This window comes from Pseudomonas sp. MWU12-3103b (assembly GCF_023100615.1).
Taxonomy (GTDB): domain Bacteria; phylum Pseudomonadota; class Gammaproteobacteria; order Pseudomonadales; family Pseudomonadaceae; genus Aquipseudomonas; species Aquipseudomonas putida_A.
The window spans coordinates 57,523-147,246 of record NZ_JALMEY010000018.1 but is presented as its reverse complement, the minus strand read 5'-3'; the positions used below and the strand labels follow the sequence as shown (position 1 = coordinate 147,246).

Genomic DNA, 89,724 nt, shown 5'->3' with positions numbered 1-89,724 from the left:
CCAATGCCACCTATCGCATGGGCGTCTGGCCGTTGATTGCCACAGGCCAATATGTCTGGCTGCGCCTGAAAGGGACGAACGCTGATGGCAGCGACTACAACCTGCAGATCCATACGGCACCAGGCTCAATGGTCAGCGCCCAGTGGATCAATCAAGGTTATTACGAGCGGAGCATCGCCTTTGCAGGCTTGAGAAACCTCAAGGATGGCAGCACGCTAAGGATGGAATTCAAGGCGGCGTTCGGCAAGAGCACGAATGAAAGCGAGGCAGTGGTTTTTCCTGTGCGCACTTACATGATCAAAGCGCTTGAGGATGTGCGCCCCGACATTACCCGAGTGGAAGACTCCAAAGGGAATGAGATTCTCCCGGGTGCCACGACCGTTGACACCTCGATCAAGCTTGAAGGGAAAGGGGCTAAAGGTCAGAAAGTCCTGATCAAGGACGGCAATATCGAAATAGGCACGGCCGACATCGATCCACAGAGTGGTGACTGGGAATTTCCGGTGACGGGGCTGAGCGCCGACACCCACAGCTTCACCGCTACTGCGATGTATGGCAGCGGCGAGGTGTCGGATCCGCCGCGGATCGTGGTCGTGGTGGCTGCCGACACACCGGCCATCACATCAGTAAAAGACGAGAGCAACTGGAACATCCCCGAAAACGATTACACCGTGCATACCAGCATCACGCTCACTGGCTCCGCGCCGGCCGGCCAGGAGGTTGAAGTTTTCCTCGGTGCGGTCTCCAAAGGCAAGGCCAAGGCAAACAGCAACTCCATCTGGACCCATACCGTGAGCGGGTTATCGCTGGACGTGTTGCATACCTTCAAGGCCATTGGTCAATACGCAAATAACCCGCCATCGAATACCTGGCGCCTGACCGTGTTGAATAGGGTCGTGCCGGCCATCACCGCCGCGCAGGATTCCAAAGGGCAGCCAATCCACGATGAAGGCGCCACTGTTGACCGCACTGTTCGGCTGACGGGGATGGCGACTAAGTATCTTGAGGTGGAGATTTTCGACGGCGCCACCTCCACTGGTAAAAAGGCCAGGGCCGATGACAAAGGTTCATGGAAGGTTGAGCTGACTGGGCTGTCGATCGTGCGCCATGATTACAAGGCCAAAGCGTTGTATGGCAACGGGGCGGAGTCGAGGGTGTGGACAGTGTTCGTGATACCGTCTTCCTTTTTCCTTGTCGAAGATTTTCAGTCATATTTAAAAGGGGTTGAAATCAAAGACCCAAAGGACTTCCTAGAGGGGGCGCACACCAAAGTAACGGTTATTACAAACACCACCACTCGCTCGAAAATAGCAGTCTATAACCTTGGCGGCCTGGAATGCATGTTATGGAGCACTAGTCTCGAGGATAAAATCGAGTACTCCGTCGCACTGAAGCAGGGCAGTGCCAAGAGTGCGACAGTCTACGGTGACTTTGACTTCCGACCATCAGTCCACATCGAACTTCAGTTCCTGCGAAACAATGAAGTGGTGTCCTCGATGCTATTCCTGCAAGGTGACGGCCAAGATAAATATGCGAGAGAAGTTGTCCCAGCCAGCGGTCAAGCGTTTGATGCATTAAGATTCGTGATGACGCAGAAGAAAACAATAAACGGAATATCGCTTCTCAGAATAAGGATGATCGGTTTCAACGCCTAAAAACTCTGTTGCCTTAAACGCACAGAAAAGAGAGTGGCAGGGGAGGGATTCATTAATCCACTCCCCTGACAGTTATTCCTTTGATACAAATTATCCAGCGCCTGATTCACCGCAAATCCCCTAGGGAGTGAGGGACGGATATATATGCTCTCGCCAGAGACGGACCCAAGATACCGTTCGAATTAACTATATAAGTGAGTGTGGAGGGCTGGAGCACGATCTACATCACGGGCAAAAAGCCTAATGAGCTCACGACTCGAGTCCCTCCCTCGAAAGTCGAGATACAAAGAGCTGCAGCAGGTTGCGATCTTTTGACTTTTCGAGCGTCCACAAAAAAGCCCCTGAATCTTGCGATTCAGGGGCTTTGCTATTTGGCTCCACAACCTGGACTCGAACCAGGGACCCAATGATTAACAGTCATTTGCTCTACCAACTGAGCTATTGCGGAATTGGTGCGTATGTTACTGATTCAAAAAGAGAAGTCAAGCACGGGATATAAAATTTCTGGTTTGAGCAGGACGGACGGTGCTTTGTCAGCGATTAGCGATTACCAGAACCGCCTCACAGGTCTACCATGGCTGCCCGGAAGTGGTCACACGCGCTGCCGGCCATTCGCCAAAAGGTACGCGCCATGATTCAAACCGTTCTGATTTCTCTTTCACGCGAGGTGTTCGTATGAGCGTCACGCAGATCAGCCTGCCCAAAGGCGTCGGCCCGCACGCCGAAAAACTCTTCGACGCGATCACCCAGGCCAGCACCGCTGAAGAGCTGAACCGTGCTGGCGGCAAGGCCGAAGGGTTCGTGCTCGGCCTGGAAAGCACCAAGGCGATCAAAAGCCAGATCGCCGAATCGCTCTACGTCGCGTATGACGATGCGGCCAGTCAACGGGCGACGGAACTGGCCTAACCGCCGAAGGTGATCGTGCCGAGCATCAGTTTGGCGTAAGCGGCGGTGGCGGCCAGTTGCACCAGCCACAGGGCCAGGCCGCCGAGGAAGACGCCCGCTGCGACTTGCAGCACCAGGCTTTTGTCGCGTTTGGCCGTGGTGCGGGGGATGAAGTCATCCAGGTCGTCTCGGTCGGCGCGCAGATTGTCGTTTTTCATAGGTGTTCTCGCAGAACTCTGAGGTGTACACAAAACCTGTGGGAGCGGGCTTGCTCGCGAAGGCGTCGGCCCAGCCAGTATTTTTGTCGCCTGATGCACCGCTTTCGCGAGCAAGCCCGCTCCCACAATGGAATCTGTGTGCAGTCTAGAGGGTTCGGATAGTTTTCCGGGACAAATAAAAAACGGGAAGCCCCAAGGCTTCCCGTTTTTCATTGCCAGGCGAAATCAGATGACCTGAACGATCGCATCCGTTACCGCTTTGATGTTGCTCTGGTTCAGTGCCGCGACGCAGATGCGGCCGGTGTCCAGCGCATAAATGCCGAACTCGTTGCGCAGGCGATGCACCTGTTCGGTGGTCAGGCCGGAGTAGGAGAACATGCCGCGCTGACGGCCGACGAAGCTGAAGTCACGCTGCGGGGCTTTTTCCGCCAGCAGAGCAACCATCTGCTCGCGCATGCCGCGAATGCGCAGGCGCATTTCTGCCAGTTCCGCTTCCCACTGGGCGCGCAGTTCCGGGCTGTTCAACACAGCGGCGACGATGCTTGCACCGTGGGTCGGCGGGTTGGAGTAGTTGGTGCGGATCACACGCTTGACCTGCGACAGCACGCGCGCGCTTTCTTCTTTCGATTCGCTGACGATCGACAGGGCACCAACGCGCTCGCCGTACAGCGAGAACGACTTGGAGAACGAGCTCGAAACGAAGAAGGTCAGGCCCGATTCAGCGAACAGACGCACAGCCGCGGCGTCTTCGTCGATGCCGTCGCCGAAACCCTGGTAAGCCATGTCGAGGAACGGCACGTGACCTTTGGCCTTGACCACGTCCAGCACGTTTTTCCAGTCGGCCGGGGTCAGGTCGACGCCGGTCGGGTTATGGCAGCAGGCGTGCAGCACAACGATCGAGCCGTTCGGCAGGGCGTTGAGGTCGTCGAGCATGCCGGCGCGGTTCACGTCGTGGGTGGCGGCGTCGTAGTAACGGTAGTTCTGCACCGGGAAACCAGCGGTTTCGAACAGTGCGCGGTGGTTTTCCCAGCTCGGGTCGCTGATCGCCACGACGGCGTTCGGCAGCAGTTGCTTGAGGAAGTCGGCACCGATTTTCAGTGCGCCGGTACCGCCGACAGCCTGAGTGGTGACGATCCGACCGGCAGCGATCAGCGGCGAGTCGTTACCGAACAGCAGCTTTTGCACCGCCTGGTCGTAGGCCGCGATGCCGTCGATCGGCAGGTAGCCACGGGAGGCGTGCTGGGCAGCGCGAATGGTTTCGGCTTCGATCACCGCGCGCAGCAGGGGAATTCGCCCCTCTTCGTTGCAGTAAACACCTACACCCAGGTTGACCTTGGTGGTCCGGGTATCGGCGTTGAATGCTTCGTTGAGGCCCAGGATTGGATCGCGGGGTGCCATTTCGACAGCGGAGAACAGGCTCATTATTACGGCGGCTCTGAATGGAGAGTGGAGGGACGTGTCGCGCTCCAGCCGAATGCACTAGAGCGGTGCACAAACGGGGAGCTAGTATAGAGGCCATCACTGAGCAATGGCGACAGGCGATTCAGCTTTTCCGGCAAGTTTTTCCGATTATTTCTTGACCGTTAGTCGATTGACTCTGTCAGAGACTTTACCGGATGTAGGACGTTTGCCTTGAAAGGCGAGGCAATCGGCTCCACATTGAGCACAATCTTCGTTTTTCCTTGGGCGACAACGGTCGTTTGCGGTCATCCCCGCGGCTCGGCTGTTTTCTGCGCGAGCCGCGATCCCAGAGGTGTGTATGTCCGAATTCCAGCTAGTCACCCGCTTCGAGCCCGCCGGCGATCAACCTGAAGCGATCCGCCAATTGGTCGAGGGCATCGAAGCCGGGCTGGCGCACCAGACGCTGCTCGGTGTGACCGGCTCGGGCAAGACCTTCAGCATCGCCAATGTCATCTCGCAGGTACAGCGCCCGACGCTGGTGCTGGCGCCGAACAAGACCCTCGCCGCGCAACTGTATGGCGAGTTCAAGGCGTTCTTCCCGAACAACGCGGTCGAGTATTTCGTTTCCTACTACGACTACTACCAGCCCGAAGCCTATGTGCCGTCGTCCGACACCTTCATCGAGAAGGACGCGTCGATCAACGACCACATCGAGCAGATGCGCCTGTCCGCGACCAAAGCGTTGCTCGAGCGCAAGGACGCGATCATCGTCACCACGGTGTCGTGCATTTACGGTCTCGGTAGCCCGGAAACCTATTTGAAGATGGTGCTGCACGTCGATCGCGGCGACAAACTCGATCAGCGCGCCTTGCTGCGGCGTCTGGCCGATCTGCAGTACACCCGCAACGACATGGATTTTGCCCGCGCGACCTTCCGCGTGCGCGGCGACGTGATCGACATCTATCCGGCGGAATCCGATCTGGAAGCGATCCGCATCGAACTGTTCGATGACGAGGTCGAGAGCATCTCCGCGTTCGACCCGCTGACCGGCGAAGTCATCCGCAAGATGCCGCGCTTCACCTTCTACCCGAAGAGTCACTACGTGACGCCGCGCGAGACCCTGCTCGACGCCATTGAACACATCAAAGTCGAGTTGCAGGAACGCCTCGAATACCTGCGCAGCAACAACAAACTGGTCGAGGCCCAGCGCCTCGAACAGCGCACCCGTTTCGACCTGGAAATGATCCTCGAACTGGGTTACTGCAACGGCATCGAAAACTACTCGCGCTACCTGTCCGGACGTCCGGCCGGTGCCGCGCCGCCGACGCTGTATGACTATCTGCCGGCCGACGCCTTGCTGGTGATCGACGAGTCTCACGTCAGCGTGCCGCAAGTCGGCGCGATGTATAAGGGTGACCGTTCGCGTAAAGAAACCCTGGTCGAATACGGCTTCCGCTTGCCATCGGCGCTGGACAACCGGCCCATGCGCTTTGACGAGTGGGAAGGGGTCAGCCCGCAGACCATTTTCGTCTCGGCGACGCCGGGCAACTACGAGGCCGAGCATGCCGGGCGCGTGGTCGAACAGGTGGTGCGTCCGACCGGTCTGGTCGACCCGCAAGTCGAGGTGCGTCCGGCGCTGACTCAGGTCGACGATTTGCTCTCGGAAATCACCAAACGCGTGGCGGTCGAGGAGCGGGTGCTGGTCACCACGCTGACCAAGCGCATGGCCGAAGACCTCACCGATTACCTCGCCGACCACGGCGTGCGCGTGCGTTATCTGCACTCGGACATCGACACCGTCGAGCGGGTCGAGATTATCCGCGACCTGCGTCTGGGCACCTTCGATGTGTTGGTGGGGATCAACCTGCTGCGCGAAGGTCTGGACATGCCGGAAGTGTCGCTGGTGGCGATTCTCGACGCGGACAAGGAAGGCTTCCTGCGTTCCGAGCGCTCGCTGATCCAGACCATCGGCCGGGCGGCGCGGAACCTCAATGGCCGGGCGATTCTCTACGCCGATCGCATCACTGGCTCGATGGAGCGGGCGATTGGCGAGACCGAGCGTCGTCGCGACAAGCAGATCGCCTTCAACCTGGAAAACGGCATCACCCCGAAGGGTGTGTTCAAGGACGTCGCCGACATCATGGAAGGCGCCACCGTGCCCGGTTCGCGCAGCAAGAAGCGCAAGGGCATGGCCAAGGCTGCCGAAGAAAACGCCAAGTACGAAGCCGAACTGCGCTCGCCGAGCGAAATCACCAAGCGCATTCGCGCGCTGGAAGAGAAGATGTATCAGCTGGCGCGGGATCTGGAGTTCGAAGCGGCGGCGCAGATGCGCGATGAGATTGCCAAGTTGCGCGAGCGGCTATTGGCGGTTTGATCTTCATCGCCTGAGCGGGCCTCTTCGCGAGCAAGCCCGCTCCCACAGGGATTGATGGTGTACACAAAATGTGTGATCACCAAAGAAGCCTGTGATAGCTGACTTGGCCCCATCGCTGGCAAGCCAGCTCCCACAAGGATTGATGGTGTACACAAAATGTGTGATCACCAAAGAAACTTGTGGGAGCGGGCTTGCTCGCGAAGAGGCCGGTCCAGACACCACAAAAATCAGTGAGCTTCCCCAGCCTTCAACCCCGCCGGCAATTTCCTGGTCAACAAGATCGCCAACATGCTGACCCCCAGCGCAATCCCGACAAAGTGAAACGCGTCGTTGTAGGCCATGATCAGCGCCTGCTGATGCACGATCTCACTCAACTTGCCGAGCGCCGCAGTGTCACTGCCAAATCGGTCTGTCATCGACGCCAGCCGCTCGGCCACTTGCGGATTGGTCGGCACCACCGCTTCACGCAAATAATCGAAGTAGGTCTTGGTCCGCGCATCCAGCAGCGTCGCGAGCAGGGCGATGCCGATCGCGCCACCCAGGTTGCGCAGGATGTTGAACAGGCTCGATGCCGACCCCGCGTCCTGCGGCAGGATGTACGCCGTGGCGATCAGCGAAATGGTCACCATGATCAGCGGCTGACCCAGCGCCCGGATGATCTGGATCTGATTGAACTGCGGCCCGGCGAAGTCCGGGTTGAGCACCCCCGATGAAAAACTCGCCAGCCCGAACAACCCGAAGCCCAGGGTGCACAGCCATTTCGGCGAAACGAACTTCATCAGCTTCGGCACCAGCGGAATCAGGAACAGCTGCGGCACGCCCATCCACATGATCACTTCGCCGATCTGCAGGGCGTTGTAATTCTGGATCTGCGCCAGGTACAGCGGCAGCAGATAGATCGAGCCGTATAAACCGACGCCCATGCCCAGGCTGGAAATGCTCGACAGGCCGAAGTTGCGATTGCGCAGGATGCCGAGGTTGATCAGCGGGTTGGGTTTGGAAATCTGCACGATGACGAAGGTAATCAGGCTGAGCAGGGCAATGCTGCCCAAGGTCACGATCAGGTTCGATTCGAGCCAGTCCTTGCGATGGCCCTCTTCAAGAAACACCTGCAGGCAACCGAGGCCGACACCCAGCGTGAGAATCCCGGTGTAGTCGGTGCTTTTCAGCAGTTCCCAGTGCGCTTCCTTCTTTTCCAGCCCGTACATCAGCCCGGCGATCATGATCAGCCCCGGCGGGATGTTGATGTAGAAGATGTATTCCCAGCCCCAGTTTTCCGTGAGCCAGCCACCGAGGGTCGGGCCGATGGACGGGGCGAAGGTCGCGGTCATGGCGAACATCGCCATGCCTTTGGCGCGGTGGTGTTCGGGGAGTTTGATCAGGGTCAGGGTGAACGCCAGCGGAATCAGCGCGCCGCCGGTGAAGCCCTGCATGGCGCGAAAGACAATCATGCTCTCCAGGCTCCAGGCCATCGAGCACAGCAACGAGGACACCAGAAACCCCAGCGACACCCACACCGCCAGCCGTCGCGCCGAGAGCAACTGCACCAGCCACGCGGTCAGCGGGATCATGATGATTTCCGCGACCAGATACGAGGTGGAAATCCACGAGCCTTCTTCCAGTGTCGCCGACAGCGCGCCCTGAATGTCCTTGAGCGAGGAGTTGGTGATCTGGATGTCGAGCACCGCCATGAATGCGCCGAGCATCACGCTCATTACCGCAATCCAGTCCCGCCGGGTCGGTTCGCCGACCGGGCGGATCAGCGAATCACCGGCCATTGTCTGGGGCGTCTTTGATGTTCACGGTGGCGGTGACCGACATGCCCGGGCGGATCTTGCCGTGCAGCGGGTTGTCGGCCTTGAAGGTGAGTTTTACCGGAATCCTTTGCACGACTTTGGTGAAGTTGCCGGTGGCGTTGTCCGGCGGCAGCAGGCTGAACTGCGCACCCGAGGCGGCGAACAGGCTGTCGACCCGCGCTTCGATCGGCGTGTCGCTGTAGGCATCGAAGGTCAGCTCGGCTTTCTGTCCGGGCTGCATGTGGCCGATTTGGGTTTCCTTGAAGTTGGCCTGCACCCAGATGTCTTCGTCCGGGACAATCGACAGCAAATACGCGCCGGCCTGCACCACCTGGCCATTGCGTGCGGCGCGCTGGCCGACCATGCCGCTGATCGGCGCGTGGATTTCGCTGCGGGTCAGGTTGAGCTCGGCTTGCGCCAGATCGGCGCGGGCGTTGGCAATCTGTGCGTCGAGGCGTTTGATCTCGGCCGTCAGTGCATTGACCTGCTGGCGCTGGCTCTGCGCATCTGCTTGGGCCTTGGCTACCTGTGAGCGGGCGATATGGGCGTCAGCGGAGAGGGTGGTCACTCGTTCTTCGGAAACGTAGCCGGGTTTGCGCAGGGTTTCAGCACGCGATAAATCCATCTGCGAGCGGCCAAGCGTGGCCTGGGTGGTCGCCACTTGTGCGTCACTGGCGGCGATCAGGCTCGATTGCTGAGTCAATTTGCTCTGCGCCTGCAAACGCTCGGCTTCGCGGGTGGCGAGGGCGGCGTTGGCGCGATCGACGGCCAGGCGGAAATCATTGGGTTCAAGGCGCACCAGCAACTGGCCTTTTTCCACGTGCTGGTTGTCCTGCACCAGCACTTCGTCGATGCGCGCACTCAACTGGCTGGAGACGCGGGTGATCTCGCCCTGGACATAGGCGTTATCGGTGCTTTCATAAAAGCGCCCCTTGAAAAACCAATGGGCGAAGAAGCCCCCGGCAATCAACAGCACCAGGAGCAGGAAAATAAACAGACGACGCTTGAGTTGGGCAGGCATGAGGCAAACTGTAGTCGAGGAATTGTAAGGAAAGTTATCTGCGGCTGAATCTGGCATACCGCCGATAAACGGTAAATGCCAATGGCTGATATTCGGCCCGTCTCCACGGTCTATGGGCGTTCCAGCCGCAAACTTGGCTTAAATGCCCTGCCCGCTGGAGCGGGGCGGGTGTCGCCTGTTACCATTCGCCGCTTGATTGTTTTGCTTTTCATTCTTTTCGAGACATGCCATGACCACCGTCCGCACTCGCATCGCGCCATCGCCTACCGGGGACCCCCACGTAGGTACCGCTTACATCGCATTGTTCAACTACTGCTTTGCCAAGCAGCATGGCGGTGAGTTCATCCTGCGCATCGAAGACACTGACCAGTTGCGCTCGACCCGCGAGTCCGAACAGCAGATCTTCGACGCCCTGCGCTGGCTGGGGATCGACTGGAGCGAAGGCCCGGACGTCGGCGGCCCGCACGGTCCGTACCGGCAAAGTGAGCGTGGCGATATCTATCAGAAGTATTGCCAGCAACTGGTCGACATGGGCCATGCGTTCCCATGCTTCTGCACCGCAGAAGAACTGGACCAGATGCGCGCCGAACAAATGGCGCGCGGCGAGACCCCGCGCTACGACGGCCGCGCGCTGCTGCTGTCGAAGGAAGAAGTCGCCGCCCGTCTGGCCGCCGGCGAACCGCACGTGATCCGCATGAAAGTGCCGACCGAAGGCGTCTGCGTGGTGCCGGACATGCTGCGTGGCGATGTCGAGATCCCGTGGGATCGCATGGACATGCAAGTGCTGATGAAGACCGACGGCTTGCCGACGTACTTCCTCGCCAACGTGGTCGACGACCACCTGATGGGCATCACCCACGTGCTGCGCGGCGAAGAATGGCTGCCATCGGCGCCGAAACTGATTCTGCTGTACGAGTACTTCGGCTGGGAGCAGCCGGAGCTGTGCTACATGCCGCTGCTGCGTAACCCGGACAAGAGCAAGCTGTCCAAGCGCAAGAACCCGACCTCGGTGACGTTCTACGAGCGCATGGGCTTCATGCCGGAGGCGATGCTCAACTACCTCGGTCGCATGGGCTGGTCGATGCCCGACGAGCGCGAGAAGTTCTCGCTGCAGGAAATGGTCGACAACTTCGACCTCAAGCGTGTGTCCCTCGGCGGGCCGATCTTCGACATCGAGAAACTGTCGTGGCTCAACGGCCAGTGGCTGCGTGACCTGCCGGTGGAAGAGTTCGCCGCACGCGTGCAGAAGTGGGCGTTCAATTCCGAGTACATGATGAAGATCGCACCGCTGGTGCAGGGGCGTGTGGAAACTTTCAGCCAGGTTGCACCGCTGGGCGGCTTCTTCTTTGCCGGTGGCGTCAATCCCGATGCCAAGCTGTTCGAATCGAAAAAGCTTTCCGGTGATCAGGTGCGTCAGTTGATGCAATTGATCCTGTGGAAGCTGGAAAGCCTGCGTCAGTGGGAGAAGGACAGCATCACCGCGACGATTCAGGCGGTGGTCGAATCCCTTGAGCTGAAGCTGCGTGACGCGATGCCGTTGATGTTTGCCGCGATTACCGGGCAGGCGAGTTCGGTATCGGTGCTCGATGCGATGGAAATCCTCGGCCCGGATCTGACCCGTTTCCGTCTGCGCCAAGCGATTGACCTGCTGGGTGGCGTGTCGAAGAAAGAAAACAAAGAGTGGGAAAAGCTGCTGGGCGCGATTGCTTAAGCACGTCTGACTCTGCGGTTACCGCCGAAGGCCGGGATCGTTTGATTCCGGCCTTCGGCGTTTTTCCCCCGGATTTTCGGGGGGAGGGCGGTAAGTGATTGTTATGCCGACAAAAAACTTTGAAATTTTTCAAAAATAAGTTTGACAGGCTTTCGATACGCCCTTAAGATTCGCCCCGTCCTCAGCGATGACATCAACGATGAGGGGCTATAGCTCAGCTGGGAGAGCGCTTGCATGGCATGCAAGAGGTCGACGGTTCGATCCCGTCTAGCTCCACCAATTTACACTTCGAAGCCTGGCCACACCGGCTCCGAAGCGATCAACACTCAGCGTTGATCAGTTGTATAGAAGGGTTTGCGTCCCCTTCGTCTAGTGGCCTAGGACACCGCCCTTTCACGGCGGTAACAGGGGTTCGAGTCCCCTAGGGGACGCCAGTTTTACAGAAGCGATGTTGCAAGATGTCGCTCCGCCGCGAGGCGAAAAATCCGGGGCTATAGCTCAGCTGGGAGAGCGCCTGCATGGCATGCAGGAGGTCAGCGGTTCGATCCCGCTTAGCTCCACCAATTTTACAGTTCAAGGTCTGGCCACACCGGCCTTGAATCAGATCAGATCTCAGCACTGATCAGCTGTATAGAAGGGTTTGTGTCCCCTTCGTCTAGTGGCCTAGGACACCGCCCTTTCACGGCGGTAACAGGGGTTCGAGTCCCCTAGGGGACGCCACGATTACCCGCTCTGCGGGATTTATAAGGGTCATTCAATTATTGAATGGCCCTTTTGTTTGTCTGGCGTTTGGCCAACTCTCCTTTTTCCTTACACTGTGCTTCAGACCAGCGGTCATATCCTCGACTTGCGGAATATTATTATGCGAATAATATTCTAGTCGTAATATTCGGAGGCAACGATGAACGATAAAAAAGCTCAAACCCGAGAACGCATCCTCAAGGCGGCCAGCGCCGCACTGATGCAGCGTGGCCCGGCGGATCCAAGCGTGGGCGAAGTGATGGGCGCCGCCGGCCTGACCGTCGGTGGTTTCTACGCGCACTTCGAAAGCAAGGACGCGATGATGCTCGAGGCGTTCAAGCAACTGCTCAGCCGTCGACGCGACCTGATTGCCGACATGGATTCCGAGCTGACCGGCGAAGAGCGTCGCGCCTTGGTCGCTGCGTTCTATCTGTCACGCAAGCACCGTGATTCCAGCGATGCTGCGTGTCCGATTCCGGCCTCTATTGGCGAACTTGGGCGTCTGCCGGAATCCTTCCGCATTGCGCTGAACGAACACCTGGAACTGATGATTGCGCAGTTGGCGTCCAGCCCCGAGGACACCGACAAGGCGTTGGCCGATGTGGCGTTGATGGTGGGTGGTCTGGCGCTGGCACGCGCGCTGGGTCCGGGCGATTTATCCGATCGATTGCTGCGCGCTGCCAAGTCGGCGGTGCGTTGACCTGAAGGCAGCACGCCTGAGGAGAAAGCGATGAACACGTTGAAGTGGGTTCGTGGCGTTAATGGCACCTTGGGCTGGATTGCACCGCAACGAGTAGCAAGCAAAATGCGTCAGGCGTTTATGACGCCGCGCACGTTGCCGCTGCGTGATTGGGAGCTGCCGCTGCTGGCGAGTGCCGAACGCATCACGCTGCGTTTCGGCCTGTCGGCGCTGCGTTGGGGGCAGGGGCCGGCGGTGCTGTTGATGCACGGTTGGGAAGGGCGGCCCACCCAGTTTGCGGCGTTGATCACGGCGCTGGTTGAGGCCGGTTACACCGTCGTTGCCCTCGATGGCCCGGCTCATGGTCGTTCGCCGGGGCGTGAAGCCAACGTCGTACTGTTCGCCCGCGCCATGTTGGAAGCGGCCGCCGAATTGCCTCCTCTTCAAGCCGTCATCGGCCACTCCATGGGCGGCGCCAGTGCCATGCTCGCGGTGCAACTGGGCCTGCGCACCGAAACCCTTGTGAGCATTGCAGCCCCTGCACGAATTCTCGGCGTGCTGCGCGGTTTTGCCCGCTACGTCGGCATGCCACCGCGGGCGCGCTCGGCGTTCATCCGCCAGGTCGAGCAGGACGTCGGCATGCGCGCCGCGACCCTTGATGTCGCGCACTATCAACTGGATATGCCGGGCCTGATCGTGCATGCCGAGGACGACACCTTTGTCTCGGTCAAGGAATCGCAATTGATCCACGAATCCTGGTTCGACAGTCGCCTGCTGCGCCTGGAAAGCGGCGGCCACCAGCGGGTGCTGGCCGACCCTCGGGTGGTTGATGGCGTGTTATCACTGTTGGCGGGGCGCAGCCTTCAGGCGCGGCAATCGGCCTGACATCCGTTACACTGCCCCGGTTGAATAATCTGACCGGGAGTGGGGCATGGGCTGGGATCGGGCAACGCCGTTCACCATTGATCTGCAAGTAGGCGCCGAGGACATCGACGGGCTGGGCCACGCAAACAACGCGGTGTACGTGACCTGGCTCGAGCGCTGCGCCTGGCGCCACTCGCAGCGTCTGGGGCTGGATCTGGTCGAATACCGGCGCCTGGATCGGGCGATGGCCGTGGTGCGTCACGAAATCGATTATCTGGCGGCGGCCTACGAAGGCGACGAACTGCAACTGGCGACCTGGATCGTCGATTGGGACCAGCGCCTGAAAATGACCCGGCACTTCCAGCTGATCCGCCCCAGCGACAACGCCACCCTGCTGCGTGCCCAGACCACATTCGTCTGCATCGAACTGTCCAGCGGCAAACCCAAGCGCATGCCGGCGGAGTTCATCGAGGGTTATGGCCCGGCGATCCAGACTTCAGGGGTAGCGAAAATCTAACCTGTGGGAGCAGGCTCACTCCTACAAGGGATCTGCGGTTTCTTGCGATATCCAGTAAACTGCCGCACGTTTTTTCTTCCTGAGTAGTGTTTTCCCCATGCAAATTGCCTTGGCGCCCATGGAGGGGTTGGTCGACGACATCCTGCGCGACGTGCTGACCCGCGTTGGCGGCATCGACTGGTGCGTGACCGAGTTCATTCGGATCAACGATCAGTTGCTCACCCCGGCCTACTTCCACAAGTTCGGCCCGGAGCTGCTCAACGGCGCCCGCACCCGTTCCGGTGTGCCGTTGCGCGTGCAATTGTTGGGCTCCGATCCGGTGTGCCTGGCGGAAAACGCGGCGCTGGCCTGCGAGCTCGGCTCGGAAGTGATCGACCTGAACTTCGGTTGCCCGGCCAAGACCGTCAACAAGTCCCGGGGCGGGGCAGTGCTGCTCAAGGAGCCGGAACTGCTCAACAGCATCGTCGAACACGTGCGTCGCGCCGTGCCGTCGCACATCCCGGTCACCGCGAAAATGCGCCTCGGTTTCGACAGCCCGGACGGCTCGCTGGTCTGCGCCACGGCGCTGGCCGAGGGCGGCGCCGAGCACATCGTGGTGCATGCCCGGACCAAGGTCGATGGCTACAAGCCGCCGGCGCATTGGGAGTGGATCCCGCGGGTGCAGGACGTGGTCAAGGTGCCGGTGTTCGCCAACGGTGATATCTGGAGCGTCGAGGACTGGCGCCGCTGCCGCGAGATCAGCGGCGTCGAAGACATCATGCTCGGACGCGGTCTGGTATCGCGCCCGGATCTGGCCCGGCAGATCGCGGCCGCGCGCGCCGGTGAAGAAGTGGTCGAGATGAGCTGGGCCGAGCTGCTGCCGCTGATTCAGGACTTCTGGCTGCAAGCCAAGGCGCAGATGACCGCACGGCAATCGCCGGGTCGCTTGAAGCAATGGCTGGCGATGCTGACGCGCAATTATCCCGAGGCGACCGAGCTGTTTACCGTGCTGCGCCGCGAGACAGAGCCGGACCAGGTCTCGCGTTTGCTCGGTTTGCCGGTCGCCGCAGCAGCCTGAAAAAAATCTGCAAATACTCTCTTGAAATCATTTTGGCGGTCCCTATCTAAGGGGTACGCGATGCCGAATTCGGGTCGCGGAGTCAAAAAACCTTGCTGATTGTTTTCAGGAGATTTGAACCATGAGTACTGCATTTTCCCTGGCACCACTGTTCCGTTCTTCGGTGGGTTTCGACCGTTTCAACGACCTGTTCGAAACCGCGCTGCGCAACGAGCCAGGCAGCACCTACCCACCCTACAACGTGGAAAAGCACGGTGATGATCAATACCGTATCGTCGTAGCGGCAGCCGGTTTCCAGGAAGAAGACCTGGAGCTGCAAGTCGAGAAGGGTGTGCTGACCATCAGTGGTGGCAAGCGTGATGCCAACGAAGGCGTGACCTTCCTGCATCAAGGCATTGCCCAGCGGGCTTTCAAGCTGTCCTTCCGCCTGGCCGATCACATCGAGATCAAGGCCGCCGATCTGAGCAACGGTCTGCTGAGCATCGACCTGTTGCGCGTGATCCCGGAAGAAGCGAAAGCCAAGCGCATTCCGATCAACGGAGCGCAAAAGCCGGTTCTGCAGCACTGATTCACGTGCAGATACAAAATGCCTGAACAGGCGCTGAGCCGCTGAATGAAGGCCCCGATCCGTCGGGGCCTTTTTGTGGGCGCAAGAAAAGCGCTGTTCGACTTTGCCCCTGACAGCGGTTTCTCTACAATCCGCCGCAGTTTTGCCGGCCCCACTCCTTGGCGGTCGGCCTGGAGCCTTTTTTCATGGACGAGATTCAACAGCGCTGGCTGTGCGCCCTTTCTGCACCAATGGCTGCGCTCAATACCGGCGCCGGATACGACGACCCCGCGTTCTGCGATGACCATTACATCGATCTGAAAGACAGCTGGGGAATCGATGATCGGCGGCAATTGTTCGACATGCTCGAATGGATGACCGATGACGGCCATGCCAAGCATCTCAGCGGTGCCTATCTGGCTTGGCAGCGTTGTCTGCCGAGTCAATGGCAGGCGTTGCTCGAAGAGTTGAGCCCCCGCGAGCGTGTCCTGCATGAATTCGCCAGCCGTACGTTCGGCAGTTGCGGCCCCGGGGGGATTTTGTCCTGGGATTACGGGCGGATGGGGTTTCTCCTGCGGTGTGCGGTACGCAATCAGTGGATCGATTTGGTCGAGAGCAACTGGCTGCACAGTCGCTTGGCCATCAGGGCGCAATTTCACTACGGCAGCTGGATGGCTTATTTCAATGGTTTTGTGGTGGGTCGGACCTTTTGGAGCTGCCTGAGCACCAGCGATGACGAGCTGGCTTGCGAGCTGGACCGACAGGGCAACAGCGCCCACAACCTGCGGATTACTCGTGGCCTTGCGCAGAACATTCCGCACTTTCTGGCTGATTTGCCTTGGCACATGGAAATTGAGCTGCCGCCACGGCCGGCATCGCTCAAGGAGTTCGACTGGTCATGAGTTGCTGGATCCGACTGGGCATCGAGCCTACTACTGACGAAAACCTGATTCGCAATGCCTACCGCGCACGCCTGCCGGCGCATCATCCAGAGACCGATCCGGAGGGCTTTCAGGCGTTGCGCATGGCTTACGAAAACGCGATGCGTCTGGCGCGTGAGGAAGAGGAGGACGAGTCCGAAGTACAGTCCGAGGAGGCAGAGCAGGAGATCGTCGCGATCCCTCAGGCGTTCGTGAATTTCTGCGAGCTGCTTGATGATCCCGCGCGGCGGTTCAATTTCGCGGCATGGCAGGCATTTGTCCAGGCACTGGATGAGTTGTCACTGGATGAGCTCGATGAGCTCAGTTGGGGGCTCTACCACCGGATGGCGGGTGCCGGTCCGTTGTCCTACCGTTGCGCGAACCTGTTGGCCAGGCGAATGGCCTGGGATCAACAGTTGCTCGATCTGGAGTTCGATGATGCACACCGGGTGGAAGCCTTTCTGCAGCGAATCGAAACGCCCGACCCATTCAACACGGATCTGATGAGCGCCTGGTCAGAGTCTGCGCAGACTGAATCGCTGTGGTACGCCCGTAGTCTCGACTTCATCTTCTCTCAGCGCCCCCTCCATGAGTTCGCCGACTTCGCCAGTCAGCACACGTGCCTGCCGTTGCCGGATGATGCTGTGTTCATCAAGCGCTTGCTGGTGCAGTTCACTCAAGCGGGAATCGGTGCGTCGACATTTTTGCAGTGCTGTGTCGAGCAGCAACTTGCAGCTCCGGATGATGTGGACTGGCTGTACCTGCTGGCGTGTCAGAACAGCTTGTTGGGCCGGGACGATCAGGCATTGCCTTGCTGGATCCGGTTATGGAACGAACATCGTCATCCGATGGCTGAAAGCCGTCTGCTGGAATTGTGCGCCACGCGGCAGCCGACCTTTCTACCGCTACTGATTCAGGCATTCGATCGTCTGCAGGATTGCGCTGACTGGTCAGAGGATCTCGGGGATGAATGCCAGGTATATGGCAGTCCGTCACAACGGCCCGAGACGCTGAATCGTTGGCTGGATGTCGGGCGGTTGCAGCTTGATAGTCTGGCGCAGAGCTTTGTCGACTGGCGCATGACGGGCGATGAGCTCCCATTGTTAGCACAGCTCTTGGGCGAAAATGCCGATAGCCGATTGCTGCATCTGTACCGCCATGCCTGGGCGCTGCATCGAGGGGATTCGGCGTTGCTGCAGCAGATTCTGGATGCGCCGCTGCCGGTCGATGCGCTCGAAAGCCTGGTGCTGAGTGGTTTCAAATATCAGGCCGGGCAGCATCTGCGCTGGTTGAGCAGTGCCCCGATTGCGCAGGCGATGGACGCTTTCTGCGAGGCGGACGCGATTTCGCGGAACTTGCCCGAGGTGCTGACAAAAGGCGAAACGCACAAGGTCTGTCGTTTGTGGCTGCGACGCTTGCGGCCCTACAGCGCCGCGGCGCTGGAGCGAATGGCCGAAGCGTTCAGCCTGAGCGCCGTCAAAGACGACTGCGACTTGTCCGAACTCGATCTGCTGCTGCAGTTGAGCCTTCGCGGTATTGAATTGCCGCCGGTTGGCTTGGGGCAGGCTACATGGGAATGGAATGCCCAGACCCTGTTTTTACTGGCGTTGCTGGAGCAGCCCGGGCGTTGGCTGCAGTTGATTGATGCACAGTGCCTGGAGCGCCTGGCATTCAATCCTGCTCATCCTTTGGCTCGGTTGCAGCCACTGTTGCAACGCTTGCGGCGTGAGCAAGGCAGTTGCGACGGTTTACTGGGATGGCTGCAAGGCGATGATCCGGTTCATGGTTTGTTGGTGCAGCAATTGTTCAGCGTGCAACAGGCTCTCGACAGCGCCAGACTGCCTGCCAATACCTTGCTTTACACCTGCGTCGAAAGCGACCGGGAAGCCTGCGGTGACGATCTGCTGGGTTTGTTGATGTTCTGGGGCGTGCTCTATCACGACCCGAGCCTGAGCGCCGAACAGCATCGTGCCTTGTTGCAGTCGATCGCGGCGGTCAGTTGTGAGGACGACTGGTTCGAAGGTTTTCGCGACGGCTTGATCAAGGGCGAGCCGGTGTGGCCGCCGCGCAAGGTGTTGACGGATTTTGGTGTCGACAAACTGCTGGCGTATGAGGCACTGGACGCACTCAAGTCCCTGATTCGTTATGGCGCTGCCGGTGTGCCGAAAACGCGCGTACTGCGCCAATTGCAGCAGGGCAAGGATGACGTGCAGAACAGTATCGGGTTACGGCTGGCATTGTGTGCCTTGCTGTCCTGGTCGGAACGGTTACTGCTGGCCAACAGTGATATTCAGCCGGTACCGGCGGGTGCGATCTGGCGCCTGGGGTCTCGGCTGGGGCGCAAGGCTTTTATCGCTCAGGTTCTGGGGGTTGTGGTGATTACACCGGTGGCAGGTCTGATCAGTGGCACCACGGCCTCTGGCATTCTCATCCTGTTACTCGGTGTCCTGCTGCTGCTCGGCGCCATTCTGCGCCGGTTGCACGACATGGGCCGGGGCATACCCACGTTGCTGATATTCATGGCGCTGTCACCGGTCCTGCCATTTTTGCCATTGGTGCTGTTCGGTTTTCCGGGAGATAAATTACCCAACCGCTACGGCGTACCGCCGGACAGCGGTGGTAGCGACATGCTTTCCGGCGGCCTGCAGGCTGCTTTGCGTCGGCTCAACGGCTAAAGGCGCAGTTGATCCAGCGCCTTGTTGAGCTCCGAGCGGTGGCTGGCAATCTCTGACGGTTGCTGGCCGCCGAGTACCGTAGTGAAACTGTGCAGCCATTCGGCAATGCGTTCGCGTTGTGTGCCGAGGCTCTGCATCCACGCGCGTTCCAGGCGGGCCAGCAATGTGCGGTTGGGTAATGCATCACGTGGATGGACCTTCAGTGTGGATAGGCGGTTGTGGCTTTCCCTTCGCGCCTGTTCATCCAGCCCCGTGGGGCTGCGGTCAATACTGTGGCTGTGGCGATCACCGGTTTCGAGCAGCGTGACGTCGACTTCGAGCAGCCCGTTGATGTCGTAACTGAAGCGCACATCCAGTTCCTGAATGTGATCGCAGGGCGTCAAGTCGACATCGAAAGCGTCAATCAGGATGTTGTCGCGTACCCACGGCCGTTCGCCCTGATAGACCGCAATGCGGATCTGTGCCTGACCGGGATGGGTGGTGTGATAGCGCTCCACCCGTGACGTCGGGATGATGGTGTTACGTTCGATGATCGGCGAAAAGGCACCGTCGATACCGTTGCCGCGCATGGTCGCAATACCCAGCGTGTAAGGGCAGACATCGGTCAGGATCAACTCTTCCACCGCACCATCACGCGCCTTGCACGCAGCTTGGGTGGCCGCGCCGAGTGCAACGATGGTGTCCGGATCGAGATGCCGATACGGCAAGCGTCCAAATAGCGTGGCGACCATCTGCTGCACCGCCGGCATCCGCGTGGCGCCTCCGACCAGCACCAGGCTGTCGAGATCCCTAGGCTTCAGGCGTGCATCGCGCAGAGCCTGTTCGATCGGTGCGCGCAATCGTGCGAGCAATGGCTCCCAGATCTTCACGGCGGCGGCTTCGTCCAGCGACCATTCAAATGACCGGTCGGCATGGTGCCAGCGCAATGACTGAGTGCCTTCGCCGAGTTTGCACTTGAGCTGCTCCAACGCGTCGCCAAGGCTGGCCATGCCTTGAGCATCGATCGTTGACGGGGTCAGTTGCCAGTTTTTCAGGCAGGCTTGCAACAGCGCAGCGGTGAAGTCCTCGCCACCAAGAAAGTTGTCGCCGGTGGAGGCATGCACTTCGATCAGCGGCAGTGCGTACTCCAGCACCGTGACGTCGAACGTGCCGCCACCCAGATCGAAGATCAATGTGCGCTCGAACTTTTGCTCGTGCAGCCCATAGGCCATCGCGGCAGCGGTCGGTTCATTGATCAGGCGGGTGACGGTGAGGCCGGCCAGTTCGGCGGCGAACAGGGTGCGCTTGCGTTGCTCGTCACTGAAATACGCCGGCACCGAAATTACCGCTTCCGATACCGGGTAGCCGAGAAAGACTTCGGCGTCCTGTTTGAGCGAGCCGAGCACCAACGCCGACAATTCTTCCGGGCTGAAGTGGCGACTTCCGAGTTCGATCCGCTTGTCGCTACCCATGAAACGCTTGAAGGCAGCGGCTGTGCGGTCGGGATGCGTGGTCAGGCGGGCGCGAGCGGCTTTGCCGACCAGAATCGTGTCATCTTCATCGAGGCTGACCACTGACGGGGTGAGTACCTCGCCGAGGGCGTTGGGGATCAATCGGGCCTGACCGTCCTGCCAGACGGCGATCAGGCTGTTGGTGGTGCCAAGGTCAATGCCCAGCAGGGCTGGGCGGGGAAGGGTTGCATCCTGCATGATCGATCTCGAAACAGCGCAAAAAACGCGACCCTACAGGTTGTCGCAAATCCTGACAATTATTGATCTGTTGCAAACTGCCCGCCTCACGACAGCATCTTTTTCAACGCCTCCAACGCCACCGGCCGACTGTGCAGATAGCCCTGATACAAATGGCAGCCCAGCCCCTGAAGGAACGCCAGTTGCTCCGGCGTCTCCACGCCTTCGGCAATCACCTCCAGTTCCAGGCTGCGGGCCATGGCGACGATGGCGCGGATGATCTCGGCGTCGTTGGGGTCGGTGGTTGCGTCGCGGATGAACGACTGGTCGATTTTCAGGGTGTCCACCGGCAGGCGCTTGAGGTAGGTCAGCGATGAATAGCCGGTGCCGAAATCGTCCATGGCGAAGCTCACACCGAGTTTTTTCAGGCGGCGCATCTTGCTGATGGTGTCCTCCAGGTTCTGGATGACGATGCCTTCGGTGATCTCCAGTTTCAGCAGCGAGCAGGGCAGGCCGTGGCTGCTCATGCTGTGTTCGATGCGTTCGACGAAGTCGTTCTGGCGGAACTGCCGTGGGCTGATGTTTACGCACAGGCTGAAGTTGAGCGGGTCGACCAGTTTCAGCGCGATCAATTGTTTGAACGCCTCACAGGCCTCATCGAGGATCCAGGTACCGACCTCCAGAATCAGCCCGCTGTCTTCCAGCACCTTGATGAATTCAGTGGGCGATTGCGCGCCGAGTTCCGGGTGATTCCAGCGCACCAGCGCCTCGGCGCCAATGATGCGGTTGTCCCGCGCATCGACCTGCGGCTGGTAGTGCACGTTGAATTCACCGCGCGACAACGCCAGACGTAAGTCAGTCTCCATGCGCAGCCGCTCGCTGGCCGCCTTCTGCATGGTGTTGTGGTACATCTGCGTGGTGTTGCGCCCGGAATCCTTGGCCCGGTACAGCGCAATGTCGGCGCGTTTGAGCAGGTCGGTCGGGGTCGAGCCGTGATCGGGAATCAGTGCCACGCCGATGCTCGGTGTCACTTGCAGGCGCTGGCCGTCGAGGAACATCGGCTCCGAGAGCAGTTCGCGAATGGTGTCGGCCAGTTCCCGCACTTGTGCACTGACCTCGTTGCGCGTGCCTTCGAGGCCACTGAGCAGCACCACGAATTCATCGCCGCCGAGACGCGCCACCGTGTCCTCCATGCGCACGCTGGCTTCAAGCCGCGCGGTGATGATTTTCAGCACCGTATCGCCGACCGGATGACCCAGCGAGTCGTTGATGTGCTTGAAGTGATCGAGGTCGAGGAACAGCAGCGCACCGCGCAGGTTGTGGCGCTTGAGCAGGGCGATCTGCTGGCTCAGGCGATCCATCAGCAAGGCGCGGTTGGGCAGATTGGTCAGCGGATCGTGATAGGCCAGATGGCGGATCTGCGCTTCGGCGTTTTTCAGCAGGCTGACATCTCGCGCCGTCAGCAGCAGGCACGCCGTTTCGTTGAGGGTGATCGGTTCGATCGACACTTCAACGGTCAGCAACTCACCGCGCTTGTTGCGCCCGAGCATCTCCTGATGATGAACGCGGCCCTTGATCTGCAGTTCGGCGAGCAGAGCCGAGCGTTGTTTCTCTTCGGCCCAGATGCCGATCTGGTACACGGTTTTGCCCACCACTTCTTCGGCACGATAACCGGTGAGGCGGCAGAAACCGTCGTTGACCTCCAGATAGCGCCCGGTGTCACGTTCGGTGATGGTGATCGCGTCGGGGCTGGAGTGAAACGCCTTGGCGAATTTCTCTTCGCTGGCCTTGAGTGCGGCCTCGGAGCGCTGTTGTTGGGTGATGTCGCGCAGGGTGGTGACGATGCACGGCTGATTGCCGACGCTGATCTGCCGGCTGGAAATCACGCACGTCAGCGACTGGCCGTCCTTGTGCTGGACGATGATTGCGACATTGCTCAGGCCCTGTTCGCGGATTACCCGCTCGATACGTTGCAGGCTTTTCGCCGAGGCGTCCCACAGGCCGATGTCCTCGGCGGTGCGCCCGATCACGTCGGCGGCGCTCCAGCCGAAGGTCTGGGTGAAGCTATTGTTGATCTCGATGAACTCGCCGCTGTCCTGGCGGGTGACGCAGATCGGGTCGGGGCTGACCTGGAACAGCGTGGCAAATTTCTCTTCGGAGGCGACCAGACGTTGCTCGCGCTCGACCTGATCGGTGATGTCCAGCAAGGTCCCGGCCATACGCAGTGGCGCGCCATTTTCGTCGCGGTAGAGGCGGGCGCGGCTTTCCAGATAACGTGAGCTGCCATCCGCCAGTTGCACGCGATAGGTCAGTTGATAGTTGCCGGCCGGGCCTTCGCGCAGGCTGCGGTAGGCGTCGCGCATGCTGTCGCGCTCCTCACCGGGCACGCCTTCGAAGAACTCCTCGAATGATTCGTGAAACGGGATCGGCTCCAGCCCGTGCAATTGCGCGGCCCGCGCCGAGCCGTAGAGCATGCCGCTGGGAATGTGCCAGTCCCAGGTGCCGAGTTGCGCCGAGTCCAGCGCCAGATCAAGGCGTTCTTGACTGTCTTTCAAGGCGTGTTCGGCGGCTTTGCGTTCGGTGGTGTCGAGAAACGTGCTGAGCAGATACGGCTGGCCTTCGAGTTCGACCTTTTGCGCACTGAGGATACCGTCATGGATCTGCCCGTTGCTCGCGCGGAACTGCACCTCCATGCTGATCAATTCACCTTTGGCCTTGGTCTTTTTCACCAGCTCTGCGCGTTGTTCGGGGTGCACCCACAGGCCCAGTTCCAGTGTGGTGCGACCGATGGCGTCCTGGACCGGCCAGCCGAACAGGCTTTCGAAATACTGGTTGGCTTCAGTGATCAGGCCGTCTTCCTGGCGCGTCAGCAGCACCATGTTCGGGCACAGGTGAAAAAGTGTGGCGAAACGTTTCTCCGAGCTGCTCAGAGCCTGTTCGCGCTGGCGCTGGTGGGTGATTTCGCGAATCACCCCGATCATTCGGGGCCGGCCGTGTTTGTCCGGCAGCAGGCTGCCGCTGATTTCCAGCCAATGCAGGCTGCCGTCGGGCCAGCGGATGCGGTGGTGCATCGCCTGTTCCAGCGGGGCGCCGGCGATCACCGCGTGGAAGGCGCGCACGGTTTTCGCCCGGTCTTCGGGCGGCAGCAGGTCGAGATATTCCAGGTCCTGGGGCAACGGTTGACGTGGATCGAAGCCGAACAGCGCCTGGGTACCCCGTGACCAGCTGATCTGCCCGCGCTCGATGTCCCAATACCAGGCACCGAGCCGGGCGCCGTTGAGCGCGGCGAGCAATTGCGGCGCACTCTCCCAGCTCTGCTCGGAACGTCGCGGATCAATGGCCTGAATACGCGGCATCGGCGGAATTCGGTCAACAGATTTCGGCATTGTTAACGGGCCTTGAGCTGATGGTGGCGTTAGGCACAGGGACAGCGGCTCTATAGGAGTAGCACAAGTTAGCCGGGAGTCCCTGGCAGATCGATTTGCGCATCCAGCAAGGCCATGAAAGCCCTTGCCGCATTCGACAGCGTCCGTTCGGTGTGCACGATATAGCCTAGCTGGCGACTGAGCTGTATGCCCGGCAAAGGTATGCGCGCCACCTGTTCATCAAGCATGGTGCGGGGCAGAACACTCCAGGCCAGACCAATGGAGACCATCATCTTGATGGTTTCCAGGTAGTTGGTGCTCATGGCGATGTTCGGCGTCAGCCCTTGGGCTTCGAACAAGCGTTGGACAATGTGATGAGTAAAGGTGTTGCCTCCGGGAAAAACGGCCGGATGACCGGCAATGTCCGCCAGACTCACCGCGCCGTTGCTGATCAGCGAATGCTCCGGCGCCACCACGAAATCCAGCGGGTCGTCCCACACCGGCGTGGCTTTGACCAGCGTGTGTGGCTCTGGCGCCAGGGTGATGACTGCCAGTTCAGCGCGGCCATGGAGAATTTCCTCGTAGGCCACTTCCGAATCGAGAAACTGAATATCCAGCGCCACTTGTGGGTAGCGGCGGGTGAATTCCCTCAATAGCGGCGGCAAACGGTGCAGGCCGATGTGGTGACTGGTGGCCAGGGTCAGCCGACCGCTGACTTCGCCGGTCAGGTTGGTCAGGGCGCGGCGGGTGTCGTCCAGCACGTTGAGAATCTGATAAGCCCGGGGCAACAGGGCGCGGCCGGCCTCGGTCAGGCCGACTTCACGACCGAGTCGGTCGAACAGCCGCACCTTCAATTGTTGCTCCAGTCCGGCGATGCGTTTGCTGATCGCCGGTTGCGTCAGATGCAGGCGTTCCCCGGCGCCGGAGAAGCTGCCGGTCTCGGCGATGGCGATAAAAGCATTGAGGTTGGCCAGATCCATGGTTCGTATTCCAGTTAGTTATCCAAAGCATAAAAAATATGAATTTGAGTTATTTAATGTAACCCCATAGGATCGGCCTCACAAGCCAAAGGGTTATTGATAAGCCCAGGGCATAGAAACAAGCTGATGAGGAACCGTCTGATGGCCGGCAAAACGCTCTACGACAAGCTCTGGGATTCGCATTTGGTCAAACAGCGCGACGATGGCTCGGCGCTGATCTATATCGATCGTCACATCATCCACGAAGTGACCTCGCCGCAAGCCTTCGAAGGCCTGCGTCTGGCCGGGCGCAAGCCTTGGCGCATCGATGCCAACATCGCGACCCCGGACCACAACGTACCGACCACACCGGAGCGCAAGGGCGGCATCGCCGCGATTGCCGACCAGGTCTCGCGTTTGCAGGTGCAGACCCTTGATGACAACTGTGATGAGTACGGCATTGTCGAGTTCAAGATGAACGACATCCGCCAAGGCATCGTCCACGTGATCAGCCCGGAGCAGGGCGCAACCTTGCCGGGCATGACCGTAGTCTGCGGCGACTCGCACACCTCGACCCACGGCGCGTTCGGTGCCTTGGCACACGGGATCGGCACTTCCGAGGTCGAGCACGTGCTCGCCACCCAGTGCCTGGTCGCGAAGAAAATGAAGAACATGCTGGTGCGCGTCGAAGGCCAGTTGCCGTTCGGCGTGACGGCCAAGGACATCGTCCTCGCGGTGATCGGCAAGATCGGCACCGCCGGCGGTAACGGCCATGCCATCGAATTCGCCGGCAGCGCGATCCGCGACCTGTCCGTCGAAGGCCGCATGACCATCTGCAACATGTCCATCGAAGCCGGCGCCCGTGTGGGCCTGGTGGCTGCGGACGAAAAGACTGTCGAATACGTCAAGGGCCGTCCGTTCGCGCCGAAAGGCGCGCAGTGGGATCAGGCGGTTGAAGCCTGGAAAGACCTGGTCTCCGACGCCGACGCCAAGTTCGACACCGTAGTTGAACTCGACGCTGCGCAGATCAAGCCGCAAGTCAGCTGGGGCACTTCGCCTGAAATGGTGTTGGCCGTTGATCAGAACGTGCCGGATCCGGCCAAAGAGACGGATCTGGTCAAGCGCGATTCGATCGTCCGCGCCTTAAAATACATGGGTTTGACCGCCAATCAGGCGATCACCGACATTCAGCTGGATCGCGTGTTCATCGGCTCCTGCACCAACTCGCGCATCGAAGACTTGCGCGCTGCGGCCGTGATCGCCAAGGGTCGCAAAGTCGCTTCGACGATCAAGCAGGCAATCGTCGTACCGGGCTCGGGTCTGGTGAAGGCGCAGGCGGAAGCCGAAGGTCTCGACAAGATCTTCCTCGAAGCCGGTTTCGAATGGCGTGAGCCGGGTTGCTCGATGTGTCTGGCGATGAACCCGGACCGTTTGGAGTCCGGCGAGCATTGCGCTTCGACCTCCAACCGTAACTTCGAAGGCCGTCAGGGCGCCGGTGGTCGTACCCACCTCGTGAGCCCGGCCATGGCCGCTGCGGCGGCGGTAAACGGTCGTTTCATCGACGTTCGTGAATTGATCTAAAAGGAAGCGCAGCATGAAAGCTTTTACCCAGCACACTGGTCTTGTCGCGCCTCTGGATCGTGCCAACGTCGACACCGACCAGATCATTCCCAAGCAGTTCTTGAAGTCGATCAAGCGCACCGGTTTCGGCCCGAACCTGTTCGATGAGTGGCGTTACCTGGATGTCGGCCAGCCGTATCAGGACAACTCCAAGCGTCCGTTGAACAAGGACTTCGTGCTCAACGCCGAGCGTTATCAAGGTGCCAGCGTGTTGCTGGCCCGCGAGAACTTCGGTTGCGGCTCCAGCCGTGAACACGCGCCGTGGGCGCTGGAAGAATACGGTTTCCGCAGCATCATCGCGCCGAGCTACGCCGACATCTTCTTCAACAACAGCTTCAAGAATGGCTTGCTGCCGATCATCTTGAGCGACGCTGAAGTCGATGAATTGTTCAAGCAGGTTGAGGCCGAGCCGGGCTATCAATTGCAGATCGATCTGCACGAACAGACCGTGACCAGCCCGAACGGCAAGGTGTACCGCTTCGAGATCGACGCGTTCCGCAAGCATTGTCTGCTCAATGGTCTGGACGATATCGGTTTGACCTTGCAGGACGGCGATGCGATTGCGGCGTTTGAAGCCAAGCATCGTGTGAGCCAGCCGTGGTTGTTTCGCGACGCATGATTGATTCGAGATTGATGTAGTCAGGGCTGGCCTCTTCGCGAGCAAGCCCGCTCCCACAGGGGAATGCATTTCAAATGTGGGAGCGGGCTTGCTCGCGAAGGCGGCAGCTCAAACAACACAAATGCCAGGAAATGACTATGACCAGCACCGCCCAGCACAGTCAGGTTGTACAAAAGCAATTCGGTGAACAGGCCGCCGCCTACCTGAGCAGCGCTGTTCACGCTCAAGGCACCGAATTCGCGCTGCTACAGGCTGAACTGGTCGGGCAGGGCGACGCCCGGGTGCTGGACCTGGGTTGCGGCGCCGGTCATGTGAGTTTTCATGTGGCGCCACTGGTCAAGGAAGTGGTGGCCTACGACCTGTCGCAGCAAATGCTCGACGTGGTGGCCGCTGCGGCCGTTGATCGCGGTTTTGCCAATATCTCCACGGTCAACGGCGCTGCCGAGCGCCTGCCGTTTGCCGATGGCGAATTCGATTACGTGTTCAGCCGTTATTCGGCGCACCATTGGAGCGACCTCGGGGTGGCCCTGCGAGAGGTGCGCCGGGTGCTGAAACCGGGTGGTGTGGCAGCGTTCATCGACGTGTTGTCACCGGGCAGTCCGTTGTTTGACACTTACCTGCAAAGCGTCGAAGTGCTGCGCGACACCAGCCATGTGCGCGATTATTCCGCCGCTGAGTGGTTGCGTCATGTCAGCGAGGCCGGGCTGCATACCCGCAGCACCAGTCGTCAGCGCCTGCGTCTGGAGTACCGCAGTTGGGTCGAGCGCATGCGCACGCCCGAGGTGATGCGCGCCGCGATCCGCCAGTTGCAGCAGTCGATGGGCAACGAAGTACGAGAATATTTTGAGATTGATGCCGACGGCTCGTTCAGTACAGATGTAATCGTATTGATGGCTGAGCGCTAAGAATTTTTCCGGGCGCGCCCTGAGTGGCGCACCGATTGAAGACACGAGGAAAGCATGAGCAAGCAGATTCTGATTCTCCCAGGTGACGGTATTGGTCCGGAAATCATGGCCGAAGCGGTCAAGGTGCTGGAGCTGGCCAACGACAAGTACAACCTGGGCTTCGAGCTGAGCCATGACGTGATCGGTGGCGCCGCCATCGACAAGCATGGCGTGCCGTTGGCCGACGAAACCCTCGAGCGTGCCCGTGCTGCCGATGCAGTCCTGTTGGGCGCCGTGGGCGGCCCGAAATGGGACACCATCGAGCGTGACATCCGCCCTGAGCGCGGTCTGCTGAAAATCCGTGCGCAGCTGGGCCTGTTCGGCAACCTGCGTCCGGCGATCCTCTACCCGCAACTGGCCGACGCTTCGAGCCTGAAGCCGGAAATCGTTGCCGGTCTGGACATTCTGATCGTCCGTGAACTGACCGGCGGCATCTACTTCGGCGCGCCACGCGGCACCCGCACCCTGGACAACGGCGAGCGTCAGTCTTACGACACCCTGCCGTACAGCGAAAGCGAAATCCGCCGTATCGCCCGCGTCGGTTTCGACATGGCCATGGTTCGCGGCAAGAAGCTGTGCTCGGTGGACAAGGCCAACGTGCTGGCGTCCAGCCAACTGTGGCGTGAAGTGGTCGAGCAGGTCGCCAAGGATTACCCTGAAGTCGAACTGAGCCACATGTACGTCGACAACGCCGCCATGCAACTGGTGCGCGCACCGAAGCAGTTCGACGTGATCGTCACCGACAACATGTTCGGCGACATCCTGTCCGACGAAGCCTCGATGCTCACCGGCTCCATCGGCATGCTGCCGTCGGCTTCGCTGGATTCGAACAACAAGGGCATGTACGAGCCGTGCCACGGTTCGGCGCCGGACATCGCCGGTAAAGGCATTGCCAACCCGTTGGCGACCATTCTGTCGGTGTCGATGATGCTGCGTTACAGCTTCAATCTGCACGATGCGGCCGATGCCATCGAGAAGGCCGTCAGCGTGGTGCTGGATCAAGGCTTGCGTACCGGTGACATCTATTCGGCCGGTTGCACCAAAGTCGGAACGCAGGAAATGGGTGACGCAGTAGTCGCCGCGCTGCGGAATCTGTAATCTCTCGGGCCCGCTGCGAAATTCAATACAAAGCAGCGGCCCACTTTTCAAGAAGGTGTAGTTGCGATGAAACGTGTAGGTCTGATCGGTTGGCGCGGCATGGTCGGTTCCGTGCTCATGCAGCGGATGCTGGAAGAGCAGGATTTCGATCTTATCGAGCCGGTGTTTTTCACCACTTCCAATGTCGGTGGCCAAGGCCCGTCCGTGGGCAAGGACATTGCTCCGCTCAAGGACGCTTACAGCATTGAAGAGCTGAAAACCCTCGACGTGATTCTGACCTGCCAGGGCGGCGACTACACCAGCGAAGTGTTCCCGAAGCTGCGCGAAGCCGGCTGGCAGGGTTACTGGATCGACGCGGCTTCCAGCCTGCGCATGAACGATGACGCCGTCATCATTCTCGACCCGGTCAACCGCAAGGTCATCGACCAGCAACTGGACGCGGGCACCAAGAACTACATCGGCGGCAACTGCACCGTCAGCCTGATGCTGATGGGCCTGGGTGGTCTGTTCGAGGCCGGTCTGGTCGAGTGGATGAGCGCCATGACTTATCAGGCGGCCTCCGGTGCCGGCGCGCAGAACATGCGTGAACTGATCAAGCAGATGGGGGCGACTCACGCCGCTGTCGCCGATCAACTGGCCGACCCGGCCAGCGCGATCCTCGACATCGACCGTCGCGTGGCCGAGGCCATGCGCAGCGACGCGTACCCGACCGAAAACTTCGGCGTACCGCTGGCCGGCAGCCTGATTCCGTGGATCGACAAGGAACTGCCGAACGGCCAGAGCCGCGAAGAGTGGAAGGCCCAGGCCGAGACCAACAAGATCCTCGGCCGCTTCAAGAGCCCGATCCCGGTCGACGGCATCTGCGTGCGCATCGGCGCCATGCGTTGCCACAGCCAGGCGCTGACCATCAAGCTGAACAAAGACGTGCCGATCGCTGATATCGAAGGGCTGATCAGCCAGCACAACCCTTGGGTCAAACTGGTGCCGAACAACCGCGACATCAGCATGCAGGAGCTGAGCCCGACCAAGGTCACCGGCACCCTGAACGTACCGGTGGGTCGTCTGCGCAAGCTGAACATGGGCTCGCAATTCGTCGGTGCCTTCACCGTCGGCGACCAACTGCTGTGGGGCGCGGCCGAACCGCTGCGTCGCATGCTGCGGATCCTGCTGGAGCGTTGATCGCTTGATGCAATGAAAGAACCCGCGCCTTGTGAGAGGTGCGGGTTTTTTTATGCCTGAGGGTTCCCGGTGTCAGGTCTGGCGCCTTCGCGAGCAAGCCCGCTCCCACCCTTGAAATGCGTTCCCCCTGTGGGAGCGGGCTTGCTCGCGAAGAGGTCAGAACAAACACTGCAAGTCCCGCAGAAATTGCCTGCATGGCAGTCACCCGGTAAAGTGCCGCTCCCCCCGTTTCGCCAGAGGTAGAACCATGACCCAGACCCTTGATATTGCCGTCGTCGGCGCCACCGGTACTGTCGGCGAAACCCTCGTACAGATTCTCGAAGAACGCGACTTCCCGGTCGGCAACCTGCACCTCCTGGCCAGCAGCGAATCCGCCGGCAGTTCGGTGCTGTTTCGCAACAAGAACGTGCGCGTGCGTGAAGTCGACGAGTTCGATTTCAGCAAGGTCAAACTGGTGTTCTTCGCCGCTGGCGCTGCCGTTTCCCTGAGTTACGCGGCGCGTGCCCACGCGGCCGGTTGCTCGCTGATCGATCTGTCCGGCGCATTGCCGGCCGAGCAGGCGCCGCAAGTGGTGCCGGAGGCCAACGCCGAGGTCATTGCCGGTCTGAAAGCACCGTTCCAGGTCAGCAGCCCAAGCCCTTCGGCGACGACGCTGGCCGTGGTGCTGGCGCCGCTGCTCGATTTGCTCGAACTGCAATACGTCAACGTCACCGCCAATCTGGCCGTATCCGCCCAAGGTCGCGAAGCTGTGACCGAGCTGGCGCGGCAGACCGCTGAGTTGCTGAACATGCGTCCGCTGGAGCCGACTTTCTTTGATCGGCAGATGGCCTTCAACCTGTTGGCCCAGGTCGGCACGCCCGACGCTCAAGGCCACACGCTGCTGGAAAAACGGCTGGTGCGCGAGTTGCGTCAGGTGCTGAAGCAGCCTTTATTAAAGATTTCCGCCACTTGCGTTCAAGCCCCGGTGTTTTTTGGCGATAGCTATAGCGTGACCTTGCAGTCAGCGAGCGCGGTCGACCTGGCAAAGGTCAACGCTGCGCTTGAGGATGCGCCCGGCATCGAGCTGGTTGAGGCCGGCGATTATCCGACTGCGGTGGGTGACGCGGTGGGGCAGGACGTTGTCTATGTCGGTCGGGTGCGCAGCGGTGTCGACGACCCGGCGGAACTTAATCTGTGGCTGACGTCAGATAACGTACGCAAAGGCGCGGCCCTGAATGCTGTGCAGGTCGCTGAATTGTTGATAAAAGACCTGCTGTAAAAGATACTTGGCAACAATTTGTCGACTGATTCTAGGTGAGCGCTATGCTTGCCCGGAGCACTTGATAACGTGTCACCCTCCGGGACTTTCCGGGGCATCAAAGAAATGATCGCGCGCGGCAGTCTGTCGTCGTCGCGCGCAATGCCTTACGGCAGCGGCAATCAACATCTTCTCGCTGGCCGAGGAACGTTCAAACAAAGGATGAGGCTATGGTTCAAGTTCGCAAACTGGTGTTAGCAATAGCGGCCGCCTCGGCGCTGTCCTCCGGTATGGCGCATGCCCTCGGGCTCGGGGAGCTGACCCTGAAGTCGACCCTGAACCAGCCGCTGGTGGCCGAGATCGAGCTGCTCGACGTCAAGGATCTCACTGCTGCCGAAGTGGTGCCGAGCCTGGCTTCACCCGAAGATTTCGCCAAGGCCGGCGTCGATCGCCAGGCCTTCCTCAACGACCTGACGTTCACCCCGGTGCTCAACGCCAGCGGCAAAAGCGTGCTGCGCGTGACTTCGAGCAAGCCGCTGTCGGAACCGATGGTGAAATTCCTCGTGCAGGTGATGTGGCCCAACGGCCGTCTGCTGCGCGATTACAGCGTGCTGCTGGATCCGTCGAAGTTCTCGCCGCAGACCGCTGATGCCGCCGCGCAACCGGCGCCGTCGCAGACCATCACCGCACCGACCACCGGCGCGACTCACCCGAATCAATACACCACCACGCCGCGCGATACCCTGTGGGAAATCGCCGCGAAGGCGCGCACCGGCGGTTCGGTGCAGCAGACCATGCTGGCGATTCAGGCGCTCAACCCGGATGCGTTCATCGACGGCAACATCAACCGGCTGAAAACCGGTCAGGTGCTGCGCCTGCCGGACTCGGTGGAAAGCACCGCGCTGCCGCAATCGAAAGCGATTGCCGAAGTCGCCGCGCAGAACGAAGCCTGGCGTCAGGGTCGTCGCTATGTGGCCAAGCCGGGTACCGGCCAGCAGCAGCTCGATGCCACCAAGCGTGGTCGCAGCAATGTCGGCGCCGGCCAGAATGCCAAGGACAACCTGAGTCTGGTCTCTGCCGAAAACGCCAAAGGGCGTGGCAAAGGCCCGGCCGGCGATGCCAAGGCGTTGAGCAACAAGCTGGCGGTGACTCAGGAAAGCCTCGACACGACCCGTCGTGACAACGAGGAACTGAAAAGCCGCATGGCCGATCTGCAAAGTCAGCTGGACAAGCTGCAACGCCTGATCGAGCTGAAGAACAATCAACTGGCGAAGATGCAGGCCGAAGGCCCGGGCGCTGCGCCAGCCGCCACTGCTGCCGTACCGGCGATCACCGCCGAACTGGCTGCAACCCCTCCAGCCACCCCGGCAGAAGCGGCGCCAACACCTGAATCGGCGATTGCGCCACCGGTCGACACGCCTGCTGAAACGCCGGTGGTCGCGCCGAAACCGGTTGTTGACGAGGATAAAACCTTCAATGAACTGCTGACCAATCCGATCCTGCTGGGTCTGATCGGTGGCGGTGCGGTGGTGTTGCTGCTTCTGCTGTTGCTGCTGGCCCGTCGCCGCAAAGCCCAGCAGGAAGCCGAGAAACACCTGCGCATGGCTCGCGCTCTGGCGGAAGAGCAAGAGTTCTCCACCGAGCAGGATCTGCCGGAAAGCAGCTTCGAAGGCCTGGAAACACCTGCTGCCAGCGTCAAGCTCAACACCCCGGCACCTGCGCCAGCGCCTGCTGCGGTAGTGGCTCCGGTGGTGATGGCTGAGCCGATTGCCGCGCCATTGGTCGCACCGTCCGCCGAGCGTTCCGATGACGTGCTGGACAAGGCTCAGTCGCACATCAATGCCGGTCGCCTGAATCAGGCCGCAGCGTTGCTGGAAGAGGGCGTCAGCCTCGAGCCGCAACGCAGTGATCTGCGTCTGAAACTGATGGAAGTCTACGGTCAGCAGGGTGATCGCGATGCGTTCGTGGGTCAGGAGCGTCAGTTGGTGGCCAACGGTGATAACTTCGCCAAGGTCGAAGAGCTGAAAAAACGCTTCCCGGCCATGGCGGTCGTCGCTGTCGCGGGTCTGGCTGCAGCGGCAGCCGCCGCCGAACTCGATGCGCAATACGTCAAGGAGCTGCTGCTCGACGAGCCAGAGGTGCCTGCACCTGAGCCTGCTCCTGCGGCAGACGACCTGGACAGCGCGTTCGACCTGAGCCTGGACGATCTCGACAACATTACTCCGGTTGAGCCTGCACCTGTTGTTGAGCCTGAAGCTCCGGTGGAGCTGGACGAGTTCCCGGCCGACGACGATCTGAGCTTTGAATCGGTGCTGCAACAGCAGACCGAGATCAAAGAGAATCTCGACGACCTGTCGGACTTCGACCTCGATCTGGATCTGGGTGCCGAGCCTGCGCCAGCCCCGGCGGCGGATCTGGCGGATGATGACTTCTTGCTGGATCTGGACGAAGGCGTGAAAGATCTGTCGCCGGCCGAGCCTGTGGTCGCCAACGAAGTGCCACAGGACGATCTGGAGCTGCCGGCGGATTTCGATCTGTCGCTGGCTGATGAAATGGACAGCAACCCGGCGGCCGAGCCTGACGCATTCGCAGCGGAACTGAATGACGTCAACGCCGAGCTGGATCGCCTGTCGCAGAGCATCGCCGAGCCGACCTTCACCGAAGCCGATGCGGCCATGGGCGATGATCTGGGCGAGGACGATTTCGACTTCCTCGCCGGCACCGATGAAGCCGCGACCAAACTCGATCTGGCCCAGGCTTACATCGATATGGGCGACAGCGACGGCGCACGCGACATCCTCAACGAAGTGTTGACCGAGGGTGACGAAAAGCAGCGTGGCGAAGCCAAGGAAATGCTTTCGCACCTGGCATGAGCCAGCGGTAAATAAAAACGGCAGCCCATCGAGGCTGCCGTTTTTTTTGGGCTGGATTCTGCAGCGCCTGGAATGGCGCTTTCGCGAGCAAGCCCGCTCCCACATTTGAAATGTGCTCTACCTGTGGGAGCGGGCTTGCTCGCGAAGAGGTCGGATCCGTCAACACAGAACTGACTGGCATCCCCGGTCCACAGCCTTATAATGCCCGCCTTTGCACATCAGCAGGCTGTCCCACCTTGGCAAACATAGATAACCCGGTCGCCGAAATGGCACCCGAAGGCTTTTACCGTGTGGCACTGGGTGTCGAGTACAAAGGCTCGCGCTACAGCGGCTGGCAGCGTCAGTTGACCGGCGTGGCCACGGTGCAGGAAGAACTCGAAAAAGCCTTGTCGAAAGTCGCCAATTCGCCGATTTCGCTGCAGTGCGCCGGGCGTACCGATGCCGGGGTGCATGCTTGCGGACAAGTGGTGCATTTCGACACGCCAGTCGATCGTTCGCTGAAAGCCTGGGTGATGGGCGCCAATATCAACCTGCCCCACGACATCAGTGTCAGCTGGGCGCGGGTGATGCCGGCGCATTTCCATGCGCGGTTCAAAGCCATCGCCCGGCGTTATCGCTATGTCATCTACAACGATCAGATTCGTCCGGCGCATCTCAACGAAGAAATCACCTGGAACCACCGCCCACTCGACGTTGAGCGCATGGCTGAAGCGGCGCAATACCTGATCGGCACTCACGATTTCAGTGCGTTCCGTGCTGGTCAGTGCCAGGCCAAGTCGCCGATCAAGAAGATGCATCATCTGCGCGTGACTCGCCACGGCAAGATGATCGTTCTCGATATTCGCGCCAACGCCTTTTTGCACCACATGGTGCGCAACATTGCCGGTGTGCTGATGACCATCGGTGCCGGCGAGCGGCCTGTCGAGTGGATGAAGGAAGTGCTGGAAAGCCGCGAGCGCCGTTCCGGTGGTGTGACAGCGCATCCGTACGGGCTGTACCTGGTGCAGGTCGAGTATCACGACGAATTTCCGTTGCCCGAGCGTTTTATCGGGCCACATTTCCTTACGGGTTTCTCGGAACTTGACGGCTGACGCCCTCGAACGCATTTGTTACCATCCGGGACTTTCCCGAATTTGACGCGGAGTTTTTCTCGATATGTCAGCCGTTCGCAGCAAGATCTGCGGGATTACCCGCATAGAAGATGCGTTGGCAGCGGTCGAGGCCGGGGCGGATGCGATCGGGTTCGTGTTCTACGCCAAGAGCCCGCGTGCAGTGAGCGTGCAGCAGGCAAGGGCGATCATCCAGGCCTTGCCGCCGTTCGTGACGACGGTGGGCCTGTTCGTCAATGCCAGCCGCTGCGAGTTGGGGGAAATCCTCGATGCCGTGCCGCTGGATTTGTTGCAGTTCCATGGCGACGAGACCGCTGAACAGTGCGAAGGTTGGCATCGTCCGTACATCAAGGCATTGCGGGTCAAGGCTGGCGATGACATCGCGGCTGCCGTCGATGCCTATCCGAGTGCCAGTGGCGTGCTGCTCGACACTTATGTCGAAGGCGTGCCGGGCGGAACCGGCGAGGCGTTCGACTGGTCTTTGATTCCGCAAGCTTTGAGCAAGCCGCTGATCCTGGCCGGTGGCCTCACCCCGGAAAACGTCGCCGACGCTGTGGCCCGGGTCAAACCGTACGCGGTCGATGTCAGCGGCGGGGTAGAAGCGAGCAAGGGCATCAAGGATCATGCGAAGATCCGCGCGTTCATCAATGCCGTACGTAGAAGCTCGCAGGGAGCGTCTACTTCGATGTGACGGCTGGCGAACTGCCGCCGTCCATCAATGCACTTGCACAAAGCAGGCGAGGCTGAGGGTTTCTGGAGTTGCACGCAGGTCATGTTTCGCGCTGACCGCGGCGTTCCACCAACCATCGCCACACACATGAATTTAGCTGAAGGGCATACGCGGGGCTGCGAACCAGAGCGTTCGGGCCGCCGGTACTGGAGAAAGAAAGCATGAGCAACTGGTTGGTAGACAAACTGATCCCTTCGATCATGCGTTCGGAGGTCAAGAAGAGCTCGGTGCCTGAAGGTCTGTGGCACAAATGCCCGTCCTGCGAGGCTGTGCTGTATCGCCCTGAGCTGGAAAAGACCCTGGACGTTTGCCCCAAGTGCAACCACCACATGCGCATCGGCGCACGGGCGCGCATCGACATCTTCCTGGATGCCGAAGGCCGCAACGAGCTGGGTGCAGACCTGGAGCCGGTTGACCGTCTGAAATTCCGCGACGGCAAGAAGTACAAGGACCGTCTGGTCGCTGCACAGAAGCAGACCGGCGAAAAAGACGCGCTGATCTCCGTCAGTGGCACCCTGTTGGGTATGCCGGTGGTGGTGTCGGCGTTCGAATTCAGCTTCATGGGCGGTTCCATGGGCGCCATCGTCGGTGAGCGCTTCGTGCGCGCCGCCAACTACGCCCTGGAAAACCGTTGCCCGATGATCTGCTTCGCCGCCTCCGGTGGTGCGCGCATGCAGGAAGCGCTGATCTCGCTGATGCAGATGGCCAAGACTTCGGCCGTGCTCGCGCGTTTGCGTGAAGAAGGCATTCCGTTCATCTCGGTGCTGACCGACCCGGTCTACGGCGGCGTTTCCGCCAGTCTGGCAATGCTCGGCGACGTGATCGTCGGTGAGCCGAAAGCCCTGATCGGCTTCGCCGGTCCGCGTGTGATCGAGCAGACCGTGCGTGAAAAGCTGCCGGAAGGCTTCCAGCGCAGCGAGTTCCTGCTGGAGCATGGCGCGATCGATCTGATCATTGATCGTCGTGAATTGCGTCCACGTCTGGGCAATCTGCTGGCGCAACTGATCGGCCAGCCGACTCCGACCTACGTCGCCGCTCCTGTCGAGCCAATCGTCGTTCCACCGGTGCCTGCCAACGTATGACCGAGCGTACCCTTGGCGAGTGGCTCGCCTACCTTGAGCAGTTGCATCCATCGGCCATCGACATGGGGCTGGAGCGTTCGCAACAGGTAGCGTCCCGCATGGGACTGGGCCAGCCGGCGCCTCGGGTGATTACGGTCACCGGCACCAACGGCAAGGGTTCGACCTGCGCTTTCGTGGCTTCCTTGCTACGGGCGCAGGGCCTGAGCGTGGGTGTCTACAATTCTCCGCACCTGCTGCGTTACAACGAGCGGGTGCAGCTCAATGGCGTCGAAGCCACTGACACTCAGCTGTGCGAGGCCTTCGCTGCAGTCGAGGCCGGGCGTGGCGACACTTCCCTGACTTACTTCGAAATGGGCACCCTGGCGGCGTTCTGGCTGTTTCAACAGGCAAAACTTGACGCTGTGGTGCTGGAAGTCGGTCTGGGTGGGCGTCTGGACACGGTCAATGTGGTGGACGCCGATATCGCGCTGGTCACCAGCATTGGCGTCGATCATGCCGAATACCTGGGCAATACCCGCGAATCCGTGGCCTTCGAGAAGGCCGGGATTTTCCGTCAGGGCAAACCAGCCTTGTGCGGCGACCTGAATCCTCCGCGCCCGTTGCTCGACAAGGCGCGGGAGCTGGCATGTCCGTTTTTCCTGCGTGGGCGTGATTTCGACCTCGGCATCACAGACCAGCACTGGCAGTGGCGCGGTACCGATGCGCAAGGCCAGCCGGTCGAACTGCGCGACTTGCCGCTGCTCGATCTGCCAATGGAAAACGCCGCGCTGGCCTTGCAGGCATATCTGCTGCTTGGTTTGCCGTGGAATCCGTCGCAAATTGTTGCTGCCTTGCAGGCCACTCGCGTGGTCGGCCGGCTGGATCGTCGCTCGTTCGAATTCCATGGCAAGCGCCTGAACCTGCTGCTGGACGTGGGGCATAACCCGCACGCGGCGGAGTATCTGGCGCGGCGGCTGGCCAGTCGGCCGCCGGTGGGCAAGCGTCTGGCGGTATTCGGCTTGCTGGCCGACAAGGATCTGGATGGTGTTGTCGGCGAATTGAATGCTAGTGTCCAGCATTGGGCGGTCGCGCCGCTGGATTCGCCGCGTTCGCGTCCGGTCAGTGAATTGCACGCCGGGTTGCAGAACCTTGGCGCGTCCGTCACGTCCTATGACAGTGTCGCAGCGGCGCTGGAAGGGCAGTGCGAGATCGCAACCAGCGACGACGAGATTCTGTTGTTCGGATCATTTTATTGTGTTGCCGAGGCCCTTGAATGGTTGGCCCGGCGCTCCACGGAGGAAGCGGCAAATGGCTTTGCTGGATAAAGCGTACAAGCAGCGCATGGTTGGCGCCCTGGTGCTGGTGGCACTGGCGGTGATTTTCCTGCCGATGCTGTTTTCCCGCCAGGACGAGCAACGTCAAGTGACGGTCGAGGCGCCTGCCGCGCCGCAAGCCCCTTCGATGCCGCAGGTGCAAATGGAATCGGTGGCCGTGCCTGAGCCGCAGGCTTTGCCGCAAGAACCGGTGCCAGCGGATGAAGAAGTCGCAGAAGACACTGCGCCTGCTGTACCAATCGCGGCAGCCCCGGCGCCGACGGCGCCCATAGCAATCGCCAAGCCGACTGCGCCGCCTGCGGTGGCCAAACCGATTCCGGCACCTGCTCAGCCTATTGCTGCTGCGTCGAAACCTGACACCACGCAAAGTCGCGTCGATGCCAACGGTCTGTCGGTCAGCTGGTCGGTGCAACTGGCCAGCCTGTCGAGTCGCGCCAGCGCCGAAAGCCTGCAGAAAACCCTGCGCAGCCAAGGCTATAACGCCTATATCCGTTCCGCCGACGGCAAGAATCGGGTGTTCGTGGGGCCGCTGATCGAGCGTGCCGAGGCCGATCGTCTGCGTGATCTGTTGAGTCGCCAGCAGAACCTCAAAGGGTTTGTCGTGCGCTTCCAGCCCGAGCGCGGCTAGGATCTATCGATTCGATTGAAATGCACTGAAAATCGCAGCTTACCGACAGCGGTGCGCTCTGCTAAAATGCGCCGCCTTATCCGTCTGTAGGCTGCACTGTGCCATTTACCCTGGTTGACTGGGCGATCGTTGCAATCATCGCCATCTCCGCTTTGATCAGTTTGAGCCGCGGCTTCGTCAAGGAAGCATTATCGCTGGTGACCTGGATCATCGCAGGAGCGGTTGCCTGGATGTTCGGTGGCTCACTGTCCGAGTACCTCGCCGGATACATCGAAACCCCATCGGCTCGCGTGATCGCGGGCTGTGCCATCATGTTTGTCGCCACGCTGATCGTGGGCGCAATGATCAATTATCTTATCGGCGAGTTGGTGCGCGTGACCGGATTGTCCGGCACCGACCGATTCCTGGGCATGGCCTTCGGCGCGGCGCGTGGCGTGTTGCTGGTGGTCGTGGCAGTCGGGCTGTTGAGCCTGGGGCCGGTACAGCAGGACGGGTGGTGGAAAGAATCACAGCTCGTGCCAAAGTTTCTATTGGTCGCCGACTGGTCCAAAAACCTGATTCTCGGGTGGAGCAGTCAGTGGCTTGCCAGCGGAATCAGCGTACCCGCTGATATTCCGTTCAAGGAGCAACTCTTGCCGTCGGCCAAAACGCCTCAGTGAGTGTTGTTCAGTTCAGATCCATTAAGTAGGGGTTGCGTCGCATGTGTGGCATCGTCGGTATCGTCGGTAAGTCGAACGTCAATCAGGCGCTGTATGACGCGCTAACCGTGCTCCAGCACCGCGGCCAGGACGCTGCCGGTATCGTGACCAGCCATGATGGCCGGTTGTTCTTGCGCAAGGACAATGGTCTGGTGCGTGACGTGTTTCAGCAGCGTCACATGCAGCGCCTGGTCGGCCACATGGGTATCGGTCACGTCCGTTACCCGACTGCCGGCAGCTCGACCTCGGCCGAAGCGCAGCCGTTTTACGTCAACTCGCCTTACGGCATCACCCTGGCGCACAACGGCAACCTGACCAACGTTGAACAGTTGGCCAAAGAGATCTACGAATCCGACCTGCGTCACGTCAACACCAGTTCCGACTCGGAAGTGCTGCTTAACGTGTTCGCCCACGAGCTGGCCCAGCGCGGCAAGCTGCAACCGACCGAAGAAGACGTGTTTGCCGCCGTGACCGACGTGCACAACCGTTGCGTCGGCGGTTACGCGGTGGTGGCGATGATCACCGGTTACGGCATCGTCGGTTTCCGTGACCCGCACGGCATTCGTCCGATCGTGTTCGGCCAGCGTCACACCGACGAAGGCGTCGAGTACATGATCGCTTCCGAAAGCGTTTCCCTGGACGTGCTCGGTTTCACCCTGATCCGCGACCTGGCCCCGGGCGAAGCGGTCTACATCACTGAAGACGGCAAGCTGCACACTCGTCAGTGCGCGACCAACCCGTCCCTGACCCCGTGCATCTTCGAACACGTCTACCTGGCGCGTCCGGATTCGATCATCGACGGTGTGTCGGTGTACAAGGCGCGTCTGCGCATGGGCGAGAAACTCGCCGAGAAGATCCTGCGCGAGCGTCCAGAGCACGACATCGACGTGGTCATCCCGATCCCGGACACCAGCCGCACCGCCGCGCTGGAGCTGGCGAACCACCTGGGTGTGAAATTCCGCGAAGGCTTCGTCAAGAACCGTTACATCGGCCGGACCTTCATCATGCCGGGCCAGGCGGCGCGCAAGAAGTCGGTTCGCCAGAAGCTCAACGCGATCGAGCTGGAATTCCGCGGCAAGAACGTGATGCTGGTCGACGACTCGATCGTACGCGGCACCACCTGCAAGCAGATCATCCAGATGGCCCGCGAAGCCGGCGCGAAAAACGTCTACTTCTGCTCGGCGGCCCCGGCCGTACGCTTCCCGAACGTTTACGGCATCGACATGCCGAGCGCTCACGAACTGATCGCACACAATCGTTCGACTCAGGATGTGGCGGATCTGATCGGTGCAGACTGGCTGATCTATCAGGATCTGCCTGACTTGATCGAAGCAGTCGGTGGCGGCAAGATCAAGATCGAAAACTTCGATTGCGCGGTGTTCGACGGCAAGTACGTCACCGGCGACGTCGACGAGGCTTACCTGGACAAGATCGAGCAGGCACGCAACGATGCCTCCAAGGTCAAGACCCAGGCGGTCAGTGCGATCATCGATCTGTACAACAACTGAGTTTCTACCGGCCCTGAGGGGCCGGTTTTGTATCTGGCAAAAGACTTTCATTTATTCAGTACAGGGCAAGGAGTGACAGCATGAGTCAGGAATGGGATGCCGGTCGGCTGGACAGCGACCTCGAAGGCGTAGCGTTCGATACCCTGGCCGTACGTGCCGGTCAGCACCGTACGCCGGAAGGCGAACACGGTGATCCGATGTTCTTCACTTCCAGCTACGTGTTCCGTACCGCTGCCGACGCGGCTGCGCGGTTTGCCGGGGAAGTGCCGGGCAACGTTTACTCGCGCTACACCAACCCGACCGTGCGCGCGTTCGAAGAGCGCATTGCCGCGCTGGAAGGCGCCGAGCAAGCGGTCGCCACCGCCACGGGCATGGCCGCGATCATGGCGGTGGTGATGAGCCTGTGCAGTGCCGGCGATCACGTGCTGGTGTCGCGCAGCGTGTTCGGTTCGACCATCAGCCTGTTCGAGAAGTACTTCAAGCGTTTCGGTGTGCAAGTCGACTACGTGCCGCTGGCCGATCTGTCGGGTTGGGATGCGGCGATCAAGCCGAACACCAAGCTGCTGTTCGTCGAGTCGCCGTCCAACCCGCTGGCTGAGCTGGTGGATATTACCGCGCTGGCGGAAATCGCTCACGCCAAAGGCGCGATGCTGGTGGTCGACAACTGCTTCTGCACGCCTGCCTTGCAGCAGCCGCTGAAACTCGGCGCGGACATTGTCGTGCACTCGGCGACCAAGTTCATCGACGGCCAGGGCCGCTGCATGGGCGGTGTGGTGGCTGGTCGCAGCGAGCAGATGAAAGAAGTTGTCGGTTTCCTGCGCACCGCCGGGCCGACCCTGAGCCCGTTCAACGCGTGGATCTTCCTCAAGGGCCTGGAAACCCTGAATCTGCGGATGAAGGCGCACTGCGCCAACGCCCAGCAACTGGCCGAATGGCTGGAGCAGCAGGACGGTATCGAGAAAGTCCATTACGCCGGTCTCAAGAGTCATCCGCAGCACGAACTGGCCCAGCGTCAACAGAAGGGCTTCGGTGCAGTGGTGAGTTTCGAGGTCAAGGGCGGTAAAGAGGGCGCGTGGCGCTTTATCGATGCCACCCGGTTGATCTCGATCACCGCCAACCTTGGTGACAGCAAAACCACCATCACCCATCCGAGCACCACCTCCCATGGCCGTCTGGCGCCACAGGAGCGTGAAGCAGCAGGGATCCGTGACAGCCTGATCCGCATCGCGGTCGGTCTGGAAGACGTGGCGGACCTGCAGGCTGATCTGTCGCGCGGTCTGGCGGCGTTGTGATCGAGTTGTCTACTCCGAAGGCGGGCACCCATGGCCGCGTGGCGCTGGTTACCGGTGCTGCGCGCGGCATCGGTTTGGGTATCGCGGCCTGGTTGATCAGCGAAGGCTGGCAAGTGGTGTTGACTGATCTCGATCGTGTGCGCGGTTCGAAAGTGGCGAAGGTGCTGGGCGAGAATGCCTGGTTCATCGCCATGGACGTGGCGGATGAAAGTCAGGTCGCGCTCGGTGTTGCCGAGGTGCTCGGCCAATTTGGTCGTCTCGATGCACTGGTGTGCAACGCGGCAGTCGCTGACCCGCACAACATCACCCTGGAAAGTCTTGATCTGGCGTACTGGAATCGAGTGCTGGCGGTAAACCTCAGTGGACCGATGCTGCTGGCCAAGCACTGCGCGCCGTATCTGCGCGCGCACAACGGCTCGATCGTCAATCTGGCCTCGACCCGTGCGCGGCAGTCGGAGGCTGATTCCGAGGCGTATGCGGCGAGCAAGGGCGGGTTGTTGGCGCTGACCCACGCGCTGGCGATCAGCCTCGGGCCGGAAATTCGCGTCAATGCGGTCAGCCCTGGCTGGATTGATGCTCGGGATCCTTCTGCGCGGCGAGCAGAGCCTTTGGCCGATGCCGATCATGCTCAGCATCCGGCGGGCAGGGTAGGGACGGTCGAGGATGTGGCGGCGATGGTCGCGTGGCTGTTGTCGCGCAATGCCGGGTTTGTCACCGGGCAGGAATTCGTCGTGGATGGTGGCATGACCAAGAAGATGATTTACACCGAGTAGATCGCGTTCTTCTCCTGAATTTGCGTCAAATGGGCTGCCGCCTTCGCGAGCAAGCTCGCTCCCACATTTGGAATGCAATCCCCCTGTGGGAGCGAGCTTGCTCGCGAAGGCAGTCTTGCAGGATGGAAACAATTTCGTCTTTTTCAGAAAAACTTCAATCCTGCTATTGACTTAGGTTCGCTACCTGCGTAAATTTCGCGGCCTCGGAGATGCAAACGGGTGATTAGCTCAGCTGGGAGAGCGTCTGCCTTACAAGCAGAATGTCGGCGGTTCGATCCCGTCATCACCCACCACTCCCCGAGAAACTTGCGCAAGCAAGAGGTAGGCTGAAAGTGCCTCCACCGACGCGCAGCGGTAGTTCAGTCGGTTAGAATACCGGCCTGTCACGCCGGGGGTCGCGGGTTCGAGTCCCGTCCGCTGCGCCATATCTTACGAGTCAGAGATTGTCTGGTTCGCGACTGCAAAGCACCGAAGCTTTCAGTCAAAACGAGTTACTTGAGCGCAAGCTCAAAGCGATACGCAGCGGTAGTTCAGTCGGTTAGAATACCGGCCTGTCACGCCGGGGGTCGCGGGTTCGAGTCCCGTCCGCTGCGCCATATCTGTTTCAAGGACCACTGAACGCCTTGAAACACCGAAAGCAGCCGTTGGTTGTTTCGGAATCGATAGCAAAGACCCTGGTCGAAAGACCGGGGTTTTTTGTGTCTGAAATTTGGCAACTTTTCTTTTTCCTCCCCCTATCCCCGAATCCAAAGCAACCCCCCTGTGGGAGCGGGCTTGCTCGCGAAAGCGGTGTGTCAGTTGAAAATGGTCTGCCTGACGTCACGCCTTCGCGAGCAAGCCCGCTCCCACAGGGGGGGTGTCGGTGTGCCCGGCGATCTGCTGCGGTGCCACGTCGCATTGATTTTTTGATTCTTTAGTCAAATTTTTGTAACTGGTTGTTTGCCGGACGCTCAGAAACCTTTAAAGTTAACCTTTCGGTCAGCTTTGCACTGTCAACACGCCCTTTGTTTAGCCAAGAAGGGCTTCTGCAAGACTCGAGATTCCCAGTAGATAACCAGAAGGGCGGACACATAACCGCCCAGAGGATGATCCATGTCCAACCGTGATATATCCCGGCGCTCGTTCCTCCAGGGCGGGCTGGTGGCGGGTGTGAGCGTCACGCTCACGCCGCTCAGCAGTCAGGCGCTGGCTGCCTTGATGGAAAACAGCGTCACCGTGCCGTCCGAGAAGTGGCTCGGCAACAACGGCAAGGCACGCCAACGTAACGACGCCCTGTCCAAGGTCTGCGGCAACAAAGTATTTGCCCGCGACATTCGCTCCAAGGACATGCCGGGCTGGCCTGAACAGCAAGGCCACGCCATGCTGCTGAAAACCATCAAGGCCGACCGAATCTACGAAGGCTACGACCTGTCGTGGCTGGGCGCCGACTTGCAGCCTGACCGCATCGTCACCGCAGCCGATCTGGACAAGGACGGCATCGTCTTCCCCGAAGAACACGCGCCAGACCCTTTGCTGCCGGAAGGCAAAGTGCCGATGTTCATCGGCCACCCGGTGGCGATCCTGATCTGGAACGATTTCGAGCGTTTCCGTCAGGCCAAGAACAAACTCAAATTCAATGACAAGGCGATTCGTTACGGTGCACAAGTGCCGTACTACGAAGGCGACCCTTATGGCAGCTTCCGCTACGTGCGCGTGGGCGGCGCGACCTCGGCCGACGAAGACGAATTCGCCAGCCTGAAAGACTCGATTCTGTTCCCGATGTTGAAAAACCGGCGTCCGGTGTGGAATTCCCAGCCGAACCTGCACGGCAACCTGACCGAGCGCGGCCTGTTCTACGCCGACCGCATGAAAAAAGAGATCGATACGCCGCCGGACAACTGGCTGGTGTTCGACGAGCGCTACAAAACCCCGTCGATCGAACCGGCCGCCATGGAGCCGGACAACGGCAACGGCTGGTACGACCCGAAAACCAAGACCCTGCACTTCGTGGTCGCCACTCAGTGCCCGCTGGAAGCGGCGACCGAGACCGCGAAAATGATCGCGCCATCGCGCTTCGGCCTGGCAAACCTGAACATGCACCCGGGTTACACCGTGGGCTACGGTTCCAAAGACCACAACATCTTCGTCTACTACGCGGCCCTCGCTGCGCTGTACGGCGCCGGTGTACCGATCCGTCTGGCCAACGACCGCTATGAGCAGTTCCAGAGCGGCATCAAGCGTCACCCGTTCGACATCCGCTATCAGCTCGCAGTGGACAAGAACGACTACAGCTTCAAGATTTTCCGTGCCGAGATGAGCGTCGACGGTGGTGGCCGTATCAACTACAGCCCGTCGGTAGCGGCAGTCGGTGCCACGGCAGCGCAGTCGATCTATTACATGCCGCAGAACGATCTGCAGGTCACCGCTTATCACTCGCGTGGTGTTGAAGCGGGTTCGATGCGCGGTTACGGCACCCTGCAAAGCATGGCCTCGACCGAAATGATGGTCGACGAAATCGCCAACCGCCTCGGCGTTGACGCGATTGATCTGCGTCGCAAGAACGCCTTGCGTTCGGGCATGAAAAACACCCAGGGCGCGATCCCGGCGGGTGCTCTGCGCCTGCACGAGATTCTCGACAAGGCCTCGGTGCACGAAGTCTGGAAAAACCGCGACGCGATCAAGAAACAGCGCGAAGCTGCCGACCCGGACAACTGGTACGGCGTGGGTTTTGCCATTTGCCAGAAAGACTTCGGCACTGGCTCCGAAGCGCCGATGGCCAGCATCGAATTCACTGCTGAAGGTCGCATCACTCTGCGTCACATCGGTATTGAAATCGGCACTGGCATGTCCACTTCGCAGGCGCTGGTGGTGGCCGATTTCCTTGGCAGCCCGGCGCACGACGTGAAGACCGGCGAAACCGAATGGAAGGAAATGCAGCTGATCACCAGCGGCAACCCTTACATCATGAGCCAGGCCGAACAGGACAACCTGCTGCGCAACCCGCGTTGGGTCGGCAAGCTGGCCTCGGCGTCGTCCGCGACCAACTCGGCCTACTACTTCAGTCACGCCACCCGTGAAGCGGCGCGCGTGCTGTTCAACAACGGTTTGTGGCCGGCGGCCATGGAAATCTGGCGTCAGGGCCCTTACGGCGGTCAAGCCAACCCTTACGTGGTGCGTCGTGAAGATGCGCATTGGGTCGACGGCAAACTCACTGCCAACGGTATGCAGCCATTGAGCTTCGAAGAGCTGGCCAAGCATGCTCACGAGCGTGGTCTGGTGACCGGTGCCACCGTTCACGCATTCAACCGCTGGAGCTGGGCCGAGGCCGAATACAGCATCGACGGCGTGCGCGAGCGTCTGCCGCTCGACGGTCTGGCAGTGAAGTACGGTGATGGCGCGCCGAAGGCGAAGAAAGCGCTGATGAGCACAGCGGGTTTCCACCTGTTGGATCGCCAGAACATCAACTACCCGGTGGTCCAGTTGAACAACGCTGCGGTGACTTACTACAGCCCGGTCGCAACTCTGGTGGAGCTGAAGGTCAACAAAGGCTCGGCGGAAGTCGAGGTGCTCAACCACCATTCGTGGGTCGAGTGCGGTCGGGTGCTGGTCGAAGAACTGGTCAAGGGCCAGCTCGAAGGCGGGATCGCCATGGGCATCGGTCATGCATTGATGGAAGAGATGCCGCTGTACGAAGGCGGACCGGGGGAGGGTGACTGGAACTTCAACCGTTATCGCCTGCCGATGGCTCGTCACGTGGCGGTGTGGAAGCAGACCGCGGAGATTCTGCCGCCGCTGTCGCCAAGCGATCCGTCCAAGGGCATCGCCGAAGTGGTGATGATCCCGGTGGTCGGTGCCATCGGTAACGCCGTGGCGCACGCCATAGGTAAACGTGTTCGCGATCTGCCAATCACTGCTGCGCGCATCAAGGAGGCCCTCAATGGCTAACCGTCCGCTTCAACTGACCCTCAATGGTCAATCCGTCGGCCCGGTGGACATCCCTGATGACCTGCCGATGATCGACTATCTGCACGAATACAAGAACCTCACCGGTTCACGCCTGGGCTGCGGCCAGGGCATCTGCCACGCCTGCGTGGTGATCGTCGACAACCCGGACGGCACCAGTGAAGAAGTGCGCACCTGCATCACCGGCGCGCATTACTTCGAAGGCAAGAAAGTCCGCACCATCGAAAGTCACGCCAAGCGTGATGAGAGTGGCCAGGTCACTGAGCTGAACCCGATCCAGCAGCGTTTCGTCGACGAATTCGCCTTCCAGTGCAGCTACTGCGCGCCGGGCTTCGTCAATGCCGCGACGGTGCTGGTGGAGAAGCTGCAGCGCCAGCCGATCGTCAAAAGCCAACTGGAAAAAGTCATCGAGGACAGCCTCGGCCACCACATCTGCCGTTGCACCGGGTATGTGCGTTACTACAACGCCACGCGCAACGTGCTGACCGATCTCGGCCTGGTCAAGGAGGGTTGAGCATGAAGCATCTATTGACCCGCCTGACCCTGGCGGTCGGGCTGGCTGCGCCGGTGTTGTTTGCTCACGCTGATGATCAGGTCAAGCGCGGCGAATACCTCGCCCGCGCCGCCGACTGCATGGCGTGCCACACCGCGCCGGGCGGCGCGCCATTTGCCGGCGGGCTGCCGATCGTTTCGCCGTTCGGCACGATCTACGGCACCAACATCACCCCGAGCAAAGCGCACGGCATCGGTCTGTACAGCGATGACGAGTTCTTCGCTGCGCTGACCGAAGGCAAGCGTCGCGACGGGGCGAATCTGTATCCGGCGATGCCGTACACCTCGTATCACCTGGTTCCGCGGGAAGACTCGGATGCGATTCACGCGTATCTGAAAACCATCGAGCCGATCGAGCGCGCCGCGCCGGTCACGAGTCTGAGCTTTCCGTTCAACGTGCGTCCGGGCCTGATCGGCTGGAACATGCTGTACGGCAAGGCCTTGAAGCTGGAGTCTGGCGAAGGCAAAAGCGAAGCCTGGAAGCGCGGCCAGTACATGGTCGAAGTGCTCGGTCACTGCGGCGAATGCCACACGCCACGCGGCCTGCCGGGCGCGATGCAATTGGACAAGCGCCTGACCGGCGGCATCCTCAACGGTTATCTGGCACCGAGCCTGCTCGCCACCGATCTGGCGGCGCGCGGCTGGAATCAGCAGGATCTGAGCACGTTCCTCAAGCACGGCATGAGCGCCCAGGGCACGATGTTCAACGAGATGTTCCCGGTGTTCCACAACAGCACTCAGGGTCTGAACGATCAGGATCTGGCGGCGATGGCGACGTTCCTGCTTGGCGACAAACCGCCAGCGGCGAAAGAGCTGACTGAAGTGTCGCTGGACAAACTCAGCCCGAGTGCGCAACGCGGCCGTCAGGAATATTTGAACGTATGCGCCGGTTGTCATGCCGCCGGTGGTGAAGGCAAACCGCACATCGCCGTGGCCATGCGCGGCAATACCACGCTGCGCCTGGAAGATCCGCGCAACCTGGTGCGGGTGATCGAGGACGGCATCGGCGAGCAGAAATTCGCCGGGTTCGAACACATGCAGCCAATGCCGGGTTTCGCCGACAAGCTCAAACCTGAGCAACTGACTGATCTGCTGAACTACCTGCGTCAAGGCTGGGGCGGTCAATCGGCTGAACTGGCGGTGAGCGACGTGCAGAAACTGCAGGCTGACGCTCCGGCCGTCGAGCACAAGGCGCACTGACATGCAGCATCTCGATCTACAGGTTGTGCGGCGGGCACTGGAGTGGTCGGTAGCGGGGCAGCGCATTTGGCTCTGCACCGTGCTGACCACTTACGGCTCGGCGCCGCGTGCGCCGGGTTCGCTGCTGGCGGTGAACGATAGAGGCCAGTGGATCGGCTCGCTGTCCGGTGGCTGTGTTGAGGAAGACTTTCTCGAGCGCGTCGCTGAAGGTGCGTTTCTCGATGCGGTCAACGTGGTGCGTTACGGCGAAGGTGATGATCCGCGCTCGCGGGTCAGCCTGCCCTGTGGCGGCATTCTCGACGTACTGGTAGAGAAATTTGACGCCGACTGCGAGGTGCAGGCGCATCTGCGTGAACTCGAATCGGCATTGCTCGGCCAGCGCCGTTTGATTCGCGAGGTCGATCTGGCCAGCGGTGCGCGCAGTCTGTTCACTGATCGCGAGCAGGGTGCGCGCATCGAGCGCGAGATTGATCGGGTGCGGATTCGCGTCGGTGCTGCTCAGCGTCTGTTGCTGGCGGGATACTCCAGCGTGGCGCAGGCCTGTGCCGAGTTCGCGGTGGGTCTGGGTTTCGAAGTGATTCTCTGCGATCCGCGCGATGAAGTGCTCGAAGGCGTGGTGCTCAACGGCGTGGAGATTCGTCGACAGTTGCCGTCAGTGTTCATCGCCGATGGCGGCTGTCATCGCGATACCGCGGTGGTGGCGCTGACCCATGATCCGCGCATCGACGATCTGGCGATGATGGAGGCGGTGTGCACCGAGGCGTTTTACATCGGTGTCATGGGCTCGCAGCAGACTTCGCAGAAACGCTTCGAGCGCCTGCGCAGGATTGGTGGGCTGGGGGAGGTCGAGCTGGCGCGGATTCATGCGCCAATCGGGCTTAACCTGGGCAGCAAAACACCGGCGGAGATTGCTTTGGCGGTGCTGGCGGATATCTTGCGGATTCGTAGCGGAATTGCCCGAGACCAGCTCTGATAAGGGCTTGTAAATCTTAATGTGGTGAGGGGATTTAGCGAAACGTCGCACCGCCCCGATGGACTGCGCAGCAGTCCCCTTATTTTTAGGGGGGGCTGTGCGACCCGTCGGGGATAAATCCCCTCACCACAAGTGTTTCTTCAGTCAGAAACCCAGCTTGTCACGCAACCCGTAATACCACGCACCCAACGCCGCAAACGGCGTGCGAAGCAACTGCCCGCCGGGGAACGGGTAATGCGGCAGATCGGCAAACGCATCAAAACGCTCGGCCTGACCGCGCAACGCCTCGGCCAGTACCTTGCCGGCCAGATGCGTGTAAGTCACGCCGTGGCCGCTGCAGCCTTGCGAATAGTAGATGTTATCGCCCAGGCGCCCAACCTGCGGCAGGCGCGACAGGGTCAGCAGGAAGTTGCCCGTCCACGCGTAGTCGATCTTCACGTCCTTCAGTTGCGGGAACGCCTTGAGCATTTTCGGGCGGATGATCGCTTCGATGTTCGCCGGATCCCGCGCACCGTAAACCACGCCGCCGCCGAAGATCAGACGCTTGTCGCCGGTCAGTCGGTAGTAGTCGAGCAGATAGTTGCAGTCTTCGACGCAGTAATCCTGTGGCAGAAGAGATTTCGCCAGCTCATCGCCCAGCGGTTCGGTGGTGATTACCTGGGTGCCGCACGGCATCGATTTGGCCGCCAGTTCCGGTACCAGATTGCCGAGATAGGCGTTGCCGGCAACGATGATGAACTTGGCCCTGACCTTGCCTTGCGGCGTGTGCACCACCGGGTTGGCGCCACGCTCGATGCGCACGGCTGGCGATTGCTCATAGATGGTGCCGCCGAGGGACTCGACCGCAGCAGCTTCACCGAGCGCCAGGTTCAGCGGATGAATGTGGCCGCCGCTCATGTCGAGCATGCCGCCGACGTATTGATCGCACGCCACCACTTCGCGAATGCGGCGCTGATCGAGCAGTTCCAGTTGCGTGTGGCCAAAGCGCTCCCACAGGCGCTTCTGCGATTCCAGGTGTCCCATCTGCTTGGCGGAGAGGGCGGCGAACACGCCGCCGTCCTTCAGGTCGCACTGGATGTTGTACTTGGCCACGCGCTCACGGATGATCCGTCCGCCTTCGAAGGCCATCTGCCCGAGCAGTTGCGCCTGCTTTGGGCCAACCGTGCGCTCGATGACGTCGATGTCACGGCTATAGCTGTTGACGATCTGCCCGCCATTACGCCCCGACGCACCGAAGCCAACCTTGGCCGCTTCCAGCACCGTCACGCGAAAACCGTTCTCCAACAGAAACAACGCCGACGACAGCCCGGTATACCCGGCGCCGATCACACAGACATCCGTCTCCACATCATCCTGCAAGGCCGGACGTGGCGGTACGGCATTGGCCGACGCAGCGTAATAAGACTCTGGGTAAGGGGTGTTCGCCATCCTGCAGCCTCTGTTTAATATATTTTACGAGTGCGTCGATCCTACCCGAGTTGAAAAACCTCCGCCAGCCACCGGAAAAATCTTATCTGCCGGCCCGAAATTAAATATTTTGCATATTCATAGGGTTAGGTGAAAAAAAGGTGTTGACACCCCTCCGGAATTCCGTAGAATGCCGCCTCACAGCAGGCACGTAGCTCAGTTGGTTAGAGCACCACCTTGACATGGTGGGGGTCGTTGGTTCGAGTCCAATCGCGCCTACCAAACAAAATCCGCTCTGCTGGGCGGTCTAAAAGGGCCCACCGAAAGGTGGGCCCTTTTTTGTTGTCTGCGATTTGCAAAACTTTTGCAAAGCTTTTTCAAAACCCCCACCTCAGCGCACCTCTCGACACTGCATCTCTTCCGTTACCCAAGCGCTTAGCGTGTTTCGAAATAACACGACCTGCTGATATGGCGTTCTGTTCTTTTTTTGGATCCGTCTAAAAAGTGTGGATATTGAAGGGGTTACCGGTATTTTTAACCGACCGGTTATCAAAAAAATGTTGTTGCTGGTCGTGAAGTTCAGTAACATCTGCCCCGCGTTCACCACCACGGTTTATGCATTTTTAAATCCCAAGCTTCCATCAGCTGCTTGGGATTTTTTTTGCCTGCGATTTGGCGAATTCCGTTTCTGTCTCTCTGTTTCCTGCGCGAAGCTTTCCAGCCCCATTGCTGTGTGCGGGCGCAACCGGCTTTTTTCGACTACTACTGACTGGCGTTTTCCAGGGCTTTCTCAAAGGAGTTCGTCGATGCTGGTTCACTGGTTTCTCGCCGCGATTCATCTCTTGGCTTTTGCACTGGGCTTCTGGGCCGTGTTGACCCGTGGCACGGCGTTCAGTCGTCTGGCCGCTGGCGTCGGTGAGGCCAAGCGGGTTTTGCTCGCTGATAATCTGTGGGGGATTGCTGCGCTGGTGCTACTGGTGACCGGTGGCATGCGCGCCTTCGGTGGCTTTGAAAAGGGCACTGACTACTATCTGCACCAGCCGCTGTTTCATTTGAAGATGACGTTGTTCGTGCTGATTCTGCTGACAGAGCTGGCGCCGATGATCACGCTGGTCAAATGGCGGATCGCATTGGCGCGGGGCAAGGCGCTCGATACCGGACGTGCAAAGCTGTTCGCGCGGATCAGCCATGTCGAGGCGCTGCTGTTGGTACTGATGATGATTGCAGCTACCGGCATGGCGCGCGGCGTGACGTTCGGCTAGCAGGGAGCAATTCCCTGTGTCCTCTCGGAAATGTCTGACAGCCAAGCTTGGCAGTCGCAGGTAGTATCGCGCTGCTGGAGAAAGGGAGGGGAGCGAATGAAGCGGAGAAGGGATGTGTCAGGCGCCGTGCCCAGTGGACTGGGGAGCGGATGGCAATACGGCGCGTGAATCTTTAGCCAGTCTTACGCGAAGGCAAACGGACTGGCTACTGACTGCGGGGTGGCTCAGGGCGTTTGTGGCTTGTCCGGGGCGGTCAGGCCAGCCTGAATGCGCTGATAGATCTCTTCACGGTGCACGGCAACGTTTTTCGGGGCGTTGATGCCGATACGGACTTGCTGACCGCTTACGCCGAGGATGGTGATCGTAATGTCATCACCAATATTTATGCTTTCACCGACTTTGCGGGTGAGTATCAGCATGGTCTTCTCCTTGATTGCTTTGTAGGGCACCTGATTCAGACAGTGCAGAGGTCGGTGGTACGTATAGATTAGTGCGAAGTCTCACGGTTTGGGTGCCTCTTTCTGACGCGCAGATGCGGCATTAATTCCCAGGGCGTAACTATACAGAGGCTGCAATCATCAATCTCGTTGTTTTGTGCCCATTTTGCGGGCCTCGCGAAGTATTTATGAATGTTAAGATCGCCGCTTTGTGATTTTCGAGGAAAGCGTTGTGCGCAAACTGGTCTGGATGGTCGCGGCACTGGCATTGGCGGGATGTGGTGAAGGCAAGAGTGTAGACGTGCAGAAGCCGAAAACGGCAGTCGCGGCCGCACCTGCGGCGGCGTCCGCCCCGCAATGGGACCTCGAAGTACGCGGCGAAACGCCTCAGGCTGTCAGTGACCTGAGTGGCTGGTTGATCGAGCATGCGTTCGTGCCGACCGTGATCAAGGACAGCAGCGGCAAAACGCGGATCCTGATTGGTCCGTTCAACTCCCAGGACGACGCGCAAGCGCGCAAGGTAGAGGTGGATGCGGCATTGGTGAAGGCCAAGAAGCAGAACGTCGAGTCGGTGATCGTCGAGCATCCGCTCGCGCCGTAAGCAGCACTTTCAGCGGAGCGGCCTAAAGGACATCGCGGGCGATTCGTCTTATACGAGTCAATCACGATTTCCCGAAGGAGCTCCGCATGGCCTCCGCCGCTCCCTACAAACTCTTCAATGCGGTTTTGCACCGCAAGACGCTGGTGAGTCCGCACATGATGCGGATCACGCTCGCCGACCCTTCGATAGGTGGCATGGCCACTTGGGCGCCGGATCAGCGCGTCAAGCTGTTCTTTCCTGCTGAGGATGGAACTCCCGCAAATCTTGCGCAGGAGGAGGGCTGGTACGCGCGTTTTCGTTCGATGCTGGCGAGCCGGCGGCCAGCAATGCGCACCTACACCATTCGTCATTTGCGCGCCGAGCAAGGCGAGGTCGATATCGATTTTGTTCTGCATGGCGAAACCGGGCCCGCGTCGCGCTGGGCGCTGCGTGCGCAGCCAGGAGCGTCTATGCAGATTCTCGCTCCTGACAGCGGTTTTTCCGCGCAGGATGCCGGAGGGTTTGAATGGAAACCGCCGCAGCTGCTCAAGGAGGTTTTGCTGGTGGCGGATGCCACGGCATTGCCGGCCGCCATGGGCATTCTTGACGAGTTGGCTGCCATGGCTGAACCGCCTCAGACTCAGGCTTACTTTGAAGTGGACAGCGCACCAGACATGCTCCCGGTGCCGGATTGGCCTGGGCTGTCGGTGCAGTGGCTGGTCCGCGATCAGACGCCAGAAGTAGTGGCTGGGGCGCTGATGGTAGAGGCGGTGCAGCAGGCGTTCCTGCCGGCAGAGGATTCCTCGGTCGGGCAAGCTGCCGAACTCGCCGAAGTCGATATCGACAAAGACATACTCTGGGAGATCTCCAACACGGCCCCTGAAGGATTTTATGGCTGGATTGCCGGAGAAAGCGCGGCGGTCATGCGTCTGCGCAAATACTTGATCAAGGAATGCGGTATCCCGCGCGAGTCACTCAATCTGATGGGCTACTGGCGCTACAACAAAGCTGGCAGCTAAAAGCCAAAAAGGCCTCGAACACCACGTTCGAGGCCTTTTCTTTTGGACTGAAGGATCAGCCGCAGGCTTTCAGGTTTACCGGGCCGACGAATTCATTGCCGCGTCCCATCACGCACGCCACGCTCTGATTGCGTTGACGTTCCCAGTCCTGCACTGGATAAGTTTTATCCCACGCCTCGTACAGTTGCCGATCCTGTTTTGACAGGCGCAGGCCGTATTGCTTGCTCATGTAGAAATAGGTGCGCGCGATCATGCCGCGAATCGACGGGCGCGGCATGACCTTCTTGGCCTTGAAGTCGACCTGGGTCAGGCACGAGCCGTACTGCCCGGATTGCACCGGCAGCCAGCCATAACTGAAGTTGCTGCGGTCACCGTTGACCTCACCAATGCTCGGCACCAGGTTGTGCAGGTCGGCTTCGGCTTTCTGGTAGCTTGGGTCATAGCGGGTGCAGTTCTTGCGCCCGCCCGACTGCCAGCATTGACGCTGGTGACCGAACTCCCACGCCGGGACGATGTGTTCCCATTCGATGCGTGAAGCACGCTTGGCATTTTTACGTGGTACGTAGCCGCAAGCCTTCAAGTCCACCTTGTTGCCGGTGTACTTGCACCCGCAGTAAAACTCGGTGGACTGCGGTGCATACAGTTTCCAGGCGGCCTTTTTGGCCTCGGTAAAAGTGCGGGGCGCGCCAGCCTGGGCGCCAAAAGCGATGAACAGCAGCAGCAAAGCAAAACAGCGGACACTCATTGAATCAATCTTCCTTCGGCACAACCCAAAAAATCTGCACGCCGCCATCGTCGCGATAGGCGAGTGTGACGTTGTCGTTCTCGTCGATTTCCTCGAGCAGTTGCTCCCATGCATCCACAGGCTCGTCCGGCAGACGAAAGATCAGCGCGGCTTTGGCTTTTTGTGCGGTAGGGGAATTGATGATTTTCTGAACGCGCATGCCCATGCGTTCGTAAGCGTCAGGAGCATCAGGAGAGGTGGCCACGAGGTTATCCTTATTAAGCTGTACGTGCATACAGTATTTAACTGTAAGCATTTTCGCAACTGCTTAAAATTCAAGAAAATCCTCTGACAGCGCTTTTCCGCTTTTGGTGTAAGTCGGGTCGATTATTTTGTACGAAAAAGTCGCGCTCAGCGTAAGTGGCATCACCACCCGCCGGACGGGCGAGTGGTGAGCAGGTTGCCCGACCCGAAAGGGTCAGGCGAGGGCCAATCAATATTCCCAGAACATCCGCTGCAGTTCTTTGCTGTCGTTGGTTTTGGTCAGTGCGACCATGGCCAGGATGCGGGCCTTTTGCGGGTTCAGGTCGTGAGCGACCACCCAGTCGTACTTGTCGTCAGGTTGTTCGGCGTTACGCAGGACGAAGCCGCCGGCGTTGACGTGGGACGAGCGGATGATCTGCACGCCGTCTTTACGCAGGGCTTGCAGGGATGGCACTACGCGCGAAGACACCGAACCGTTACCGGTACCGGCATGGATGATCGCTTTGGCGCCGGCCTGGGCCAGAGCCTTGTAAGCGGTGTCGTCGACGTTGCCGTAGGAGTAGGCGATTTCTACGTCAGGCAGGCTCTTGATGTTTTTGATGTCGAATTCCGAATCCATGGTGTGACGCTTGGCCGGCAAGCGGAACCAGTAGGATTTGCCTTCAACCACCATGCCCAGCGGACCCCAAGGGCTTTTGAACGCCTCGGTCTTGATGTTGATCATTTTGCTGACGTCGCGACCGGACTGGATCTCGTCGTTCATGGTTACCAGCACGCCTTTGCCGTGCGCTTCTTTGCTGCTGGCGACGGCGACAGCGTTGTACAGGTTGAGCATGCCGTCCGCCGACATGGCGGTGCCCGGACGCATCGAGCCGACCACGATGATCGGCTTGTCGGTTTTTTCCACCAGGTTCAGGAAGTAAGCGGTTTCTTCCAGGGTGTCGGTGCCGTGGGTGATGACGATGCCATCGACGTCTTTGCTGGCGGCTAGCTCGGATACGCGGCGACCCAGTTGCAGCAGGTTGTCGTTGGTGATGCTTTCCGAAGCGATCTGCATGACTTGTTCGCCACGCACGTTCGCCAGTTTGCTCAGTTCGGGGATGCCGGCGATCAGTTGTTCAATTCCGACTTTGGCCGCTTGATAGGTGGCGCTGTTGGCTGCGCTGGCGCCGGCACCGGCAATGGTGCCGCCCGTGGCAAGCACCACGACGTTGGCGAGTTTGGTCTGGGTTTCGACTTCTTTTGCCTGAAGGGCGGTGGGCAGGAGCAGGAGGAGGGCCAAAGCGCCCGGAACCAAGGTGTTGAAAGCAGATTTCATTATTTTTCTCTCTAGTAGTGAGACGGTGCTGATGCAGGTTCATCTAGATGCGCCCCGAGCCGATCTGAATGCCCGGGGTGCAGGCTAGGGAGCAGGATCTGTACCAGTGCTACTTTGCTTTAGAGAAATGTTTAACCTGATGATTTATATCAATATTTTGTAAATTTGCGGATTCTTGAATGAATGGCTTATCCGGGTTTCCGAACAAAGTAAGCTTTCGTGTTCGGTTCACCGAAAGGGACTACACCTCCTGGCGACCGCAACGGCTTGCCGGTTCAGGTTTTCTGCTAAAGAAACCCGTCAGCAGGCCGATGGCTGTGGAAGGAAACGTTTATTTAGGGAGTTCACATGTCACTGACGATCGGTTTTTTAAATCCCGGCTCAGTCACCATTGGCGGTAAAACCGCAGCGACAATCAATGCAATGAACCAGGCGGAAGCAGATGCGGCCGACGAGGCGCTTGGCGTTGAAAAAGAACCGAGCAATCAAGTTCGCACCGGTGGTCCCGCGCAAGAAGCCAGCAAGGCGGATAGCGCTGACAGCGGCGACAGTCTGAGCGTCACCGTAAAAATGTTGCTCAAGCGCATGCAGGAATTGCAGAAGCAACTGCAGGAGCAGCAACAGCAACTGGCGGCGGCTCAGGCGGCGAGCTATCCGACGCCCGAGGCCAAATCACAGGCGGTGATGTCCGTTCAGGGGCAGATCGCGCAAACCAGCGGCGCGCTGATGGAAGTCGCAGCGGCACTGGTCAAGGAAATGTCCAAGGATTCCACCAGCGGCAACCTGGTCAGCACCACGGCTTAAGCGGTAAGGGGTGAATCAGACGATTGCGCCCCGCAATACAACAACGATTTCTGATTGTTGACAAATGTCGGCGGGATTCGCATAGTTCGGTCTACGCAAACGTTTGCGCGGCTTCCCCGGTGCACTATTATCCGGAAGAGAGCGCTGAAGCTTACGCCAGCGCGAGCGTTGCTCACAATAATCATAAGATCGGAGTGAACCCATGAAGCTGCCATTCGCTGGACGTCTTCTTGCTGTCGCTATGCTGGCTGCCGCAGCCGCCGCACTACCTGTCTCTTCGGCTTTCGCCGAGTCCCCGGAAAAACCTAAAGTCGCACTGGTCATGAAATCCCTGGCCAACGAATTCTTCCTGACCATGGAAGATGGCGCCAAGGCCTACCAGAAAGAACACTCCGCCGACTTCGACCTGATCTCCAACGGCATCAAGGACGAGACCGATACCGCCGGCCAGACCCGCATCGTCGAGCAGATGATTCTGGCCAAGGTCAACGCGCTGGTCATCGCACCGTCCGATTCCAAAGCCATGGTGCCGGTGATCAAGAAAGCCGTCGATGCCGGCATCACTGTGATCAACATCGACAACCAGCTCGATCCGCAGATCGTCAAAAGCAAAAACATCAGCGTGCCATTCGTAGGCCCGGACAACCGCAAAGGTGCGCGTCTGGTCGGCGAATACCTGGCCAAGCAACTGAAGGCCGGTGACGAGGTCGGCATCATCGAAGGCGTGTCCACCACCACCAACGCCCAGCAACGCACCGCAGGCTTCAAGGATGCGATGGAGGCGGCGCAGATCAAGGTTGTCTCCTTGCAATCCGGTGACTGGGAGATCGACAAGGGCAACAAGGTTGCTGCTTCGATTCTCAGCGAATACCCGGATGTGAAAGCGCTGCTGGCGGGTAACGACAGCATGGCCGTTGGCGCTGTTTCCGCTGTGCGTGCTGCCGGCAAGGCGGGCAAGGTCCAAGTGGTCGGTTACGACAACATCAATGCGATCAAGCCGATGCTCAAGGATGGTCGCGTACTGGCGACGGCCGATCAGTTCGCTGCCAAGCAGGCCGTGTTCGGTATCGAGACTGCGCTGAAAATCCTCAAGGGCGAAAAAGTCGAGAGCGGCGTCAATGGCGTGATCGAAACGCCAGTCGAGTTGGTCACTAAGTAAGTCTTCCGGCGACACAACGGCGCTCGTCCGTCCGGACGAGCGCATGGAGAGTTTTTTATGTCAGTTTCCGCCCCGAACGCTGTCCTCTCGGTCAGCGGTATCGGTAAGACCTATGCGCAACCGGTGCTCACGGGCATCGACTTGACGCTGATGCGCGGTGAAGTGCTGGCGCTGACCGGTGAGAATGGCGCCGGTAAAAGCACGCTGTCGAAGATCATTGGGGGGCTGGTTACGCCCACCACCGGTCAGATGCAATTCCAGGGCAAGGACTACCGTCCGGGCAGTCGCACCCAGGCTGAAGAGCTTGGCGTGCGCATGGTCATGCAAGAACTCAATCTGCTGCCGACGCTGTCGGTGGCGGAAAACCTGTTTCTCGACAATCTGCCCAGCAACGGCGGCTGGATCAGTCGCAAGCAATTGCGCAAAGCCGCGATCGAGGCCATGGCGCAGGTTGGCCTCGATGCCATTGACCCGGACACCCTGGTCGGCGAACTGGGCATTGGCCATCAACAGATGGTCGAAATCGCACGCAACCTGATCGGCGATTGCCATGTCCTGATCCTTGATGAACCGACTGCGATGCTCACCGCCCGCGAGGTGGAAATGCTCTTCGAGCAGATTACTCGTTTGCAGGCGCGTGGCGTCTCCATCATCTATATCTCCCATCGTCTCGAAGAACTGGCGCGCGTCGCGCAACGCATTGCCGTACTGCGCGACGGCAACCTGGTTTGCGTCGAGCCGATGGCCAACTACAACAGTGAGCAACTGGTCACCTTGATGGTCGGTCGCGAACTGGGCGAACACATCGACATGGGCCCGCGCAAGATCGGCGCCCCGGCCCTGACGGTCAAGGGCCTGACCCGCTCCGACAAAGTGCGTGATGTTTCCTTCGAAGTGCGTGCCGGCGAGATCTTCGGGATCTCGGGGCTGATCGGGGCAGGGCGCACCGAATTGCTGCGGCTGATTTTCGGCGCCGACCTGGCCGACAGCGGCACGATCGCGCTGGGTTCGCCGGCGCAGGTGGTCAGTGTGCGTTCGCCGGTTGATGCGGTGAACCATGGCATTGCCTTGATCACCGAAGACCGAAAAGGTGAAGGCCTGCTGCTCAGTCAGTCGATCAGCGCCAACATCGCCCTGGGCAACATGCCGGAGATTTCCAGGGCAGGAATCGTCAATGCCAGCGACGAAATTTCCCTGGCGCAGCGTCAGATCAACGCCATGCGCATCCGCAGTTCCAGCCCAACTCAGTTGGTGTCGGAATTGTCTGGCGGCAACCAGCAGAAAGTGGTGATCGGCCGCTGGCTGGAGCGCGATTGCTCGGTGCTGTTGTTCGACGAGCCGACCCGCGGCATCGATGTCGGTGCCAAGTTCGATATCTACGCCTTGCTGGGCGAGTTGACGCGTCAGGGCAAGGCGCTGGTGGTGGTGTCCAGTGACCTGCGCGAGCTGATGCTGATCTGCGACCGGATTGGTGTGCTGTCGGCAGGGCGTTTGATCGATACCTTCGAGCGCGACAGCTGGACCCAGGATGATTTGCTTGCCGCCGCGTTCGCCGGCTACCAAAAACGTGATGCGTTGCTCAATGAAGCGGCGCCTAGGGATCTCCCATGAAAACTGCATCTTCCGCCGGCAAACGTAGTGGCAATTTCTACGGTCTGGGCACCTATCTGGGCCTGGCCGGGGCCTTGTTGGCGATGGTGGCGCTGTTCTCGATGATGAGCAGCCACTTTCTGTCCTATGACACTTTCAGCACGCTGGCCAACCAGATTCCCGATCTGATGGTGCTGGCGGTGGGCATGACCTTTGTACTGATCATCGGCGGCATCGACCTGTCGGTCGGTTCGGTGCTGGCACTTGCCGCTTCGACAGTCAGCGTGGCGATTCTCGGCTGGGGCTGGAGCGTGTTGCCGGCCGCGTTGCTGGGTATGGCGGTGGCGGCACTGGCGGGTACGGTGACCGGTTCGATCACCGTGGCGTGGCGCATTCCGTCGTTCATCGTTTCGCTCGGTGTGCTGGAAATGGCCCGTGGTCTGGCGTATCAGATGACCGGTTCGCGCACCGCGTACATTGGTGATTCATTTGCCTGGCTGTCGAACCCGATCGCGTTCGGCATTTCGCCGTCGTTCATCATTGCCTTGCTGGTGATATTCATTGCGCAAGCTGTGCTGACCCGCACCGTGTTTGGTCGTTACCTGATCGGTATCGGCACCAATGAGGAAGCGGTGCGGCTGGCCGGGATCAATCCAAAACCGTACAAGATTCTGGTGTTCAGCCTGATGGGGCTGCTGGCCGGGATTGCCGCACTGTTCCAGATTTCCCGTCTGGAAGCTGCAGACCCGAATGCCGGCTCCGGTCTCGAATTGCAAGTGATCGCCGCCGTGGTGATCGGTGGCACCAGTCTGATGGGTGGCCGTGGTTCGGTGATCAGCACCTTTTTCGGTGTGTTGATCATTTCGGTACTGGCCGCCGGTCTGGCGCAGATCGGTGCGACCGAGCCAACCAAACGCATCATCACCGGCGCGGTGATTGTCATCGCGGTGGTGCTCGATACCTATCGCAGCCAGCGCGCCAGTCGACGGGGCTAACAGATGGCAACGATCAAGGATGTGGCGGCGCTCGCGGGGATTTCCTACACCACGGTTTCTCACGTGGTGAACAAGACGCGCCCGGTCAGCCAGGAAGTGCGGTTGAAGGTCGAGGCGGCCATCAAAAGCCTCGACTATGTGCCGAGTGCGGTGGCGCGTTCGCTGAAAGCCAAGACCACTGCGACCATTGGCTTATTGGTGCCCAACAGCCTCAACCCGTATTTTGCCGAGTTGGCACGGGGCATCGAGGATTACTGCGAGCGTAACGGCTACTGCGTGATCCTGTGCAATTCTGACGATAACCCGGATAAACAACGCAGTTATTTGCGTGTGCTGCTGGAGAAACGCATCGACGGCCTGATCGTCGCCTCCGCCGGTGGCGACATCGGACTTGCGCAAGGGCTGGCCGGGGTGAAAACACCGATGGTCATCGTCGACCGCGGGCTGGATGGCGTCGACGCCGACCTGGTGCGTATCGACCATGAATATGGCGCTTATCTGGCGACGCGGCATCTGCTGGAGCTGGGCCATCGCGACATCGCCACCATCGGTGGTCCGTCGAGCACCAGCGTGGCGCAAATGCGTCAGGCCGGTTTTTGTCGGGCGCTGCAGGAGGCGGGCATCAAGGTGCGGGCTGAGCGCATGCTGGAAAGCGATTTCACCAGCACTGGCGGTTACAACGCGGCGGCGATCCTGCTTGAAAGCAATCCGCCGAGTGCGATCTTCGCCGGTAACGACATGATCGGGATCGGTGTGCTCCGCGCGGCGGCCGAGCGCAATGTCCGCGTACCGAGCGAGCTGTCGGTGATCGGCTTCGACGATATCCAGATGAGTCGCTACGTGTACCCGGCGCTGACCACCGTTGGCCAGTCGATCCTGCAGTTGGGCGAGATGGCTGCCGAAGTGTTGCTGCGAAGGATTGCTACCCCGAGTCTGGTCACCGATCAACGGATCGTGACCCCGAGTATTGTCTTGCGCGAATCGACTGCGCCGCTGTCCGGCGTATTCACCGAGTACCGCTGAAACCGAATTGACGAGTAGTGATGTATGCCAGCAAATGTAGTGGTAATAGGCAGCCTGAACATGGATCTGGTCACCCGGGCACCACGGCTGCCCAAGGGCGGTGAAACGCTGATCGGTCATTCCTTTGCCACCGTGTCCGGCGGCAAGGGCGCCAATCAGGCAGTCGCTGCTGCGCGCCTGGGTGCGCGGGTGGCAATGGTCGGCTGTGTTGGCAACGATGACTACGGCGTGCAATTGCGTGAGGCATTGCTGGCCGAGCAGATCGATTGTCAGGCGGTGAGCACGGTCGAAGATTCCAGTGGCGTGGCGCTGATCGTGGTCGATGACAACAGTCAGAACGCCATCGTGATCGTTGCTGGCGCCAACGGTGCAATGACCCCGGCAGTGATCGACCGTTTTGATGCGGTGCTGCAAGCGGCCGACGTGATTATCTGCCAGCTCGAGATCCCGGATGCAACGGTAGGGCATACGCTCAAGCGTGCACGGGCGCTGGGCAAAACGGTCATCCTCAATCCGGCGCCGGCCAGTCGTCCGTTGCCGGCAGACTGGTTTGCCGCCATCGACTACCTGATCCCCAACGAAAGTGAAGCATCCGCGTTGAGCGGGTTGCCGGTCGATTCGCTGCAAAGCGCAGAAAGCGCTGCCAGCCAGTTGATCGCAATGGGCGCGGGCAAGGTCATCATTACCCTCGGTGCGCAAGGTTCACTGTTTGCCAATGGCAAAGGTTTCGAGCACTTCCCGGCGCCAAAGGTGCAGGCGGTCGATACCACCGCCGCGGGCGATACCTTCGTCGGCGGTTTTGCGGCGGCGCTCGCCAGTGGCAAATCCGAGGCCGAGGCGATCCGGTACGGGCAAGTCGCTGCTGCGCTGTCTGTGACCCGGGCCGGCGCACAACCTTCCATTCCAACCATGTCCGACGTACAGGCGTTCAAACCCGCATGAAAAAGACTCCTCTGCTCAACGTCGCGTTGTCGCGGCTGATCGCTTCCCTGGGCCATGGCGACATGGTGGTCATCGGTGATGCCGGACTGCCGGTGCCACCGGGTGTTGAATTGATTGATCTGGCGCTGACCCACGGCGTTCCGGATTTTGTCAGTACCCTGAAAGTCGTGCTCAGCGAGATGCAGGTGGAAAGCCATGTGCTGGCCAACGAAATTCTCGACAAGCAGCCGACCGCCCTGGTCGCGCTGGACGAGTTGCAAGAAGAGGGTGCCCTCGGTCGGCGCGATCTGCTGACGCATGAGCAATTCAAGGTTCTCAGCCGACAGGCTCGGGCGATTGTTCGTACAGGCGAATGCCAGCCGTACTGCAACATCGTGCTGGTGGCCGGGGTAACGTTCTAATCGGGTTTCCGACCCTTTCATTTTCATCAGCACAAGGAATGCGCCATGCACCGCTATGCTCAAAAACTCCACCAATTGCTTCGGAGTCTGCTGCTTTTGTCTTTTATTACCGCCACCGGCGTTCAGGCTGCTGAAAAGATCGACCTGATCATCGACACCGACCCGGGTGCCGACGACGTAGTCGCTTTGCTGTTCGCCCTGGCTTCGCCGGATGAACTGAACATTCGTGCACTGACCACCGTGGCTGGCAACGTGCGCCTCGACAAGACATCGCGCAACGCGCGCCTGGCTCGCGAATGGGCAGGGCGCGAAGACGTTCCGGTGTATGCCGGTGCGCCGAAACCGCTGATGCGTACGCCGATCTACGCCGAGAACATCCATGGCAAGGAAGGCCTGTCGGGTGTCACCGTGCATGAGCCGAAAAAAGGCCTGGCCGAAGGCAATGCGGTCAACTACCTGATCGACACCCTGAAAAAAGCCAAGCCGCACAGCATCACCATCGCCATGCTCGGCCCGCAGACCAACCTTGCGCTGGCGCTGATCCAGGAGCCTGAGATCGTTAATGGCATCAAGGAAGTGGTGATCATGGGTGGCGCGCATTTCAATGGCGGCAACATCACCCCGGTGGCCGAATTCAACCTGTTCGCCGACCCGCAAGCGGCGGAAGTGGTGCTCAAGAGTGGCGTGAAGCTGACCTACCTGCCGCTGGACGTGACCCACAAGATCCTCACCAGCGACGCCCGTCTGAAGCAGATTGCTGCGCTGAACAACAACGCGAGCAAGATCGTTGGCGACATCCTCAACGAGTACATCAAGGGTGACATGGAGCACTACGGCATCCCGGGTGGCCCGGTGCACGACGCTACCGTTATCGCTTACCTGCTCAAGCCTGAGCTGTTCACCGGTCGTTCGGTGAACGTTGTGGTGGATAGTCGCGAAGGTCCGACTTTTGGCCAGACCATCGTTGACTGGTATGACGGTCTGAAGGCGCCGAAGAACGCCTTCTGGGTGGAAAATGGGGATGCTCAAGGCTTCTTCGATCTGCTGACCGAGCGTCTGAAGCGCTTGAAGTAAGGCTGTGACCCGCAGGTGCCAGCCTGCGGGTTTTTATTTTCTCTCGGTGTCCTGCGTGTTCTCGCCGTCATGCTGGTACCGCTCGAACACCTGGGCGATAAACGTTTGTGCGCCCTGGGTTCCCATCGTCTTGACCAGCAGATCGATGCTGATCAACGCCAGCTCCTCCGCACTGCCCGGGCTGTACGAGCTGTGCCCCTTCGGCCAATGAACCTTGATGTCGGCGGAGATGCTTACGGTGTTCATGAGTGCGCTCGAAAAGTCGGGAATGTCTGAAAGCGAGTTAACCACTTTGTCGGGCGTTTGGCACTGCGACTTAGGCATGAGCGCGACGCTATGCGACACTTGGTCTTTTCCGGCTGATCCAAGGAATGTGCTGTGCAGATCGATTTGAACACCCCCGATGGCCTGACACTCGACGCTGTGCGCCAGTTGCTGGCGTCGGCCAGCGATGATGTGCACACGCAGCTGCGCGTGACCAAGAGTGGAATTGCCTATATTTCTTCCGGTGTGACCGGCGGGCAGGATATTGATGGCCTGCTGTTTCGCCTGGAGACCTGGGCCAAGGGGTCGGGGTATGTCGGCAACGTCGCGGCCAGTGATGAAGTCTGGGTGATGCAGATTTTCAATGCGCTGAAAGACAACTGGCCGAATCCGCCGCACGATTACATCGACGTCTATTGAGCTTCATTAATATTCGGTGACGATTGCGTGAGGATGCGGTGCGCGCACTTCAGGCAGACTCAGCGTTTTTCCGGGTCGTGGGGCAGGGTGATGGCACCGGCTGTGAAACCAAACGCCGAATTGGCGGTCGCACGATCTCAGCTTAACCATTTGAAAAAAGGAGGCTTCATGCCTTTGAAGTTCGCGTCTCTGGGTGCACTTATGGCCGTTGCCATGTTGGCCGGTTGCAGCACAACCTCCAGCGAGTCGGCAAAGGATCCTGTGGCGACCGATGCCGGTCATAGCCGCTGTGAAGCAAAGGCAGCGGAGTTTGCCATCGGTAAAAAGGCTTCGCCGGAACTGCTCGATCAGGCTCGTGCCAAGGCTGGCGCGCAAAACGCCCGCTTCCTCAAGCCAACCGACATGATCACTCTGGAGTACCGTTCCGATCGCCTGAATCTGAACACCGACAACAACCTGGTGGTCACTCGTGTCAACTGCGGCTGATCGCAGACCGCTTTTGTTGCAGGCATAAAAAACCCCGTCACATGGACGGGGTTTTTTTAGTGCGCCAGGAAATTACTCTGGGCGAACTTGTGCAGCTTGCATACCCTTTTGGCCTTTCTCAGCCACGAAAGAGACGGTCTGGCCTTCTTTCAGGCTTTTGAAACCGTCGGATTCGATAGCTTTGAAGTGTACGAACAGGTCGTCACCGCCACCTTGAGGAGTGATGAAGCCGAAGCCTTTTTCATCGTTGAACCATTTAACGGTGCCGGTTTGGCGATTAGACATGGTGTATCTCCAAGAAACATATATTTTCAGTAGTACTGTGCTGCTCAGGCCAACTGGGCACACCGGAGTATCATAGTCGAAATGTTCGCTTTGGTAGCCCCCCGGACGTGCTGTTTGCTTTCATATTGCATCGATTTCAACCTCTGAAATGTCTGCAAGCCCCGGTTTCAGTGGCTTTCAGCCGAAAGAAGAGGGTGTAAAAAAAGCTATAAAACCTGCGTAAATTATCGATTTCGGGGGCTTTTTGGCGGTTTTCAGCCTGCTGGACGCCCGAAAAAACATTCGTCAGCGCTTATTTCTGCACTCGGCAAACCGAGATTTCTTTCAGTGCGCGCTGACCCAGTTCACCACTTGGCGGGGTGTTCTTGTCCATCAGTTGCGCGATCTCTTGCGTGGTGAATTTCTTTTCCAGAACGTCGGCACCGCAAGCGCAATGTTTATTGGCTTCGGCCGGATTGACGCTCTTGCTGGCTGCGGCGGTGCAGTCGTTCATGTACTGGGTTTTGACGCCGGCAGGCCAGGCCGCGTTGGCACTCAGCGGCAGCAGCAGGGCCAGCGGGGCCACGAAAGCAAAAAGTCGGATAAGGCGCATGTCGGAAACTCCTTGGGTTGATATCGGCGACGATTCTCAGCTTATTTGAGGCAAAGCGTATATCCCAAGTTCACTTCGCGCCGCAAAAATGCGCAAATCAGCAACACCTCAATTCGATGACATCGATGACCGCTCATCTGTGCTAGCATGCCGGGCTCAAGCGTTCTCAGGCTCCGGATGGCCTTCAGCCCCGGCAGCGGTCAGCGTGCGAAAAATTCTGATTTGAATCCCAGTCACTCTGGTTCGGTTTTCCGGTTGGCCGCAAGGCTCCTGCCGCTGTAAGGCAGGCGTTCGTCATTGAATGGCCTGGATCGGATCTTGTACTGGCTCATCCCAACCCACGTGACCTTTGGTAGGGGTCACCACTAGGAGAGGAGGCGCCATGCCAACTATTACTCTTCCCGACGGCAGTCAACGTTCATTCGATCACCCGGTTTCCGTAGCCGAGGTCGCCGCATCCATTGGTGCCGGTCTGGCCAAGGCCACCGTGGCCGGCAAGGTCAACGGCAAGCTGGTCGACGCCTGCGACATCATCGACAGCGACGCGACGCTGCAAATCATCACGCCAAAGGATGAAGAGGGGCTGGAGATCATTCGCCACTCTTGCGCGCACCTGGTTGGCCATGCGGTCAAGCAGCTGTACCCGACTGCGAAAATGGTCATCGGCCCGGTTATCGACGAAGGCTTCTATTACGACATCGCCTTCGAGCGTCCTTTTACCCCGGACGACATGGCCGCCATCGAACAGCGCATGCATCAGCTGATCGATAAAGATTACGACGTCATCAAGAAAGTCACTCCGCGCGCCGAAGTGATTGAAGTGTTCAAGGCCCGTGGCGAAGACTACAAGCTGCGCCTGGTCGAAGACATGCCGAACGAGCAGGCCATGGGCCTGTACTACCACGAAGAATACGTCGACATGTGCCGCGGCCCGCACGTGCCGAACACGCGTTTTCTGAAATCCTTCAAGCTGACCAAGTTGTCCGGCGCCTACTGGCGTGGCGATGCCAAGAACGAGCAATTGCAGCGCGTTTACGGTACTGCCTGGGCAGACAAGAAGCAGCTGGCGGCATACATCCAGCGCATCGAAGAAGCGGAAAAGCGCGATCACCGCAAGATCGGCAAGCGCCTGGGCCTGTTCCACACCCAGGAAGAAGCGCCGGGCATGGTGTTCTGGCACCCGAACGGCTGGACTCTGTATCAAGTGCTCGAGCAGTACATGCGCAAAGTGCAGCGTGACAACGGCTACCTGGAGATCAAGACCCCACAAGTGGTCGACCGCAGCCTCTGGGAGAAATCCGGGCACTGGGCCAACTACGCCGACAACATGTTCACCACCGAGTCGGAAAGCCGCGACTACGCCATCAAGCCGATGAATTGCCCGTGCCACGTGCAGGTGTTCAACCAGGGCCTGAAGAGCTACCGCGAGCTGCCGATGCGTCTGGCCGAGTTCGGTGCGTGCCACCGTAACGAGCCGTCGGGTGCGTTGCACGGCATCATGCGTGTGCGCGCGTTCACTCAGGACGACGCCCACATTTTCTGCACCGAAGAGCAGATGCAGGCCGAATCCGCTGCGTTCATCAAGCTGACCATGGACGTTTACCGCGATTTCGGCTTCACCGACGTCGAGATGAAACTGTCCACTCGTCCGGAAAAACGCGTGGGTTCCGACGAGCTGTGGGATCGCGCCGAAGCGGCACTGGCTGCAGCCCTTGATTCTGCGGGTCTGCCGTATGATCTGCAGCCGGGTGAAGGTGCGTTCTACGGTCCGAAAATCGAGTTCTCGCTGAAAGATTGCCTCGGTCGCGTCTGGCAGTGTGGTACCTTGCAGCTCGATTTCAACCTGCCTGTCCGTCTGGGCGCCGAATACGTCTCCGAAGACAACAGCCGCAAACACCCAGTGATGCTGCACCGGGCGATCCTCGGTTCGTTCGAGCGTTTCGTCGGGATTCTGATCGAGCATTACGAAGGTGCATTCCCTGCGTGGCTGGCGCCAACCCAGGCAGTGATCATGAATATCACTGATAAACAGGCAGATTTCGTCGCTCAGGTTGAAAAAACTCTCAACGAAAGCGGATTTCGTGCCAAGTCCGACTTGAGAAATGAAAAGATCGGCTTTAAAATCCGCGAGCATACTTTGCTCAAGGTTCCCTATCTTTTGGTTATCGGAGATAAGGAAGTCGAGATGCAGACTGTCGCTGTGCGTACTCGTGAAGGTGCTGACCTGGGCTCGATGCCCGTCGCCCAGTTCGCTGAGTTTCTCGCGCAAGCGGTTTCCCGGCGTGGTCGCCCAGATTCGGAGTAATTATTATTAAGCGTGAAATGAGACAAGATAAACGAGCTGCACCGAAAGCCCCGATCAACGAGAATATCTCGGCACGCGAGGTTCGGTTAATTGGCGCTGATGGCGAGCAGATTGGCATCGTCTCGATTGATGAAGCGCTTCGTATTGCTGAAGAAGCAAAGCTTGATCTGGTAGAAATCTCTGCTGACGCAGTCCCACCGGTTTGCCGGGTGATGGACTACGGCAAATCGATCTTCGAGAAGAAGAAGCAGATTGCAGCAGCGAAGAAAAACCAGAAGCAGATTCAGGTAAAAGAAATCAAGTTTCGTCCAGGGACGGAGGAAGGGGATTACCAGGTAAAACTGCGCAACCTGGTACGTTTCCTGAGTGACGGGGACAGGGCCAAGGTATCCTTGCGATTCCGCGGCCGTGAGATGGCCCACCAGGAGCTGGGGATGGAACTCCTCAAGCGGGTTGAAGCTGACCTGCTCGAGTACGGTTCGGTCGAACAGCATCCTAAGATGGAAGGACGCCAGCTGATCATGGTCATCGCCCCGAAAAAGAAGAAGTAATCAACAGGGCACGGCAGGCCTTCTGATTATGTTTATCAACTGAATGCGGAGTATCCGAACATGCCAAAAATGAAAACCAAAAGTGGTGCTGCTAAGCGGTTTCTGAAAACTGCTAACGGTATCAAGCACAAGCACGCTTTCAAGAGCCACATCCTGACCAAAATGTCGACCAAGCGTAAGCGTCAACTGCGCGGTAGCAGCTTGCTGCATCCGTCTGACGTGGCAAAAGTCGAGCGCATGCTGCGCCTTCGTTAATTTTAGTCAAGAATAGAGGAAGTAACTCATGGCTCGTGTAAAGCGTGGCGTCATTGCCCGTAAGCGTCACAAAAAAATTCTGAAACTTGCTAAAGGCTACTACGGCGCACGCTCCCGCGTATTCCGTGTTGCCAAGCAAGCGGTAATCAAGGCAGGCCAATACGCCTACCGTGACCGTCGTCAGAAAAAACGTCAGTTCCGCGCTCTGTGGATCGCTCGTATCAACGCTGGTGCTCGTGTTAACGGTCTGTCCTACAGCCGTTTCATCGCTGGCCTGAAAAAAGCGTCCATCGAGATCGACCGTAAGGTTCTGGCTGATCTGGCAGTGAACGAAAAAGCGGCGTTTGCTGCGATTGTCGAGAAAGCTAAAGCCACCTTGGCTTAAGTACCCCCGACAGTCACCCGGCCTCACCTCTGTGGGGCCAGGTGTTAAACGTCATAAATAGGGGAAGAGCCTTCAAGCTCTTCCCCTATTTTGTATCTGGAGTCTGTACATGGAAAACCTGGATGCGCTGGTCTCTCAAGCACTAGAGGCTGTGCAAAGCGCTGAAGATATCAATGCCCTGGAGCAAATCCGGGTTCAATACCTTGGCAAAAAGGGTGAATTGACTCAGGTGATGAAGACCCTGGGGAATTTGCCGGCAGAAGAGCGTCCGCAAGTCGGCGCCCTGATCAACGTTGCCAAGGAGCGTGTTACAGGCGTTCTCAATGCGCGCATGGCTCTGTTTGAAGAAGCCGAACTGGCTGCCAAACTGTCTGCCGAATCCATTGACGTGACGTTGCCGGGCCGTGGCCAGACCTCCGGTGGTCTGCATCCTGTGACCCGGACTCTGGAACGAGTCGAGCAGTTCTTCACCCGCATCGGCTACGGCATCGCCGAAGGCCCTGAGGTCGAAGACGACTATCACAACTTCGAAGCGCTCAACATCCCAGGCCACCACCCGGCCCGGTCGATGCATGACACCTTCTATTTCAATGCGAACATGTTGCTGCGCACCCATACCTCGCCGGTACAGGTCCGCACCATGGAGTCCAGGCAGCCGCCGATCCGCATTGTCTGCCCAGGCCGTGTGTACCGCAGTGACTCCGATATCACCCATTCGCCGATGTTCCACCAGGTCGAAGGCCTGCTGGTCGATCGCGACATCAATTTCGCCGATCTCAAAGGCACCATCGAAGAGTTCCTGCGGGTGTTCTTCGAAAAAGAGCTGGCCGTACGTTTCCGTCCTTCGTACTTCCCGTTCACCGAGCCATCCGCTGAAGTCGACATGGAATGCGTGATGTGCAGCGGTAAAGGCTGCCGCGTCTGCAAACAGACCGGCTGGCTGGAAGTCATGGGCTGCGGCATGGTCCATCCGAACGTGCTGCGCATGTCCGGCATCGATCCGGAAGAGTTCTCCGGTTTTGCCTTCGGCATGGGCGTCGAGCGTCTGGCGATGCTCCGTTACGGCGTGAACGACTTGCGTCTGTTCTTCGACAACGACTTGCGGTTCCTCGCGCAATTTCGCTAGTCGTAACGAATTCTTAGGAGAGCAGGATGAAATTCAGTGAACAATGGCTGCGTGGCTGGGTTAGCCCGCAGGTAAGTCGCGACGAGCTGGTTGCTCGTCTGTCGATGGCGGGTCTGGAGGTCGATAGTGTGACCCCGGCCGCCGGTGTATTCAGCGGCGTGGTCGTGGGCGAGGTGTTGAGCACCGAGCAGCACCCTGACGCCGACAAGCTGCGTGTATGCCAGGTCAGCAATGGCGCGGAAACCTTCCAGGTCGTGTGCGGTGCGCCAAACGTGCGTCCGGGCCTGAAGATTCCGTTCGCCATGATCGGTGCCGAACTGCCGGGCGACTTCAAGATCAAGAAGGCCAAGCTGCGTGGCGTCGAGTCCAACGGCATGCTGTGCTCGCAAGCCGAGCTGCAGGTCGGTGAAGGCAACGACGGTCTGATGGAACTGCCGGCCGATGCGCCGGTGGGCGAAGATTTCCGTGTGTACCTGGATCTGGAAGATGCCAGCATCGAGGTCGACCTGACCCCGAACCGTGGCGACTGCCTGTCGCTGGCCGGTCTGGCCCGTGAAGTGGGTGCGCTGTACGACACGCCGGTCACTCGCCCGGTGGTCATGACCATTCCGGCTGTGCACGACGAAGTGCGTTCGGTAGAAGTGCTGGCGCCTGCCGCTTGCCCGCGTTACCTGGGCCGCGTCATCCGCAATGTCGACCTGTCCAAACCAACCCCGTTGTGGATGGTTGAGCGTCTGCGCCGCGCCGATGTGCGCAGCATCGACGCTGCCGTCGACATCACCAACTACGTGATGCTCGAGCTGGGTCAGCCGCTGCACGCTTTTGATCTCGCCGAGATCAATGGCGGCATCCGCGTACGCATGGCGGAAGAGGGTGAGAAGCTGGTTTTGCTCGACGGTCAGGAAGTCAGCCTGCGTAGCGATACCCTGGTGATTGCCGACCACACCCGCGCTCTGGCGATTGCCGGCGTAATGGGTGGCGAGCACAGCGGTGTGTCCGCAACCACTCGCGAAGTTTTCCTGGAAAGTGCCTTCTTCGATCAGATCGCTGTGGCGGGCAAGGCTCGTTCCTACGGCCTGCACACCGACGCCTCGCACCGTTACGAGCGTGGCGTGGACTGGCAACTGGCCCGTGAAGCCATGGAGCGCGCCACTGGCCTGCTGCTGGAAATTACCGGTGGTGAAGCCGGCCCGATCATCGAGACCGTCAGCGAACAGCACCTGCCATCGATCGCGCCGATCACCCTGCGTGCGCAGCGCATCACCCAGATGCTGGGGATGGAAATGGATTCGGCGCAGGTCGAGCGTCTGCTCAGCGCCTTGGGTCTGAAGATTTCCGCTGACGGCGCAGGGCAGTGGCGCGTAGAAGTGCCAAGTCACCGCTTCGACATCAGTCTGGAAGTCGATCTGATCGAAGAGCTGGCGCGTCTGTACGGCTATAACCGTCTGCCGGTTCGTTACCCGCAAGCGCGTCTGGCGCCGCAAGCGAAGGCTGAAGCACGCAGCGAATTGCCTGAGCTGCGTCGTCTGCTGGTAGCCCGTGGTTATCAGGAAGCGATCACTTACAGCTTCATCGATCCGAAACAGTTCGAACTGTTCAACCCGGGCGTTGAGCCGCTGTTGCTGGCCAACCCGATTTCCAATGATATGGCTGCCATGCGTTCCTCGCTGTGGCCGGGCCTGGTCAAGGCGTTGCAGCACAACCTGAACCGCCAGCAGGATCGCGTGCGTCTGTTCGAAAGCGGTCTGCGCTTCGTCGGTCAGCTGGAAGGTCTGAAGCAAGAACCGATGCTGTCGGGTGTGGTTTGCGGCAGCCGTCTGCCGGAAGGTTGGGCGCAGGGTCGCGACACCGTCGATTTCTTCGACGTGAAGGCTGATGTTGAAGCGGTGTTGGGCTTTGCCGGTGCACTGGATACCTTCACTTTCACTCCGGGCAAACACCCGGCGCTGCACCCGGGTCAAACCGCGCGCATCGAACGGGACGGGCGTGAAGTCGGCTTTATCGGTGCGATTCACCCGGAGCTGTCCAAGGCCCTGGGTCTGGATCGTCCGGTCTTCGTCTTCGAGCTGGTTCTGGCTGAAGTCGCTTCCGGAAAAATGCCGCAATTCCACGAGTTGTCGCGTTTTCCTGAAGTGCGTCGTGACCTTGCGCTGATCGCGCACAAAGACGTCGCGGCCTCGGCTGTATTGGACGTAATTCGTGAAAATGCAGGCGAATGGCTCACGGATCTCAGGCTGTTTGACGTGTATCAGGGTAAAGGTATTGATCCTGATAGAAAAAGCCTTGCAGTTGGCTTGACCTGGCAGCATCCATCGCGCACTCTTAATGACGATGAGGTGAATTCGACGACGCAAAATATCCTCACCTCGCTCGAACAAAGGTTGAACGCCACGTTAAGGAAGTGACGTATGGGGGCTTTGACGAAAGCTGAGATGGCGGAACGTCTGTATGAAGAGCTGGGCCTGAACAAGCGGGAAGCCAAGGAGTTGGTTGAACTGTTTTTCGAGGAAATCAGGCACGCTCTTGAAGACAACGAGCAGGTCAAATTGTCCGGTTTCGGCAATTTCGACCTTCGGGACAAACGCCAGCGGCCTGGCCGCAACCCGAAAACGGGGGAAGAAATCCCGATCACGGCTCGCCGTGTGGTCACCTTTCGTCCAGGGCAGAAGTTGAAGGCCCGAGTTGAGGCTTATGCTGGAACCAAGTCATAACGACGAACTACCCGTCATCCCGGGCAAACGCTACTTCACCATTGGTGAAGTCAGCGAGCTGTGTGCGGTAAAACCACACGTGCTGCGCTACTGGGAGCAGGAGTTTCCTCAACTCAACCCCGTCAAACGCCGCGGAAACCGCCGGTATTATCAGCGCCAGGATGTGCTGATGATCCGGCAAATCCGCGCGCTCCTTTACGATCAGGGATTCACCATCGGCGGCGCGCGTCTGCGCTTGTCCGGTGATGAAGCCAAAGACGACACCACCCAATACAAGCAAATGATCCGCCAGATGATCGCTGAGCTTGAAGATGTACTGGTGGTGCTCAAGAAATAAAAAGCTGCGTTTGAATACTTCCAGTTTTCAAAAGCTTGCGATATATTCTTGAGCGCTCTTCGAGACGAGGGGCGGGTTTCAAACCAGTCGGGGCGTAGCGCAGTCCGGTAGCGCACTAGCATGGGGTGCTAGGGGTCGAGTGTTCGAATCACTCCGTCCCGACCATATAATTCAATGACTTAGCCCAACTCTAACCAGTTGGGCTTTTTCATGCGTAGGGAGTTTTTCGGGACTTCATCTAAGCCGATCATCCAGATCGGCTTTTTTGTGCCTTCGCAAAACCCGCGCAAAAAAGGTCGCTGGATGAAAAGTTTGGATCACTTGATAGACAAGCGGGATCCGGCTGCGCAGCCATTTGATGTCGGGTTGATACTCTGCCAGCCAGGGCTGAAGATGCTCGCTCAGATACACGAATGAAGTGCAGGCCACATCTTTTTCGTCATGGGTTCCTAAGAAAATGGATAAGTTATCTCGCTTGAACTCGCTTTTGATTCAGCACAATGCGGTCGTTTCGCTGAATATCGAAATTCAAGACTTCAAGTACAACCTGGCCTTGACGATGTCGTCGCTCGATGACGCAGCAGAAAGCGCGATCACTATAAATTTTCAGGATGTCAGTGCGCTTGATCTAAGTGGCTTTGGTGGCGGGCTGACTCAATTTATGGAGCTCGTCGTTACCCGAATCGATCGTGGGCTCGACAGGATCAGATATGAATTAAAAGATGTAGAGGACGAGAAAATATCGTTCTACTTCTTTACCTTCAGTGAGCCTATTCATTCGGAGCAATCTTGCGGGTTTTGATTGATCGCACTTTCAGTGCGCTCACCCCTGAAGCGCCATTAAATATTGGCGATCGGTTGCCGATACTCAGTCATCTAAATTCCGATCGAGCGAAGGCGCATGGACATCAGCAATACCAGCAGTGAATATCAAAAGCCGAAAAATCTCGCAGGGCTGGGCCGTCGCTGGGGTGGGCAGATCATCGATACGTTGATCACCTACTTTTTGATCCTCTTCGTAGGACGGCTGGCGGAGTTTATTGGTTTGCCGCCAAATGCGGTGGCTGTCCTGGCTCTTGGTACGGGTGTGGCGTATTACCTGTTTTCCGATGCAATGCCCAACGGCCAAAGCCTGGGTAAAAAGCTGCTGGGGATGTCGGTGATTGATGAGCGTAGCTACTTGAACTGCAATCTGTATCAATCGTTCATACGCAATATCACAACGCCGTTTCTGAACATCCTCGACTGGATTTTCATCTTCTTTGGCTCGCGCAAACGCCTGGGCGACATGCTTGCGTCAACAATTGTGATTCGTGTCAGGTGAGTCAAGTGGGGCGACGGCAGTCGCCCAAGTCTTAAGGTTTCGAATCTTGCTGAATATCCTCCGAGTCACTGGAGGTTGCGGCGTCCTTCTGCGTTTCTTGCGGTTCGGCGCCGGAGTTTGAGCCTGACGCTTCTTCGCCTTTTTTATTGGCTTTTTCCTCGTTGGACTCTGAGCTTTGCGCCTGATTTTTGCCGGAGGAGGCCGTCGGTGTTGCTGCCGAACTGGTCTGCGTGAAGAGCGAGCCAGTCAACAGCAGGCTTGCAAGCGTCAGGGTTGCAATCGACTTGTTCATGATCTGAGTCTTCCGCGCGATGTGGGTAACTCTTTGGAGGCATGAACAGGCCTAAGGTGCTGGCCGTTGGACGAGCGGTAAAGTCACAGATACCCGGCCCAATGTGAAAGTAGAAGGATTTCTACCAAGCCGACCACAAACATGACCGCGACAAAGCGCCGAAAACACCGCGCTATATTTTGCGGCCTTGCAAGTCGGCCCATTCAATCCCGAAGCGGCTCAGGTATTTTCTCAAGCGATCTGCATCATTCGGCTGCGCCTTGGCCTGGCGCGATACGCCGAACAGTCTGCGTCCGGCATCCGACAGGCTGTCCGCTTGCCGACATACTTCAATTACCGCTTTCAATTGCAATCGATCAAACAGGTCGAGGCTATCGGCGTCTCCCGGGAGGTCATCCGACACGCCGTCCGCTTGCGCCAGTCCCCACGCATAACGCAGTCGATCAATTTCTTCCTGCACTTGCGCCTCATCAATTCGTCCGCTGTCCGCCAGCGTGGCCATCCGGGTAATCGACGCTGACAGTTCGCGAAAGTTGCCCAGCCATGCCGCTTCGCGAGAGCTGGCGAAGGCGAGGTAGCGTCGGCGCGCTTCGAGGTTGAAGCGCACCAGTTGGCCGTGATCGCGAGCGTGACGTTCGAGCTCGAAATCGATGTTGGGCTCGATGTCTTCGCGGCGGCCGGCCAGGCCGGGCAAATCAAATGTCCAAAGGTTGATGCGTGCGTACAGATCCTCGCGGAACAGGCCTTCGGCGACGCGGCTGCGCAGATCGCGGTGAGTGCCGGCGATGATCAGGAAGTCGCTGTCGACCTCCTTGTCGGAGCCGAGCGGAAAGAAGCGCTTTTCTTCGATCGCCTTGAGCAGCATCGCCTGTTCGTCCGCGCCCAGCTCACCGATTTCATCGAGAAACAACATGCCGCCGTCCGCTGCCCGTAGCAGGCCGTCGCGGGCATTCTGCGCGCCGGTGAATGCGCCTTTGACGTGACCGAACAGAGCCGACATCGCACCGTCGCCCCGCAGGGTGGCGCAGTTCACCTCAACAAACCGGCCCTGCATTTGATGGCGGCTGCGTTTGAGTTCATAGATGCGTCGGGCGAGAAACGATTTGCCGGCGCCGGTCGGGCCGATCAGCAGCATGGGCGCCTTGGAGCGCACGGCCACGCGTTCAATCTGTTCGATGGAGCGGTTGAACGCCGCGTTACGGGTGGCGATGCCGGACTTCAAGAACTCCAGGCCTTCGAGGCGTTTGTTGGCGAAACGCGAGGCAATGCGGTCATAACGCGACAGGTCGAGGTCGATCAGCGCGTGAGTGCCGGTGGCTTGTTCATCTTCGCTTTTGCGTCGGGCGGGGGAGGTCTGGATCAGGCGCGCCGGCAGATAGCGTGCTTCGGTCAGCAGGAACCAGCAAATCTGCGCGACGTGGGTGCCGGTGGTGATGTGAACCAGATAGTCCTCGTGCTCGGTATCGAAGCTGTAGGCCGTCGTGAAGTCATGCAGCGCGCCGTAGACCTCTTCGAAATCCCACGGATTGCGCAGTGCCATGGGGTGCAGGTGTACCTCGGTTTCCGGCGAGACCTGCTGGATATCGGCGCGAACCCGTTCAGCGAGGCTGATGTCGCGCGCGTCGATACCGTGAATCAGTTCCAGACGATGGATCAGCACGTCCGGTTGCTGGCACAGGCCAACGCTCGGTCGCCAGTGGCTCCAGCGATTGGCGCCTTTGCCAACGCGGTCCAGGGTGGCGCCGATAAAACCGATGGCGACGGTGCGTTTGTTGGGCATGGCTATCTCAAAAGATAAATGACGATATCAAATGATAGGTTCCTCACACTGGGTTTGTCTTTGGTTCAGCTCAAAGAAATCGATAAAAAATAAAAAAACTATATAAATCAATAAGATAAAAAATAAATTTTGCGCCTCTAAAAAACTGGCACAGCCGCTGCAATACCTATCGCAACGAACAGGACAACACAGCGAGACGCCACGATGGCCAACTTCAAACTCTTCAACACGCAATCGAAACAGCTGCCAGCCTGCGACACTTTGAATGCCTCCGGTGCCTCGGCATATGCCTACACGCCGAAGCATCAACTGGCTCAACTGGCGGTCACCGGTTGCCTGAACCAGACGTTTTACGCCAGCGCTGTAAGCCAGCTGGATCAAGTGTTGAAGCTGGTGGCTGAACTCGACAGCCGTTTCGTGGCGAAGGCTGCTGTCTACGCTCGCCAAAAGGGCCACATGAAAGACATGCCGGCATTGCTGCTCGCGGCGTTGACGGCGAACCGTTCGACGCTGGTGCCTGAGGTGTTTGAACAAGTGATCGACAGCGGCAAGATGTTGCGCAACTACGTGCAGATCCTGCGCAGTGGCGCCACCGGGCGCAAATCCCTCGGTTCGCAACCCAAGCGTCTGGTGCAGAACTGGCTGAACGGCGCGACCGAACGTCAACTGCTACAAGCGTCGATTGGCAACCAGCCATCGCTGGCGGACGTGGTGAAGATGGTTCACCCGAAACCAGCTGAGGCCTGGCGCGAAGCATTCTTCGCCTGGTTGATCGGTAAACCGGTGGATGTGCAGGCATTGCCTGAGTTGACCCGCGATCTGCTGGCATTTCGCAGCGGTGCTAGTCGCGAAGTCCCCGCGGTACCGTTTCAACTGCTCGGCAACGAAACCCTGAGCAAAGAGCAATGGGCGGCGCAGGCCTGCAACATGGGCTGGCAGGGGTTGCGCATCAACCTCAACACCCTGGCGCGGCATGGCGCGTTCGAGGTTCCGGGTTGCGTCGAGTACGTGGCCGCGCGACTTGCAGATCCGCAAGAAGTGGCTAAGGCGCGGGTTTATCCATACCAGTTGCTGGCGGCCTATCGGATGGTTGGCGATAACGTACCGCTGCAGATCCGCGAGGCGTTGCAGGATGCACTTGAGCTGTCGCTGGCCAACGTGCCGAAGCTTGAAGGCGCGGTGGTGGTTTGCCCGGACGTATCGGGTTCGATGGGCAGCCCGGCGACCGGTTATCGTCAGGGCGCGACCACGGCGGTGCGTTGCATCGATGTGGCGGCGCTGGTCGCGGCAGCGGTGTTGCGCAAACAGCCGGCGGCGCGGGTGATGCCGTTCGAAGTGAAGGTGGTGGATATCAAGCTCAACCCACGGGACAGCGTGATCAGCAATGCGGAGAAACTGGCCGCGGCCTTTGGCGGCGGCACCAACTGCTCGGCGCCATTGAAGAAACTGGCAGATAGCAAGGCCAGGGTCGATATGTTGATTATGGTATCGGACAACGAGTCCTGGATCGACACGCGGCGCCGTGGTGCCAGTGAGACCATGCTCCAGTGGGAGCGCATCAAGCGGATCAACCCGCAGGCACGGCTGGTGTGCATCGATATCCAGCCGGGTTATGCAACGCAGGCAGCCGACCGCGATGACATCCTGAATGTCGGCGGTTTCAGCGATGCAGTGTTCGATGTGGTCGAGCAGTTCACCAGCGGTCGTTACGGTGCCCAGCACTGGGTCGAAGCGATCGAGAAGATGCAATGAATTGATTTGTCACAGGCGCTGAATGCCGGTGGGACTACATCCAAGACGTCTCATCAAACCCTTGTCAGCGTGTGTGACGGCACGAATGCCTGATGGCTGTACATCTGAGGCCGGTTAACCCCGGTGCGCGGCGACGCGCAACAGTCATCAACTTTTGTCGTGCCACCTTATTGGAAAAGAAAGCAGCGAATGCAACAGGTACTCCATCGGAACGCGGGTTCGAATCCCGCCCCGGCAACGGGGGCTCGACTGGCAGAGCCACAGTGTCTGTTTTTTTGTCGCTGCACATGACGGAACAACGCCGAATCATCGGCCAACGAATAAAGAATAGAGAAATGAAAGCACACACTTACCAACTGCTCGAAGTCGCCAACGGCAAGCCGATCAAACTCTGGACCGAAGGCGTCCCGGTGGAAAACGAGGCCCGCGAGCAGCTGATGAACACGGCAAAGATGCCATTCATCTTCAAGCATCTGGCGGTGATGCCGGATGTGCATCTGGGCAAGGGCTCGACTATTGGCAGCGTGATTCCGACGGTGGGTGCGATCATCCCGGCGGCCGTCGGCGTGGACATCGGTTGCGGCATGATCGCCGCACGCACGTCGCTGACCGCAGCCGACTTGCCGGACAACCTGCAAGGTCTGCGCAGCGCCATCGAGCAAGCGGTGCCCCATGGCCGCAGTTCGAACCGTTCTCGGCGCGACAAGGGCGCATGGGACGAGATTCCGCAGCAAGCCGATCAGGCCTGGGCGGGGCTTCAGCCACGTTTCAAACTGATCACCGACAAGTACCCGAAACTGACCAACACCAACAACCGTGGGCATCTGGGCACGCTAGGCAGCGGCAACCACTTCATCGAAGTGTGCCTGGATGAAGCCAACCGGGTCTGGTTCATGTTGCACAGTGGTTCTCGCGGTGTCGGCAACGCCATTGGCAACCTGTTCATTCAGATGGCTCAGGCGGATATGCGGCAACACATCGCCAACTTGCCGGATCGTGACCTGGCGTACTTCGAAGAAGGCAGCCAGCACTTCGATGATTACGTGGAAGCGGTGAGCTGGGCGCAGGACTTCGCCAGACAGAACCGCGAATTGATGATGCGCGCGGTGATTCAGGCCACGCGCCAGATCATTCGCAAACCGTTCGAGGTGGCGCTGGAAGCGGTCAACTGCCACCACAACTACGTGCAGAAAGAGCGGCATTTCGGCGAAGAAATCCTGGTCACCCGCAAAGGCGCGGTGTCGGCGAAGAAAGGTGAACTCGGGATCATTCCGGGTTCGATGGGCGCCAAGAGTTTCATTGTGCGCGGCCTGGGCAACGAAGAGTCGTTCAGCTCCTGCAGCCACGGCGCCGGCCGCACCATGAGCCGAACGAAGGCAAAGAATACATTCACCGTCGAAGACCAGATCCGCGCCACGGCGCATGTCGAGTGCCGCAAGGACGAAGCGGTGATCGACGAAATTCCGATGGCCTACAAGGACATCGACAAAGTCATGCACGCCCAGCGCGAGTTGGTGGAAGTGCTGCACACCCTGCGGCAAGTGGTGTGCGTCAAAGGATAAAAGGATCAGCAAGCATGGAATTCGAAGAACGCCACCCGCTGTGCGCCACGATGCGTGCGCGGGTACTGGAAGAGTTGGCGCGTATAGAGCGCGAGCGCAATGTCACGGTGTTGTACGCCTGTGAGTCCGGCAGTCGGGCCTGGGGCTTTGCCTCGACCGACAGCGACTACGACGTACGATTCGTGTACGTGGAAAAACCGCAGTGGTTCGTTCAGGTCGACACGCCGCGCGCTGTGATCGAGCGGCCATTGGACGACGAGCTGGACGTCAGCGGCTGGGAACTGCGCAAGACCCTCGGGTTGTTGCGCAAGTCCAACCCGACGCTGCTGGAGTGGCTCGACTCGCCATTGGTGTACCGCAGCGAAAGCGCACAGGTTGCGCAACTGCGTGAGCTGGCCGAAGCGTTCTACAGCCCGCCGGCAGCCCGCAACCACTATCTGTCGATGGCGAAAAACAACTTTCGCCAGTACCTGCAAGGCGACAGCGTACGGTTCAAGAAGTACTTCTACGTGCTGCGGCCGTTGCTGGCGGTGCGCTGGATCGATCAGGGACGTGGGCGTCCACCGATGACCTTCGCCGAGCTGCTGACCACGGTCGACGACCGCGCACTGCTGGCTGAAGTCGACGAACTGCTGGCACTTAAACGCAATGCCGACGAGCGCGCCTACGGCCCGCGTCGTCCGGCGCTGCACAGGTTCATCACTGCCGAACTCGAGCGCGATGTGCCCACATTACTCAGAACTCAGGAAGACTCGCGACGACTGGATGACTACCTCAGGGACATCGTCGGGTTGTATGCGTAAGGATTGAAATGGAACCGCAAGTGATTGAACTGGACGGCGCGATTGGCGGCGGTCAGGTGTTGCGCAGCGCGCTGAGCCTGTCGATGGTGACGGGCCAGGCGTTTCGCATTAAACAGATTCGTGCCCGCCGCAGTCGGCCGGGATTGTTACGCCAGCATTTGACGGCAGTGATGGCGGCCGCCGAAGTCTGCGGCGCACGGATCGCGGGAGCGGAACTGGGCTCGCAGGCGCTGTTTTTCGAGCCAGGAGCGATTCGTTCGGGTGATTACCGGTTTGCGATCGGCACGGCCGGCAGTTGCACGTTGGTGTTGCAGACATTGCTGCCGGCGCTGTTGCAGGCGCCGGGCACAAGTCGCGTACGGATCAGCGGCGGTACGCATAATCCGTTGGCGCCGCCTGTCGATTTCCTTACGCGCAGCTGGTTGCCGTTGATGCGGCGCATGGGTGCCGGCATTGAGCTGGATCTGCTGCGTCACGGCTTTGTCCCGGCCGGTGGCGGTGAGATCGACGTCACGGTGCAGCCGTCGCAACTGACGCTGCTGGACCTGTGTGAGCGTGGGGCGCTGCTGTCGCAGCAAGCCTTGGCGCTGACGGCCGGTCTCGCACCGAGCGTCGCCGAGCGTGAACTGAATCAGGTGGCGAAACGCTTGCGCTGGGCAGCGGAAACTTTGCATCCGATCACGCTCGACCCGGCGCGTGGCCCCGGTAACGTGCTGTTACTGGAGTACGTGTTCGAGCAGGTCACCGAAGTCTTCAGTGCCTTTGGCCAGGTGTTGTTACGGGCGGAGAAGGTCGCTGATAGCGCAATCAATCAGGCGACAGACTGGTTACGCAGTGACGCTGCGGTGGCGGAACACCTCGCCGACCAGTTGCTGCTGCCGATGGCGCTGGCCGGTGGCGGATCATTCACTACCCCAAGAATGACCGAGCATCTGCACAGCAACATCGCGGTGATCGAGCGCTTCTTGCCGGTCACTATCGAATGCTCGGAAGCGGGCCCCGAGCGTCTGCGGGTTGAGGTCCGCAACGGTCGCTGACCACGTCGCAAGCCCGGATCAATCTCGCGAATGCGGCAATTTGCTGGCCCCCAGGCTTGGGCTTCCCCGGCAAAATCGCCTTTTTTCAAAAGGTTAGGTTGGCTATATGCGGACGATTGTCATAACCGTTGCAACGCTTTCCCTGGCTGCTTTCGCTTCGGCCATTGAAGCGAGGGAGTTGAGCAAGAGTCACCGGTTTGCCTGTACGTGGGGCTCGGACATCGCCGCCGGCGCACAACAGTCGAAGCTCTCGGGGATCTCGTTGTACGGCGCGCGCAAGCAGTTGCAGGTGCGCAAGTTCCAGCAACCGTGGATGCGCATGACGGCGATGGGGATTACCGAGCAGACCTACAACAGCACGTCGAAGCTCAAACCTGCAGCGGTCAAGCAGACCTATTACGAACAATGCGTGCGGCATGAGCTGGCCCAGCGATAAATCAAAAAGCCCAACCTGAAGAGGTTGGGCTTTTTCATGCCTGACGAAACGTCGGCGTTACTTGTCAGTCTCGCAATTGATCATCCACGACACCCCAAAGCGATCGACCAGCATGCCGAACCGGGCGGCCCAGAACGTGGTTTGCAGCGGCATGTCGACGCGAGCGTCCTTGGCCAGCGCGTTAAACACTCGCTCGGCTTCGGCAATGCTGTCGACGTTGAGGGAAATCGAGCAGCCGCTCATTCCCCCGGTCGGGCGATCAGGTGTGGTGTCCGAGGCCATGATCATCTGGTCGCCAACCTTCAGGCAGGTATGGTTGACGAGGTTGTGGTGCTCCTTCGGTACGTGTTCGGCGGCGGGTGTTTCGCCGTAGGTCATCATCGCTTCGAGTTTGCCCTGCAAGGCTTGTTCATAAAAGGTGAAGGCCTCGCGGCAGTTGCCGTTGAAGATCAGGTAGGGATTGATTCGCATGATGGCATTCCTGGCAGTAGGCGCGGAGAGAGGCGATTTTCGCCAGGTTCCGCGAAAGGCGGTTAAACCATAGCAAAGCATTGGACGCCGCAACGGCCAGAGTTTTTCCAGATGTTTTTCTTCTGAAAACACCGCGCTTCAGCACGGATAAAACCTGCGGAGTACCATGACACCCTGTACGACCTATCGAGCTTGTTCTGCCATGCCTTTGATTTCCCGCTTCAACGCCTTGATCGATCAGGCCCGGCGCGCCCTGTTGCTGGTCTGGGCGACTTCACGCGGTTTATTTCTGGGGTTGGTGCTGGCGACCCTGATTGCCGGCGTTCTGCCGGCGCTGGCCGCATGGCTGGGTCAGCGCATTGTCGATGCGGTGGTGACGGCGATGCAGTTGCACGCGCAGCAGGGCGATGCACCGCTGTGGCCGGTGTTGCGTTATGTGCTGATGGAGGCGGGCGTGCTGGCGTTGTTGTCCGGTACACAACGGGCGCTCTCGGTGCAGCAGTCGTTGTTGCGGGTGCAGTTGGGGCAGAAGGTCAACACGCTGATTCTGGAAAAGGCGCAGACCCTGTCGCTGGTGCAGTTCGAGAACTCCGAGTTCTACGACAAGCTGGTGCGCGTGCGCCGCGAAGCCTCGACCCGGCCGCTGGCGTTGGTGATGAAGTCGCTGGGGCTGATCCAGAACCTGATCATGCTGATCAGCTTCGGTGTGCTGCTGGTGCATTTTTCGCCGTGGGCACTGCTGTTGCTGGTGATCGGCGCGTTGCCGGTGTTCTTTGCCGAGGCGCATTTTTCCGGCGACGCTTTCCGCTTGTTCACCCGCCGGGCCCCGGAGAGTCGGCAGCAAAATTACATCGAAACCTTGCTGTCCCATGAGGCCTACATCAAAGAGGTCAAGCTGTTCGGCTTTGCGCCGTTGCTGCTGCAGCGTTATCGGGACACTTTTGCCAAGCTCTACGCCGAGGATCGGCGCCTGACATTGCGTCGTGATGGCTGGGGTTTCGGTCTCGGCTTGCTCGGTACAGGGGCGTTCTATCTGGCTTATGCCTGGGTGGTGATCGATGCGGTGCACGGCAATATCAGTCTCGGTCAGATGACCATGTACCTGGTGTTGTTCAAGCAGGGGCAGAGTGCGGTCAGCAGCAGCCTGAGTGCGATCAGCGGTTTGTATGAGGACGGTCTGTACCTGTCGAGCCTGTATGAGTATCTGGCCGAACCGGTGTTGGCTGATTGCGGTCATCTCACCGTCGGCGCGCATCCGGGTGATGGCCTGCGTTTTGAGAACGTCGGTTTCCGCTATCCGGGGGCCAGCCGTGCCGCACTGGAAGGCATCGACCTGCACCTGGTGCCGGGCAAGAGTGTGGCGCTGGTGGGGGAGAACGGCTCAGGCAAAACCACGCTGATCAAATTGCTGACGCGCCTGTATCGGCCCGATCAGGGGCGGATTCTGCTTGATGGCAGCGATTTGCAGGATTGGGAAGAGAACACTTTGCGGCGGCGTATCGGCGTGATTTTTCAGGACTACATTCGCTACCAGTTCACCGTGGGCGAAAACATCGGCGTGGGGGATACCTCGGCGTTCAACGATGAATCGCGCTGGCAGGCCGCAGCGGCCGAAGGCATGGCCGCGCCGTTCATTGAAGGCCTCGACCGTGGCTATGCCACGCAGTTGGGCCGCTGGTTTGCTGGCGGTCAGGAGTTATCGGGCGGGCAATGGCAGAAGATTGCCTTGTCCCGGGCGTACATGCGCCGCGATGCCGACATCTTGATTCTCGACGAACCGACCTCGGCGCTGGATCCGGCAGCGGAAGCGGCAGTGTTCGAGCATTTCAGCCAACACACCGAAGGGCGCATGACCTTGTTGATTTCCCATCGCTTTTCCAGTGTGCGCAATGCCGATCAGATCATGGTGCTGGAGGGCGGACGGATACTGGAGAAGGGCGATCACAACAGCCTGATCGCTGCAAACGGGCACTACGCCAAGCTGTTCGATCTGCAGGCTCGCGGCTATCGCTAGGAATCCTGCGCGCTGCGCACCAATGCTGGGCCGGCCACGCGCGGCGCGGGTTTGGACTGCATCAGCGCATCGATCGCCTTGCGATAATTCTGCCCGCCCAGCGCCATGCTGTTGTTGTGGGTGGCACCCGGCACCAACAGCAGTCGTTTCGGTTGTCGGGCGGCGTTGAACAGCTGCTCGCTGAAGCGCGGCGGCACGAACGCGTCGGCCATGCCGTGTACCACCAGCAGCGGCATGTGAATTTCGGCGATCTTGTCGATGGAGTCGAATTTCTGCGACAGCAGCCAGCGTACCGGCAGCGAAGTATTGGCCACCGCCGCCGCCACATCGGCGAGAGAGGTGAAAGTCGACTCGATCACCAGGCCTTTGACCGGCAGCGGGGTATGGTCCCGAGCCGCGTCCTGGCCGAGTTCGGCGGCCAGATCAATCGCCACGGCACCGCCCAGGGAGTGGCCGTAGATCAGGCGCTTGCTCGGGTCGGGCTGCAGCAGTTTGAAGCGCTCCCACGCCACACGGGCATCTTCGTACACGCTGCTTTCCGAAGGCAGATCGCCCTTGCTCTGGCCGAAACCACGGTAGTCGATCGCCAGTACCGAGTAGCCGGCCGCGCGCAATTGCTCGATGCGGAACAGCTGTCCGGTGAGGTTCCAGCGCACGCCATGCAGATAGAGAATCGCCGGAGCGTTCGGTCGTTCTGCGGGCCACCACCAGGCATGAATATTCTGCCCGGCCTTGAAGCTCTTGGGCTGCAAGTCGAGTTCCTGCACGCTGCCCGGCAAGCCGTGATACCAGCCGGCCGTGCCCGGTTCGATGCGAAACAGCAGTTTGCGCTCGGTGTGTTCGAGCACCGCACAACTCGTCGGCACGCCAATGATCAGCGCAGCCATGCAGGCGAACGCCAGACGGCGACGACGCAAACGAGTCATGAAGGAAAGGAACATTAAACGGTTCACCACAGCGCAGACAAAGAAGGCTTTTTACCAGAAGGCTCGGTCTGCGCGTGACTTTTTCGACCACCGTGTGCTTGCAACGATTACAAAATGCTGCGGCTCAGTCCACCCGCAGCACAATTTTGCCAATGTGATCGCCACCTTCCATGCGCGCATGCGCCTGGGCCGCATCGTTCAGCGAATAAACCTTGTCGATGATCGGCAAGCAGTGTCCGGCGGCCAGCGCCGGCCACACGTGTTCGCGCAGTTGCTCGGCAATTTCGGCTTTTTCCTCTGCGGTGCGCGCTCGCAGCAACGAGCCAGTGATCACCGCACGCTTGGCCATGATCGCCAACAGGTCGATGTCGTTGGCCTTGCCGCCCCCGAGAAAGCCCAGCATCACCAGCCGGCCATCCATCGCCAGCGCGCTGACATTTCCGTTGAGGTACGAGGCGCCCATGATGTCGAGAATCGCGTTCACCCCTTGGCCTGCAGTTTTTTCGGCGATGACCGTGGCGAAATCCTGCTCGCGATAATTGATCGGCTGCCCACCCAGTTTGCTGATTGCCGCGCATTTATCGGCACTGCCGGCGGTGGCGAAGGCTTCGATGCCGAACTCGCGGCACAGCATCAGCGCGGTGGTGCCGATGCCGCTGGTGCCGCCGTGAATCAGCACGCGCTGACCGCGCTGAGCGTCGCCGAGGCCGAACAGGTTGGCCCACACGGTAAAGAAGGTTTCCGGGATAGCGGCGGCCTGCACCCAATCCAGTCCATCGGGGATCGGCAGGGTTTGTCCGGCCGGGACGTTGCAGTATTCGGCGTAACCGCCACCGTTGGTCAGCGCGCAGACCTTGTCCCCCACGGCAAACTGACTGACACCGGCACCCAGCGCCACCACTTCGCCGGCCACTTCCAGACCGGGGATCGGGTTCATGCCCGGCTTCATCGGGTATTTGCCGGCGCGTTGCAGGGCGTCGGGGCGGTTGATCCCGGCGGCATGCACGCGGATCAGCACTTCGCCGGCTGCAGCGACCGGCAACGGCACGCGTTTGGCTTGCAGAACATCGGGGCCACCGGGTTGAGTGATTTCGATCCGGGTCATTTCGTTGGGCAAAGTCATGTCGATTCCTGTTGCTTGAGGTTCTGAAGATGGGAGCGCAGCCCGCGGGCAATGATTCCCTTCAATTTTCACAGACGCGTGGTTCAGTCACTGAGGGTAGCCATTTCAGGGCGTGCTCTAACAGGATCGCCACGGCAATCGCCCCTGCGGCGATCACGAAGAGCATTGCGTGCTGACCGCCCGTGGCATTGAACAGTGCCGAATAGGCAAATCCGGCCAGCGCCTGAAATGTGGCAAACGATACGGTGGCGCGGCTCCAGGCGATTTGCTGGCGATGGTGATCCGGCACCAGTTCATGCACGCGGGCCAAGGCCAGCGGGACGATGCCCGGCGGGAATGAACCGATGATCACTGCCAGCACGGCTAACGCGATGAAAGAGTGGGAAACCGCCAGCAGTCCCAGCGCAATCGCCTGCACCACCAATACCAGCCGGATGCCCATCCGCGCGCCAAGCCGGTCCGCGAGAAAGCCGTAACTTACCGGGCCGACAATTGCGCCCAGGCCATACATCACCCAAACCAGTGCACCAATCTGCGCCCCGGCACCGAGCCCGCGAGCCACGTAATCCACCAGAAACACCATGGCCGGCACCAGACCTGCGGCCATGAATGCGTATTGGCCGAACAGCAAATAGACGGCGGAGGGCGTTGGCTCAACCGTCGCGCCTGCGTGAATGGCGGTCGGGTGCGGTAGATCAGCAGGCCAGCCAAACCAGCTGATCGCGGTCAGCAACAACGACAATCCGCCCAGTCCCAACCAGGTGGCGTGCAGGCCCATATTCAACAAGGGCGGGACGATGGTCCCGGAGGCGGCGATGCCCAGGCCGATACCGAGAAAAATCGCACCGCTGGCCAGCCCTTTGCGGGATGCCGGCACGTGGGGCAGAACAGTCGCCGCCACCAGCACCATAATTGCGCCGCCAGTAATTCCCGACAGCAACCGCCAGCCAAAGAACCAGCTCACCGACAACGGAAATGCACAGGCAAAAAACGCTGCGGTGACCAGCAGCATCATCAGTCGCAAGGCGTTTTTATTGCCCAGTTGCCGCGCTATCGGCCGGCCGAG

The 89,724-nt window shown here is 59.6% G+C and carries 80 protein-coding genes, 10 tRNA genes and 1 pseudogene (1 of these 91 only partly in view); 69 read left to right on the top strand and 22 right to left on the bottom strand.

All coding sequences use genetic code 11. The features are described 5' to 3' along the window. Positions 1–1,655, top strand: a pseudogene (locus tag M0808_RS24370) (hypothetical protein); the annotation flags it as partial. A 372-nt stretch (positions 1,656–2,027) separates the two neighbouring features. Here M0808_RS24370 and M0808_RS24365 read toward each other — a convergent pair. Then, positions 2,028–2,103: transfer RNA gene (locus M0808_RS24365), tRNA-Asn, on the bottom strand. A gap of 227 nt (positions 2,104–2,330) precedes the next feature. Between M0808_RS24365 and M0808_RS24360 the strand changes: the two genes are divergently transcribed. After that, positions 2,331–2,561, top strand: coding sequence for a hypothetical protein (locus tag M0808_RS24360; RefSeq protein WP_003226459.1), 231 nt, complete (start codon positions 2,331–2,333; stop codon positions 2,559–2,561). On the opposite strand, the gene M0808_RS24355 is transcribed toward M0808_RS24360, so the two are convergent. Together M0808_RS24355 and M0808_RS24350 are read right to left on the bottom strand one after the other, a co-directional pair. Continuing rightward, complete coding sequence (locus tag M0808_RS24355) at positions 2,558–2,758, bottom strand: hypothetical protein (protein ID WP_003226457.1); 201 nt, start codon at positions 2,756–2,758, stop codon at positions 2,558–2,560. The genes M0808_RS24360 and M0808_RS24355 overlap by 4 nt on opposite strands. Positions 2,759–2,983: 225 nt before the next feature. Next, positions 2,984–4,180 (bottom strand): amino acid aminotransferase, encoded by a 1,197-nt coding sequence (locus M0808_RS24350; RefSeq protein ID WP_027611521.1) that lies wholly within the window; start codon positions 4,178–4,180, stop codon positions 2,984–2,986. Between the two features lie 337 nt (positions 4,181–4,517). On the opposite strand from M0808_RS24350, the gene uvrB reads away from it, so the two are divergent. Further along, positions 4,518–6,533: an excinuclease ABC subunit UvrB gene (gene uvrB / locus M0808_RS24345; RefSeq protein WP_007969222.1), complete on the top strand. Its 2,016-nt coding sequence runs from the start codon at positions 4,518–4,520 to the stop codon at positions 6,531–6,533. Between the two features lie 227 nt (positions 6,534–6,760). Here uvrB and M0808_RS24340 read toward each other — a convergent pair whose 3' ends face one another. Together M0808_RS24340 and M0808_RS24335 are read right to left on the bottom strand one after the other, a co-directional pair. Next, positions 6,761–8,311, bottom strand: a complete 1,551-nt coding sequence (locus M0808_RS24340; RefSeq protein WP_246881824.1) for an MDR family MFS transporter — start codon at positions 8,309–8,311, stop codon at positions 6,761–6,763. After that, a complete protein-coding gene (locus M0808_RS24335; RefSeq protein WP_027611523.1) occupies positions 8,301–9,350 on the bottom strand; it encodes an HlyD family secretion protein in 1,050 nt (349 codons plus the stop codon). Before M0808_RS24335 ends, M0808_RS24340 begins: the two co-directional genes overlap by 11 nt. A 229-nt stretch (positions 9,351–9,579) precedes the next feature. Here M0808_RS24335 and gltX point away from each other — a divergent pair, with 229 nt between their 5' ends. The 12 genes from gltX to M0808_RS24275 all read left to right on the top strand — a co-directional run bounded on the left by gltX (position 9,580) and on the right by M0808_RS24275 (position 19,061). After that, positions 9,580–11,061 (top strand): glutamate--tRNA ligase, encoded by a 1,482-nt coding sequence (gene gltX / locus M0808_RS24330; protein ID WP_003226448.1) that lies wholly within the window; start codon positions 9,580–9,582, stop codon positions 11,059–11,061. A 203-nt stretch (positions 11,062–11,264) separates the two neighbouring features. Then, positions 11,265–11,340, top strand: a tRNA-Ala gene (locus tag M0808_RS24325). Positions 11,341–11,419: 79 nt separating this feature from the next. Beyond that, positions 11,420–11,495 (top strand) — tRNA-Glu (locus M0808_RS24320). A gap of 53 nt (positions 11,496–11,548) precedes the next feature. Then, positions 11,549–11,624 (top strand) — tRNA-Ala (locus tag M0808_RS24315). Positions 11,625–11,705: 81 nt separating this feature from the next. Beyond that, positions 11,706–11,781, top strand: a tRNA-Glu gene (locus M0808_RS24310). Positions 11,782–11,962: 181 nt separating this feature from the next. Beyond that, complete coding sequence (locus M0808_RS24305; RefSeq protein ID WP_007969225.1) at positions 11,963–12,502, top strand: TetR/AcrR family transcriptional regulator; 540 nt, start codon at positions 11,963–11,965, stop codon at positions 12,500–12,502. Positions 12,503–12,532: 30 nt separating this feature from the next. After that, positions 12,533–13,366 carry an alpha/beta fold hydrolase gene (locus tag M0808_RS24300; protein ID WP_096796149.1) on the top strand — a complete coding sequence of 278 codons (834 nt, stop codon included), beginning with the start codon at positions 12,533–12,535 and terminating at the stop codon, positions 13,364–13,366. Between the two features lie 46 nt (positions 13,367–13,412). Further along, positions 13,413–13,862, top strand: a complete 450-nt coding sequence (locus M0808_RS24295; RefSeq protein WP_096796150.1) for a thioesterase family protein — start codon at positions 13,413–13,415, stop codon at positions 13,860–13,862. 97 nt (positions 13,863–13,959) lie between these two features. Continuing rightward, a complete protein-coding gene (locus tag M0808_RS24290; RefSeq protein WP_247842668.1) occupies positions 13,960–14,919 on the top strand; it encodes a tRNA-dihydrouridine synthase in 960 nt (319 codons plus the stop codon). 121 nt (positions 14,920–15,040) lie between these two features. Then, on the top strand, positions 15,041–15,487 hold the full coding sequence (locus M0808_RS24285; protein WP_108183245.1) for an Hsp20 family protein: 447 nt from the start codon (positions 15,041–15,043) through the stop codon (positions 15,485–15,487). Positions 15,488–15,672: 185 nt separating this feature from the next. Next, complete coding sequence (locus M0808_RS24280; RefSeq protein ID WP_135296212.1) at positions 15,673–16,368, top strand: DUF1266 domain-containing protein; 696 nt, start codon at positions 15,673–15,675, stop codon at positions 16,366–16,368. After that, positions 16,365–19,061, top strand: a complete 2,697-nt coding sequence (locus M0808_RS24275; RefSeq protein ID WP_247842667.1) for a DUF805 domain-containing protein — start codon at positions 16,365–16,367, stop codon at positions 19,059–19,061. The genes M0808_RS24280 and M0808_RS24275 overlap by 4 nt, the downstream gene beginning before the upstream one ends. Here the strand turns inward: M0808_RS24275 and M0808_RS24270 are convergent. The 3 genes from M0808_RS24270 to M0808_RS24260 all read right to left on the bottom strand — a co-directional run bounded on the left by M0808_RS24270 (position 19,058) and on the right by M0808_RS24260 (position 25,073). Then, positions 19,058–20,749, bottom strand: coding sequence for a molecular chaperone HscC (locus M0808_RS24270; protein ID WP_247842666.1), 1,692 nt, complete (start codon positions 20,747–20,749; stop codon positions 19,058–19,060). The two genes, M0808_RS24275 and M0808_RS24270, sit on opposite strands and share 4 nt — an antisense overlap. 86 nt (positions 20,750–20,835) lie before the next feature. Beyond that, the gene (locus tag M0808_RS24265) at positions 20,836–24,114 is read right to left on the bottom strand and encodes a PAS domain S-box protein (RefSeq protein WP_247842665.1); all 3,279 of its coding nucleotides are present in this window, start codon (positions 24,112–24,114) and stop codon (positions 20,836–20,838) included. A gap of 68 nt (positions 24,115–24,182) precedes the next feature. Beyond that, positions 24,183–25,073 carry a LysR family transcriptional regulator gene (locus M0808_RS24260; RefSeq protein ID WP_007969232.1) on the bottom strand — a complete coding sequence of 297 codons (891 nt, stop codon included), beginning with the start codon at positions 25,071–25,073 and terminating at the stop codon, positions 24,183–24,185. Positions 25,074–25,214: 141 nt separating this feature from the next. Here M0808_RS24260 and leuC point away from each other — a divergent pair, with 141 nt between their 5' ends. The 23 genes from leuC (at position 25,215) to M0808_RS24145 (ending at position 50,422) form a co-directional block, all read left to right on the top strand. Then, positions 25,215–26,633, top strand: a complete 1,419-nt coding sequence (gene leuC, locus M0808_RS24255; protein ID WP_247842664.1) for a 3-isopropylmalate dehydratase large subunit — start codon at positions 25,215–25,217, stop codon at positions 26,631–26,633. Positions 26,634–26,646: 13 nt separating this feature from the next. Further along, complete coding sequence (gene leuD / locus M0808_RS24250) at positions 26,647–27,291, top strand: 3-isopropylmalate dehydratase small subunit (protein WP_098964653.1); 645 nt, start codon at positions 26,647–26,649, stop codon at positions 27,289–27,291. A 137-nt stretch (positions 27,292–27,428) separates the two neighbouring features. Further along, positions 27,429–28,196: a methyltransferase domain-containing protein gene (locus M0808_RS24245; protein ID WP_247842663.1), complete on the top strand. Its 768-nt coding sequence runs from the start codon at positions 27,429–27,431 to the stop codon at positions 28,194–28,196. Positions 28,197–28,250: 54 nt separating this feature from the next. Further along, positions 28,251–29,333 carry a 3-isopropylmalate dehydrogenase gene (leuB, locus tag M0808_RS24240; RefSeq protein WP_247842662.1) on the top strand — a complete coding sequence of 361 codons (1,083 nt, stop codon included), beginning with the start codon at positions 28,251–28,253 and terminating at the stop codon, positions 29,331–29,333. Positions 29,334–29,399: 66 nt separating this feature from the next. Then, positions 29,400–30,512, top strand: a complete 1,113-nt coding sequence (gene asd, locus M0808_RS24235) for an aspartate-semialdehyde dehydrogenase (RefSeq protein ID WP_003226428.1) — start codon at positions 29,400–29,402, stop codon at positions 30,510–30,512. 247 nt (positions 30,513–30,759) lie between these two features. Beyond that, a complete protein-coding gene (locus M0808_RS24230; protein WP_027611531.1) occupies positions 30,760–31,770 on the top strand; it encodes an aspartate-semialdehyde dehydrogenase in 1,011 nt (336 codons plus the stop codon). 209 nt (positions 31,771–31,979) lie between these two features. Beyond that, a complete protein-coding gene (locus M0808_RS24225) occupies positions 31,980–34,622 on the top strand; it encodes a FimV/HubP family polar landmark protein (protein WP_247842661.1) in 2,643 nt (880 codons plus the stop codon). Positions 34,623–34,888: 266 nt separating this feature from the next. Then, positions 34,889–35,713 (top strand): tRNA pseudouridine(38-40) synthase TruA, encoded by an 825-nt coding sequence (gene truA / locus M0808_RS24220; RefSeq protein WP_177439981.1) that lies wholly within the window; start codon positions 34,889–34,891, stop codon positions 35,711–35,713. 64 nt (positions 35,714–35,777) lie between these two features. Next, positions 35,778–36,422 carry a phosphoribosylanthranilate isomerase gene (locus tag M0808_RS24215; protein WP_139055550.1) on the top strand — a complete coding sequence of 215 codons (645 nt, stop codon included), beginning with the start codon at positions 35,778–35,780 and terminating at the stop codon, positions 36,420–36,422. A 200-nt stretch (positions 36,423–36,622) separates the two neighbouring features. After that, positions 36,623–37,543, top strand: a complete 921-nt coding sequence (gene accD / locus M0808_RS24210) for an acetyl-CoA carboxylase, carboxyltransferase subunit beta (protein WP_247842660.1) — start codon at positions 36,623–36,625, stop codon at positions 37,541–37,543. Beyond that, positions 37,540–38,847, top strand: a complete 1,308-nt coding sequence (gene folC / locus M0808_RS24205; protein ID WP_247842659.1) for a bifunctional tetrahydrofolate synthase/dihydrofolate synthase — start codon at positions 37,540–37,542, stop codon at positions 38,845–38,847. The genes accD and folC overlap by 4 nt, the downstream gene beginning before the upstream one ends. Then, positions 38,831–39,484: an SPOR domain-containing protein gene (locus M0808_RS24200; protein ID WP_247842658.1), complete on the top strand. Its 654-nt coding sequence runs from the start codon at positions 38,831–38,833 to the stop codon at positions 39,482–39,484. The genes folC and M0808_RS24200 overlap by 17 nt, the downstream gene beginning before the upstream one ends. 98 nt (positions 39,485–39,582) lie before the next feature. Then, the gene (locus M0808_RS24195; RefSeq protein ID WP_007961197.1) at positions 39,583–40,143 is read left to right on the top strand and encodes a CvpA family protein; all 561 of its coding nucleotides are present in this window, start codon (positions 39,583–39,585) and stop codon (positions 40,141–40,143) included. Positions 40,144–40,184: 41 nt separating this feature from the next. Beyond that, positions 40,185–41,690, top strand: coding sequence for an amidophosphoribosyltransferase (gene purF / locus M0808_RS24190; RefSeq protein ID WP_003226416.1), 1,506 nt, complete (start codon positions 40,185–40,187; stop codon positions 41,688–41,690). Between the two features lie 80 nt (positions 41,691–41,770). Next, positions 41,771–42,982, top strand: a complete 1,212-nt coding sequence (locus M0808_RS24185; protein ID WP_103484392.1) for an O-succinylhomoserine sulfhydrylase — start codon at positions 41,771–41,773, stop codon at positions 42,980–42,982. After that, positions 42,979–43,755: an SDR family oxidoreductase gene (locus M0808_RS24180; RefSeq protein WP_003226413.1), complete on the top strand. Its 777-nt coding sequence runs from the start codon at positions 42,979–42,981 to the stop codon at positions 43,753–43,755. Before M0808_RS24185 ends, M0808_RS24180 begins: the two co-directional genes overlap by 4 nt. Before the next feature lie 217 nt (positions 43,756–43,972). Then, positions 43,973–44,048: transfer RNA gene (locus M0808_RS24175), tRNA-Val, on the top strand. Positions 44,049–44,103: 55 nt separating this feature from the next. Beyond that, positions 44,104–44,180, top strand: a tRNA-Asp gene (locus tag M0808_RS24170). Positions 44,181–44,274: 94 nt separating this feature from the next. Further along, positions 44,275–44,351: transfer RNA gene (locus tag M0808_RS24165), tRNA-Asp, on the top strand. Between the two features lie 496 nt (positions 44,352–44,847). Further along, a complete protein-coding gene (locus M0808_RS24160; RefSeq protein ID WP_247842657.1) occupies positions 44,848–47,679 on the top strand; it encodes a xanthine dehydrogenase family protein molybdopterin-binding subunit in 2,832 nt (943 codons plus the stop codon). Beyond that, the gene (locus tag M0808_RS24155) at positions 47,672–48,211 is read left to right on the top strand and encodes a (2Fe-2S)-binding protein (RefSeq protein WP_003226408.1); all 540 of its coding nucleotides are present in this window, start codon (positions 47,672–47,674) and stop codon (positions 48,209–48,211) included. Before M0808_RS24160 ends, M0808_RS24155 begins: the two co-directional genes overlap by 8 nt. 2 nt (positions 48,212–48,213) lie before the next feature. Further along, positions 48,214–49,449, top strand: coding sequence for a cytochrome c (locus M0808_RS24150; protein ID WP_135296200.1), 1,236 nt, complete (start codon positions 48,214–48,216; stop codon positions 49,447–49,449). A gap of 1 nt (position 49,450) precedes the next feature. Continuing rightward, the gene (locus M0808_RS24145; protein ID WP_210558990.1) at positions 49,451–50,422 is read left to right on the top strand and encodes an XdhC family protein; all 972 of its coding nucleotides are present in this window, start codon (positions 49,451–49,453) and stop codon (positions 50,420–50,422) included. Between the two features lie 144 nt (positions 50,423–50,566). On the opposite strand, the gene M0808_RS24140 is transcribed toward M0808_RS24145, so the two are convergent. Continuing rightward, entirely contained in the window at positions 50,567–51,850 is a 1,284-nt protein-coding gene (locus M0808_RS24140; protein ID WP_134786865.1) for an FAD-binding oxidoreductase, read from the bottom strand. 184 nt (positions 51,851–52,034) lie between these two features. Between M0808_RS24140 and M0808_RS24135 the strand changes: the two genes are divergently transcribed. Together M0808_RS24135 and M0808_RS24130 are read left to right on the top strand one after the other, a co-directional pair. Further along, positions 52,035–52,111 (top strand) — tRNA-Val (locus tag M0808_RS24135). A gap of 524 nt (positions 52,112–52,635) precedes the next feature. Next, positions 52,636–53,091, top strand: coding sequence for a DUF2214 family protein (locus M0808_RS24130; RefSeq protein WP_115989376.1), 456 nt, complete (start codon positions 52,636–52,638; stop codon positions 53,089–53,091). Positions 53,092–53,315: 224 nt separating this feature from the next. Here M0808_RS24130 and csrA read toward each other — a convergent pair whose 3' ends face one another. Next, a complete protein-coding gene (gene csrA / locus M0808_RS24125) occupies positions 53,316–53,510 on the bottom strand; it encodes a carbon storage regulator CsrA (RefSeq protein ID WP_003179932.1) in 195 nt (64 codons plus the stop codon). A gap of 250 nt (positions 53,511–53,760) precedes the next feature. Here csrA and M0808_RS24120 point away from each other — a divergent pair, with 250 nt between their 5' ends. After that, complete coding sequence (locus M0808_RS24120) at positions 53,761–54,129, top strand: SPOR domain-containing protein (protein WP_247842656.1); 369 nt, start codon at positions 53,761–53,763, stop codon at positions 54,127–54,129. A gap of 86 nt (positions 54,130–54,215) precedes the next feature. Continuing rightward, the gene (locus M0808_RS24115) at positions 54,216–55,127 is read left to right on the top strand and encodes a siderophore-interacting protein (RefSeq protein ID WP_247842655.1); all 912 of its coding nucleotides are present in this window, start codon (positions 54,216–54,218) and stop codon (positions 55,125–55,127) included. A gap of 55 nt (positions 55,128–55,182) precedes the next feature. Here M0808_RS24115 and M0808_RS24110 read toward each other — a convergent pair whose 3' ends face one another. The 3 genes from M0808_RS24110 to M0808_RS24100 form a co-directional block, all read right to left on the bottom strand. Further along, complete coding sequence (locus M0808_RS24110) at positions 55,183–55,872, bottom strand: endonuclease I family protein (protein ID WP_003226397.1); 690 nt, start codon at positions 55,870–55,872, stop codon at positions 55,183–55,185. A gap of 4 nt (positions 55,873–55,876) precedes the next feature. Further along, a complete protein-coding gene (locus M0808_RS24105; protein ID WP_003226395.1) occupies positions 55,877–56,167 on the bottom strand; it encodes a DUF1654 domain-containing protein in 291 nt (96 codons plus the stop codon). A gap of 177 nt (positions 56,168–56,344) precedes the next feature. Continuing rightward, a complete protein-coding gene (locus tag M0808_RS24100) occupies positions 56,345–57,433 on the bottom strand; it encodes an asparaginase (protein WP_247842654.1) in 1,089 nt (362 codons plus the stop codon). Positions 57,434–57,781: 348 nt separating this feature from the next. On the opposite strand from M0808_RS24100, the gene M0808_RS24095 reads away from it, so the two are divergent. From M0808_RS24095 to M0808_RS24060, 8 genes are all read left to right on the top strand, one after another. Continuing rightward, positions 57,782–58,237 carry a hypothetical protein gene (locus tag M0808_RS24095; RefSeq protein ID WP_247842653.1) on the top strand — a complete coding sequence of 152 codons (456 nt, stop codon included), beginning with the start codon at positions 57,782–57,784 and terminating at the stop codon, positions 58,235–58,237. Between the two features lie 202 nt (positions 58,238–58,439). Then, positions 58,440–59,396 carry a sugar ABC transporter substrate-binding protein gene (locus M0808_RS24090; protein WP_098964634.1) on the top strand — a complete coding sequence of 319 codons (957 nt, stop codon included), beginning with the start codon at positions 58,440–58,442 and terminating at the stop codon, positions 59,394–59,396. A 57-nt stretch (positions 59,397–59,453) separates the two neighbouring features. After that, positions 59,454–61,007: a sugar ABC transporter ATP-binding protein gene (locus M0808_RS24085; protein WP_027611550.1), complete on the top strand. Its 1,554-nt coding sequence runs from the start codon at positions 59,454–59,456 to the stop codon at positions 61,005–61,007. Next, positions 61,004–61,981: an ABC transporter permease gene (locus M0808_RS24080; protein ID WP_007961238.1), complete on the top strand. Its 978-nt coding sequence runs from the start codon at positions 61,004–61,006 to the stop codon at positions 61,979–61,981. Before M0808_RS24085 ends, M0808_RS24080 begins: the two co-directional genes overlap by 4 nt. 3 nt (positions 61,982–61,984) lie before the next feature. Further along, the gene (locus tag M0808_RS24075; RefSeq protein WP_247842652.1) at positions 61,985–63,004 is read left to right on the top strand and encodes a LacI family DNA-binding transcriptional regulator; all 1,020 of its coding nucleotides are present in this window, start codon (positions 61,985–61,987) and stop codon (positions 63,002–63,004) included. A 24-nt stretch (positions 63,005–63,028) separates the two neighbouring features. Next, positions 63,029–63,946 carry a ribokinase gene (gene rbsK, locus M0808_RS24070; RefSeq protein ID WP_247842651.1) on the top strand — a complete coding sequence of 306 codons (918 nt, stop codon included), beginning with the start codon at positions 63,029–63,031 and terminating at the stop codon, positions 63,944–63,946. After that, on the top strand, positions 63,943–64,347 hold the full coding sequence (gene rbsD / locus M0808_RS24065) for a D-ribose pyranase (RefSeq protein WP_027611553.1): 405 nt from the start codon (positions 63,943–63,945) through the stop codon (positions 64,345–64,347). The genes rbsK and rbsD overlap by 4 nt, the downstream gene beginning before the upstream one ends. 45 nt (positions 64,348–64,392) lie before the next feature. Then, entirely contained in the window at positions 64,393–65,421 is a 1,029-nt protein-coding gene (locus M0808_RS24060; RefSeq protein WP_247842650.1) for a nucleoside hydrolase, read from the top strand. A gap of 33 nt (positions 65,422–65,454) precedes the next feature. Here the strand turns inward: M0808_RS24060 and M0808_RS24055 are convergent, their stop codons facing one another. Next, positions 65,455–65,667, bottom strand: coding sequence for a hypothetical protein (locus M0808_RS24055; RefSeq protein ID WP_096796226.1), 213 nt, complete (start codon positions 65,665–65,667; stop codon positions 65,455–65,457). 132 nt (positions 65,668–65,799) lie between these two features. Here M0808_RS24055 and M0808_RS24050 point away from each other — a divergent pair, with 132 nt between their 5' ends. Together M0808_RS24050 and M0808_RS24045 are read left to right on the top strand one after the other, a co-directional pair. Beyond that, positions 65,800–66,105, top strand: a complete 306-nt coding sequence (locus tag M0808_RS24050; protein ID WP_247842649.1) for a hypothetical protein — start codon at positions 65,800–65,802, stop codon at positions 66,103–66,105. 168 nt (positions 66,106–66,273) lie between these two features. After that, the gene (locus M0808_RS24045) at positions 66,274–66,591 is read left to right on the top strand and encodes an I78 family peptidase inhibitor (RefSeq protein ID WP_007961248.1); all 318 of its coding nucleotides are present in this window, start codon (positions 66,274–66,276) and stop codon (positions 66,589–66,591) included. A 72-nt stretch (positions 66,592–66,663) separates the two neighbouring features. Here the strand turns inward: M0808_RS24045 and M0808_RS24040 are convergent, their stop codons facing one another. Together M0808_RS24040 and M0808_RS24035 are read right to left on the bottom strand one after the other, a co-directional pair. Beyond that, positions 66,664–66,876, bottom strand: a complete 213-nt coding sequence (locus M0808_RS24040; RefSeq protein ID WP_003179963.1) for a cold-shock protein — start codon at positions 66,874–66,876, stop codon at positions 66,664–66,666. A 292-nt stretch (positions 66,877–67,168) separates the two neighbouring features. Next, positions 67,169–67,468, bottom strand: coding sequence for a hypothetical protein (locus M0808_RS24035; protein WP_247842648.1), 300 nt, complete (start codon positions 67,466–67,468; stop codon positions 67,169–67,171). A 382-nt stretch (positions 67,469–67,850) separates the two neighbouring features. Between M0808_RS24035 and thrS the strand changes: the two genes are divergently transcribed. The 11 genes from thrS to M0808_RS23980 all read left to right on the top strand — a co-directional run bounded on the left by thrS (position 67,851) and on the right by M0808_RS23980 (position 76,462). Further along, entirely contained in the window at positions 67,851–69,773 is a 1,923-nt protein-coding gene (gene thrS, locus M0808_RS24030) for a threonine--tRNA ligase (RefSeq protein WP_007961251.1), read from the top strand. Continuing rightward, on the top strand, positions 69,773–70,324 hold the full coding sequence (gene infC, locus M0808_RS24025) for a translation initiation factor IF-3 (protein WP_170929410.1): 552 nt from the start codon (positions 69,773–69,775) through the stop codon (positions 70,322–70,324). Before thrS ends, infC begins: the two co-directional genes overlap by 1 nt. Before the next feature lie 60 nt (positions 70,325–70,384). After that, positions 70,385–70,579 carry a 50S ribosomal protein L35 gene (gene rpmI, locus M0808_RS24020; RefSeq protein WP_002553160.1) on the top strand — a complete coding sequence of 65 codons (195 nt, stop codon included), beginning with the start codon at positions 70,385–70,387 and terminating at the stop codon, positions 70,577–70,579. A gap of 28 nt (positions 70,580–70,607) precedes the next feature. After that, on the top strand, positions 70,608–70,964 hold the full coding sequence (rplT, locus tag M0808_RS24015) for a 50S ribosomal protein L20 (RefSeq protein WP_002553161.1): 357 nt from the start codon (positions 70,608–70,610) through the stop codon (positions 70,962–70,964). A 109-nt stretch (positions 70,965–71,073) separates the two neighbouring features. After that, positions 71,074–72,090 (top strand): phenylalanine--tRNA ligase subunit alpha, encoded by a 1,017-nt coding sequence (gene pheS / locus M0808_RS24010; RefSeq protein WP_047597387.1) that lies wholly within the window; start codon positions 71,074–71,076, stop codon positions 72,088–72,090. A 26-nt stretch (positions 72,091–72,116) separates the two neighbouring features. Then, positions 72,117–74,495 (top strand): phenylalanine--tRNA ligase subunit beta, encoded by a 2,379-nt coding sequence (gene pheT, locus M0808_RS24005; RefSeq protein WP_247842647.1) that lies wholly within the window; start codon positions 72,117–72,119, stop codon positions 74,493–74,495. Positions 74,496–74,498: 3 nt separating this feature from the next. Continuing rightward, on the top strand, positions 74,499–74,801 hold the full coding sequence (ihfA, locus tag M0808_RS24000) for an integration host factor subunit alpha (protein ID WP_002553164.1): 303 nt from the start codon (positions 74,499–74,501) through the stop codon (positions 74,799–74,801). Then, positions 74,782–75,138, top strand: coding sequence for a MerR family transcriptional regulator (locus M0808_RS23995; RefSeq protein ID WP_003179985.1), 357 nt, complete (start codon positions 74,782–74,784; stop codon positions 75,136–75,138). The genes ihfA and M0808_RS23995 overlap by 20 nt, the downstream gene beginning before the upstream one ends. 88 nt (positions 75,139–75,226) lie before the next feature. Continuing rightward, positions 75,227–75,303: transfer RNA gene (locus tag M0808_RS23990), tRNA-Pro, on the top strand. Between the two features lie 292 nt (positions 75,304–75,595). Then, positions 75,596–75,940: a hypothetical protein gene (locus tag M0808_RS23985; protein ID WP_247842646.1), complete on the top strand. Its 345-nt coding sequence runs from the start codon at positions 75,596–75,598 to the stop codon at positions 75,938–75,940. A 99-nt stretch (positions 75,941–76,039) separates the two neighbouring features. Next, complete coding sequence (locus M0808_RS23980; RefSeq protein WP_134786808.1) at positions 76,040–76,462, top strand: RDD family protein; 423 nt, start codon at positions 76,040–76,042, stop codon at positions 76,460–76,462. Between the two features lie 31 nt (positions 76,463–76,493). Here the strand turns inward: M0808_RS23980 and M0808_RS23975 are convergent, their stop codons facing one another. After that, complete coding sequence (locus tag M0808_RS23975; RefSeq protein ID WP_247842645.1) at positions 76,494–76,754, bottom strand: hypothetical protein; 261 nt, start codon at positions 76,752–76,754, stop codon at positions 76,494–76,496. A 172-nt stretch (positions 76,755–76,926) separates the two neighbouring features. Beyond that, a complete protein-coding gene (gene rtcR, locus M0808_RS23970; protein WP_134786807.1) occupies positions 76,927–78,534 on the bottom strand; it encodes an RNA repair transcriptional activator RtcR in 1,608 nt (535 codons plus the stop codon). 204 nt (positions 78,535–78,738) lie between these two features. On the opposite strand from rtcR, the gene M0808_RS23965 reads away from it, so the two are divergent. From M0808_RS23965 to M0808_RS23945, 5 genes are all read left to right on the top strand, one after another. Continuing rightward, positions 78,739–80,286: an RNA-binding protein gene (locus M0808_RS23965; RefSeq protein ID WP_247842644.1), complete on the top strand. Its 1,548-nt coding sequence runs from the start codon at positions 78,739–78,741 to the stop codon at positions 80,284–80,286. 335 nt (positions 80,287–80,621) lie between these two features. Beyond that, positions 80,622–81,848, top strand: coding sequence for an RtcB family protein (locus tag M0808_RS23960; protein ID WP_027611573.1), 1,227 nt, complete (start codon positions 80,622–80,624; stop codon positions 81,846–81,848). Between the two features lie 14 nt (positions 81,849–81,862). Further along, entirely contained in the window at positions 81,863–82,651 is a 789-nt protein-coding gene (locus tag M0808_RS23955) for a nucleotidyltransferase domain-containing protein (RefSeq protein WP_247842643.1), read from the top strand. A gap of 8 nt (positions 82,652–82,659) precedes the next feature. Beyond that, entirely contained in the window at positions 82,660–83,688 is a 1,029-nt protein-coding gene (gene rtcA, locus M0808_RS23950; protein WP_247842642.1) for an RNA 3'-terminal phosphate cyclase, read from the top strand. Positions 83,689–83,794: 106 nt separating this feature from the next. After that, on the top strand, positions 83,795–84,124 hold the full coding sequence (locus tag M0808_RS23945) for a hypothetical protein (protein ID WP_007961262.1): 330 nt from the start codon (positions 83,795–83,797) through the stop codon (positions 84,122–84,124). Between the two features lie 57 nt (positions 84,125–84,181). Here the strand turns inward: M0808_RS23945 and M0808_RS23940 are convergent, their stop codons facing one another. Further along, positions 84,182–84,595, bottom strand: coding sequence for a VOC family protein (locus tag M0808_RS23940; protein ID WP_247842641.1), 414 nt, complete (start codon positions 84,593–84,595; stop codon positions 84,182–84,184). 202 nt (positions 84,596–84,797) lie between these two features. On the opposite strand from M0808_RS23940, the gene M0808_RS23935 reads away from it, so the two are divergent. Next, the gene (locus tag M0808_RS23935; RefSeq protein ID WP_247842640.1) at positions 84,798–86,609 is read left to right on the top strand and encodes an ABC transporter ATP-binding protein; all 1,812 of its coding nucleotides are present in this window, start codon (positions 84,798–84,800) and stop codon (positions 86,607–86,609) included. Here M0808_RS23935 and M0808_RS23930 read toward each other — a convergent pair. From M0808_RS23930 to M0808_RS23920, 3 genes are all read right to left on the bottom strand, one after another. Then, entirely contained in the window at positions 86,606–87,550 is a 945-nt protein-coding gene (locus M0808_RS23930; RefSeq protein WP_098964607.1) for an alpha/beta fold hydrolase, read from the bottom strand. The genes M0808_RS23935 and M0808_RS23930 overlap by 4 nt on opposite strands. Positions 87,551–87,659: 109 nt before the next feature. Next, positions 87,660–88,658, bottom strand: coding sequence for an NAD(P)H-quinone oxidoreductase (locus M0808_RS23925; protein ID WP_247842639.1), 999 nt, complete (start codon positions 88,656–88,658; stop codon positions 87,660–87,662). 61 nt (positions 88,659–88,719) lie between these two features. Further along, positions 88,720–89,724, bottom strand: partial view of a YbfB/YjiJ family MFS transporter gene (locus M0808_RS23920; RefSeq protein WP_247842638.1) — the 3' portion only. 186 nt of this gene lie beyond the right edge of the window; only the last 1,005 of its 1,191 coding nucleotides appear in the window; its start codon lies off the right edge, out of view; it ends in the stop codon at positions 88,720–88,722.

Excerpts from the sequence above, each read along its gene's own strand:
- M0808_RS23965 (WP_247842644.1), top strand. The coding sequence starts at position 78,739 with ATGGCCAACTTCAAACTCTTCAACACGCAATCGAAACAGCTGCCAGCC.
- M0808_RS24305 (WP_007969225.1), top strand. The coding sequence starts at position 11,963 with ATGAACGATAAAAAAGCTCAAACCCGAGAACGCATCCTCAAGGCGGCC.
- pheT (WP_247842647.1), top strand. The coding sequence starts at position 72,117 with ATGAAATTCAGTGAACAATGGCTGCGTGGCTGGGTTAGCCCGCAGGTA.
- M0808_RS24110 (WP_003226397.1), bottom strand. The coding sequence starts at position 55,872 with ATGAGTGTCCGCTGTTTTGCTTTGCTGCTGCTGTTCATCGCTTTTGGC.
- M0808_RS23995 (WP_003179985.1), top strand. The coding sequence starts at position 74,782 with ATGCTGGAACCAAGTCATAACGACGAACTACCCGTCATCCCGGGCAAA.
- M0808_RS24060 (WP_247842650.1), top strand. The coding sequence starts at position 64,393 with ATGCACCGCTATGCTCAAAAACTCCACCAATTGCTTCGGAGTCTGCTG.
- M0808_RS24260 (WP_007969232.1), bottom strand. The coding sequence starts at position 25,073 with ATGGATCTGGCCAACCTCAATGCTTTTATCGCCATCGCCGAGACCGGC.
- M0808_RS24335 (WP_027611523.1), bottom strand. The coding sequence starts at position 9,350 with ATGCCTGCCCAACTCAAGCGTCGTCTGTTTATTTTCCTGCTCCTGGTG.
- M0808_RS23985 (WP_247842646.1), top strand. The coding sequence starts at position 75,596 with ATGGATAAGTTATCTCGCTTGAACTCGCTTTTGATTCAGCACAATGCG.
- leuC (WP_247842664.1), top strand. The coding sequence starts at position 25,215 with ATGGCCGGCAAAACGCTCTACGACAAGCTCTGGGATTCGCATTTGGTC.
- M0808_RS24095 (WP_247842653.1), top strand. The coding sequence starts at position 57,782 with ATGTCACTGACGATCGGTTTTTTAAATCCCGGCTCAGTCACCATTGGC.
- M0808_RS23945 (WP_007961262.1), top strand. The coding sequence starts at position 83,795 with ATGCGGACGATTGTCATAACCGTTGCAACGCTTTCCCTGGCTGCTTTC.
- M0808_RS23940 (WP_247842641.1), bottom strand. The coding sequence starts at position 84,595 with ATGCGAATCAATCCCTACCTGATCTTCAACGGCAACTGCCGCGAGGCC.
- csrA (WP_003179932.1), bottom strand. The coding sequence starts at position 53,510 with ATGCTGATACTCACCCGCAAAGTCGGTGAAAGCATAAATATTGGTGAT.
- M0808_RS24155 (WP_003226408.1), top strand. The coding sequence starts at position 47,672 with ATGGCTAACCGTCCGCTTCAACTGACCCTCAATGGTCAATCCGTCGGC.
- truA (WP_177439981.1), top strand. The coding sequence starts at position 34,889 with ATGGCACCCGAAGGCTTTTACCGTGTGGCACTGGGTGTCGAGTACAAA.
- M0808_RS24055 (WP_096796226.1), bottom strand. The coding sequence starts at position 65,667 with ATGAACACCGTAAGCATCTCCGCCGACATCAAGGTTCATTGGCCGAAG.
- M0808_RS24360 (WP_003226459.1), top strand. The coding sequence starts at position 2,331 with ATGAGCGTCACGCAGATCAGCCTGCCCAAAGGCGTCGGCCCGCACGCC.
- M0808_RS24080 (WP_007961238.1), top strand. The coding sequence starts at position 61,004 with ATGAAAACTGCATCTTCCGCCGGCAAACGTAGTGGCAATTTCTACGGT.
- M0808_RS23975 (WP_247842645.1), bottom strand. The coding sequence starts at position 76,754 with ATGAACAAGTCGATTGCAACCCTGACGCTTGCAAGCCTGCTGTTGACT.
- M0808_RS24035 (WP_247842648.1), bottom strand. The coding sequence starts at position 67,468 with ATGCGCCTTATCCGACTTTTTGCTTTCGTGGCCCCGCTGGCCCTGCTG.
- uvrB (WP_007969222.1), top strand. The coding sequence starts at position 4,518 with ATGTCCGAATTCCAGCTAGTCACCCGCTTCGAGCCCGCCGGCGATCAA.
- M0808_RS24090 (WP_098964634.1), top strand. The coding sequence starts at position 58,440 with ATGAAGCTGCCATTCGCTGGACGTCTTCTTGCTGTCGCTATGCTGGCT.
- M0808_RS24350 (WP_027611521.1), bottom strand. The coding sequence starts at position 4,180 with ATGAGCCTGTTCTCCGCTGTCGAAATGGCACCCCGCGATCCAATCCTG.
- M0808_RS24130 (WP_115989376.1), top strand. The coding sequence starts at position 52,636 with ATGCTGGTTCACTGGTTTCTCGCCGCGATTCATCTCTTGGCTTTTGCA.
- M0808_RS23955 (WP_247842643.1), top strand. The coding sequence starts at position 81,863 with ATGGAATTCGAAGAACGCCACCCGCTGTGCGCCACGATGCGTGCGCGG.
- M0808_RS24085 (WP_027611550.1), top strand. The coding sequence starts at position 59,454 with ATGTCAGTTTCCGCCCCGAACGCTGTCCTCTCGGTCAGCGGTATCGGT.
- M0808_RS24280 (WP_135296212.1), top strand. The coding sequence starts at position 15,673 with ATGGACGAGATTCAACAGCGCTGGCTGTGCGCCCTTTCTGCACCAATG.
- purF (WP_003226416.1), top strand. The coding sequence starts at position 40,185 with ATGTGTGGCATCGTCGGTATCGTCGGTAAGTCGAACGTCAATCAGGCG.
- M0808_RS24045 (WP_007961248.1), top strand. The coding sequence starts at position 66,274 with ATGCCTTTGAAGTTCGCGTCTCTGGGTGCACTTATGGCCGTTGCCATG.
- M0808_RS24185 (WP_103484392.1), top strand. The coding sequence starts at position 41,771 with ATGAGTCAGGAATGGGATGCCGGTCGGCTGGACAGCGACCTCGAAGGC.
- leuB (WP_247842662.1), top strand. The coding sequence starts at position 28,251 with ATGAGCAAGCAGATTCTGATTCTCCCAGGTGACGGTATTGGTCCGGAA.
- M0808_RS24115 (WP_247842655.1), top strand. The coding sequence starts at position 54,216 with ATGGCCTCCGCCGCTCCCTACAAACTCTTCAATGCGGTTTTGCACCGC.
- M0808_RS24040 (WP_003179963.1), bottom strand. The coding sequence starts at position 66,876 with ATGTCTAATCGCCAAACCGGCACCGTTAAATGGTTCAACGATGAAAAA.
- M0808_RS24150 (WP_135296200.1), top strand. The coding sequence starts at position 48,214 with ATGAAGCATCTATTGACCCGCCTGACCCTGGCGGTCGGGCTGGCTGCG.
- M0808_RS24355 (WP_003226457.1), bottom strand. The coding sequence starts at position 2,758 with ATGAAAAACGACAATCTGCGCGCCGACCGAGACGACCTGGATGACTTC.
- pheS (WP_047597387.1), top strand. The coding sequence starts at position 71,074 with ATGGAAAACCTGGATGCGCTGGTCTCTCAAGCACTAGAGGCTGTGCAA.
- thrS (WP_007961251.1), top strand. The coding sequence starts at position 67,851 with ATGCCAACTATTACTCTTCCCGACGGCAGTCAACGTTCATTCGATCAC.
- M0808_RS24300 (WP_096796149.1), top strand. The coding sequence starts at position 12,533 with ATGAACACGTTGAAGTGGGTTCGTGGCGTTAATGGCACCTTGGGCTGG.
- M0808_RS24215 (WP_139055550.1), top strand. The coding sequence starts at position 35,778 with ATGTCAGCCGTTCGCAGCAAGATCTGCGGGATTACCCGCATAGAAGAT.
- M0808_RS24285 (WP_108183245.1), top strand. The coding sequence starts at position 15,041 with ATGAGTACTGCATTTTCCCTGGCACCACTGTTCCGTTCTTCGGTGGGT.
- M0808_RS24145 (WP_210558990.1), top strand. The coding sequence starts at position 49,451 with ATGCAGCATCTCGATCTACAGGTTGTGCGGCGGGCACTGGAGTGGTCG.
- rtcA (WP_247842642.1), top strand. The coding sequence starts at position 82,660 with ATGGAACCGCAAGTGATTGAACTGGACGGCGCGATTGGCGGCGGTCAG.
- rplT (WP_002553161.1), top strand. The coding sequence starts at position 70,608 with ATGGCTCGTGTAAAGCGTGGCGTCATTGCCCGTAAGCGTCACAAAAAA.
- M0808_RS24265 (WP_247842665.1), bottom strand. The coding sequence starts at position 24,114 with ATGCCGAAATCTGTTGACCGAATTCCGCCGATGCCGCGTATTCAGGCC.
- rbsK (WP_247842651.1), top strand. The coding sequence starts at position 63,029 with ATGCCAGCAAATGTAGTGGTAATAGGCAGCCTGAACATGGATCTGGTC.
- M0808_RS23960 (WP_027611573.1), top strand. The coding sequence starts at position 80,622 with ATGAAAGCACACACTTACCAACTGCTCGAAGTCGCCAACGGCAAGCCG.
- rpmI (WP_002553160.1), top strand. The coding sequence starts at position 70,385 with ATGCCAAAAATGAAAACCAAAAGTGGTGCTGCTAAGCGGTTTCTGAAA.
- M0808_RS24295 (WP_096796150.1), top strand. The coding sequence starts at position 13,413 with ATGGGCTGGGATCGGGCAACGCCGTTCACCATTGATCTGCAAGTAGGC.
- M0808_RS24160 (WP_247842657.1), top strand. The coding sequence starts at position 44,848 with ATGTCCAACCGTGATATATCCCGGCGCTCGTTCCTCCAGGGCGGGCTG.
- rbsD (WP_027611553.1), top strand. The coding sequence starts at position 63,943 with ATGAAAAAGACTCCTCTGCTCAACGTCGCGTTGTCGCGGCTGATCGCT.
- M0808_RS24225 (WP_247842661.1), top strand. The coding sequence starts at position 31,980 with ATGGTTCAAGTTCGCAAACTGGTGTTAGCAATAGCGGCCGCCTCGGCG.
- M0808_RS23980 (WP_134786808.1), top strand. The coding sequence starts at position 76,040 with ATGGACATCAGCAATACCAGCAGTGAATATCAAAAGCCGAAAAATCTC.
- M0808_RS24275 (WP_247842667.1), top strand. The coding sequence starts at position 16,365 with ATGAGTTGCTGGATCCGACTGGGCATCGAGCCTACTACTGACGAAAAC.
- M0808_RS24270 (WP_247842666.1), bottom strand. The coding sequence starts at position 20,749 with ATGCAGGATGCAACCCTTCCCCGCCCAGCCCTGCTGGGCATTGACCTT.
- gltX (WP_003226448.1), top strand. The coding sequence starts at position 9,580 with ATGACCACCGTCCGCACTCGCATCGCGCCATCGCCTACCGGGGACCCC.
- accD (WP_247842660.1), top strand. The coding sequence starts at position 36,623 with ATGAGCAACTGGTTGGTAGACAAACTGATCCCTTCGATCATGCGTTCG.
- M0808_RS23925 (WP_247842639.1), bottom strand. The coding sequence starts at position 88,658 with ATGACTTTGCCCAACGAAATGACCCGGATCGAAATCACTCAACCCGGT.
- M0808_RS24245 (WP_247842663.1), top strand. The coding sequence starts at position 27,429 with ATGACCAGCACCGCCCAGCACAGTCAGGTTGTACAAAAGCAATTCGGT.
- M0808_RS24290 (WP_247842668.1), top strand. The coding sequence starts at position 13,960 with ATGCAAATTGCCTTGGCGCCCATGGAGGGGTTGGTCGACGACATCCTG.
- rtcR (WP_134786807.1), bottom strand. The coding sequence starts at position 78,534 with ATGCCCAACAAACGCACCGTCGCCATCGGTTTTATCGGCGCCACCCTG.
- folC (WP_247842659.1), top strand. The coding sequence starts at position 37,540 with ATGACCGAGCGTACCCTTGGCGAGTGGCTCGCCTACCTTGAGCAGTTG.
- leuD (WP_098964653.1), top strand. The coding sequence starts at position 26,647 with ATGAAAGCTTTTACCCAGCACACTGGTCTTGTCGCGCCTCTGGATCGT.
- M0808_RS24075 (WP_247842652.1), top strand. The coding sequence starts at position 61,985 with ATGGCAACGATCAAGGATGTGGCGGCGCTCGCGGGGATTTCCTACACC.
- M0808_RS24340 (WP_246881824.1), bottom strand. The coding sequence starts at position 8,311 with ATGGCCGGTGATTCGCTGATCCGCCCGGTCGGCGAACCGACCCGGCGG.
- M0808_RS23930 (WP_098964607.1), bottom strand. The coding sequence starts at position 87,550 with ATGTTCCTTTCCTTCATGACTCGTTTGCGTCGTCGCCGTCTGGCGTTC.
- M0808_RS24230 (WP_027611531.1), top strand. The coding sequence starts at position 30,760 with ATGACCCAGACCCTTGATATTGCCGTCGTCGGCGCCACCGGTACTGTC.
- M0808_RS24200 (WP_247842658.1), top strand. The coding sequence starts at position 38,831 with ATGGCTTTGCTGGATAAAGCGTACAAGCAGCGCATGGTTGGCGCCCTG.
- M0808_RS24100 (WP_247842654.1), bottom strand. The coding sequence starts at position 57,433 with ATGAAATCTGCTTTCAACACCTTGGTTCCGGGCGCTTTGGCCCTCCTC.
- M0808_RS24140 (WP_134786865.1), bottom strand. The coding sequence starts at position 51,850 with ATGGCGAACACCCCTTACCCAGAGTCTTATTACGCTGCGTCGGCCAAT.
- asd (WP_003226428.1), top strand. The coding sequence starts at position 29,400 with ATGAAACGTGTAGGTCTGATCGGTTGGCGCGGCATGGTCGGTTCCGTG.
- ihfA (WP_002553164.1), top strand. The coding sequence starts at position 74,499 with ATGGGGGCTTTGACGAAAGCTGAGATGGCGGAACGTCTGTATGAAGAG.
- M0808_RS23935 (WP_247842640.1), top strand. The coding sequence starts at position 84,798 with ATGCCTTTGATTTCCCGCTTCAACGCCTTGATCGATCAGGCCCGGCGC.
- M0808_RS24105 (WP_003226395.1), bottom strand. The coding sequence starts at position 56,167 with ATGCTTACAGTTAAATACTGTATGCACGTACAGCTTAATAAGGATAAC.